Below are 113,680 nucleotides of genomic sequence, written 5' to 3'. Positions count from 1 at the left end.
AGGATGACCTCGCCGCCGACCGTACCTCCTGCACCAGCTTTCTCGCCAATTGCATGCGCTTGTTGCTGCACGCGGCGGCCTACATCCTGCATCAGCAACTGCGTACCGAAGGGCTGCGGCATACCGCGCTGTCGCAGGCGCAGCCATCAACGGTCATTTCCAAACTGTTCAAAATCGCCGTGCAGGTCAGGCAGTACAAGAACAAGATTGTCCTTCACCTTCCGAGCGCCTGTCCGGCCAAACATCTGCTCCAGACCTTGACCGAACGACTGTACCTGTCGACACCGGCCAGGTCCCTCAACTCGTCCTGAGTAAGCCACGTCCGGTCTGCCGAGAACTGACCACCAACCCGCCAACCTTCAACCGCATACCGCGCCATTCGATGTCCCGTTCAATCGGGTAGGGCATCCATTACCCGCGACCATCGAAAACACTGCCGACGAGGTTTCGTATCGTCCAGCCAGCAACGCACTGGCAGTTCATGAAACATTCAGGCTAGTGTCCTGAGTTGGGAATTCGTTGATGATTAAATATGGCGACATTGTGCCGAGACAAGGAACAAAGCGCAAACAGGCAAACGCCTGGCGAGTATTTGTGACGCGGTATCGGCGCGATGATCGCCGTATTTATTCAACGAATTTTTGACTCAGGACACTAGGTACGCGCGCAGACGTACAGGCCAGAATTTGGCGAACATGGCCGGATGAGATTGCCGTGCACCCTCCGCGAACGCAGTGCGAGCGCTGCGAGCGGGAGGGCAAGGCCGCAGCGCGCCGGCCGTGGAAGACAACAATGAGCCATATTCATGGGCGGGTGCTCAGAGCCTGTCTCGGTAGGCCGGCGTCGCACCCGGCAATGCCATTGATCCGGTTCATTCACCTGCCCATCTTAGGCCGGCATCGGCCCGCGTCAATCACCCACTGTTGAGGGCGCGCAAAGCGCCCGCAACCCCCATTCCCATCCTCCGGTATAACAATGCCTCCCGGCATGCATGGCAACTCTGTTAGTCACCGCACAGTGAGCAGACGGCAATCGTTATATTTTTTGTATTCGGCACCAATAACAGGTGTCACCACCGCGCTGGTAACAAACTTTTAGAGGAATGGATCATGGACAATCAAAAATCGAACGGCGGCAACGCAAGCAATCTGGGTAACGAAGGTTCGGGCAGCAGCATGGGCAAGGATCTTGGCGCCGGCCGTAGCGACAATAACAAGCCCAATGACAACAACAAGCCCAATGACAACATGGGTAGCGATCTGAGCAAAAGCGCGAGCGATATGCACAAAACCATCGACAAGGCCGCCGATGCCGCCCAGCCGATCGTCGATCGCATGGCTTCCAGCGCCCACGCCGGTGTCGATAAAGTCAGCGGCGCCCTGAGCGGCGTGACTGGTCGCGTCGACGAAAAGACCCGCCAGCTGACCGACGCCTACAAAAACTTCGCAGAAACCGGCCGCGACTATGTCCGCACCAGCCCGGCGACCTCGATCCTGGTAGCGCTGGGCGTCGGTTATACGCTGTCGAAACTGCTGGGCCGTCGTAACTGATCTGCGCTGTCATGCGCTGGCATGGTCCCGGCCGGCTCACACCGGCCGGGCCAGCCCCGTACGTTCCTACACCCCCGTTTTGATCGTTTCGCTACCTTGCCCTGGCAGGTGGTGTCGCATTTCCGCGCCGGTCTCTCGTCCCACACATTTTAGTTGAGGTATTCAATGGTCACACGTAAGAAAACTGGCTCCTCGGAAGATGGCGCCGGCTCCATCCTGAGCACCGTCTCCGGACCCTCCAACGCGCAGCCGCCCGCCAGCCTGGGCAGCAGCGATCCTATCGCGGAACAGTTGCTGGTCAAGACCGTCGCCGGCCAACAACTGGCGGCAGCGATGCCGTTCAATCCGAACAAGCCGGCCGAGTACGGCGACGCTTCGCGCACGCCGCCGCCGGGCGCCACGGCCGAACCATCGAACCCGCTGGCCACCGGCAGCACCCCGACCGAAACCATCGCCTCCGCCAAGCTCGGCAGCGGCGAACCACCAGCGGGCGTCAATCCGACCGTCGGGCCGCTCGACCGCGTGCGCGTCGATAGCGGCGGACAAGTCCTGACCACCAACCAGGGCGTTCCGATTGCCGATAACCAGCATTCGCTCAAGATCGGCCTGCGTGGCCCGACCGCGCTGGAAGACTTTATCCTGCGCGAGAAAATCACCCATTTCGACCACGAGCGCATCCCCGAGCGCGTGGTGCACGCCCGCGGCTCGGCTGCGCACGGCTATTTCGAGAGCTACCAGGACCTGAGCGCGGTGACCCGCGCCTCGCTGTTTGCCCAGCCCGGCAAGCGCACTCCCGTGTTCACTAGGTTTTCGACTGTCGCCGGCGAAAGAGGTTCCTCCGACACCGTACGCGATGTGCGCGGTTTCGCCGTCAAGTTCTATACGGACGAAGGCAACTGGGATCTGGTCGGCAACAACATGCCTGTTTTCTTTATCCAGGACGCCATGAAGTTCCCCGACCTGGTGCATTCGGTTAAGCCCGAGCCGCACCATGCGATGCCGCAAGCATCGAGCGCCCACGATACCTTCTGGGACTTTGTCTCGCTGATGCCGGAATCGACCCACATGCTGCTGTGGCAAATGTCGGACCGCGCCATTCCGCGCAGCTATCGCACCATGCAGGGTTTCGGCGTGCACACCTTCCGCCTGGTCAATGCGGCCGGCGCGTCGGTGTTCTGCAAATTCCACTGGACCCCGCTGCAGGGCACGCACTCGCTGGTGTGGGACGAGGCCGCCAAGCTGGTCGGCGCCGATCCCGACTACCATCGGCGCGACCTGTGGGAAGCCATCGACAGCGGCAATTTCCCCGAGTGGGAGCTGGCGCTGCAGATCTTCACCGAAGAGCAAGCCGAGTCGTTCGCCTTCGACGTGCTCGACCCGACCAAGATCGTGCCCGAAGAATTGGTGCCACTCACGCCGGTGGGCAAGATGGTGCTCAACCGTAATCCGGACAACTTCTTCGCCGAAACGGAACAGGTGGCCTTCTGTACCGCCCACGTCGTTCCCGGCATCGATTTCAGTAACGATCCGCTGCTGCAAGGCCGTATCCATTCCTACCTCGATACCCAGATCAGCCGCCTCGGTGGTCCGAACTTCCACGAGATCCCGGTCAACGCGCCGCTCGCGCCGGTGCACAATAACCAGCGCGAAGGCATGCACCGCCAGGCGATTCACCGTGGCCGCGTCAATTACGAGCCGAACTCGCTGGCCGGCGGTTGCCCGTTCCAGGCGGGCATGAAAAACGGCTTTACCAGCTTTCCGCAGACCATTTCGGAAGACAAGGTGCGCGGCAATCCGGAGCTGTTCGCCGATCACTATTCGCAGGCGCGCCTGTTCTTTAACAGCCAGAGCCCGGTCGAACAGGCCCACATTGCCGCCGCCTTCCGCTTCGAGCTGACGCGCGTGCAAACCCCGGCCGTGCGCGAGCGCGTGCTGGCCACCCTGGCCAATGTGAATCCGGTCCTGGCCGGTTCCGTTGCCAGCGGCCTGGGCATGGAGGTGCCGCCAGCGCTGCCGCTGGCGACCGACCGTCCGATGCATGAGTACGAACCGTCGCCGGCCCTGTCCTTGCTCAGCCGTCCGGGCGAAACCGGGATCCGCACGCGCAAGGTCGCGCTGCTGGTGGCCAACGGCGTCGACGGCGCCATGGTGCGCGCCATCTATAGTTCGCTGCTGGCAGATGGCGCCGTGCCGCGCGTGGTGGCCAGCCAGCTGGGCAAGGTCAAGACCAGCGACGGCGCCCCGCTCGACGTGGAAATCACGCTCGAAGCCGGTCCCTCGGTGCTGTACGACGCGGTGGTCGTGCCCGATGGCGATGCGGTCACCATTCTCAGCCGCGACGCCCATGCGCTCGACTTCGTGCGTGAGCAGTATCGTCACTGTAAGCCGATCCTGGTGGTCGGGGCCGGGGCCGCGCTGCTGAAACATGCCGGCGTGCCACCGGCCCTGCCGGACGGTTCGGCCGACCCGGCGCTGATCGGCACCGAAAGCGGGGCCCTGGCCCCGGCCTTGACAGCGTTCAAGAAGGCGCTGGCGGGTCACCGTTCTTTCGCGCGCGAAACTGATCCACCGAAAGTGTAAGCACGGGGTGTAACGCACAAACGAAAAAACGCCAGCATTGCTGGCGTTTTTTTCGTCTGAAGAACGGCGTGCGGATCAGCAGCGGAAGGTGTCGTGCTCGCCCTTGCGGCGACGCGACATGAAGCCGATCAGGCCCAGGCCGGCCAGCAGCATGGCATAGCTCTCCGGTTCCGGCACCGGCGTGGTCGGCACCTGGAAGGCGGTTTTGCCGAGGTCGCGTGCAAAGATGGTCAGGCTCGAGTAATCGGACAGCTTGCCGCCCGGGTTGAGCGCGTTCAGGGTCCAGCTGCCGCTGGTTTTGGAACCGGCGCCGAGGACTTCGTCATCGAACAACCAGGCCGAGCTGCCGCCGCCGGTGTGCATCGCAAACACCAGGTCGAGCTTGACGTTGTTTTTCAGGTCGTTGTTGGCCACAGTCCACGAACCATGGCGACCGTCGGTCTTGTCGAAGGTGAAGGTCAGGCTGGTGCCCAGTTTGCTGGTCGAGATGGCCACGCCGTTGTCGGCTTTGCTGCCGAAGGCGGCGATCGAGGTCCAGCCCTGCTTCGAGCCGTACAGCGCAAAGTCGCTGGCGAAACCGCTGCTGTTGCCGTTGCTGCCTTGCTGGGGATTGACGCTGCCGGCATAGTCGACCGCGTCGGCGCTCACGCCGTTGAGGCTGACATCGCTCTTGCTCGTCTTGCCGGCACTGCCATTGGCGGCGTGCGCGCCGGTGGCGAACAGGATGGTCGTGAAGAGTGCCGCGCCCAGGCTAATCGTTTTGGCAATGTTTTTCATATCGTTTCCAATGTTTAAGAAAGTGATCGAGAAAGCATTGCGGGGGTTAGGCAGCGCTTGATGCAAATGCGGAAGTACAGCACGCATAGTACCTGATGTATTGATGAGATTCAAGTGAGAAAGTTATATGTGCGCAATTTAACTGGCTCAAATGCAACTATTGCGTCTTACGATCTTTCTCGTATGAAATATCATCGGGTCGGGAAAACCATTCGACCGGGCTCAACGGCGGGCTGCGCGCGCCGCAACGGCTCAGTAATGGCAGGTCATCGACGCGCCCGGGATGCAAGGCGCAACGTTGCTGCAATCCAACAAAAACGCCAGCGCGAGGCTGGCGTCGATCGAGGTGCGCGAACGCGCGCTGATCAGCTGAACAGCGGCTGTGCGACCTTGCGCCGGCGCGTCATGAAGCCGACCAGGCCCAGTCCGGCGATCAGCATGACATAGGTTTCCGGTTCCGGCACCGGGGTGCTCGGTACCTCGAAGGCGGTCTTGCTGACGTCGCGCGCGAAAATGGTCAGGTTCTCGTAGCCGGCCTTGTTGCCGAACAGGGCCAGGCCGTTGAAGGTCCAGCTGCCGTTGCTGGTCGACGCGGCGCCGATGGTTTCATTGTCGAACAAGAAGGCCGAGCTGCCCATGCCGCCGTACATGGCGAATACCAGGTCCAGCTTGACGTTGTTCTTCGTATCGTTGTTGGCGACGGTCCACGCACCGTGGCGGCTGTCGGCCTTGTCGAAGGTGAAGGTCAGGTTCGTGCCCAGCTTGCGGCTCGTGATGGCCACGCCATTGTCGGCGCTGCTGCCGAAGGCGGCGATCGAGGTCCAGCCCTGCTTCGAGCCGTACAGCGCGAAGTCGCTGGCAAAGCCGCCGCTGCCGCCCTTGGTGACGAAAAAGCCCTGGGGATTGACCAGCACAGCGTAGTCGACCGCGTCTGCGGCGGCGCCCTTGAGCGTGACGTCGCTTTTAGCGGTCGTGCCATTCCAGGTCGCATGCGCGCTCGAGGCGAACAGCAGGGAGGTGCACAGTGCCGCACACACGGTAATATTTTTAGCAATGTTTTTCATGTCGTTTCCGGTGACGAGGAGGGAAGGAAGAAAGCATTGCGGGGATGAGGCAAGGCTTGCTGCAAATGCAGTAACGGCGCACATCATAGCGCGTATATTGCTGTTTTTCAAGCAATAAAGTTATATTGATGCAATTTAACTGATAAAAACACAACGCCAGCGTCCGCGCGTCCTTGCATAAAGAAAAACGCCAGCGCGAGGCTGGCGTCGAGGATGATGGCCTTGCCGTCCTATTTCGACAACTCGACCGCCGGCTTGTGGGCGGGCCCGCCCTTGTCCCGGCGCAGATACCGCATGCCGCGCTTGAGCAAGTGTTCCAGGTCATCGATGTAGGTGAACACGGCCGGCACTACCAGCAAACTGAGCAGGGTGGAAGTGATCAGGCCGCCGATCACGGCAATCGCCATCGGCGAACGGAAGCTCGGGTCGGCGCCCCAGCCCAGCGCCAGCGGCATCATGCCGGCGCCCATGGCGATGGTGGTCATGATGATCGGGCGGCTGCGCTTGTGGCAGGCGTCGACCAGCGCATCGAAGCGGCTCATGCCCGCCTGGCGCGCCAGGATCGCATAATCGACCAGCAGGATCGAGTTCTTGGTCACGATCCCCATCAGCATGATCAGGCCGATCATGGACGGCATCGAGAGCGCCTTCCCGGTCAGCAGCAGCGCCACGAAAGCGCCGCCGATCGACAGCGGCAGCGCCGCCAGGATGGTAATCGGCTGCATGAAGTCCTTGAACAGCAGCACCAGCACGCCGTAGATGCACAGCACCCCGATCAGCATCGCCACGCCGAAGCTGGCGAACAGCGCCTGCATCTCCTGGGCGTCGCCCAGTTCCGCGATCTTCACCGACGCCGGCAGGTTTTTCATCGAGGGCAGGGCGCGCGCTTCGTCATTGACCTCGCCCAGCGAGCGGCCCGACAGCTCCACTTCGAGCGTCACATTGCGGCTGCGATTGAGGCGGTCGATCTGCGCCGGTCCGCTTTCCATCGTGATCGACGCCACGTTGTCGAGCATGACCGGGCCGTTCTTGCCCGGCACCGTCAGCCGTCCCAGCGCCGACAGGTCGGCCCGCACCGCGTCCGGCAGCTTGACCCGGATCGGCACCTGGCGCTCGCTCAGGTTCATCTTGGTCAGCGCCGTGTCGTAGTCGCCGGCGGTGGCCACGCGCACCGTCTCGCCGATGGACGCGGCGGTCACGCCCATGTCGGCCGCCCTGGCAAAGTCGGGGCGCACGATGATCTCCGGGCGCACCAGCGAGGCGCTCGAACTGACGTTGCCGATGCCCTTGAGCGTACGCAGTTCGCGTTCCACCGCCTGCGCCGCGCCGGTCAGCGCAAGCGGATCTTCGCTGCGCAGCACCAGCTGCATTTTGACGCCCGTATCGGCCGGGCCCACGTTGAACCTGGCGCCGGGAATCTGATCGAGCCTGGCGCGGATCTGGCGTTCCAGCTGGTCCATCGATTCCTTGCGGTCGTTGCGGTGCAGCGTGGTCAGGGTCAGCACCGCGCGCCGCGCTTCGGCCGAGGCGCCAGGCGCGAACGCGTCGCCGCTCGAGCCGCCGCCGATCGAACTGAAGACGCCCTTGATGCCCGCCACTTCCATCGCCGCCAGGCGTGCCCGTTCGGCCACCGCGCGCGTTTCGACCAGGGTGGAACCGGGCGGCAGTTCGACGTTGATCATGGTCTGGGCGCGGTCGGCCGCCGGTACGAAGCCGGTCGGCAGCAGCGGCACCAACGCGATCGAACCGACAAAAAACAGGGCCGAGGCGATCGCGGTGACCAGGCGGTGGTTCAGGCACCATTTCATGGCCGCCATGTAGCGCTGCATGATCCAGCCGTCTTTTTCCTCCCCGTGCGGCAGATCCTTGAGGATGTAGGCCGCCATCATCGGGGTAAGCAGGCGCGCCACCACCAGCGAGGCCAGGATCGCCAGCACCGCGGTCCAGCCGAACTGCTTGAAGAACAGGCCCGGCACGCCGCCCATGAAGGCGGTCGGCAGGAACACCGCCACCAGCGCGAACGTGGTGGCGATGACCGCCATGCCGATTTCGTCGGCCGCTTCCATGGCCGCCTGCATCGGGGTCTTGCCCATGCGCAGATGGCGCGAAATGTTCTCGATCTCGACGATCGCATCGTCCACCAGCACCCCGACCACCAGCGCCAGCGACAGCAGGGTCACGGTGTTGAGCGTGTAGCCGAACAAATATTGGCCAAGGAAAGCGGGAATCACCGACAGCGGCAGCGCGGCGGCCGCCACCAGGGTGGCGCGCCAGTCGCGCAGGAACCACCACACCACCAGCACCGCCAGGATCGCGCCTTCGTACAGCAGTTCCATCGAGCCGTCGAAATTTTCTTCCACCGGCTGGGCGTTGTCGATCACTTCTTTCAATGCCACGTTGGCGTGCGCCGCCTGCAGTTCGGCCATGGCCGCACGGGTACCCTCGGCCACCTTGGTTTCGCTGGCGCCCTTGGTGCGGAAAATCTCGAAGGCGACCACGCGCTTGCCATCCTGCTCGGCCACCGCACGCGGCTCGGCCACCGTATCGCTCACGCTGGCGATCTGGTCGAGGCGTACGCGCCGTCCGTCCGGCAGGGGAATATCCATCGCCGCCAGCTGGTCCGCCGTCTGCACGGTGGCGATGGTGCGCACCGACTGCTCGGCGCCCGACACGTCACCGCGTCCGCCCGGCGCCTCGCGCTGCACGTTGCGCAACTGGCGCGACACGTCCACCGCCGCCACCTGCAGCGCCGCCATGCGGGCATCGTCGAGTTCCACGCGGATCTCGCGCGTGACGCCGCCCACGCGCTTGACCGAACCGACGCCCGGCACGTTCAAGAGGCGCTTGGCCACCGTGTTGTCGACGAACCAGCTCAGTTCCTGGTCGTCCAGCGGCACGCCGCCCTTGCCCGGCGCGGCCACCGCGGTGTAGGTCAGGATTACGCGCCCGGCCGTGGAAATCTTGGTCACGGTCGGATCGCGCATTTCGGCGGGCAGGTCGGGCTTGACCCGCGCCACCGCGTCGCGCACATCGTTCACGGCTTCCGAGATATTCTTCTCGAGGATAAATTCGACCGTGACCGTGGCCACGCCATCGAGCACTTTGGTGGCGATGTTCTTCACGCCTTGCAAGGTGGCGATCGAATCCTCGATCTTGCGCGCCACTTCCGTTTCCAGCTGCGCCGGCGCGGCGCCGTCGAGCGTGGCGGTGACGACAACGATCGGCAGTTCGATGTCCGGAAAGTCCTGCACCGCGTTGGCCTTGTAGGCCAGCAGTCCGGCCAGGGTCAGCAACGCGAAGAGCATGATCGCCGGTATCGGGTTCTTGATCGATAAAGATGAAAAATTCATGGCGTTTCCTTATTTGGCGGCGCTTGCGGACACCTTCGCCGGCGCGGCTGCGGGCGCGGCGACATTGCGTACCAGGTCGCCCTCGTTCAAAAAGCCCGCGCCGCTGACCACCACCAGCGAATCGGCAGTCAAGCCCTTGGTCACTTCGATGCGCTCGCCCAGGCGCCGACCGGCCTGCACCTTGAGCTGGCTGACGCGCCCGTCCTGGTTCAGGCGGAACACATAGCTGAAGCCGTCGCGCACCACCACCGACTGCTGCGGCACGGTCATGGCGTCCGAGGTGCCCAGTTCGAACTGGCCGCTGGCGAACATGCCGGCCTTGAAGGGCGCGTTGGCGCCTGCGCTCTGCGGCAGGTCGACATACACCAGCGCGGAGCGGGTCTGCGGATCGATGGTCGGCGCGATCATGCGCACCTTGCCGGTCAGTTCACTGCCGTTGGCCGCCTTGACCACGGCGCTGGTGCCGGGCTTGATGCGCGCCAGTTCGGCCGCCGTGACTTCGGCGCGCCACTCGAGGCGCCCCTGGCGGATCATGCGGAACAGTTCCGTGCCCACGCCCACCACCGAACCGACGGTGGCGGTGCGCGCCGAAATCACGCCATCGTCGGGCGCCACCACCTGCGTGTACTTCAGGCGCAGCTGCTGCGACGACAGCGCCGCCTTGGCCGAGGCGATGCGCGCCCTGGCGGTCTGCTCGGCCGTCTTGTACTGGCTGATCTGCTGGCCCGACAGCGCGCCCGAATTTTCCAGGGTGCGGGCGCGCGCCGCGTTGGCCACTGCTTCGGCGGCATTCGCCTCGGCTTCCAGCAAACCCGCGCGCGCCTGCGCCACATCGGCGTTGACGCTGTCGGCCGAGAACACGGCCAGCACCTGGCCTTTTTTAACAACGTCGCCGACGTTGACCTTCACGTCGGTCAGGCGCAGCCCGCCCGACTCGCTGCCGATCACCGCTTCCTGCCAGGCGGCCACGTTGCCGTTGGCGCCCAGCTTGATGGCCAGGCTGGCCGGCGACGGCCGGGTGGTGGTGACGGTGAGCGCGGGTTTGGGCGCGGCGTCTTTCTTGTCGTCGGCTGCCACCGAATCGGGCGAGACGGCCATCAGGCCGCCCGTGGCCAGCACCAGGGCGCCGATCACCAGCGCGGCGGCCGGTTTGAGCTTGAGGTTCTTCAAAGTGTAGTGTGTGGAGTTTGTCATGGTGTTCTATCCGTAGTCGTGTCGGGGCGGTCAGTTCGGGGTGGCGGTCCAGCCGCCGCCGGCGGCGCGGTACAAGGCCACCGATGCGGCGCTGCGCTCGCGCTGCAAGGTCACGACCGCATTTTCGGCGGCCAGCCGCGTGCGGCGCGCGTCTTCCAGTTCGAGCAGGCTGCCCAGTCCATTCTTGTAGCGGTCTTCGGCGGCGCGAAAAGCTGCGCGGTAGCCGTCCAGAGACACTTGCGCATCAAAGCTGCGCTCGGCCGTGCTGTTCAGGTTCACCAGCGCCTGTTCGACCTCGCTCACGGCGCGCCGCGCGCTGGCGCGGTACGACACCACGGCCGCGTCGTAGCGCGCCCTGGCCGCGTCCACATTGGCGCTGCGCCGCCCGCCATCGAAGATCGGCAGGGTCAACGCCAGCGGGCCGATGCTCCAGGTGTCGAACTGGTTGTTCTCGCCGCCGCTGCGAAAATTCGCACGTCCGATGGAGCCTTGCAGCGACAGGCGCGGGTAGCGCTGCGCCTGCGCGCTGCCGACCTCGAAGCTGGCCGCCGCCACTTCACGTTCGGCGGTAAACACGTCGGGCCGCTGGGCCAGCACCTGGGCCGGCAAGGCCGCAATCGCGGGCGCCGGCGGCGCCACCGGCGTTGTGGCCAGCAGGCGCGCGCGCAGGTCCGGTTCGTCGATTGCCGTCAACGCCACCAGCGTTTTGATATCGATGTCGCACAAGGCGCGCTGCAAGGTGGCGCGGCTCTTGCCCTCGGCTGCGCTGGCGCGCGCCAGGGCCGCCGTGGCGGGAGCCTGGAAGCCGGCGTCGGCCGACAGGCCGGTCAGGCGCGCCGTGTCTTCGCGCGAGGCGGCGTCCAGACGCGCCACCGCCAGCAACTGCTCGCACGAGCGCAGGCTGTAATACTGGTTCGCCACTTCGGCCGCCACCGCCACGCGTGCATCGTGCCAGCTGGCGCGCGCACCCGCCAGGCGTTCCTCGGTGGCGTTGCGGGTGGCGCGCAGGCCGCCGAACAGGTCGATTTCCCATGCGCTTTGCAGCCCCCCCTGGCCGGTGGTGCCGCCGGGCTGGGCACCTTGCTGGTTGACGCGGCTCACGCTCATGCTCGCGTCCAGCGTCGGCGCCAGCGCGGCGCCGGCGGCGACACGGTCGGCGCGCGACTGCACGATGCGCGAGCGCGCCGTGGCCACGTTCGGGCTGGCCGTCTGCGCCGCCTCCACCAGTTGCGCCAGCAGCGGGTCGCCCTGCTCGCGCCACCACAGCGACAGGTCGGTCAGGCTGCCGTTGTGCGGCAGGGGCGCCTGCCATTGGGGCGGCATGGGGGCCTCGGTCTTGCCTGGTGGCGCCAGCGCGCACCCTCCCAGCGCCAGCGGCAGCAGGGCCGCACTCAGTACATGGACGATCTTCATGCTTTCTTCTTTCGTGGCTTGGTAATAGGTTGTGCGGCGCCGGCCTTGCGGCGCGCCAGTTCGGCGTTGACCATTGCTTCGCCATAGTCGACCAGGCGCGCCATCCAGGCATCGATGGCGGCGTCGTTTTCCAGCAGGTGCGGGTTGATGCGGTCGATCACGTCGCGCGTGACCATCAGCTGCACCGCCAGGCCGACCACCGAGAAGCCCAGGCGCAGCAGGTCGTCGTCCGGCGTGGCCAGGCCCAGGTGGCGGCCCAGCACCATCACCAGCGCCGCGTGGGCCGGCTTGATGCCGTTGTCGATTTCCTCGGCCCATACGCCGGTCGGCTCGAGCATCTCGCGAAACCACAGCCGCATCGACAGGCGCGCCATGTCGCCGCGTTTCAGGTCGGCCATCATGATGCCGTAGAAGCCTTCGAGCGTCTCGCGCAGGGTGGCGTCGGACGCGGTGAACGCCTCCAGGTTGGCCTCGCAGCCGGGCGACGGTTCGGTGAAGGCGGCGCGGTACAGGCCGGCCTTGTCGCCGAAGTAGTAGCTGATCGACGCGATATTGGTGCCGGCGGCCAGCGCGATCTCGCGGGTGGAGGTTTTGGCGAAGCCCTGCTCGGCGAACAGGCGGGTCGCCGCCAGCAGCAGCCGCTCGCGCGACTGCGCTCCGTCCGAGCGCGTGCGGCGCGCATCGTCGGCCAGTAACGTTGGTGTTTTTTCCATTCCGCGATTTAATCACGAAAATCAAACGAGTGATATAACTAAAGCGTTTGTTTTAACTAAACCGGCAAATCTTTACATTCGGGTTACATTGTGGCCCACCTTGTGCGCAAATGAGCGGGAACTTTTTGCCGGTTCAGGCGCAATACCTGTAAGGCGGGGATATTCCCGCCACTTTTCGATCGGCTTGCCCATGAAACGCTATGTCTTCGCCCTGTTCGCCGCTGCCGCGCTGGCCGGCGCGCGCGCCGCGCCGCTGCCGCCCGGCCAGGAGGCAGCCCATGTACTGAACCGGATCGCCTTCGGCCCCGCGCCGGGCGACCTGGAACGCGTGAGCCGCAGCGGCGTGCGCGCCTATATCGACAGCCAGCTCGCGCCGGAATCGATCGCCTTGCCGGCCGCCCTGAGCGCGCGCCTGGCCGGCCTGGAAACGCCGAACCGCAGCGCCGGCAAGACCCTTGCCGAATTTGAAGAAGCGCGCCGCAACGCGCGCGACGAAACGCCGGCCGCCCAGGAGCTGCGCCGCGCGCGCGTTGCCCGCATCGCCCGCGAAACGGCCGAAGCGCGCCTGCTGCGCGCGGTCCAGAGTCCGCGCCAGCTCGAAGAAGTGATGGTCGACTTCTGGTTCAACCACTTCAACGTGGCCGCCTCCAAGGGCAATGTGCAGGCGCTGGTCGCCAGCTACGAGCGCGATGCGATCCGGCCCTACGTGTTCGGCTCCTTCCGCCAACTGCTGGGCGCCACCGCGAAGCACCCGGCCATGCTGTACTACCTCGACAACTACCTGTCCGCAGCTGCCGCGCCGGCCAAAGCCAAGGGGCGCGCGCGCGGCCTGAACGAAAACTACGCGCGCGAACTGATGGAACTGCACACGCTCGGCGTCGACGGCGGCTACAGCCAGCGCGACGTGACCGAACTGGCGCGCATGCTGACCGGCTGGACTTACGACCAGCGCGCCCTGATCGGCGAAGACCAGCTATTCCGCTTCGATCCGAAGCGCCACGACCAGGGCGCCAAGACCTGGCTGGGACGCGCGGTGCCGGCCGCCGGCCAGCAGGAAGGCGAGATGGCGCTCGACGTGCTGGCCATGCATCCGGCCACGGCGCGCCACCTGAGCTACAAGCTGGCCCAGTATTTCGTGCGCGACGATCCGCCGCCGGCGCTGGTCGAGCGGCTGGCGGGAACCTGGCAAGCCAATGGCGGCGACATTCGCGGCGTGCTACGGGTGCTGTTCGCCAGCGACGAATTCATGGCCCCAAGCGCAATCGGCACCAAGTTCAAGACCCCGTACCAGTATGTGGTGTCGGCGGCGCGCGCCAGCGCCACGCCGCCGGGCGACATCGGCCCGCTGCTCGGCGCCCTGAACCAGCTCGGCATGCCGCTGTACGGCTGCCAGACGCCGGATGGCTACAAGAATACCGAGGCGGCCTGGATGAATCCGCACGCGCTGACCCGGCGCATCGTGTTCGCCACGGCGCTCGGCGCGGGGCGGCTGGCGCTGGCCAAAGGCGCGCCAGTGGTGGCGCTGGAGGATGCCAGTTCGGTCACGCCGGCCCCGCTCGATCCTTTGCTGCTGGCGTCGACCCTGGGTGCTTCGGTGTCGCCGCGCACCCAGGAGCTGGTGGCGGCGTCGCCGGTCGCCCTGCGCGCGGCGATGCTGCTCGGCGGCCCCGATTTCATGCAGCGCTAACAGGAGAACCACATGCAACGCAGAGACTTTTTATCCTCGATGGCGGCCGGCGCCAGCCTGCTGGTGCCGGTCGGGCGCAGCGCCTGGGCCGCCAGCGGGGCCAGCGACACTGGCGACACCGGCGCCACGCGCCAGAAACTGATCGTCGTGATGCTGCGCGGCGCGGTCGATGGCCTGAACGTGGTCGCGCCCGTGGGCGACGCCAACTACCGGCGCCTGCGCCCGACCATCGGACTGGAATTGCCCGGCGCGGATGGGGGCGCTCTCGACCTGGACGGCTACTTCGGCCTGCATCCCGCGCTGGCGCCCTTGATGCCGCTGTGGCAGCAAAAGCAGCTCGCGTTCGTGCATGCCAGCGGCTCGCCCGACGAGAGCCGTTCGCACTTCGACGCGCAGATCTATATGGAGACGGCCACGCCGGGCCGCAAAAGCACGCCGGATGGCTGGATGAACCGGCTGGTGACGGCGCTGCCGGGCCACTCCGCGGCCAGCCGCGCCATCAGTATCGGCCCGCTGATGCCACGCATCCTGAGCGGACCGGCGGCGGCCATCAACCTGCCCAATGGCGCCGGGGCGACGCGCGCCGATGTACTCGACCGCCCGGCGGTGGGCGCCGCGTTCGACCAGTTGTATGCGGCGCACGCGCGCTTCGGGCGCGCCTACAGCGAGGGCAGGGTGGCGCACAAAGAGGTGATGCAGGCGGCGATGACCCAGGAAATGCAGGCCGCCGACAACGGGGCGCCGCTGCCGAATGGTTTTCCGGACGATGCGGCGCGGCTGGCGGGCCTGATGCGCAGCGATCCGCGCATGCAGGTGGCGTTTATCGCGCTGGGGGGCTGGGACACGCATGCGAACCAGGGCGCGGCGAGCGGACAGCTGGCCAACCGGCTGGCGCCCGTGGGACTGGGACTGGCGACCCTGGCCCAGCGCCTCGGTCCGATGTTCGAGCACACGACCATCATCGTGATGTCGGAATTTGGCCGCACCGCGCGCCAGAACGGCAACGCCGGCACCGATCATGGTCATGGCAACGCCATGTGGCTGCTGGGCGGGCGCGTGGCCGGCGGCAAGGTGTATGGCGACTGGCAGGGCGTGGGCGACGACGCGCTCAACGAAGGACGCGACCTGCCGGTGAGTACCGATTTTCGCTCGGTGCTGGCGCAGGTGGCCGAAAAACACCTGCGTTTGCCGGATGGGCAGCTGGCCAGATTGTTTCCGGACATGCCACGCAAAGCGCTTGGGTTTCAATTATTGCAAGTGTAGGGCGGAATATTTGTATCCGTAGCGCAACACCGTAGAACTACCGTATTGCAGCGCACCATGAATGAGAATATAGTGGACTTGTCTCCTCCAGTTTTCTCAGAAGATTGGATTGCCGCCCGCACCGTCAAGGTCGCGGGCGTTTTTTTTGGGTGACAGGACGGTCTTCAGGTCAACGCGACAATTGTCGCTATCGCGGCGTTCAGCGTTTTTCGCGCAAAGCGAGGATGAAGGTGCTGCCGCTGCCGTAGGCGCTGGTGAAATACAGGCTGCCGCCCAGCAGATTGGCCAAGTTCTGGCACAGATACAGTCCCAGTCCCGCCCCCTCGGCATGCCGGGTGGAGGTCGAATCGAGCTGCGAAAACGCCTGGAACAGCTTCGACTGGTCTTCCGGCTTGATGCCGGCCCCGCTGTCGGTCACGCTGAACTCGGTGAGCAACTGGCTGGCCTCGAGTCGCTGCGACAAGGCCACCCTCACCGATCCCTGGTCCGTAAACTTGATCGCGTTATTGACCAGATTGATAATAATCTGGGTCAGCGCGCGCCGGTCCGAATCGATCACGATCGCTTCAGGCGGCAGCTCCAGCGACAGCGACAAGCCCTTTTGCGCGGCCAGCGGGCGCAGGGTGTCGGCCGTATTGTTGATCAGGTCCTGGCACTGCACGCGCTCGAGCGCCAGCGTTACCTTGCCGGCCTCGATCTTGGCGACATCCAGGATGTCGTTGATGAGCGATAGCAAATGGCGCGCGCTCGAACGGATGGTGTTGAGCTGCTTGTCCTGGTCCGGCGTGAGCGGGCCGGGTAGCTTCATCAACAGCGCCCCGGTAAAGCCGATGATGGCGTTGAGCGGCGTGCGCAGCTCGTGCGACATGTTGGCGATAAAGGCCGACTTCATGCGGCTCGCCTCGGCCAGTTCCAGGTTTTTGTGCGCGATTTCGCGGTTGATGGTTTCCAGCTCGGCCGCGTGGTGCGCCAGGCGCATATTGAGTTCGATCACCTGGCGCTCGCGCGCCTGCAATTCGCTGTTGACCTGCACCGCCTGTTCGTAGGTCGAAATGAGCAAGTCCAGGATCTGCTGGCGCCCGGCGTTGATAAAGTGCTTTTGGTTGCCGAGATAAAGCGCGATGCCCGCTTCCACCTCCACCGGGGGACCTTCGCGCAGGCGCAGGTTGAGCAGCATGTGGCTGATCCTGCCGAGCAGGTACTCCTCGGCGTACGGCTTGCGCACGAAATTATCGGCGCCGCACTCGATGCCGCGGATGATGTCCTTGGGGTCGTTCAGCGCGGTCACCAGAATGACCGGAATGTCGCGCAGGGCCGGGTCGGACTTGATTGTCCGGCAAAGTTCGTAGCCGTCCATCTCGGGCATGATGATGTCCGACAGGACCAGGTCGGGTTTTTGCTCACGGATCAGGGCAAGGGCCAGCTGGCCGTTCAGCGCCACGCGCACCCGGTACGACTTGGACTGGATCAGCCGCCGCAGCCGCTCGGCCTGGGTCGGGCTGTCTTCGACGATCAGTATCTCGAATTCTTCTGGCTGGATTTGGTACGTCGAGTCCACGACATGGCTCCTTGGACGGCGGCTGCGTTGCACACGACTATATCGGATTTATCGCGCCACATGGTAAATTTACAGATACCATAATGTCACTGTTTTTCACTCCGTGTCGCCCTGGAAGCCTCCCGTGCGCCAGGTCAGCACCAGGGTATCGCGGTGGCCGTTATCGCCATCGGGCTGGATCGGGGTCGATTCGTGGATGACGGTGGCGTCGTCGAGCAGGATCAGGGTCCATGGCTCGAGCATGGTGAAGCGTTTGCCGTCCGGGCCGGCGGCTTCGAAAATGCGCGTCTCGCCGCCCTTGATATGGCTGCGCCCGACCAGCAGCACGGCGACAAAATCGACGCCGTCGCGGTGCGCGCCTTCCGGCGTGGGACGGCCGATGCCTTCGAGCGTATCGATGCGGAACTGGTGCGCTTCCACGTACCAGGGCTGCGCCGCCCGCACGCGCGAACAGGCGTCGCCCAGGGCGCGCAGCAGCTTGCCCCATGCCGGCAGCGCCACCGTGCTTGGCTCGACCGGTTCGAACAGGCGGTGCATGCCGCCGTGCAGGGCGTTGTATTCGATCGGCTGCCAGTGCGCGCGGTGCGCGGTCTGGGTCAGCGTGGCGCCGTCCTGGATGTAGCAGGAGTGGCGCCGGCGCCGGTAATTGCCGCCGTCCTTGAGGTAGTTATCGGGCGCCAGATGGTCCCAGCTGGCGACCAGGGTGTTCAGGTCATCGAGGCTGCAGCCCGCCAGCGAGGCCACGTCCGCAGGGCGCAGCAGGGCGTAGCCGCTGGTGCGCAGCGCATCGGTGAGTTGGGCGATATCGTTAAAGGGTGGCGCGTGTGTTGTCATCCCGATAGCGTAGCATTTTTCGCCGTCGGATGTGAGGAGTGGGCACTTACCACTTTTTCACAAGCGTCAGCCGCAGCGAGCGCGATTCGATCGGGTGGAAGTGCACGTCCTCGCGCGCGGTCGCCTCGCCGGCCAGGCGCGACTCATAATAATAGGCGATCGCCGAATCGCGCCGGTTGGTCAGGTTGAAGCCTTCGATCTCGAGCAGCAGGCCGTTGGCGAGGCGGTAGCCGATGCGGCCATTCATGCTGGTGCTGCCCGCTGCGCGCACGCTGTTGTCTTCGACGAGCGCACGCGCGCCCACGTAGCGCAGGCGCAACGCGCCCGACCAGGGGCCGTGATCGAGCGTCAGCGCGAACTGGCCCACGCCTTCGACCGCGCCGGCGATGCGGTCCGCGCCCGCAGCCACGCCCGCGCCGCGTGCGCGGGCTTTGGCAAAGGCCAGGTCCAGGTCGAGCGAGAGCCACTTGAACGGCTTGTAATAGTTCGACAGCTCGATCCCGGTGCGGCGGCTGGCGGGGCCGGCTTCGGTGTTGCCGGCGTCGCCGACGTAGACCAGTTCCGACGCCATGTCGAGCCGGTACAGCGACAGCGCGCTTTGCAGCTTGGGCACAAGTTCGCTGCGCACGCCCACTTCCAGCCCGCGCGTGCGCGCCAGGCCCGGAGCCGGCGTGGTGCGCTCGACCGTGCCGCGCGCATCGTTACTGTGAAAGCCATTGCCGGCGTTGAGATACCACTCGGTCTGCGCCCACGGCCCGAAGATCAGGTTCAGCGAAGGACTGAGCTGATTGTCGCGTGCGCGCGCAGCGCCGCCGCTGGCGCTATCGCGCACGTCGAAGCGGTAGCTGTCGGCGCGCAGGCCGGCCACGCTGCGCAGCTTCTCGCTCCAGCGCACCTGGTGTTCGGCGAACAGGCCAAGGCTGGTCTCGACGACATGGTCTTCGCGTGTGGTGGAGAGGCGTTCGCGCCGGCGCGTGTTGTACAAGCCGTTGAAGATATTGTCGTTCTGGAGCTGCAGGCCGACCGTCAGGTCGGCGGTGGCCCCGGTGCCGTGACCATGCCAGGTGTGGGTGGCGTCCACGCCGCTGGTCACGCGCCGGTCCGGCTGGCTGAACTGGTCGCCGTTGACCGGGTCGTTGAGAAAATAGGTGAAGTTCGAATACAGGTCGAGCTGGTTGCGGATCACGTAGGCGTTGACCTTCGACGCCTGCTCCGCGCCGGTGCGGCGCCACGCGCCCGAGACGCTGTAGCGGCGCGCCTGGCCGCCGTCGCTGTCGTCGATGGCGTCGAAGCGGCCCAGGGAACCGTCATCGACGGCGCGGCGGGGAATCTGGTCGGTCGCATTCCAGCTGGCGCGGTAGGCCATGGCGCTGATGGTAAAGCCGTTGTTGGCGTAGCCCTGGCTGAACCGCAGCACGGCGTTGACCTTGCGGTAGTCGTCGGGGCGGGTGAACGGACCGTCGTTGTGCAGCACTTCCAGCGCGTACAGCAGGTTGCCGGCACCCGCCTCGGGCGAACCGGCCAGCAGGGCGCGGGCAAAGCCGTTCTGCCCCACGCTGGCGCTGGTGGTCGTTTGCGCCAGCCGGTTGGCGTAGGTGACCGCCGCCGCGCCGGCCGAGGCAAAGTCGCCATCGCGCGCCGAGTACGGGCCTTTGCGGTAATCCATGCGCGCGGCCAGCTCGGGAATCAGAAAATTGAGGTCGGTCCAGCCCTGGCCGTGGGCGTGGCTGCGCTGGTTGACCGGCATGTCGTCGACCGTGGTGCGCAGGTCGGTGCCGTGATCGAGGTTAAAGCCGCGCAGGAAAAACTGGTTGGCCTTGCCCTCGCCGCTGTGCTGGGTGGCGATCAGGCCGGGCGCCGCTTCGAGCAGTTCGCCCGGGCGGTACACGGTGCGCATTTCCAGCTGCTTCTGATTGATGCTGCCGGCATTGGCCGAATCGGCGATGCCCAGTTGGCTGGCGCGCGAGCCGTCGATCAGCACGCGCTGCAAAACAAGATCGTCGGCGCGCGCGACGACATGACACAACAGGAAGGAAAGGGCGATCGGGGTAAGGCGTAAAGCGCTGTGCGTGGTCACGGTAAGTCGAGTTCTTTCTTGTGGCGGTCGAAGGTGAGGGTGGCGATGGCGCCGGCATGGTTGATGTTGACGGTATTGACCTGGTCCGGCAAAAAATCGGACAAGACCTCGTCGTGCGCGCGCACGGCGACCGCCAGCGCGGTCTTTTCCACCTCCTGGTAGATCACCACGCTCTCGACGCTGGTGCTCACGCCGACCCAGCGCAGGGGCAGGCGCGCCCGGTCGGCGCCGAGCAGGTAGAACTGCTTGTCGATGTACTTGCGCAGCACCGCTTCGTCCTGCGGGTCGGACAAGTCGAACTGGCGCTGGTACAGGTTGGCCAGCAGCGCCTCGATATCGTGCGCCATGTAGGTGTGCACGACTTCGATGCTGCCGGTGTTCCGGTTGAACGAGATATCGGTGATCCCCGCGTGGAAGCGGTGCGCCCACGCGCCTGCGCAGGCGCACGCCAGCAGCGCGCCGAGCGCGAGGCGACGCTTCATTGCGCGGCCTTGCTGTCTTTGGACTTCAACGGTGTATTGAAGTCCTTCATCAGGTCATCCTTGGTGCGGTCGGTCTTGAACAGCTCCAGGCGCGAAGGCGTGATTCTCCGCGGCCACGCGTTGTTGGACACGTCCGTATCGGCCGTTTCCCAATACGGGTCCTGGGTCAGGCCCACCATCGGTTCGTCGGTGACGATCAGCTTCGTGATCTTCTTCGACGAATAGCGCCATACTTCGGCCGGAATGCGCTCGATGGTCTTTTTGCCGGACTTGAGTTCAATCTCGAGCACCAGCGGCGTCACCAGTCCGCCGATGTTGGAAAAATCGACCAGGTACAGGTGCTTGCCCTTGGCCAGCAGCGCTTTTTCCCAGCCTTCCAGTCCTTCCACGGCCTCCTGGTACTTGTTGCGGTCCTTGTTGGTGACGGTGAAGTCATCATGCTCGTTGTAGAAGTCCTTCAGCTGCGCATGCGCATCGACACGGCGCGGCGTGCCCTTGTCGCGCTGGCTCGTCACCGACACCGGCTCGGCCTCCTTTTGCGACTTCTTCCAGGCTTTTTCGATCTCCGGGTTCTTGCTGCTCACGCCGTATTCGGTGATGCCGTCCACGCTGACGTCAACCGCATCGGTGGTGTAGAACCAGCCGCGCCAGAACCAGTCGAGGTCGGTGCCGGAAGCGTCTTCCATGGTGCGGAAAAAGTCGGCCGGGGTAGGGCGCTTGAACTTCCAGCGCTGCGCGTACTCGCGAAAGGCGAAGTCGAACAATTCGCGTCCCAGCACCGTCTCGCGCAGCACGATCAGCGAGGTGGCCGGCTTGGCGTAGGCGTTGTTGCCGCGCTGGAGAACCGACTCCGAATTGGTCATCACCGGCACCTGGTTCTTGCTGCGCATGTAGTCGACGATGGCGCGCGGGTCGCCGCGCGTGTCGGGGAAGTTGTCTTCCCAGGCGCGCTCGGACAGGTACTCCAGGAAGCTGTTCAGGCCTTCGTCCATCCAGGTCCACTGGCGCTCGTCGGAATTGACGATCATCGGGAAGTAGTTGTGGCCCACCTCGTGGATGATCACGCCGATCAGGCCATACTTGGTGCGGCGCGAGTAGGTCAGTTCACCGGTCTTCTTGTCCTTGGTCGGACGCGGACCGTTAAACGAAATCATCGGGTACTCCATGCCGCCCACCGGGCCGTTGACCGAAATGGCGATCGGATACGGATAGTCGAAGGCGTACTTGTTGTACTGCTCGATGGTGTGGACGATGGCCTGGGTCGAATAGCGCTCCCACAGCGGATTGCCTTCCTTCGGGTAGTAGGACATCGCCATCACGTCGGTGTCGCCCTTCTTGTAGCCCTGCGCGTCCCAGATGAATTTGCGGCTGCTGGCAAAGGCGAAATCGCGCACGTTTTTGGCCTTGTAGTGCCACGTCTTGCTGGCGCTTGAGCGCGATTTTTCGGCCGCTTCGGCCTCTTTCTGGGTGACGATCAGCACCGGCTTGGCGCTGCTGCGGGCCTGTTGCAAGCGTTCGCGCTGGGTGGCCGTCAGTACCGCGCCCGGATTTTGCAGTTCGCCCGTGCTGGCCACGATATGGTCGGCCGGGACGGTCAGTTCGATATCGTAGTCGCCGAATTCCAGCGTGAATTCGCCGTCGCCCAGGTACTGCTTGTTCTGCCAGCCGGCGGCGTCGTAGTAGGCCGCCATGCGTGGGTACCACTGCGCCACTTCGAACAGGTCGTTCTTGTCTTCCTCGAATTTTTCGTAGCCCGAGCGGCGACCGAGCACATTCATTTCGGGGATGTTGAAGTTCCACACCATCTGGAACGAAAAGCGTGAACCGGGCTTCATCGGCTGCGGCAAGTCGATCCGCATCATGGTCTTGTTGATGGTGTGCCTGAGCGGCTGGCCGCCGCCATCGCTCAAGCTCGTGATATTGAAGCCGCCGTCAAACGTGCGGCTATCGACGATGAAGCGCATCGCCTCGAAACGCATGCCGTCCGCCTCGGTCGCCTTGGCCCAGGCCTCGCGCGACGGTACGGTGGCAATGGCGCGGTTGTCCGAATCGGCGCGGAACATGTTCTGGTCCAGCTGCACCCACAGGTACGACAGCGTGTCCGGCGAATTGTTGTGGTACGTGACCGTGCCGCTGCCGTCGATGCGACGCCTGGCTTCATCGAGCGTGGCGCGCAGCTTGTAGTCGGCGCGCTGCTGCCAGTAGGCGTGGCCGGGCGCGCCGGACGCAGTGCGCGTGATGCCGGGCGTGGGCAGCAGTTCGTCGAGCTGGCGGAACTTGTCGTCGAAGGCCGGCGCCGCGCTGGCGGCGGCGCCAGCCAGGCAGGCCGCCAGGGCCAGGGAAAGGTGTTTGATGATCATTGGGGGCAGGGTAGTGTCATGAAAAAGCGGGCGCCTTATCGCGCCCGCCTTGCTACTTGGTCTTCAACGGCGTGTTGAAGTCCTTCATCAAGTCGTCCTTGGTGCGGTCGGTCTTGAACAGCTCCAGGCGCGATGGCGTGATCTTGCGCGGCCAGGCGTTGTTGCTGTTGTCGATATCGGCCGTTTCCCAGTATGGGTCCTGGGTCAGGCCCACCAGCGGTTCGTCGGTGACGATCAGCTTCGTGATCTTCTTGGACGAGTAGCGCCACACTTCGGCCGGAATGCGCTCGATATACTTTTTGCCGGACTTGAGTTCAATTTCGAGCACCAGCGGCGTCACCAGCCCTCCGATGTTGGAAAAGTCGACCAGGTACAGGTGCTTGCCCTTGGCCAGCAGCGCCTTTTCCCAGTCTTCCAGGCCTTCGACGGCTTCCTGGTAGGTGTTGCGGTCCTTGTTGGTGACGGTGAAGTCGTCGTGCTCGTTGTAGAAGTCCTTCAGCTCCGGATGCGCGTCGACGCGGCGCGGCGTACCCTTGTCGCGCTGGGTCGTCACCGACACCGGCTCGGCATCCTTCTGCGACTTCTTCCAGGCTTTTTCGATTTCCGGGTTCTTGGTGCTCACGCCGTATTCGCTGATGCCGTCCACGCTGACATCGACCGCGTCGGTGGTGTAGAACCAGCCGCGCCAGAACCAGTCGAGGTCCGTGCCGGAAGCGTCTTCCATGGTGCGGAAAAAGTCCGATGGCGTCGGGCGCTTGAACTTCCAGCGCTGCGCGTATTCGCGGAAAGCGAAGTCGAACAGCTCGCGCCCCAGCACCGTCTCGCGCAGCACGTTCAGGGCCGCCGCCGGCTTGGCGTAGGCGTTGTTCCCGAACTGCAGCAGCGACTCGGAATTCGTCATGATCGGCACCTGGTCGCGCGAACGCATGTAGTCGACGATGGTGCGCGCTTCGCCGCGCGACTGCGGGTAATTTTCTTCCCACGCGTTCTGCGCCAGGCCCTGGATGAAAGTGTTCAGGCCCTCGTCCATCCAGGTCCATTGGCGCTCGTCGGAATTGACGATCATCGGGAAGTAGTTATGGCCCACCTCGTGGATGATCACGCCGATCAGGCCATACTTGGTGCGCTTGGAATAGGTCAGTTCACCGGTCTTCTTGTCCTTGGTCGGACGCGGGCCGTTAAACGAAATCATCGGGTATTCCATGCCGCCGATCGGGCCATTGACCGAGATCGCCGCCGGGTACGGGTAGTCCAGCGAATACTTGTTGTACTGTTCGATGGTGTGGACGATAGCCTGGGTCGAATACTTTTCCCACAGCGGATTGCCTTCCTTGGGATAGTACGACATGGCCATCGTGTCGGTGCCGCCCTTCTTGTAGCCCTGCGCGTCCCAGATGAACTTGCGGCTGCTGGCGAAGGCGAAATCGCGCACGTTCTTCGCCTTGTAGTGCCAGGTACGGGTGCCGCTGGCGCGCGATTTTTCGGCCGCCTCGGCTTCCTGCTGGGTGACGATGATCACCGGTTTGCTGCTGGTGCGCGCCTTTTTCAGGCGCTCGCGCTGGGCCGCCGTCAACACCTCGCCCGGGTTTTGCAGCTCGCCCGTGCTGGCCACAATATGGTCGGCCGGGACGGTCAGCTGGACGTCGTAGTCGCCGAATTCGAGCGTAAATTCGCCGGCGCCGAGGAACTGCTTGTGCTGCCAGCCATACACGTCGTAGTAAGCGGCCATGCGCGGGAACCAGTGCGCGATTTCGAACAGGTCGTTCTTGTCGTCGAATTTTTCGTAACCGGTGCGCCCGCCCTGCACCTTGGCGTCACTAATGTTGAAGCTGAAGTCGATGTTGAACGACAGGCGCGCGCCCGGCTTCATTGGCTGCGGCAGGTCGATCCGCATCATGGTCTTGTTGATCGTGTAGCGCAGCGGCTTGCCGTCCGCACCCTTGACCGCGCCGATGGCAAAGCCGCCATCGAAGCCGGGGTTTTCCAGGATCGAGCGCATGCCTTCGAAGCGCATGCCGTCTTCGTCGCTGCGCGCCTTGGCCCAGGCCTCGCGCGAGGCCACCGTGGCCGACATGCGCGCATCCGAATCGCTCTTGAAGATGTTCTGGTCCAGTTGCACCCACAGGTAGGACAGGGTGTCCGGCGAGTTGTTGTGGTAGGTGACCGTTTCGGTCGCGCTGATGCTGCGCTTGTTTTCATCGAGGCGCGCGCGGATCGTGTAATCGGCGCGCTGCTGCCAGTAAGCGTGGCCGGGAGCGCCGGCGGCATTGCGGATCGTGTTCGGCGTCGGCAGCACTTCCTCGAGCTGGCGGAACTTGTCGTCGAACGGTTCGGCGGCCGGGGCGATGCCCGCAATGACGAACAACGCAGCTAAGACCGGCATACGGATCATGTTTTCCCTGGCTTTTCTCGTGAAAAAGAGGAGGTATTCTAAACGTACCGATTAGTCAATTGTTTCAGGGAATTGTAAAAAAGCTGAAACATACACGCGGGCGCACGCTATGATTGCCGGGGCCGATTGTTGCGGCTGTGCGGGCGCGGGAGGCGTGGCGGAATGGACATGAATTTCAAGGCAAGCATCCTGATTCTGGATGGTGTATCCGACAACCTTGTACAGATCGAAGAGCTGCTGCAGGAGCGTTACCACGTGCGCCTGGCGCGCAATGGCGAGGACGCATTGCGCATTGCGCAGCAGGCGCCGCGGCCGGACCTGATCGTGCTCGGCGGCGCGTTGGCCGATGCCGACAGCCTGCGCGTGTTTCACGGCTTGAAGTGCCAGGTATTGAGCAGCGAGACGCCCGTGATCATGCTCATTGCCGAAGGTGACGCGCAGCTTGAAGAGCGCGCGTGGCGCGACGGCGTGGCCGACGTGGTGCGGCTGCCGTTGTCGCCGGCGGCGCTGCTGGCGCGTGTGGCCACCCAGCTCAACCTGCGCGCGGCCGACGCCATGCTGCGCGACCAGCATCGCCATTTCGAGCACCTGGTGGCCGAGCGGGTGCGCGACGCCGGCTTGATGCAGGACGCCACGGTGCTGGCGATGGCGGTGTTGGCCGAATCGCGCGACCCCGGCGTGGGCCAGCATCTGCTGCGCACGCAGCGCTTCGTGACGGCGCTGGCGCGCGAGCTGCGCTTTGTGGCGGCCTACACGGCCGAACTGACCAACGAGGCGATCGCGCTGCTGCACAAGGCGGCGCTGCTGCACGATATCGGCAAGGTGGGCGTGCCCGACGCGGTCCTGCTCAAGCCGGGCAAATTAAGCGACAGCGAATTCGAGCTGATGAAACTGCACACCGTGTACGGGCGTGACGCGATTGCCGGCGTCGAACGCACGCTCGGGGGCAGCAACGGCTTTTTGCGTTACGCGCGCGAGATCGCCTACTCGCACCACGAAAAGTGGGACGGCTCGGGCTATCCGCAAGGGCTGGCGGGGGATGCGATTGCACTGTCGGCGCGCTTGATGGCGGTGGCCGACGTGTACGACGCCTTGACCACGGCGCGCGCGTACCGGCCGGCGTTCACGCACGAAACGGCGGTCGAGCTGATCCGCCAGGGGCGCGGCGAACATTTCGATCCGGACGTGGTGGACGCGATGCTGGCGATCGAAGAACGCTTCAAAGCCATCGCCGCCGACTTCCCGCCGCGCCAACCGGGCTCAGAGCTTTAACTTGCAACTTTTTTGTTGCCCCACTGATGCCGCACCGGGGTCTGACCTCTGATTCGAAATTTTTTTCATCGCGACATCGATTTGCAGTCCCCCAGCCCTTGTAAAACCCGATAACGCGCTCGGTCAGCGGTGCTCGTCCTGCGTTGAAACCGTTTTCGTGGCAAAAGCGGGTTCTGTACGTGGGTTGCACGGGCTGTTCTGGTGCAATGTTTCGAATCAGAGGTCAGACCCCGGTTGGCGGGTTTGTGTTTAGTGGGCAAGGTTTCAAGTCAAAGCTCTGAGCCCGGTAGTAGGAAGTTTTAGAGGAGAAACGGTAGGAAGTCGGGGGCGGTACGGAAGTGTTGTTGGGCCGCGCCATTTGTGCGATTTCCGCATACCAATATGCTATAGTCAATTCGCATACCCGGGTGCGCCCGGCCTTCGGTACAACGTGGAGCAAACCGATGCGGACTCAAGGATACCTGGCCTTTGTAGTCGGTATTTGTCTGACCATGTGGACCTGCATAGCCGTACTCGATGCGCAGCAGGCGCGCATTGCGGCCGCCTTCCAGCGCGACGCCGACAAGGTCGCCACCGACACCAACGTGCGCCTGCAAACCTATTTCGATATGCTGCTCAGTATTAAGGGCGCCTTCGCCGTCACCGACCAGGTCGACCGCGCGCAGTTCGCCCGCTTCGTGCGCGAACTCAATCTGACCACGCGCTACCCCGGCTTCCAGGCGATCCAGTTCGTGCGCCTCGTGCCGGCCGCCGACCTGGTCCGCTTCACCGACGCCGTGCGACGCGATACGCGCCTGGTCGCGCAAGGTTATCCGACCTTCGCCGTCCATCCGCCGGTGGTGCGCGCCGAGCACTTCATTATCGAATACACCGAGCCGCTCAAGGGGAACGAGAACGCCTTCGGCCTCGATCTGGCCGCGTTGCCGCCGCACTTGCAGGCGGTCGAATCGGGCCGCGACAGCGGCGAGATCGTCGCCACCGAACGCATCACGCTGGTGCAGGACGACACCGGCCAGCCCGGCTTCGTGGCGCGCGCGCCGGTCTATCGCCAGAATATGCCGCTGACCACCGTGGCCGAACGGCGCGCCGCGCTGATCGGCATGGTGGCGATCGTGTTCCGCGTGAAGAACCTGATGCACGAGGTGATCGAGCCGTCGCTGTTGAACCAGATGGCGTTTCGCATCCACGATGCCGGCAATGTGGCCGAGGGCGCGGCCGCGCCTTTCGCCGCGTCGAACGTGATGTTCGATACCACCCGCGCCGATGCGCTGGCGCTGCCCGGCGTGCGCAGCGAAGCGCGTCTTAACGTGGCGCAGCGCCAGTGGGTGATGCGCTTCCAGGCGCTGCCGGGAAGCCGCTACAGCCGCGATGTGCGGCCGGTGCTGGTCATCGCCGCCGGCGGCCTGGTGATCAGCACCCTGATCGCGGCGCTGATGATCGCCTCGCGCCGCAGCCGCACCCTGGCGCAGCAGGTGCGCGTGACGCTCGATGAGCAGCGCGCCTTCCAGGACAGCGCCAATGTCGGCATCGCGCTGTTCTCGCATGGCGTGATCATGCGCTGCAACCGGGGCATGGAGGAGATGATGGGTTATGCGCCGGGCGAGCTGGCGGGCTGCCAGACGCAGGTGCTCTCGCGCGCGGCGACGGCCGGTGCGGCCGATCCGTTCGCGGTCGATCCGCAAAGCCGGCGCTGGCAGGGCGAACTGAAACTGCTGCGCAAGGACGGCAGCACGATCTGGTGCCTGATCAACGGCAAGGCGCTCGACGCGTCGGACCTGTCGAAGGGCGGCGTGTGGGTGATCCAGAATATCAGCGACCGCAAACACACCGAGGCGGCGCTGGTCGACGCCAAGGATGGCCTGGAGCACAGCCTGGCCGAACTCGAACAGCAAAAGGCCAACGTCGAAAGCGCGCATCGCGACCTGTCGACGGTGCTGGCCACGCTCAAGCAAGCCCAGACCAATCTGATCACATCCGAAAAAATGGCGTCCCTCGGGTCGCTGGTGGCCGGCATCGCGCATGAACTCAATACCCCGATCGGCAACAGCCTGTTGACCGCCACCGCGCTGGCCGACATGGTGGCCGACTTCGAGCGCAAGTATGCCGGCGGCGGCATCAAGCGTTCGGCGCTGGAGGCGCACATGGCCGACACGCGCCTGGCGTGCGACATCATGGCCAGTTCGCTGCGCCGCGCGGGCGACCTGATTACCTCGTTCAAGCAGGTGGCGGTGGACCAGACCTGCGACCAGCGCCGCCGCTTCGATCTGTGCGACCTGGTGCGCGATACGCTGGCGACCTACGCGGCGCAGCTGCGGCGCGCCAATTGCGAGACGCGCGTGGATGGCCCGACCAGCATGGTGCTCGATTCCTATCCTGGCAGCGTGGGACAGGTGCTGTCGAACCTGCTCAACAACGCGCTGCTGCACGCGTTCGAGGGGCGCGCCAGCGCGCTCATTACGATCACCGCGCGCGAAATCGAGGATGACAAGCTGCTGCTCATTTTCAGCGACGATGGGGTGGGCATGCCGCCCAAGATCCTGCACCAGGTGTTCGATCCATTTTTTACGACCAAGATGGGACAGGGCGGCTCGGGGCTGGGGATGAATATCGTCTACAACATCGTCACCGGCATGCTGGGCGGAAGCATCGAGATCGAATCCTCGCCCGAGCATGGCACCAGCGTGACGATCCGCATTCCGCGCAAGGCGCCCAACCGCGAGAGCGAAGCGGCCGAGGTGAACATGCTGCTGATGTAAGGGAAGCCACGGCGGTGTCCACCGCCGGGGGCAGCTGGACGGAGTCAGGCGCCGTAGCGTTCCCTGAGCAGGCGCAACATCGCCACGTTCTGGTCCCATGCATTCGAGAGCGGCTCGCCGCTGAACGGCATGCTCTGGGTGTACGGCGGCGGGCCGAATTCGGGCGTGAGCGTCGTCAATGTGGCGCCGGCGGCGCGGCGCAGTGCCACGATGCGGTCCCACCACTGAAGATGGCGCGCCAGCTCGGCCGCGAAGCGCGGGTCGCGGAAGTCGCTCACCTGCGGTCCCTGCGCATGGCCAACGCGCGCGTGGATGTGGCGCACGTGCGGCAAGGTCGCCGCCAGCGCGGCCGGCTGGTCCTCCAGCAGCGATTCGCAGGCGCAGCACCAGTGCGACAGGTCGGCCGTCAGTTCCAGCTCGGGCAGCTCGCGCAGGTACGGCAGCAGCAGCATCGGATGGCCCGAGAAGCGGCTGCGGTGGATCTCGTGCACGATCGGCACGCCGTGCTCGCGCGCGATGGCCTGCGTCAGCGCGATCAGTTCCAGGTTCTGTTCGTGCGTGTAAAAGTCCTTGCCGGTGTGCGTGTTGACCAACAGCGGACGCGCGCCGCAGGCGTTGACGAGGTAAGTCGCCAGCGCCTCGCGGTGGGCGTCGAACCCGGCATGGAACGCGGTTTCCCACTGCTGCGCGATGAGCAGCAGGCCGGCGTCGGCGATGCGCGCGCTCCAGTCGTCGCGCGCGGCGGCGTCCAGCGGCAGCGACATTTCAATGCCGTCGAAGCCGGCCGCCTTCACGCGCTCGATGAACACGGCGGGCGCGAGCTCGTTGCTGCCCCAGTGCGGGGCGAATATGCGGATGTCCATCGCTTACTCGAAGCCGCGCACAGGAAAGCTGGCGTCGCGCTGGATCCAGTTGCGCGGCGAGTAGGTAGTCGCGCCGTCGGTCGCATGCAGCGTGTAGGCATGGCGCGACACCGGCGAGCGGTTCGGCGCGCTGTAGTGCGGCAGCAGACCGTGAAAACATACCAGGCTGCCGGCCTTCGCTTCGAGCGGCACGGCGCTGCTGTCGCTTGGCCACGGCATGGTGTCGAGCGTTTCCATCTTGATGTCGTCGCCGTTGCGCACGAAGCGCTCGCGCATCGGTCCCCGGTGCCCGCCCGGTTCGACCCACAGGCAGCCATTGTCGATGGTAGCGTCTTCCAGCGCGAACCAGAAGGTGGTCACGCTGACCGGCGTGGTTTCGAAAAAGGTGGCGTCCTGGTGCCAGCGCACTTCGCCGCCGATGCCGGGCTGCTTGAAGATGTACATCGATTGCCACACTTTGGGGTCGACCAGGCCCAGCTCGCGCGCCACCGCGGCCAGTTTCGGATCGCGCGAAAAGGCGGCGAACACCGGATCGAGATCGTGCATCGCGTGCCCGATCTTGTTGATCGAGAGGGCTTTTTCCTGGCGCAGCTGGCCGTCCGGGCCAAACGCTTCTTCCTCGAAAAAGCAGCGGATGGTGTTATCCGAGCGCAGGAAGTACTCGTCGGTCGCGGTGGTTTGGTCGCGCGTGGTGAAGATCGAGCGGCCCTGGCCTGGATCGAATTCGTTGACAATCTCGCCGGCGCGCTGGCGCAGTCTGGCGATCTCGTCCATCGACTTGAAATCGGGGACGACGAGGTAGCCGTCGCGCTGGAATTGGTCGCGTTGTTCGGTGCTGAGCATGGGTGTGGCTCCTGCCATGATGGAAGCTGCCATTGTAGGGTTGCTCCGGCAACCCGGCAATCGCCGGATCGGTTGACAGATTGTCGCCATCCGGTTGACAATTATCGACATGGATCAATTGCGCGCAATGGAGATATTTGTCGAGGTGGCGCGCCTGCGCAGCTTTTCGGCCGCCGCTCGCCGCCTGGGCGTCACGCGCGCGATGGTCAGCAAACAGATCATGCAGTTAGAAAGCAAGCTCGATGCGCGCCTGCTGCATCGCTCCACCCGCGAGGTGAGCCTGACCGACGCCGGCCAGGCCTACCTGGCCCCGTGCCAGGCGACGGTGGAGCAGGCGCGCGAGGCGGCGCGCGCCATCAGCCCGGCCGGCGCGGACCTGGCGGGGGCGCTGCGGATCCAGGCGCCGTCCGGTTTCGGCGGCGCGTGGCTGGCCGACGCGGTGGCCCGTTTCAGCCTGCGCCACCCGCTGCTCACGCCCTCCTTGTTCGTCGACGATGCGCTGCTCGACCCGATCCGGCATGGCTTCGACCTGACCATCCGCGTGGGCGGCATCCCCGACAGCAGCGGCCTGGCCATGCGCCGCCTGGCGCCGTGCCGCGGGGTGCTGTGCGCCAGTCCCGCTTACCTGGCCAAATGGGGCGTGCCGCAAACGCCCGAGGAACTGCTAGCTCACCAGTGCCTGCATTTTTCCCACCTGACGGACGGCACCAGCTGGCATTTCACACGCGCCGGCGAACGGCGCACGGTGCGGGTCAACGCCGGTTTTACCTCGAATAACGGGCTGGTGCTGCAGCAGGCGGCCGAGCGCGGGCTGGGCATCGTCTACAACACGACCTTCCTGGCGTGGCAAAAGCTGATCGACGGCGCGCTGGCGCCAGTGCTGCCGCAGTGGCAGCTGCCGCTCAACGACCTGTCGGCCCTGTACCCGGCCAGCCGCCAGCTCTCGCCCAAGGTGCGGGCGCTGGTCGATTTTTTGGTGGAGGAGTATCGCGTGGCGCCGTGGGACCTGGCGCTGGCGCAGGCCGGCATCCTCGTCTAGTTTACGCCTCGGCGCCGACCTGCCAGGCGCCATCCTTGTAGACCAGTTCATCGTCCAGGTACACGGCCTCGGTCACGGCGAAGATGTCGACGTGGTAGCGCGCATCCTTGCGCTTGAAGCCGGGCTTCTGGTAGACGCCGTGCTTGGCCCCCAGCGACAGGTGGATGCCGCACATGCGCTCATAGGTGCCGATGTCGTTGACGCGGCGCTCGCGGGTAAAGGCGCGGTTCATGCCGAAGCCCAGTTCGCGCAGCCAGACTTCGCCTTCCTCGAGCCGGATGATCTCCAGCACGCGTTCGAATTCCGGCGTGGCGCCCTCCGTGCCGACCACGCGGCCACGTTCGACGATCAGCGTGATCGGCGTCTCGGGGCGGTTGACCATGTACGCGGTGTCGCCGAAGACGTGGATGCGCACGCGCCCGTTGACCGCCTCAAGGTCCTGCGCTTCGGTGAACACTTCGCCGATCGGGAACTGGCCGCCGACGTTGTTCATGCCGCTGTAGTCGCCCACATTCAGTTTGGCCGATTCGAACGGCGAGCCAAACACCAGCGTTTCGCCGCCGCTGTGCACCACGCCCGAGGATGCCGCGTCGATGCGGCGCTTGAGCGCCTTGCCCACGCCGCGGTAATAGGCGCTGTCGTAGGCCAGCGATTCGATGTAATGCTCTCCCTGCGCGCCCGGCATGCGCGACAGGTGCACATGCTCGATCACTTTCAGTCCCAGTTTGAACAGCTCGACCCGGATGCGGAACGCTTCGAGGCGGAAGTTGGTCGACTGGATCAGCAGCACCAGGTCGTGCGCGGCCATGCCCTTGAAGGCGGCCAGCACGTCCTCGGGGGCGACGCTGTCGAAGTCGATGAAGACGGCGTCGGGCAGGTTGCGGCGGTAGCCTTCGGTGAGCGCGCGCGCCAGGTCGGAGCGGCAGTCGTATACCACCAGTGCGCGCTGCGCCGGGCCGTGTTCGACGACGGTGGCGAGCACCTCGCGCAGGTGGGCGGTGGCGGCGTCGACGGCGTGCGCGGGAATCTCGCCCCAGGGGGCGGCAGTCAGGTCAGGGGAGGTCATGGTGCGGTGCAAGGTCTTCGATGGCGTTCATTATACGTGCCCTGTTTTGCTCGGGAGCCACACTTCCTTGTCGAAGCAATAATGCTTTGTGTAATTAATTGCGATGACCCAATGGGCATGTGTTAGCGTCAGGTAAAACTACACGGCGCAAAGCCGGACCCAACCATCTGACCAAGCAAGGAGACAAAGATGAAGTCACTGTTCAAGCACCTGATGTTCGCGCTGTTTGCCATCACCCTCGCTGGTGCCGCCAGCGCGCAGGACGCGCCCAAGCGCGGGACGGCCGACGAAGCGGTGGCCATGGTCAAGAAGGCCAGCGCCTACCTCAACGAGAATGGCCGCGACAAGGCGATCGCCGCCTTCAACGATCCCAAGGGAGAGTTCATCAAGGGTGACTTGTACGTCTTCATGTTCACCTTCGACGGCACCGCCCTCGCGCACGGGCAGAATGCCAAGATGGTCGGCAAGAACCTGATCGACCTGAAGGCCGGCGAGGTGTTTCCGATCCGTGAATTCATCAAGATCGGCAAGAGCCCCGCGGGGACCGGCTGGTTCGGCTACAAGTGGCCCAATTCGATCACCAAGGCTATGGAAGAGAAAAATACCTACATCGAGCGCAATGGCGATGTGCTCATTGGCGTGGGTACCTATAAATAGCGTCCCCGTCCGTTTCGCCTTTGGCGAAGCGGACGATTCCCTCCGGGCATCCCGAGCCGCCCCTTGACATGCCGTGGAACGGTACCCGGTAAATAAACCGCGTGTGCAATCTGTTTGCGCTATGATTTGAAGAGCAACACTGGCCCGCATTGACGGGCCGCGACTCTTATACATATATGGCGGCAAGCGACATGGCACACCGATGGGAAACGCCCGGCAGCGTATGGCTGGAAGACGAACACACGGCGCAGTTTGAACTGGCGTCGAGCGAGGGACTGGGCCGCATCGAGCGCCAGGCGCAGTCGCGCGGGCGCCTCCCCGATATCGCGCACCTGCTCGGCGCTTCGCTGCCGCTGTCCTGCGACTGCTCGCCCATCTATCCCGAAGGTTTCGCCTTCTGCCCCACCTGCGGCGCGCCGCTCGACAAACTGGCCGGACGCGGCAAGACGCCGCCCGACTGGTGGGGGCCATGGTCCGACCATCTGCTGCCGCGCCATGTGCCGCATGGCTTGAACGTGACCGCGCTGGCGCTGGGCGAGAACCTGGAAGAACGCCCGGCCGCGCCGGCCCCCGGCCGCCCCGACCTCAACATGCCGGCCCCGCCCAACGCGCACTGCGTGTTCGCGGCCGGCGCCTTCGGTTTTCCCACCCAGCGCCTGATCGCGCTGGCCCACGCCCGCAACGTGCTGCAGTACTGGGACCCGCTCGGCCAGGCCTGGCACATCATGGCGCCGGAAGAGAACGCGTCCGACCTGACCTTTAGCGTCCCGGCCGCGTCCTACGCCTGGCTGCCGGCAAGCGATCCACGGCGCGGCGAAGTGGCGCTGGTGCCGACCGACCGTGGCCTGCGCCGCCTGTTCATCAATCCGGTCAGCGAGACGTATCGCACCGAAGTCGTGTTCGACGGCCTGCTCGCCAGCGCCCCGGGCGCCATGCGCCGCCACGTGGCCTGTCTGGTCCACGGCGAGGCCGGCACGGTCCTGTGGAGCGCGCACAGCGACATGAGTAATGAAGTCGTCTACGCCTGCGACGCACCGGCCGGCCAGTGGGCGCGGCCGGTCGGCTACGACGGCAAGCTGTTCTGGCTGCACGCCCAGGGCCAGCTGGTATGGCAGCCGGGCGCGCCGCCGCAATGGATCGCCTGGCCGGCCGGATGGTCGCCGCGCCTGCAGTTCGGCGGCCCCACCCAAAGCCGCGACGGCCGCCTGTGGCTGATCGGCCATGACGGCCAGGCCTATTCTTTCCTCGAACTGGGCAAGCTGGCCGGCCAGCGCGAAGCGTTGAGCGGCGCGCGCCTCGGTTTCGCCAGCCTGCTGTTCCGGCGCGGCCACGCGGTGGTGGACGAACCGTGGGGCCTGGAGCACGTGGAAGATCCGCACGACGACGACGCCATGGTGCTGCCGCTGCTGCGCGGCTTCAATAACAACCGCAGCCAGCCCAGTGGCCTGGTGCTGCGCTTTCACCAGTACACCGGCATGGCCGAAGACGCGCTGGCCGGACGCATCATCCCACGCACCACGTTCGAATGGATCGGCAAGCGCAACGTCATCCTCGACGATATCGCGCGCCTGGCGCATCCGCTCGAGTGCGTGCCCTTCGTGTACGACAACTGCTTGTGGCTGCACCATCCCGACTGGAACCAGGTGCGCGGCTGGCGCCTGGACGCACTGCCGTGACCGGCGCGCTGTCGCGCTACGCGTGCATTCCCGCCAGCGTTGCCCTGCTGTGCGCGAGCGTTCCCGCATTGGCCGCCTCGCACGTGTTCCTGATCCAGAATTCCGGCTGGATGGAGCCGTTCTATACCGACCCGGCCTCGCCCTTCAAGCCGCTGGTGGCCGAGATCATCATGGCCGCCACCGGTCCGGGCGACCCGATGGTGCTGGCCGCCTTCAACCAGAGCCTGCCCGGCGCGCCGTCGCCCAGGGCGCTGCTCTCGCTCAAGGTCGACCCGGTGCCGACGCGGCGCGAGGTGGTCAAGGCGCTGGCCGCGCTCGAGGTCGCGCACAAGCCGGGCGGTACGGCGCTGGCCGACACCGACCTCAATGAAGCCGTCGGTTCGGCCATCGGCACGGCGCTCGGCGGCAAGCCGGGCCTGGTGTGGCTGGTCACGAACAACCGCAACAGCCCGAACAACGACCAGGCCACGGCGCTGCGCAACCGCGATTTTTACCAGTTGATTCACCGTGGCGACGCGATCAGCAAGGCGCTCGCGTTCCCGCTGCAAATGCCGGTGCGCGGCGCGCAGTACCGCGCCAATGGGCTGATGGTGTACGTGTTCGCGGTGGGCGCGCAGGGCGCGCGCGAGCTCGATGCGCTGCTGCTGTCGGGCCGCCTGCAACGCGTCATCACCGAACCGGCCGCGCGCTTGAAACCGCTCGACCGCGACACGCTGCGCCTGGTGCCGCGCAAGGTCAACGATGCGCCGGGCGTGGCGTTTTCGATGGCGCCCGGCGGCGTGCTGCATGCCGACGTGGATGCCGGCACGCGCGCGCCGGCCGCAAAAATCGAGTGGAACCTGGAGAACACCATCTACCCCTACACCATCGTCAGCGCCACTCTCGGTGCGCGTTCGGTGCTGGGCGGCGAAAACCGCGCCATCGAACTGGCCAGCACCCAGGTCAGCAAGCTGGCACCGGGCAAGAGCGCGCCGCTGGCGTCGACCATGCAGCTGCCGGTGACGCAACTGCCGGGTACGTGGTCGCTGAAGGCCGTCACCTCGGCCGGCTCGGCCTACGTGCTGCCGGGGCGGATCGAACTGCAACTGAGCGAGCAGCGGCTGGAGCTGTCGCAGGATTTCCGCCAGCGCATGGCCACCTTGTTCCCGGGCGACCCGCTGCCGGATATCTTTACGCCGCCGGCCCAGATCAACGGATCGAGCGCCGCGCTGCCGATCGAAGTGCGGGTCCATTACGGCGTTGGCCCGCTGGTCGCCGCCATCGGCGCGGCGCTGGCGCTGCTGGGCGCCGCCGCTTGGGCCATGCTGGCCATGGCGCGCCCGCGCAAGGCCTACGTGACGGTGGAGGACGAATTGCGTACCATGCAGGCGCGCGCCGGCACCGTGCAGCCGATCTACGACAAGGCGGGCAACAAGGTGGCGCAACTGAAAACCACGCTGTTCGGCCATCAACTGATCGACCTGCGCGAAGGCGCGCAGGTACGCTTGGGCCGCTAAACTTTTACTCTATCAGGACGATCTTCATGCAAAATCCCCAGGCTCCCGCAAGCGCACCCGCCGATCCCGGCTTCAAGCTTCCCGGCGACAGCAGCGCGCCTGCCGGACAGGCCGGCAAGGACGCCGACGGCGCCTTGAGCACGCAGGCGCCGATCGAAGTGGCGCCGGTGCTTGGTGCGCCCGCAACCGATACGGCCTCGCGCGACCTGGCCATCGGCGGCGCTGTGTTCCTGGTGCTGCTGATCGTGTACTTTTTCGTGCGTAACGCGTATGTGCACCACCTGGTGGTCAAGCGCGTGGCGCCGTCGACTGCCGGCAGCGCCGGCTGGCTGCTGTTCGTCGGCCTGTCGTTCGTGAGCGCGGCGGCGGTGCTGGCGGTCATCAACGCGAGTAAATTCCTGACGCTGGCGATCAGCGCGCCGCTGGTGGGGATTGGCCTGGTCGCCCTCGGCGCGGCCCTGTTCGTGGGCCGGCGCTGATCCGCCCCCGCCGCCGCCGACGCAACGTGACGACCCAATGATTGAAAGACAATGACAATGGCAGAATTTCCTAACACCGGCAGTGCAGCGGCCAAGGCCGAACTGAAGGTCGACCTGCGGCCCACGCTGTTCATCGGCGCCGGCGGCACCGGCATGGAAGTGATGCTGCGGATTCGCCGCCGCATCCTGTCGGAGGTCTGGAACCGCCACAACCCGACCCGCGTCGAATCGATCGCGCAGTTCCCGGTCGCGCGCTTCCTGCACTTCGACCTCGATAACAACGCCATCATCGACGAGGGAAAATCGCAGCGCACCGACCCGTGGTACGAGCTGGTCAAGCTGGGCGACGACGAGCGCCTGGTCGAGTCGCTCGACCTGCCCCAGTATCACGAGTCCGACGACAGCCTGGCGCGCTTTCCGCTGATCGAAAACTGGATGCCGCTGCGGCCCAAAAAACTGCGCTCGCTCGGGATCGATCCGTCCAAGGGCGCGGGCCAGATCCGCGCGCTGGCGCGCCTGTACCTGTTCGACAAATATCCCAAGCTGCGCGGGCGCATCAAGGGCGCCCTCAATTTCTTGAGCAGCAACGCCGGCAACGAACGCAAGGAAACCTACCAGCGCCTGGGGCTCCAGGTCGATACGTCCAAGTTCCGCATCGTCGTCATCGCCTCGTGCGCGGGCGGCACGGGCGCCGGCAGCGCCATCGACCTGGGCTGGATTTCCAAGGCCATCGCGCGCCAGGAAGTGTCCGACAACCAGGTCGACCTGGTCCTGTTCATGCCGTCCGGTTTCGCCAAGGCCAACAAGGAGCGCACCGAGGCCAACGCCTACGCCACCCTGATGGAGCTGGAGACGACCATGCGCGACATGAACGCGCAGGTACGCTGGGCCGAGCCGGACAACCTGGTCGGCAAGGGCGCGCCCTTCGACGATGTGTATTTCGTCGATACCGCCAACCTGGCCAACAAGGCCACCGCCGACGTCATGGATGTCTACCAGATGGTGGCCGACACTCTGTTCGAAGACTTCGCCTCGGCCGATTTTGCCAACCGCAAGCGCTCGATCGCGGTCAACCAGCAACAGCACAAGCTCGGGCCGTTCAACCCGCGCGTGCCGGAACAGCGCTTCGGCGACATGCGCCTGTCGTACTCCAAGGTGTATTCGGCCTTCGGCCAGGCGGTGCTCGACACCCAGCAAAGCCTGCGCGACGATATCCGCGCCTACGAACTGGCCGCGCTGATGGTCAAGGCCTTCTTCGGGCTGGCCGGCAGCGATGGCGTGGCGGCGCGCCGCGCGGGCGACCAGGAACGCGACATCTTCATGCGCGAGCAGATGTCGATGAGCGAGCATCCGTTCGACGAATTCCCCGACTTCAAGAAGGGCACGGTCGACCTGACCCCGTTCCAGGAATACGCGCTGACCGACCAGCTGCTGATGGACAAGGACCAGCGCTCGCTGCTGGAACGGGTCGAGAGCAAGGTGCAGCTGGAGATGGACCGCATCATGGCCTCGTACGACCTGGGTGTGTGGCGCGAAAAGGTGGCCGAGCTGCTGCCGCACCTCGAGCGCGACGCCATCCGCGAAGCCGGCGCCACCGCCGAAACGAGCGAAGACCGCATCAAGCGCCATACGAATGAACTGACCACGCGTCTCAAGGGCCGCGCGCGCACCCAGTTGTACGCGCTGCTGGACGACCGCAAGCAGGGCGGCCTGGAATTCGTGCTCTCGCTGCTGGAACAGATCAAGGCGCGCCTGCTGCAGCGCGACCTGGGCAACGCCGAACGCAATGGCAAGTGCTATCGCGACATCCGCGACGCGCTGCGCACGCGCCAGGTCGAGGAGTCGCTCGGCAACCTGTCGCAGGCGGCCAGCCGCCTGTTCGGCAAGGATGCGCAGGCGCGCGAAGTGATGGCCCACCTCAAGCGCGACATCGCCGACTACCTGCGCTTCCACCTGCTGGCGGTGGCGGCGGGCCAGTCGATCGAGGTCATGCGCACCATGTCGTCCTGGCTGGGCGACCCGCAAAGCACCGATGAACAGGGCCAGCCAGTATGGAGCGGCATCGCCGGCGAATTCCAGGAAGGGCGCCGCTGCGTGCAAGCCATGCTTGGCGCGGTCGACCAGCGCATCGACCAGCTGCGCGCCGACGCGCGCCACGAACACGCGACCTACATCAAGCTGGCCAGCGACATCCTGCCCGACCCGGTGGCCCTGAGCGGCGACATCCACGCCTGGAGCGAGGAAGTGCTGCTCGAATTCGGCGGCTCCGCGCGCCTGTTCCCGCAACTGGGCGACGAAAAACTGCGCGCCAGCCTGCTGCTCAAGCTGTTCCGCCGCGCCCAGACCCAGCTCAGCGTGGAAGAACTGGACGACGCTGAACCGGTCGATCCCCTGCTCGAACGCCTCGGCGCCATGTCGCCGCAGGAGCGGGCGCGCATTTTCGGCGAGTGGCTCAAAAGCGCCATGCCGTGGATGAACGCGCGCTTTTCCGCCGAGTTCACGCCCAGGGCCGACCAGTTCAAGTGCTTCATCGGCGTGGGCGACGTCAACGCCTGGCGACTGATGGAGACCGAAATTCGCGCCGCCGTGCCGGCCGGCTCCTTCCATGGCGACCTGGTTTCGGTGGTCAACACCGGCATTTCCGGCAAGGCGGTGTGCTACATCGAGCTGTCGGGCTTTCCGATGACGGTGCTGCGCGGCCTGCCGACCTGGCGCACCTCGTACCAGATCGAGAACCCCAAGATTCCGACCCACCTGCATTTCGACGCGACGCGCTTTCGCCATCCGATTTCGCCGTCGATGGATGAACTGAACCGCCTGGCCGACGATTACGAGTGGTTCTTGCAGGCCAACGCGCTCGGCGTGATCCGCCGCAAGAGCGACCTGGCCGACCGCGAAGCGTCGTTCCAGCCACGCGGGCAGTACCTGTTCGAAGTCGAACCGGGTTCCGGCGAGTGGCTCCAGATCGGCAACGAGTTCGCGATCCGCTCCAACGGCCTGCCGCCGTACTACCGCGAGCAGGTCATCGCCGCCGTGCAGCAGCGCCTGGCCAGGCTGGGACCGAACCAGTTCACCATGCTGGCGACCCTGATGCGCCACTTCCAGCAGCGCGTGTATGAACCGAAGCTCGAAGTCGATGAAACCGGCGCCCAGCTGCCGTCGCCGTCGCTGCCGAACATCACCGCGCGCCGCCTGTACGAAGAGTGGTTCAAGCGCGCGCGCGCCATGAATCCGGCGCTGGCGCAGCGCGATATCGACGCTGCCGGCGCCTCGCTGGCCGAGTGGACCGAACCGGTGCCCGGTTCGGCCAGCGACGCCTACGCGTGGGAAGTGGAAAAATCGGTCGACAAGCGCGCCATTCGCGCGGCCTTCCTGGCCAGCGAGCCCGAGGCGGCGCAGGCGCTGGCCGCACGCGCGGTGGCGCCGCCGCCGCAGGCAGCGGGCGCGCGCTATAAACTGTTCGTCAACGGCGCGCAGCAGGGACCGTTTTCGATTGACGAGATCGCGCTGCGCATCGCTCGCGCGGAAGCCGGGCCGCAGACCAAGGTCTGGAACATGCAGTGGAATCCCAAGGCCGACAAGTGGAAGAGCGCGGGCGAACTGCCGGAGCTGGCCTCCTTGTTCGACGATGCCATCCCGGACCCCGACAACGACATACCCGATCCGGACTGACGCCATGAACCTGCAAGACCAAGTGATCTACCGCTGCATCCACGCCGCCTGCGCGCGCCCGATGCCGCGCCGGGTCGATTTTTGCCCGTACTGCGGCGCCGCCCAGCACGAGGGCGCGTTGCGGCCGGCGTCCGCCGCCGTGAGCGAGCCTGTGCCCGTGCCCGCGCCGCGGGTGGCGGCCTACGTCGCGCCAGCGGTCGAAGCGCCGGCGTTCGTGCAGGAAGTGCCGATTGCGCCGGCCAGGCCCGGCCCCGCCACCGCCGCCGCTCCGCCTCCTCCGATCCCCGGTCCGGCCGCCGCCGCCGTCCCTCCGGCGCCGCCCAAAGCCGTGCCGCGCGCCGCGCCCTCCGGGCCGGCGCTGCGCAAACCGATCCGCCTGCGTTACTGGCTGATGGCGCTCGCTGTCCTGGCTGGCATCTGGTTCATGGCCAGGCCGGAGCCGAAGAAGTTCGAGGCGCGCATCGAGCAGGCGATTTTGCAGGCCGAGGATTGCAATATCAAGGAGGCCAGGGCCGAACTGGACGCGCTCAGGCGCGACAAGGCCAGCGAGGCCCAGCTTGACCGCCTGCAGTCGTCGATCGGCGCGGCCGCCAGTGCCTGCGAGCGCAAACGCACGCGCGGCGCCAAGGCCAAGAGCGCGCCCAAACGCGACACGCCGGCCGTGCCGCTCAAACCCGAGGCGCCGGTGGTGGAACGGCCTGTGATCGAACGCCCGGCCGGCCAGTCGGCGCGCAACCTGATCGCCGAAGCGGAGCGTGAACTGGCGCAGGGCAATTACAAGGCCGCCTCCGACAAGCTGGAAACCTGCATCGCCATGGTCGACGGCAGCCGCGAATGCGCCGCCTTCAAAAAGCACGCCGACCGCCTGCTCACGGACATGCGGCATTGCGTGGGGGCGGGACGCGAGTGGATCAACGACCGCTGCATGTAAGTACAATTCAGGCGCGCAGCGCGCGGTAACTCGTCAGACATGTATCTTTTTTGTAAAGATTTCCAAAGTTCTTGCAGAAATGTTGCTTCTTGGTCTACGATCACGTTTTCCACTTCACCGGAGACGTCGATGGCTCTCAGCAGAATTTTCCCATCGCTGGCGCTGGCCTGCGGCGCAGCATCGGTGCAAGCTGCCAGCTTCGATTGCGTCACGCCCGAGTTTCCCGACAAATCGGTATCGATCCAGGCCGCGCGCCGCATCGACGACCAGGTGCGGGCGTGGGAAAAATGCTATGCCCAGTTCCGCGCGAGCCAGTGGAGCATCGATGCCGCGCGCCAGAACGATGAAGTGGCGGCCGGCGTGGAACGCTGGGTGACGCTCGCGCGCACGCCAGGCGCGGCGGGCGGTGCCAACGCCGCCAGCGCGCGGGCGCGCGGCGCCGATGCGCCGGCCAGGGTCGCACGCGGCAAACGCGATAACCAGGTCATGCGCTTCGTCGAACAGGTCCCGGTCGAATACGCGGTCGAACTGCGCTGAGCGCAAGCGGCTTCACAGCAGCGGGCGCATCTCGATCGCAATTCCCGACAAGACCGCGTTGCCCGACAAGGGGTCGCGCAGGTTCTCGTCCAACAGCGCGTTCAGGTTCACCCCCGGCCGTTCGGCCGCCACCCGCATGTGCGTGCCTTCCAGGTCATGGCCCCAGCCATGCGGCAGGCTGACCACGCCCGGCATCATCTGCGCCGATATCTCCACCTGCGCCTCGATCATCCGTTCGCCATTGCGGATCTGCGCCATGGCGCCATCGAGCAGGCCAAGGCGGGTCGCGTCAAGCGGATGGACCAGCGCCGTGCAGCGGTAGGCGCCCTTGGCCAGCACCGGCAGGTTGTGCATCCAGCTGTTGTTCGAGCGTAGCTGGCGGCGCCCGACGATGACCAGGTCCGGCGCCGGCGCGCGCAGGTCGGCCCTGGCGCGCGCCAGGTCGTCGAGCAGCAGCTGCGGCGCCAGTTCGATCTTGCCCGAGGGCGTGCGCAGCGCTTCCGGAATGCGGCTGGTCATCGGCCCCAGGTCGATGCCGGACGGCGCCGCCTTCAGGCGCGCCAGGGTCAGCCCGTCCGGATTTTTGCCGAACTGGTCGCCGTACGGGCCGCTGCGCAGCGCCAGGTCGAGCATGCGTTCGGCGCCGCGCGCGCTACCCAAGGCCGCCATCAGCGCGGGCGCCGCCGCACCGGCCACGCGCGCCAGGTCTTCCTGCATGTGCTCGTCGTCGAGCGCGTCGATGTCGGCCGCCGCGCCCAGTCCGTTGACGATGGCGGCGATGCGCATCATGCTTTGCCATTCGTGCGGCTGATCCGGCGCGCGCGCCAGCACCGGCGCGCTGAAGCGGGCGTGATTGCGGTGCGAGAACTGGGTGAAGCTGACGTCGTAATGCGCGTCCTCCAGCGGCGGGACGCCCGGCAGGATTACGTCGGCGTGGCGCGAGGTTTCATTCAGATAGATATCGAGGCTGACCATGAAGTCGAGCCCGTCGAGCGCACGGGCCAGGCGCGCCCCGTTTGGCGCCGACAGCACCGGATTGGCGGCGATGGCGATGAGCGCGCGTACCTGGCCGGGACCGGGCGTGTCGATTTCTTCGGCCAGGCAGGTCACCGGCAGTTCGCCCGATACTTCGGCCGCGCCCGAGACGCGCGAGCGATAGCGCCCCGTAACCACGCCGCGCCCGATGCCCGGCGCGCCGCGCGTGTTGGCCGAAAACGCGGCCGCTTTCGGGAACATGGCGCCGCCTTCCTGGTCCAGGTGCCCGGTCAGCACGTTGATCGCATCGATCAGCCACGAACACAAGGTGCCGAATTGCTGGGTGCAGGTGCCGATGCGGCCGTAGATGGCCGCGCGCGGGGTGTTGGCCAGGCTGCGCGCCAGCTGGCGCATGCTGGCCGCCTCGATGCCGCAGCGCGCCGCCACCAGTTCGGGCGCGTACTCGCGCACCGCCTCCTCCAACTGTTCCAGGCCCACGGTGTGTTCAGCCAGCCGGCCAAGGCGCACCAGTTGTTCGTCGAACAGCGCGTGCGCGATCCCCAGCAAAAAGAAGACATCGGCGCCGGGGCGGATGAAGTGGTGGGCATCGGCCACGTCGGCCGTTTCGGTGCGGCGCGGATCGACCACGACCAGCTGGCCGCCGCGCGCGCGCAGGGCCTTGGCCTTGCCGCGAAAGTCCGGCACGGTCCACAGGCTGCCGTTCGAGACCATCGGGTTGGCGCCCAATATGAGCAGAAAATCGCAGCGCTCGATGTCCGGCACCGGCACCGACAGCCAGCTGCCGAACATCAATCCGCTTGAGAGCATCTTCGGCACCTGGTCCACGCTCGACGCCGAGAACAGATTGCGCGTGCCGAGCGCGCGCGCCAGGCGCGGGAAGTACAGCAGCAGGCTCATTTTGTGCGACACCGGGTTGCCCAGCACCGTGGCCACGGCGTTGGCGCCGCCGGCGGCAATGACTGGCGGCAGACGGCGTTCGATTTCGGCGTAGGCTTGGTCCCAGGTGGCTGGTTCGAATACGCCATTGCGCTTGATCAGCGGGGTGCGCAGGCGGTCGGGATCGTCGTGCAGGTCTTTCAGGCCGATCGCCTTGGGACACAAAAAGCCATGCGAGAACACGTCGTTGGCGTCGCCGCGGATGCGCACCACCTTGTTCTCTTCGAGGTCGAGTTCAAGCCCGCAGCAAGCTTCGCAAAACGGGCAAATGCGGTGCGCGCTGGTGGAGGGCACGGCGGTGGGCACGGCGGTAGGCACGGCGGTAGGCACGGCGGTAGGCAGGGGGGCGGACAAGGTCATGGCGAGCACTTTCCAAAAAATCGAACGGTCGTGCGATTGTGTGCATTCGGCGCCTGACTGTCAACCGAAATGTCGGGCGCCGGTGTATGCTACTGAGCAACAACAACCGTAGGGGAAATCATGAAAATCACATCGCTCATCGGCTGCGCCATGATGCTCGCCGCGCTGGCCGGCTGCCACAAGGACGAGCAGGGCATGGGACCGGCGCAGAAGGCCGGCGCCAATATCGATAAAGCCGGCGACACCGTCGGCGCCAACCTGAAGGCCAACGTCGACAAGGCCGAGGAAGCGGGCAAGAAGATCACCGATGCGGCCAAGGCCACCGGCGACAAGATCGACGAAGCGACCCTGGACGCCAGCAAGGGACTGGACCGGGCCACCGAGAACGTCGGCAAGAAGGTGGAACAGGCGGGCGAGAAGATCCAGGAATCGGCGCGCAAATAGGCACGCCGCGGCAAGCCCGCTGTCAGGCCGCCCCGCGCCGGCCGGCGTTGCCGGCGCGCCAGTCGTCGACGGCGTCCACGCTCACGACCAGCGCCACCATGTTCGGAAAGCGTTCGAGCATCTGGTCCAGCCACGGCAGGTCCCGCATCAGCTGTTCGGGGGCGGGTGGCGCCGGCTTGCGCAGGCGCTCGAGCACGCGCCGGCGCCGTCCCAGTTCCGGGTCGCCGGCGGCATTGAACAGCGCCAGTTCGCCCACGGCGCGCTCGACCAGCGACCCGGCCGCGCCGAAGCGCAGCAGGCGGCGCCTGTCGCCAGCCCAGTCGAACAGGCTGGCCGCCACCGGCAGCAGCGTTTCGTGGCCCGGCTTCCAGCCGGCCGCCAGCAGGTGCGCCATGACTTCCTCGAACAGGGCGCGCGCGCACAGGTTGATCATGGCGTCGCCGTCGAGGATGCGTTGCATCTCGCGCCGCCACGACGCTTCGTCGCCGGCCGTCTGCGCCTGCGTCAGGCGCGCCAGCGCGGCCCGATACTGCGCAATGGCCAGGTCGCACAGATGCTGCGGGTCGGCGCGCCCGGTGTCGGGCAACAGCGGCTGGGGCTGCGCGCCGTACTCCAGCACCCGTTCGGCCGCCTGCGCGGCCCACGCCAGCGCCAGTTCGTAGGCCTCGCGCAGGTACTGGAAACCGGCGGCGTCGCGTTCCTGGTCGATTCTCTTGAGTTCACGCGCATAGGCGCGCCGCACCGTGCGCGTGTCGGCGTCCTGGCCCAATCCGAGCCTGGCGAACGAGGCGTGCATGGACGGCATGTCAGACGATGGTCAGCTTCGGCGGCGTGGCCGCGTTTTTCGATTCCGGCCAGGTGCCGAGCACAATCGACATGTCGACGTAGCCGGCGCCCCAGGCGCGCTCGAGATCCTGCTCGATGTTTTCCATCGTGGTCTTTTCGAAGTTGGCGAAGCCGCGCACGCCGTAGGCGCGGTTGCGCCCGTGCGCCTTGGCCAGGTAGAGCGCCATGTCGACCAGGTTGACGGCGCGTTCCCATGGCAGCGCATCGTTGCCCGGCACCAGCGGAAAGGGCGCAAAGCCGATCGACACGTTCACCGACAGGCGCTTGTCCTGGTAGCCGATGCCCTGCTGCGAAATCCCGGTCAACAGGCGCCGTGCGATTTCCTCGACGCCGCTGCGCGGGATGGCCGGCAAAAAGGCGAGGAATTCTTCGCCGCCCCAGCGCACGATCATGTCGGTCTCGCGCAGTATGTCGCGCAGGCTGTCGGCGATCATTTTCAGCACAGCGTCGCCGGCCGCGTGGCCATGGCTGTCGTTGACGTGCTTGAAGTGGTCGACGTCGAGCAGGAACAGGGCGCCGACGATTTCCTCGCCCGAGGTGCCGGCGCCACGTTTTTCCACCTGCAGGTGGCCGCGCATGAACTCCTGGAAGTGGCGCCGGTTGTACAAACCGGTGAGCGGATCGCGCGAACTTTGCTGCTTCAGTTCCAGGTTCTTGACCTTGAGCTGGGCATTCGCGTGGCGCACCTTGCGGTACAGGATGCCGACCACCAGCGCGGCCAGCGCAAACACCACCGCCAGCAGCCACCATACGCGCTGCTGCAGGCGGCGGTTGTCGATTTCGGTCGTCTTGAGCTGGTTTTCGCGGCTCAGCAGTTCGATCTGGCGCTGCTTCTTTTCGGTCTCGTACTTTTCCTGCAGTTCGAGCGTGGCTTTCTGGCGCCGTTTTTCGAACAGCTCGTTCGACAGCGCGCGCTCGCGGTGATAGGCCTTGACCGCGCCCGCCATGTCGCCGGCGCGTTCGAGCGCGGCGCCGTATTCCATCAGCACTTCCTGCAATTCCGGCTTGTCGCCGACCTTTTCGTACCAGGCCAGGCCCATGTCGAAATGGCGCTTGCCCTCGACCAGGCTGCCCAGGCCCAGGTGCGCCTGGCCCAGGTTCAGGTGCGCGGTGGCCACGGTGCTGTCGTCGTTCAGGCTGCGCCCCGCCTTCAAGGCCTGGTTTGCGTACGACAGGGTGCGCGCATAATCGTGCTGCTTCAGGTAGCTGTCGGACAGGTTCACCAGCGACCCGGCGATCATCGCCTCGGCGCCGATCTGGCGCTCGTACTCGAGCCCCGCCAGCAGGGCGCGCAGGCCGCGCTGCGGCTGGTTGGTCTCGACCGCCAGGCCGTATTCGGTATCCTTCAGGGTCGCCAGGCGCCCCGGCGAATTGGTTTGCTCGGCCAGCGCGGTGGCTTCTTCCAGCGCCTCGAAACCCTTGTCATGCTCGTTCAACTGGCCGTACAGGATGGCCAGCGAATTGAGCGCCTGGACCTTGGGGATCGGCTGGCCGTACTGGCGCGCCAGGGTCAGCGCGGTCTGCATCTTGCCCATCGCGGCCGGAAAATTGCCGTCTTCCGCGTAGGCCTGGCCGGAAGTGATCGCGGCCTGCACGCGCAGTGCCATGTCGTCGGTGGTGTTGGCGATCTTCTCGCCCTCCCACGCCAGTTGGTGCGACAGCGCCAGCTGGTCCATGCGCGAAACCACGTAAGCCTTGGTCAGCAGCCCCTTGGCCTTGACCACATTGTCCTTCGTGTCGCGCCCGAAGGCGATCAGCTCCTCGGCCGCGGCCAGCGCTTCGGGCACCTGGTTCATGCCGCGCAGGGCCAGGCACAGCTGGACCAGGAAATCGGCCTTGGTGTGCACCGGCGCGGCGCGCGCCTCGGTTTCGATCCGGCGCAGCGCGCCCAGCGCCTTGGGCGGAACGTAGCGGTTGATTTCGCGGATCTCCACCAGGCGCGCATCGAGCGCCGGATGCTGGGCCTGGGCGAGACCCGATACCAGGCATAGCGATGCCAGCAGCACGCGGACCTGGCGGCCCGGCGGGGTGTCTGATAAACCTGCCAACATCACGTTCCCTCATGTGAAAACCGGTGCTTTCCGAACGGGAAAACTGCGGTCAATTATATTCTTGTTGCAGGCGGGAAAGTTCCACCGGCACTCAGATTGTGCCTCTAAATGCACATTTAAATGGCAGGCACGTGTGTTTCGATGACGCTTTGGCATGGAAGTGTTGGTCCGATACGACGCCATCGACGGCGCTTGATGACCGCGATTTTGCCGTCTGTCGCATTTGCCGCCCGGCGCCGCGCGTTTGGCTTACATTCCGTACAAGCCCATCTATCAACATGTCAGGAAACACCATGCTTGAACTGCGCAATGTGGTCAAAACATTTGCTAACAAGGTGCGCGCGGTCGATGCCGTGAGCCTGTCGCTGGAACACGGCGTGGTCGGCCTGATCGGCCACAATGGTGCCGGCAAGACCACCCTGATGCAGATGATCGCCACGCTCACGCGCCCAAGCAGCGGCCAGATCCTGTTCGACGGCGTCGATATCGTGGCGCGCCCGCAGCACATCCGGCGCCGGCTCGGCTACCTGCCGCAGGACTTCGGCGTGTACCCGAATCTGTCGGCCCTCGAATTCATGCAGTATTTCGCCGCCCTCAAGGGCGTGCGCGACCCGGGCCGCGTCAAGCACCTGCTCGAACTGGTCAACCTGCACGAACAGGCCAGGCGCCCGGCGGCCTCGTTCTCGGGCGGCATGCGGCGCCGCCTCGGCATCGCCCAGGCGCTGCTGAACGACCCCGACATCCTGATCGTTGACGAGCCCACCGCCGGCCTCGATCCCGAGGAGCGCCTGCGCTTTCGCAACCTGCTGGGCGAACTCGGATCGACCAAGCTGGTGATCATGTCGACCCACATCGTGTCCGATGTCGAAACCATCGCCAGCCGGCTGGCCACCATGGACGCGGGCAAACTGATCGCCTGCGAAACGCCGCGCACCCTGCTCGAGCAGGCGCGCGGGCGCATCTGGTCGGCCAATGTCGGCGCGGCCGACTACGAACTGCTGCGCGCCAGGGTGACTGTGCTGCACGCGCAGCGCGAGGGCGAGCAGGTGGCGCTGCGCATCGTGCACGGCGTCTCGCCGTGCGCCGGCGCACGCGTGGCCGAACCGACCCTGGAAGAAGCGCTCGTCGCCCAGCGCCACGCATTGAAGGAGGCGGCGTAATGCTCTTCATCCTGCGCGCGCTGGCGCTCAACGAGGTACGCCTGCGCATGCGGCGCACCTCGACCATGGTGGCGCTGCTGGCGGTGGTGGCGGTGAGCTGGGCGATGATCGCCGACCCCGCCAGCGGCAATGCGCTGCTGGTGTTTAACAAGGCGCGCGTGCTGTACACCAGTTCCGCGCTGGCATTGGGCAGCGCCACCCTGGGCGCCTTGCTGTTCGGCCTTGGCGGTTTTTACCTGGTGCGCGGGCGCATGAGCGAAGACCTGCGCAGCGGCATCGGCGGCGTGATCGGCGCCACGCCGGTCGGCAGCGCGCTGTTCCTGGCCGGGCGCTGGCTGGGCGCCTGCGCCTATCTTGGCGCCCTGGTGGCCGCCTTCATGCTCACCATGCTGGTGCTGCACGCGCTGCGCGGCGATGGTCCGCTCGAACCGCTGGTCTACCTGCAAACCTACGTGCTGCTGATGGCGCCGATGGTGCTGTTCGCGGCCAGTTGCGCGATCCTGTTCGACAGCTGGGCGCCGCTGATGGGCAAGGGCGGGGACGTGCTGTTCTTCGTGCTGTGGGTGGCGCAGCTGGTGTTAATGACGCAAAGCGGCAGCGGCGAGGTCCAGGCGCTGATGGTGTTCGATTTTTCGGGGCTGGCGGTGGCGGTGGCGGCGGTGCACGGGTTTGTGACCGGCGCCGATTTCTCGATCGGCTCAAGCCCTTTCGACGCCGCGCTGGCGCCGGTGTCGCTGCCGCCGCTGCTGTGGAGCGCGCGCATGATGGGGCTGCGCGCGGCGTGCGCCGTGCTGGCGCTCGCGCCGCTGCTGCCGGCCTGGTGGCTGTTCCACCGCTATTCGCCGGACCGGGTCAAGCCCGGGCGCGCGCGCCTGCGCCGCACGCCGCTGGCACTGCTCAACGCGGCCCTGCGCCCGCTGGCCGTGCTGGCCAATCCCTTGCTGGCGCTGGCCGCGCGCGTGCCGGGGCTGGCCGGCCAGGTGCTGGCCGACCTCGCGCTGACCTTCGTCATCGCCCCCTCCGCGCTGCTGGCGTTTGTCCTGTGTGCGGGCGCCGCCGTATTCGCACCGGTGAACGCCCTGCCGGCGGTGCTGATGGCGGCGGTGGCGTTCTGGGGCATCCTGGTGGGCGACATCAGTACCCGCGACTACGCGGCCGCCACCGAAGACCTGAGCGGCACGGTGAGCGGCGGGGTGGCCTTGCGCTACCTGCGCCAGTATGCCGCCAGCGTGCTGCTTGGCTTGATGTTCATGGGGCCGGTGGCGCTGCGCTGGACCTTCACGCAGCCGCTGCGGGTACTGGCGCTGGTGGTGGGCGTGGCCAGCCTGTCGGCGTTGGCCAGCCTGTTCGGCCGCTGCGGCAGGACGGCGCGCCTGTTCCTGTCGCTGTTCCTGTTCGGGTTCTACGTAGCGCTCAACGCGACCGGCGCGCCGAGGATCGACGCGGTGGGCTTCAATGGTGCGGCCAACTTGCACTCGGTGGCGCTGTACGCGCTGGTGGGCGCGCTGGCGCTGGCCGGCGGCTACCTGTACAACGCCAGCCGCCTGGCGCGCTAAGGTCGGTCTGACTAAACAACGCGAACATATTCTATTTCGATAGCTTCGACACGTCGTTCCCGCGCAAGGCGGGAATCCAAGTTCGTAGAGTCGCCAGAGGCTTTTGCGCGAACTTGGGTTCCCGCCTGCGCGGGAACGACGAAACAATCGCAGCTCTCGCTACGACTCAGACAGACAGACCCTACGCCGCCAGTTGCTGCAACAGGTACAGGCGCTGGTACAGGCCGCCGTCGACCTGCATCAACTCGTCGTGCGAGCCGGCTTCCGAGATGCGGCCGTGATTGAGCACCACGATGCGGTCGGCCTCGCGGATGGTCGAGAGGCGGTGCGCGATGGCGATGATGGTCACCCGTCCGCGCAGTTCGTTCAAGGCCTCCTGCACCACTTGCTCGGTGGCGCTGTCGATATGCGAGGTCGCTTCGTCGAGCAGCAAAATGCGCGGCTGGCCGGCCAGCGCGCGCGCAATCGCGATCAGCTGTTTCTGGCCGGTCGACAGGCGCGAGCCGCTTTCGCCGAGCGGCGTATCGTAGCCGTCTTCCAGCGCGGCGATGAAGTCGTGCGCATGGGCCGCGCGCGCCGCCGTTTCGATGGCTTGCTGCGACAGGCCGCGTCCCATGTCGATGTTCTCGCGCGCCGACGCCGCCAGCAGGAAGGGATCCTGCGGCACCAGTCCCACCTCGGAGCGGAAACGCTCGTTGTCGATGGCCGCCAGCGGCTGGCCGTTCACTTCAATGGCGCCGGGGCGCGACGGGTAGTAGCGCAGCAGCAGCGACAGCAGGGTCGACTTGCCGCTGCCGGTGTGGCCGACGATGCCGAAGAAGGCGCCCTGCCGCACGTCCAGGTTCAGGCCGTGCAGCACGTCCTGGCCGGGCGCGTAGCCGAAGGTGAGATCGCGGATGCGCACCGCCGGCGCGTCCGGCGCCCCCGCCTCGGGAGGCGGCGCACGGCCGCTGTCGTGTTCCGGCGCGCCGGCTTCGCCCAGCAAGGCCGACACGCGCGCGGTCGCCACCACGGCTTGCTGCAGGCCGCTGAACTGCATCGTAATCTGGATCATCGGCTCGACCACGCGCGCGATGTAGCTGATGAAGGCGTACAGCACCCCGACTTCGACCGCGTTCATCTCGCGCCGCCCGAAGCTGTAGATCACCACCGCCAGCAGGATCACATTGAGCAGGTCGAGCGCGGGGCGCAGCAAAAAGGCGTTGGCGCGCAGTTCGGCCAGGCGCGCCTTGTAGTGCGCCTCGTTGGTGGCGCCGAAGCGCGCGCCGAAGCGTTCTTGCGCGTTATTCGCCTGCAGCACGCTCATGCCGCCGATCGATTCGGCGATCTGGCCGTTGATGTCGCTGCGCAGGGCGCGCGCGCGGGTCACCGCCGGCGCCGACAGGCGCTGGTAGACGAACACGATGACCACCACCGCCGGCACCAGGGCCAGCACGATGAGCATCAGGCGCCAGTCCAGCCAGGCCATGGCGATCATGGTCCCGACCAGCACGATGCTGCTGTCGAGGATCACGAACAGCACCTGGATGTACAGCGTCTTGACGGCCTCGGTGTCGTTGGTCACGCGGCTGATCAACTGGCCGGTGATGGCGCGATCGAAAAACGCCATCGGCAGGCGCAGCACGTGGCCGAACACCCATTCGCGCAGGCGTTGCACCGAACGCATGGCCAGGCCGGACAGGCGCACCAGTTGCAGGTAGCGCAGCCAGCTGGCGATCCAGCCGCTCACCAGCATGGCGCCGAGCAGCATGGCCATGCGCGGAAAATCGAGGTGGCGCGGCAGCAGGTGTTCGTCGATCAGGGCCTTGCCGAGGATCGGGCCGATCACTTCCAGGCCGGCCGCGAGAATCAGCCACAGGGTCGCCCACAGCAAATGCCGGCGGTCGGGTTGGGCGGCGCGGCGCAACAGGCCGATCGCTTGCGCGGCCTGCGCCGGCATGGCTTTGGCGGTGGTATCAGATTGCATCGAGGCTGGCCTCCAGTTGTTGATAGCGCCACTGGCTGGCGTACCAGCCGTCGCGTTCGAGCAGGGCCTCGTGGGTGCCCGATTCGGTAATGCGGCCGTCGCGCAGCACCACGATGAAGTCGGCATTGACCACCGCCGACAGGCGGTGGCTGGCGATGATCACGCTGCGCTCGGGGCGCGCGCGCCGTAGTTCCTCCAGGTGCTCGAGGATGCGCGTTTCGGTGCCGGTATCGACCGCCGAGAGGGCGTCGTCGAGCAGCAGCAGGGTGCTGTCGGCCAGCAGAGAACGGGCGATCGCCACGCGCTGGCGCTGGCCGCCCGACAGGGTGATGCCGCGCTCGCCCACCGGCGTGTCGTACCCTTGCGGGAAGCGCAGGATATCTTCGTCGATGGCTGCCATGTGGGCCGCGTGTTCGATCTGCGCGCGCGAGGCGTCGGGCCGGGCCAGCGCGATGTTTTCGGCGATGGTGGCCGAGAACAGGAACGACTCCTGCGGCACCCAGCTGATCGCCGCGCGCAAGGTGGCCAGGGTGTAGCCGGCCAGCGGCTGGCCGCCCCAGGTGGCGCTGCCGGCCTGCGGCGTGGCCTGGCGCAGCAGCACGCGCAGCAGGGTCGACTTGCCGGAGCCGGTCGGCCCCACCAGGCCCAGGGTCTGGCCGGGCGCGAGGCTGCACGAAATATCGGCCAGCGCGGCGATGGCCTGGCCGCTGTAGGTGTAGCCGACATGCTCGAGCACCAGCGGGCCGGGCGCCAGGGTGGCGAGCTCGCCATGGTCGTCCACCGAGAGGGGCGTCTCGAGCAGGGGCTGCACGCGCGCCAGCGCCGCGCGACCGCGTTCGATCAGCGAGAGCACCCAGCCGGCTGCGAACATCGGCCAGATCAACTGGCCCAGGTACATGGAAAAGCTGGTCAGCGCGCCGATGGTGAGCTGGTTTTGCCACACCAGGTAGCCGCCCAGGCCGAGCGTGAGCGCGCTGGCGGCGGTGAGGGTAAGGCCGACGGCCGGCTCATAAGCGGCTTCCCATTTTTGCGCGCGCAGGCTGGCGTCGGCGGCGCGCGCGGCCAGTTCGCCAAATTGGGTCGCGCTGCGCTGTTCCAGGCCCAGCGCGCGCAGGGTGCGCACGCCCGACAGGGCTTCCTGCACATGGTCGTTCAGGCTCGAAAAACGCTGCAGCGACTCGGTGGCCGCCACGTGGATATGGCTGGAGATGCGCCAGAATGCGAACGCCATGAACGGAAAGGGCAACAGGGCTACGCAGGCCAGGCGCCAGTCGACGCCGAGCGTCATGATCCCCAGCACCATGATCAGGGTCAGGGTGCCGTCGAAGCCGGCCAGCATGGCTTCGCCGGCCGCCATTTCGATGGCGTCGATGTCGTTGGTGGCCAGCGCCATCAGGTCGCCGGTGCGCTGCTTCTGGTAGAAGGCCGGCCCCTGGGCCGACAGGCGCGCGTAAAAACGCGTGCGCAGTTCGACCCCGAGCCGGTAGGCCGCGGCGAACAGGCGCAGGCGCCAGCCAACCCGCAGCAGGTAGATGGCCACGCCCATGCCGAGCAGTTGCAATAGTCCCAGCAGCAGGCCGTCGCGCGTGAGGCTGTGGGCGGCCAGGCCGTCGATCAGGGCGCCGATCTTGCGCGGAATCCAGACAGTGAGGGCCGCCACGCCGGCCAGCATGAAGGCCGACGAGATATACGAGCGCCAATGGCGGCGCACGAAGCTGCCTACGAGGCGCGATAAAGTCATTGAATACGTTCCTTGGATGTTGCGCCCGGACGAAAAAAACGGGCCGAAGCCCGTCAATTTACTACTTTTGGCAACTTGGCGCAGAGGCCGCCCGTGCCACGGCCGTACCATCACTTCCTGCGCGCGCCTTTCGAGGTGGACGATTCGCCCAGTTTGCCGTTGCCCGGCTTGCCCGGATAGGTGCCCGTCGGCGGCGTGGCGTCGACCGGCTTGATGCCGGAGACGTCGATCTGGATGGCGTCGTCGGCCGCCAGGGGCGCGGCGGCAGGCGTGTCGTGCACCGGGCCGGCGGCCACGCTGGCGGCGGCGCGCGCGATCGGCGTGGCCTCGGCCAGCGGCAAGGGATCGGCCTCGGGTTCGTCGGCCGCGCGCAGGCTGACGATGATCGGCTCGTCGCGCGCGTCGTGCACGTTGTGCGAATCCGGCGCGACGCCGCGCGCGGATGCGGATTCGGATTGGCTGTCGTCGTCGGCTTGTTCGTCGTAATCTTCGCTGTAGTCCTCGTCGTCGGCGCCATGGGCTTCGTCGTTGGCCGATTCGCGCACTGCGGCTGGCGCGGCCAGGGCCGACAAGATGGACGAGCCGGGCGCATTCACGCGCACGCTGCCGGCGATGCCGAACAGGGCGCGGCTGTAGGCGAGCAGGGTGTCGAAACCGTCGCGGCTGTGCGCGGTGAGCGCAAACAGGTCGCGCGGGTCCTTGGCGGTCAGCAACTGCTGGATGGCGGCCGTCGATTTCTCGACGCTGGCGCGCGTCGTTTTCAGGTTCAGGGCAATCAGCTTCTCGGTATTTTCTACCGCTTTGCCGGAAAAATGGCGGAAAGCGTCGAGTTGGGCTTCGAGCTGGGCTTTGCGTGCTGCGGAAAACTGTTCTGGAAGGTTGCTCATTGGGGTTCCTTGGAAGTGTTTTATGACGCGCTGCAATATTGCTAAGTCTATCCATGATTGCCAGCCTTGAAAAGCAATTTTTCAACTGTGTTCACGAAAATATCTTGCAATGCAGCATTTATCTTATTGGCATGACGACAGCATGACAAACACGCGCCCGCGCGCCCCAAGTCGGGCCCGATTCGCTACAATCAGCAGGCCCGTTAACGCCGTTCCCAAGGAGTCCCCGATGGATCTCGTACTTCGCAACGCCAGCCTGCCCGACGGGCGCCATCAGATCGATATCGCGGTCGAGAACGGGCGCATCGCCGCCGTCGGTCCCGGACTGGCGGTGCGCGGCGCGCGCGAGATCGACGCCGGCGGCGACCTGGTGACGCCGCCTTTCGTCGACGCCCACTTCCACATGGACGCCACCTTGAGTTACGGCCTGCCGCGCGTGAACCGCTCGGGCACCCTGCTCGAAGGGATCGCGCTGTGGGGCGAACTGAAACCCGGCCTGACCCAGGACGCGCTGGTCGAACGCGCCATGCAGTACTGCGACTGGGCGGTGGCGCGCGGCCTGCTGGCGATTCGCTCGCACGTGGACATTTGCGACGATCGCCTGCTGGCGGTGGAAGCGCTGCTGGAAGTGCGGCGCCGGGTGGCGCCTTATCTCGACCTGCAACTGGTCGCGTTTCCGCAAGACGGGATTTTGCGCAGCGCTACCGCCTTCGACAACCTCAAGCGCGCCATCGGGATGGGGGTGGACGTGGTGGGCGGGATTCCCCATTTCGAGCGCACCATGAGCGAGGGGGCGGCCTCGGTTCGCCTGCTGTGCGAGTATGCGGCCGGGCAGGGGCTGCGGGTGGACATGCACTGCGACGAATCGGACGACCCCATGTCGCGCCATATCGAAACGCTGGCGTTCGAAACGCAGCGCCTCGGCATGCAGGGCAGGGTGGCCGGCTCGCACCTGACCTCGATGCACTCGATGGACAACTATTATGTGAGCAAGCTGCTGCCATTGATCTGCGAGGCGGGCGTAGCGGCGATCGCCAACCCGCTGATCAACATCACCCTGCAGGGACGGCACGACAGCTACCCCAAGCGGCGCGGCATGACGCGCGTACCGGAGCTGATCGCCGCCGGCGTGCAGGTCGCCTTTGGCCACGACTGCGTGATGGACCCGTGGTACAGCCTGGGCTCGGGCGACATGCTGGAAGTGGCGCACATGGGCCTGCACGTGGCGCAGATGACGGGGCAGGAGGCGATGCACCAGTGCTTCCTGGCGGTGACCGAGGTCCCGGCCCGCATTCTCGGGCTGGAAGGTTACGGGATTGCGCCCGGCTGCCACGCCGACCTGGTGCTGCTCGACGCCGCCAGCACGGTCGAAGCGATCCGCCTGCGGGCGGCGCGGCGCATGGTGATCCGGCGCGGCGTGGTGGTGAGCGAGGCGCCGCGCGCGCAAGCGATCCTGCACCTGCCGGGACGCCCGGCCGGCACGAATTTTCGCCTCGGACGCTGAGCCTCGGAGCGCCCTGATGAAGATCCTCGACACCGCGCGCCTGGTGTTGCGCACCGTGGAAGCGGCCGATGCGCCGTTCTACCTGGAGCTGGTCAACGATCCCGATTTCCTGCTCCACATCGGCGACCGCGGCATCCGCACGCTGGACGCGGCGCGCGCGCACATCGACAATGGGCCGGTGCGCATGCAGGCCGTGCTGGGCCACGCCATCTGGCTGGTGGCGCACAAGGAGAGCGGCGCGCCGATCGGCATGTGCGGCCTGATCAAGCGCGACACCTTGCCCGAGGTCGACCTCGGCTACGCCTTCCTGCCGGCCTGGCGCGGCCAGGGCTATGCTGTCGAGGCGGCCCGCGCCGTGGTCGGGTACGCGCGCGAGCGCCTGGGACTGGCGCGCCTGCTGGCGATCACCTCGCCGCACAACACGGCGTCCGGCGCCCTGCTCGAAAAACTCGGCCTGCGTTTCGACAAGATTGTCCACCTTACACCGGAAGACCCCGGCACCCGGCTGTATGCGATGCAACTGTGTGCAACTGCCTGAAATACTTGTTGTCAGTTAACTGAAACGCATTTCTTTTTATCTTTCACAAGTGCATCATTGGTTGGCAAAGCAAGCGTCTTTACAGGCGCTGCGCCAAGTCCCCCAACCAGCCGAGAGAGCCCATGAAACTCGCCAACCTCCGAATTGCCGTGCGCCTCGGTGCGCTCGGCGTTTTCTTTTTTGCCGCATTATTGTTGGTGGGCATAGGCGCCTGGACGGCGCTGTCCGGCGCCAATGCCAAGAGTGCGCTGGCGATGCAGCGCGCCACCAAGCTCACCGAAGCGGTCGACACGGCGCGCGGCGCCCAGGTCGAATTCAAGATCCAGGTGCAGGAATGGAAAAATATCCTGCTGCGCGGTTCGGACGCGGCCCAGCTCGAAAAATACAGCGCCTCGTTCCGCAAGAGCGGCGAGACCACCCGGGTCAATCTGGCCAAGGTCAATTCCCTGCTCGGCGAGCTGGGGCTGAAAACGCCCCTGGTTGACGACGCCATCCGCGCCACCGACGAACTGGGAAAAAACTATCTGGGCGCGCTGCAAAAGTTCGATGGCGCCAATCCGGACAGCTACAAAAACATCGACAACCTGGTCAAGGGCATGGACCGCGAGCCGACCCAGAAGATCGACGCCATCGTCACCTATATCGGCACCGAGGCGCGGGCGCTGACGGCGGCCATGAACAAGGAGCAGGTCGCCGCCGAACGCTTGGCCAGCATCGAACTGCTGGTGATCGTGCTGGTGACGATGGTGGTGGGCGCGGTGATCATGGTGTGGCTGGTGCGCAGCATTACCGGGCCGTTGAATGAGGCGGTCAATATCGCCCGCATCGTCGCCAGCGGCGACTTGTCGACCTCGATCGAAGCGCGCGGCAACGACGAAATCGGCATGCTGCTCAAGTCGCTCAAGGACATGCACGACAGCCTGGCCGCGATCGTCGGCAAGGTGCGCGCCGGCACCGATGCGATTGCCAGCGCATCGAACGAGATCGCCGACGGCAACCAGGATTTGTCGGCCCGCACCGAAGAGCAGGCCAGTTCGCTTGAAGAGACGGCCTCGGCCATGGAAGAACTGACCTCGACCGTGAAACAGAATGGCGAGAACGCCAGCCAGGCCAGCAAGCTTGCCAGCGACGCCTCGACGGTGGCGGTGCGCGGCGGCGACGCGGTGGCGCAGATGATCCACACCATGGGCTCGATCAACGAATCGTCGCGCAAGATCGTGGACATCATCGGCGTGATCGACGGGATTGCCTTCCAGACCAATATTCTGGCACTGAACGCCGCGGTGGAAGCGGCGCGGGCGGGCGAGCAGGGGCGCGGCTTTGCGGTGGTGGCGTCGGAAGTGCGCAACCTGGCCCAGCGTTCGGCGGCGGCGGCCAAGGAAATCAAGGCCCTGATCGGCGACTCGGTCGACAAGGTCGAAACCGGTAGCAAGCTGGTGGGGCAGGCGGGCAACACGATGAACGAAGTCGTTGCCAGCGTACAGCGGGTGACGGCGATCATTGGCGAGATTGCCGTCGCCAGTGGCGAGCAGAACGTGGGGATCGACCAGATCAACGATGCGATCAGCCAGATGGACACGGTTACGCAGCAGAACGCGGCACTGGTTGAACAGGCGGCAGCGGCGGCCGAAGCGATGAAGCAGCAGGCGGCCAGCCTGGCCGAAGCGGTCAGCGTGTTCAAGATCAGCAACAAGCACGTGGCGGCGGCCCCGGCGGCGCGTGGCGCGCAGCAACGGGCGGCCCCGGCGGCCCGCGCGGCGGCGGTGCGGCTGGCGCCCGGCAAAGCCAAAGCCGCCCCGGCGCGCCCGGTCGCCGCCGGCGACAAGGAATGGGAAGAATTCTGAGCCCCCAACCGTGAGCCCCCAACCGGGGTCAGAGCTTTAACTTGAAACATTTCGCGAAATAGTTCCAAAAAACCGGGAAGATTCCCGGTTTTTTTACGTCAGCTATCCGTGAGGGTGTCGCTTTTATACAAAAAATGGCCGGATGTCGCGCTTTTTGACGATCTTGGGTTCAGACGCTGGCCAGGACGAGGAAATGTTTCAAAATAAAGCTCTGACCCCGGTTGTAGGCGTTTGCCGCGCTTCGGGGAATCAGGCTTCCTACCCCTGCTGGTGGAGAGTATTGTGTTTACGGTTGGTTTACTAATTGTGCACGGGACGTTGTCGACTATCTATATAATATCAGGGGTATCGCCGTGACCGGGACCGGTCCGCATATGCCTTCCCAATCTCAGCCGAACTATCCCTAAGGATCCAATGAGCAACGACAAAAGCACCCAGTTAGCCCTGATTATTACCCAGTTCGAACATGAGCTGCTGGAAGTGTGGTTGTCGGGATTGATGACGCGCATGATTCGCCGCGACAAGAACGCCGAGGCCGAACTGCGCCAGCAAGCCACCCGTTTCCTGCCCCTGCTGGTGCGCGCCCTCGAACGCGGCGCCACCACCGATATCGAAGGCGCCGCCTGGGACGATACCCGCCACATGCTCACCGAGATCTCGCAGGCGCGCGTGCGCCAGGGCTTCTCGTCGATCGAGACGGCCAGCTTCATCTTCGCCCTCAAAGAGCCGCTGTTCGCCTACCTGCGCACCGCGCTGGCCGACAATCCGATCCAGCTGGTCGAGGAAACCGCCACCACCAGCGCGCTGTTCGACCGCCTCGGCCTGTTCACCATCGAGGTGTACCAGAAGGCGCGCGAGCAGGTCATCCTGCGCCAGCAGCAGGAACTGCTGGAGCTGTCCACCCCCGTCGTGCAGTTGTGGGACGGCGTGCTGGCCCTGCCGCTGATCGGCACCCTCGACAGCGCCCGCACCCAGGTGGTGATGGAAAACCTGCTGCAGAAAATCGTCGATACCGGCGCTTCGATCGCGATCATCGACATCACCGGCGTGCCGACCGTGGACACCCTGGTGGCCCAGCATCTGCTGAAAACCATCGCCGCCGCGCGCCTGATGGGCGCCGACTGCATCATCAGCGGCATCCGCCCGCAGATCGCACAGACCATCGTGCACCTGGGCGTGAACCTGGAAGACGTGGTCACCAAGGCCACCCTGGCGGACGCTTTCGTGGTCGCGCTCAAGCGCACCGGTTCGACCATCACCCATCCGCAAAACGCGCGCTAAGCCATGGAACGCATACCGATCCTGAAAATGGGCCGTCTGCTGCTGGTGACGATCCAGGTCGACATGCACGACCGCCTGGCCATGACCCTGCAGGACGACCTGACCGCGCGCATCGTCAAGGACCGCGCGACCGGCGTGCTGATCGATATTTCGGCGCTCGACATCGTCGACTCCTTCATCGGCCGCATGATCAGCCATACGGCGGCCATGGCCCGCATTCTCGACGCCCGCACGGTGCTGGTGGGGATGCAGCCGGCCGTGGCGATCACGCTGGTGGAACTGGGCCTGACGCTCGAAGGCGTGAGCACCGCACTGAATGTGGAACGCGGACTGGCCCTGCTGCAGCAGGAACGGGAATGACCGCCGTGGTACAGCGGCGGGGCGTGCCGTGAGCGCCGCTGCCGAAGGCCTGGTCCACGCAGCGCTGATCACCGATGAAGACGTGGTCCGCCTGCGCAAGCTGGTGCGCGACGAAATGGTCGCGCTCAAGTTTTCGCTGATCGAACAAACCAAGATGGTCACCGCCGCCAGCGAACTGGCGCGCAATACGCTGCGCTACGGCGGCGGCGGGCGCGCCGAACTCGAACTGGTCGAGCGCGGCGGCAAGCGCGGCATCCAGGTCAGCTTCATCGATGAAGGTCCCGGCATCGCCGATATCGACCTGGCCCTTACCGACGGCTATACCAGCGGCGGCGGGATGGGCCTGGGCCTGTCCGGGGCGCGCCGCCTGGCCGACGACTTTATTCTCGACAGCGCGCCAGGCAAAGGCACCACCGTCACCATCGCGAAATGGAAGTTGTTTTGAACAGATTAGGCAGGCAGGCGACCTTTCATGTCGGTGAATCGAGCGAGATTGCAGCGGCGCGCCGCGCCGGCAACACGCTGGCGCGCCAGCTCGGTTTCGACGAGACGCGCGCCGGCCAGTTGGCCATCGTGATCACCGAGGCGGCCACCAACATCGTCAAGCACGCCGGCGAAGGCGAGATTTTGCTGCGCGCGCTGCATGCGGGCGAGCGCGCCGGCGTCGAAGTGATCGCGCTCGATCGCGGTCCCGGCATGGCCAACGTGGCGCTGCGCATGGAAGACGGCAATTCCACCGTCGGCACCTATGGCGTGGGCCTGGGCGCCATTGGCCGCCTGGCGCCGGAATTCGATATCTATTCGGTCGAAGGCCAGGGCACGGTGCTGTTCATGACGGTATGGAGCGGCGCGGCCGGCGCGCCGGTGTCGGACTGGGAAGTGGGCGCGGTCTGCCTGCCGATCCCCAGCGAGGAAGTCTGCGGCGACGCCTGGGACGTGGGCCTCGCCAGCTGGGGCCTGACGGTCGGCATGGCCGATGGCCTGGGCCACGGTCCGGAGGCGGCCGCCGCTTCGGAAGCGGCGGTCGCGCTGGTGGCCGACCGTCCCGCCGTGGGCGTGTCGGAACTGATGCAGCTGGCGCACGGCGCGCTGCGCGGCACCCGTGGCGCGGCGGTGGCGATTGCGGCCATCGATTGCGATGCCGGCGAGCTGACGTTTGCGGGCATCGGCAATATCGCCGGCTGCATTTTCGACGGCGCGGCGCGCCGCCACCTGATGTCGCACAACGGCATCGTCGGCAGCAACCTGCGCAAGGTACAGAAGTTCAGCCATCCCTGGGCGCCCGGGGCCATGCTGATCATGCATTCGGACGGCCTGGGAACGCGCTGGGACCTCGATGCCTATCCCGGCCTGGTATTCCGCCATCCGGGCCTGATCGCGGCGGTGCTGTACCGCGATTTTGCGCGCCAGCGCGATGACGCCAGCGTGCTGGTAGTGCGTGAGCGGGAGCTGGCGTAATGTCGCTGCGGATTCTCAAGATCGCCATCGGCACCGAGCTCGATGTGGTCGGGGCGCGCCAGCGCGCGCGCGAGATCGCGGTGCTGTGCGGCTTCGCCATGCAGGATCAGGTGCGCATTGCGACGTCGGTGTCGGAACTGGCCCGTAACGTCTTCAATTATGCGCACGGCGGCAGGGTCGAGTTTTCGATCGAAGATACCGACGGCGCCCAGGCGCTGCAGATCCGCATCGACGACCAGGGTCCCGGTATCGCCGACCTGGATTTGGTGCTGTCCGGGGGCTACCAGTCGGCCACCGGCATGGGCCTGGGCATTCTGGGCGCGCGCCGCCTGATGGACCTGTGCGAGATCCGCTCCGCGCCCGGCAGCGGCACCCGGATCGTGCTGCAGAAGCGCTTTGCCGCCGATGCGCCGTGCATGACGGCGCGCATGGTGGGCGACATGTGCGCTCACCTCAACGCGCTGGCGCCCGATTCGATGCTGGGAGAAGTGCAGCAGCAGAACCAGGAACTGCTCGGCACGCTCGATGAGCTCAAGGCGCGCCAGGAAGAACTGCTGGCCCTCACGCGCGAGCTCGAAGAGAACAACCGCGCCGTCAAGGTGCTGTACGCGGAGCTCGACGAGAAGGCCGAGCACCTGCGCCGCGCCGACCAGGCCAAGTCGCGCTTCCTGTCGAACATGAGCCACGAATTCCGCACGCCGCTCAGTTCGATCCGGGCGCTGTCCAAGCTGCTGCTGGCGCGCGCCGACGGCGAGCTGTCGGAAGAGCAGGAAAAGCAGGTCCGCTACATCCTGCAAGGCACGATCGCCCTTAACGAGATGGTCGACGACCTGCTCGACCTGGCCAAGATCGAGGCTGGCAAGGTCGATGTGCGGCCCGAGCGCTTCTCGGTGGCCGACATGTTCAGCACCTTGCGCGGCCTGCTGCGGCCCTTGTTGGGCGGTTCGACCGTCGCGCTGACCTTTCATGAACCCCCGGCCGGGATGGCGCTGTGCAGCGACCAGGGCAAGCTGGCGCAAATACTGCGCAACTTCATTTCGAATGCGATCAAGTACACCGAGCAGGGCGACATCGCGGTCCGTGCGGCCTTGCTGCCGGAGCAGGGTATGATGCACTTCAGCGTGGCCGATACCGGTCTGGGAATCGCCGCCTGCGACCAGGCGTTCATCTTCGAGGAATTCAGCCAGATCGAAAACCGCTTGCAGACGCGTGTCAAGGGCACCGGGCTCGGCTTGCCGCTGTGCCGCAAGCTGGCCGACCTGCTGGGCGGGGCGGTTGGCGTCGACAGCGTAGCGGGCGCCGGTTCGGTATTCTGGGTGTCGGTCCCGCTCACGCCCATGGCGGACCGGGACGACGCCCCGGTAACGTCATATTTACATAATCCGGATTGAGGTCCACCATGCAGTCCATTCCATTTGCCGGTTCATTGATCCTCAACGTCGACGACAGCGAGGGCGCACGCTACGCCAAGTCGCGCATTCTCACGCGTGCCGGTTTCCGGGTGATCGAGGCCACCGACGGCACCTCGGCCCTGCTGCGCGCGCGCGAAGACAAGCCGGACCTGGTCCTGCTCGACGTCAAGCTGCCCGACATTAACGGCTTCGAAGTGTGCCGCCTGCTCAAGGACGATCCCGACACCCGCCCCGTGCTGGTGCTGCAAACGTCGGCGTCGTACATCGGCGTGGCCGACAAGATCCGCGCGCTCGAAGGCGGCGCCGACAACTACCTGTTCGAGCCGATCGAACCGGAAGAACTGGTCGCCAACGTCAAGGCGCTGCTGCGCCTGGGCCAGGTCGAGCGCGAGTTGCGCGACGTGGACCGTCGCAAGGACGAATTTCTGGCCACGCTGGCGCATGAACTGCGCAATCCCCTGGGACCGATCCGCAACGCGGTCGAGCTTTTGTGCCGTCTCGACCCGAACGTGCCGGAACGCCAGGACAAGGCGCGCCAGACCATCCTGCGCCACACCGGCCACCTGGTGCGGCTGGTCGAAGACCTGCTCGACGTGGCCCGTATTTCAAAAGGCAAGATCACGCTGCACGAAGAGCGGGTGGAGCTGAAAACGTTCATCGGCAGCGCGCGCGAGTCGGTGGCGCACATCGCCGAGAGCCGCAACCAGCGCCTGGAAGTGGCGCTGCCGGCGCATGAAGTGTGGCTCAGCGGCGACCACGTGCGGCTGGCGCAAATCGTCGGCAACCTGCTGCATAACGCGTTCAAGTTCACGCCGCCGGGCGGGGTCGTCAAGCTCACGGCTGAAGTGACGGGGCAAGAAATCCTGATTCGCGTGGCGGACAACGGCATCGGCATCGCCGCCGGCAAGCTCGATTACATTTTCGACCTGTTCGCGCAAGATGGCTTTACGCCGGACCGGGTGCAGGACGGCCTGGGCATCGGCCTGTCGTTGGTGCGCACGCTGGTGACCCTGCATCACGGGACAGTGAGCGCGTCGAGCCCCGGCGTGGACCAGGGCAGCGTATTCGAGGTGCGCCTGCCGATCGACGCCATCGGCAGCGGCGCCGCTGACGCAAACGTGGCGGGCGCCGACGCCGCCGCCACGCGCATCCTGGTGGTGGACGATAACGTCGATGCGGCCGACATGCTGGCCGAGCTGCTCGGCATCGGCGGCCACGATGTGAAGGTCGCTTACAACGGACAGCAGGCGCTCGATCGCGCGGCGGAGTTCAAGCCGACGTACGTGTTCCTCGATATCGGCCTGCCCGACATGAGCGGCTATGAAGTGGCGGCCAAAATGCGCGCGCTGCCCACCATGGACGATGCGGTGCTCGTTGCGCTGACCGGCTACGGCCAGGCGCGCGACCGCGAGCAGGCCATGGAGGCCGGCTTCGACGACCATATCGTCAAGCCGATCGATTTTGCCAAGGTCACGTCGCTCGACCTGCAGCGCCGCAAGCGCTAACTCGGTTACTGCCAGGGGAAGAACCACGCCAGCGGTTTGTCGACGCGCGCGGCCCACGACTTTTCGTTGTGGGTGGCGCCTTCGGCGACGAGGTAAAACAGGTCGGCATCTTGCCGGTAGCCTTGCTTTTGCAGGGCGTCGCGCATCTTGATGGTCTCTTCCAGGCCATCCTTCACCGTTCCGGCGTCGAGATAAAACTTCACCGGCAGGCGTGGCGGCAGCGTTGTCACCAGCGCCTCTTTGTTCCACCAGAACGAGCCCGATAGCGACGCCGCTTTCGAGAACACCGCCGCATTTTTCTGCGCAATCGAGACCGAGGCGATGCCGCCAAGGGACGAGCCCATGATGGCGGTCGATTCCTTGCCGGGCAGGGTGCGCAGCGTGCTGTCGATGTACGGCTTGACCGTGTCGAGCACGAAACGCTGGTAGGTGTCGAGCTGGCCGCCGCCGTACTGCGGGTCGCAGCAGGGCGTGTATTCGTCCACGCGCGCGGGCGTGTTGTCGATGCCGACCACGATGATCTCTTCCATCACGCCGGTGGCCACCAGCCGGTTGACCGTTTCGTCGATGCCCCATTCGACGCCGAAGGCGGCCGTCCTGGCGTCGAACAGGTTCTGGCCGTCGTGCATGTACAGCACCGGATAACGCTTGGCGCGGTTCTCGTCGTAGCTCGGCGGCAGGTAGATGCGCAGCTTGCGGCTGTTCTTGAGCTGCGGCGAGGCGAAGTCGGGGATGATCTTCACTTTGCCGAAGGGCGCGCCGAAGAAGGGATAGATGTCGCGCGTGCTGCCGGCGGCGAGCCTGTAGGCGCCTCCGATGGCCACCTTGTCGTCGCCGAGGGCCGGTTTCATGAGCACCTCGCCCAGTTCGTCCGGCCAGGTGTAGGTCCAGACCTTGCCGTCGCCGCTGTTTGCGGCGGCGCCTTTGGACCATGACATCGGCCCCTTCTCGCCACGGATGGCGACACCGCCTTTGGGACTGTCGTAATGGACGCGCACCGTGGTGGCGTTGGCGGCCAGCGGCAGCATGCTTGCCGCGGCCAGCGTGAGTCGTGCCAGTGTCATTGCATCTTCCCTTTTACTTCAGGCGCAGCAGGCGCGCGCCATGCACATCGAACTTGTTGGACGGACCTTCGGCGCCGCCGGCCGCGCTGAAGGTGCTGTTACTTTGCAGGTAGCTCATATTATAGAAGTCGCTCATCTCCAGCGCGTAACGGCCGGGCTTGAGGCGGGCGATCAACGGCGTCGACATCACCAGCGGCGCGCCGGCCTGGTCGATGCGCGCGTGCGGCAGCTGCACCACGCCTTGCGCCGCGATGCGGCCGGATGCGTCTTTCAGGGCCAGCCATTTTACGCCGCCGCTGATACCGAGGTTAATCTGGTTGGCGCGGTTATGGTAGCGCACCTGCACGCCGTACTCGCCGCCCTGCACAACGTTCACGGCGCCGAAGCGCAGGCGCTCGCCCGGTTTGCCCCAGTCCTTGATGTGCGGCTGCGCCACGCCGTCGAGCGTCGGCGCGATGTCGATCGCCGTGCCGGTGCAGCGCGGCACGCTGTGGTGGCTGCGGTTGCCCGATGCGGAAAACTGCGCTTCGATGGCGTAGCACGCGGCCGTGGGCGCGGCGCGGTCGGTCCAGGCGCCGGCTGCGACCCTGGCGGCAATCAGCTTGCCATCGCGGTAGACGTGGTACACGACGCCGGCGCCATTGCCCCCGGCGTCGATCCGCAGCGTCGCCGGTTTCGTGATGCCGGCAATGGACGGTTCACGCGGACCGAATACGTCCGGCCCCTCGGCATATTGGGCGGCATCGACGCGGCGGATTTGCTGCTCGCCTTTTTGCAGTGCGCCGAGCGTGATATCGATGCTTGCGTTGTCCGGCAACTGGCGCCAGGCGATCGACTGCGCCATGTGCTGGCCGCTGACGGCGATCGATTCGACCGGGAACCAGCCGCTGTCGTTGGTCGCATCGGGCAGCGCGATGCGCACGTTGATGCGCTTTCCGCGCACAGCCAGGTTGTCGAGGGTGATGGTCCTGGCCGCGCCGAACACCTCGCGCCGCAGTTTGCTGGTGATGAACGGACGCACGTCGATGCCGCTGTCTGTCACCTCGATGCCGAACACGTTCCCGATCACCATGCCGAGGTAGCCGCCGACGGACCATAGCTGGCGCCTGGAGTTGATGACGGGGCCGATCAGGGCCGGCTGTTGTTCGTCGAGCAGGAGCGGCAGGCCGGTAATCCATTCCAGGTTCTCCATGTTCGACAGGTTCAGCGCGGCGCCGCGCATCAAGGTGTCGTACGCGGCGTCGGCCACGCTGACGTTGGCGTGCATGGCGGCCGCCCTGAGGCCGTACGCGGTCACGAAGGGCCAGATCGCGCGGTTGTGATACACCGGCATGCCCTGCTGCTGCGGGTAGATGGCCGGCGCGCCCATCGGGCCGTGCGGATAGCTGGCCAGGATGCGGCGCGCGCGTTCGCCGTCGGCCACGCCGGCGACTATCGCCAGCGCTTGCCCCAGCCAGTCGAATTTATGCAGCGGCGCCCCGTCGAAGTGGGGCGCGGTCAAGCTGCTGTACATGCCCGCGTCTTCCAGCCAGAAACGCTGGTTGATGCTGCGTTTGAGGGCGGCGGCCCAGCCGGCGTACCTGGCCGCGCGCATGGCGTCGCCGCTGTCATGCGCGAGCGACGCGGCCAGGTTCAAGGCCTTGTAGTGCAGGACGTTGGTGGACAGTGCCTTGGAACTGGCCAGCGATGCCAGGTCGCCCACGATCCAGGCGGCGTAGCTCTGGTCGCGCCAGTCGAGAAAGGATTGCTCGCCCATATACAGGCCGGAAGCGGCATCGAAGGCGGCCAGCCGGTCGTTTTCGAGCGTGTTGACCAGCGCCCGCAAGGCGCGTGCGGCGAACGGCGCGCGCTCGGCCGGCGCCAGGTTGTTCAGGGCCGCTTGCGCGCCCAGCACCCAGGCCACGCGGTCGGTGCTGACCGGCCAGCTGCCGCCGCTGCCGGTATCCTGGATGATCTGCAGGCCGTCGGCGCTGCCCGCTACCTGCGGGGCGCGCTCGATGCCGGCGCGGTAGCCGGACAATTTGAAGTCGAGCGAATTGCGCACCCGCTCCGGGTCGAGCATCGCCAGCGCCAGGTCGGCGGCGTACGACAGGTCGCGCGTCCAGACGTAATGCCACTTCTCGCCGGTTTCGAAACAGTCGCAGTCGATGGCGGCCGCGCCGTTGTAGTTGCCGTCCTTGATCTGCGCTACGGCGTTCTGTTTCATTTCGCCCGCCGCCAGCGCAAACAGCGCGTCGAACGCCAGGCTGCCGCTGCGCACCGTCGGCGTGCCAGCGGCTTCCTGGTACGTTGTCGATTGCGGGCCGGGATCGCGCAGCGGCATCGTGCTCGATTGGGTGTAGCTGCGCAGCTTTGCCCCGGCATCAGGCGTCGACCAGCGCACCCTGTGGCTGCCGTACTCCCGGCTGACGCTGACCGCGTGGCCCTGGTGCGGGTCTTGCCTGCTGGCGGACGGGATGCTCGTTTGCGCCACCCGCAGCAACGGCGCCGCGGGGTCGGAGGCGTCGACAGAAAAGCGCCAGGTGGAGGTCTGTTTGACGAACAGGTAGTCTTCGGGGCCGGAACGGGGCCGCATCCGGTAGCTGGCGCCGGCGGTCACGGTGACGCTGGCGGCCGGGTCGATTACCCATTCGGCCGACCAGTCGCGGCTGCCGACTTTGAAGCCGTGGTAGCCGGGGCTGACCAGGATGTCGGCTTCGTACACGCCTTTGCCCTTGTAGGCCAGCGGGTGGTCGATGCCCCAGCCATTGAAGCCGCCGCGCAGGTACATCGGCGCGGCCAGCGGGCCGCTGTCGGCGATGCCGGCGGCGCCGGCCGGGAACAGGGCGGCTGCGGCCAGCAGGTGGGAGGCGGCGAACATTAGCGGTACTCCTTGCGTTCGACGATGCCTTTCAAGGCGTCCTTCGATTGGAGCATGGGGAAGTCTCCGGCGCGGTACTGCCTGGGCGTCTGGAAAACCAGTTCGCCGATGTCGCCGGCGTAGCTGGCCTGGTGCGCACGCAGCGCAAGCGGCTTGCCATGGATGCTGGCCTTGCCGCCGCCCGTTACCAGCGTTGCGGGTTTGCCGGGAGCGAGTTCGAACGCAAGCTGCGAACGGCTCTTGTCGGCGCTTAGCATGCTGAAGACGACCTTGCGCCTGGTGGCGCCGGCCAGGCGCAGCTGCCACTGCTGCTGTTTGCCCGCGCGGCGGAAATCGACCTCGATGCTCTCGCCCGCGCCGAACGGCAGGACCGCGTAAAACGCGCTCCATGCGGCGGGAATGGCGGGCGTGAAGGCCAGCGTGTTGTCGAGCAGGCGTGGCCGGAAGCCCACGTAGTCCTGGTAGCCGTTGCGCGCGTATTCGGCCACGCTCCACGACTGCGCGTAGGTGCCCGATGGGGTGAGTTTGCCGTCGTCGCCGGGCAGGGCGTCGAGCAGTTCGCTCATGTTTCCCAGCGTTCCCAGGCCGAGGATTTGCCGGCCCAGGTTCTGGCTCAACGTCCATGCCAGGTCTTGGTAGCCGAACTTGTTCAGGGCCGTGACGGTGAAGCCGGCGTTCCAGCCCCAGATGGTGCCCTGGTGGTAAGCGGCGTCCTTGTGGTGGAAGTCGGGGTTTTGGTGGCGCGGATGGAAGTAAGGATCGTTCTGGCTCAGCGAGGCGATGCCGTAGGGGTAGAGCAGTTCGGACACCGCATTGCGCGTCACGCGCGCCTGCACCTTGGGCGCAATGAAGTCGTCGAACGGAATCGACACCAGCATCAGTTGGTTGGGGCGGACCTTGGTGTCGCGGCTGGCGTCGTCGCGCAAGCGGTCGGCCATGACGCTGCCGTCCCAGTACAGCGCGAGAAAACTGCGCCGCGCCTTGTCGGCCAGCGCGTTCCACTGGCGCGCCCGGGCGGCGTCGCCGGCCTGGCTTGCGAGGTAAGCGCCGGTTTTAAGCGCCGTGTGCCACAGGGCCTGGATTTCGACGGCGCGCGGGCCACGGGCGGACCATGGGTCCTGGTTGTCGATACGCGCGTCCATCCAGGTGTCGGCCGAATCGTGCGCCAGCAGGCCATCCTGGTCGGCGTAGTTGGCGATGGCGCCGTCGAAGTAGGGCAGGGCCAGCTGGTACATCTGGCGCGCAAAGGCTTTGTCGCCGGTGTACTGGATATATTCGAAGGCTTCGCGCAGCATCCACGGCGTGCCGTCGACGGTGTTGTAAATGGTCTTGTCGCTGGCCGACACGCGGTTGGGAATGCGGCCGTATTCCTTGTCGCGCGGTTCGCGCAGGTTCTGGTAGCGCGCAAAATTCGACAGCACGGCTTTGGCGTCGTCGAACTGGCCCGATACCAGCAGGGTGCCGGGCAGGGCGATGAAAGTGTCGCGGCCCCAGTTGTCGCGGAACCAGGGCAGGCCGGCCCAGATGCCGGCGCCGAATTCCTCCACCACGAACATGCGGCTGGCGGCCTTGGCCCAGTTCAGCGCCTTGTTGTACTCAAGGTCGCTGGTGGCGAGATAGCTTTTGGTCAGCGCATCGTACAGCGCCTTGCGTTCGGCGCCGATGGAGTCCGCCTTGGCCAGCGCCTGCGCGCGCGCGCTGGCCTGGGCGGCGCTGTCGCCAAAGGCGGCCACCACGGTCATGCTGCGCACGGCGTGCGCGCTGCGCAGCGTGAGCGCGTCGCCCAGCACGAAGGGCTGGTCGGCGGCGATGGCGGTAAACAGCTTGGCGCCGCCGGCTGGCGCGATCAGCACCACGTCGCCGTCGCGGCGCACGGCGCCCGGGTCCTTGAACAGGGTTTGTACAGCCAATATGGCGTCGGACGGATTGGTCACGCGGATCGCGAGCGCGTGCTTTTTCGACAGCAGCGCCATTTCTTCAAGGGCGCCGCCGGCGTGGCGCACCCGGTGGCCGTAGGGCAGGACCTGTTCGTTCGAGCGCGTGCGTTCGTTGGCCGCGCCATCCACGAACGTGGCGTAGCCTTCGTACACCGAAGCGTTTTTGACGGTGTAGCCGGCGCCCCTGTCATGGCTCTGCGTGTAGCCCTCGAAGTAGCCGGCCAGGTTGTCGCCGACGACGAACTGCGATTGCTGGCCAGGCGGCACGCTGATCGCCATCGCGTCGAAAAAGGCGTCCACGCCAGGTTTGCCGGCCATGGCGGCGAGCGGCATTGTCATGGCCGCCGCCAGGGTAATCAGGTACTTCATTCAATCTCCAGGATCAGTGCCGAACGGGCCGGCAAAGTCAGTGTCGTTGCGAGTGCATGCGTGGCGCCGCTGAGAGCGTCCACGCCGCTTTTGGCGCCCTTGAGCATTTCGTGAAAGCGATCGAGAGGCAGTACGGCGTCGTTGTGGCCCTTGTTCAGCGCCACCATGACCTTGTGCTTGCCGTCATAGCGGAAGTAGACATAGGCGTCGTTTTCGGCGCCGTAGTGCATGGTCTTCCCGTGGTGGATGACGCTGTGCGACTTGCGCCAGTTGACCAGCTTTTTGACATAGGCCTGGGCCTCGCGTTGCTGGGTTGTCAAACCCTGGCCGGTAAAGGCGCTGGCCGCATCGCCGCGCCAGCCGCCGGGAAAGTCGCGCCGGTAGCTGGCGTCGTCGCGCGTCTTGGTTGCGCTGGTCATGAGCACCTCGGTGCCGTAGTAGAACTGCGGTATGCGCGGCAGTGTGAAGAGCATGGCGAGGCTGATCTTGTAAAGATTGATGTCTTCACCGACCACGCTGAAGGTGCGCGCGATGTCGTGGTTCCCTTCGAACAGCACCAGGTTGCCGGCATCCGGATACAAATAATCCTGCGAGAGCATTTCGTAGACGTCGGTGAAGCCGGATGCGCCTTCCTTGGCGTCGGTCGCGGCAAGCGTGGAGCGAATCGTCTCGGACATTGGAAAGTCCATCAGGCTGGGAAGGTGGCTGACGTACCCATCGAAGTTGACTTTACCGCGCTGCCAGTGCGAGACCACCGCGGGCGACTTGTGCCACTCCTCGCCCACCAGATTGAGTTTCGGGTATTCCGCCATCAGGCGCCGCGTGTACTCGGTAAGGAAGGCGCTGTCGGAGTAGCCGTAAGTGTCGATGCGCAGTCCCGACAAGCCGGCGTACTCGATCCACCAGATATTGTTTTGAATGAGGTAGTTGGCAACCAGAGGGTTGGCCTGGTTCAGGTCCGGCATGCTGCTGGCGAACCAGCCTTTGGTGAAGTTGATGCGGTCCTGCTGCGATCCGTACGGGTCCTGCACCGACACGCGGTGGTGCCGCGTGGGCGTGAATGCGCCGCCGTTGGTGGTCCAGTCGGAGCCGGGCAAGTCCTTCATCCACCAGTGATGGCTGCCGATATGCGAGAGCACCACGTCCTGGATGATGCCGATGCCTTTGGCGCGTGCCTGTGCCGACAAGGCGCGGTATTCCTCGTTGCTGCCGTAGCGCCGGTCGATGCGGTAATGGTCGGTGGCCGCGTAGCCGTGGTACGAATAGGCCGGCATGTCGTTTTCGACCAGCGGCGTGGGCCAGATCTGGGTAAAACCCATGGCGGCGATGTAATCGAGGTGGTCGGCCACGCCGCGCAGGTCGCCGCCGTGGCGCCCATTGCCGTCGGCGCGCTCGGCCTTGTCGGCCATGCCGGCGATGTTGTCATTGGCCGGGTCGCCGTTGGCGAAGCGGTCGGGCATGATCTGGTAGATCGCGTCGTCGCTGGCGAAGCCCGGGCGCTGCGCCGATCCGGCCTCGCGTGCCTTCAGTTCGTAGGCGTGCCGGATCGTGCGTGCGCCTTGGTTGAAGACGATGTCGAATTTGCCCGCTTTGGCGTCGGGCGCGATCAGCAGGTCGATGAAAAGGTAGTTGCGGTTCGGGACATGGGTGACCGACGCGATGCGCACGCCGGCATGGTCGATGGCGGGCGTGCTGTCGGCGATGCGCTCGCCGTGGACCATCAGCTGGAGTGTGTCGTGGCGCATGCCCACCCACCATGAGGGCGGTTCCAGATGCGTGATGCGGCCCGGCGCGGCGCCGGCAAGCGCGGCGGCACTTCCCAGGGCAAGGACGGCGATCGGTCTGAACACGGGCGTGCGGCGGCCTGCTGGGGTCATGCGGTCTCCGATGTAAAGGACGGCTGCGGGTGCGCAGTCTCGTAGTATAGCTACATGGTCTTGTTGTCGATAAAGGATACTACAGATGGGGATGGCGATCAAACAGGTCGCGAATCCACTCTCGCGTTTGTGTTATGACCGCTAGTTTTGCTACATGCCTCGTCAATACGCGCTTTATCGGCCGCGTTGCAGTCGCTGTGGCTTCGCATGTGCCGGTTGTTTCCGCGCCAGGTAATGGCGGGGTTGTTCACGTCTGTTGGTTTTACTACGATATTCCTACAAAAATGTAGTAAGGATAAATTTCTGAAAAGTAAATTCGTGCCGGTTTGGTGCGAAACTTGTGCTGGAGAGTGAAATTCCCTGTTTTTGTAGTCGTACTACAGTTACTCATGCGATGTTCTGTAGCCGAAATACAACGAGCCAAGCTCTCACTCTGGGTGCTGAATGTAAAAAACGCACTTTTCCGTAGTCATACGCAACTCCCGTTGACAGTGCATCTAGTTTTAGTACAGAATCGGGCTCAGACGTCCTTAGAACGTTGCCTTTGGAACCCGTGCAGTCGCCGCCATACTGAACATACGGGAATTGTGTAGTAATGATGAGATGAGGGGACAGAATGAAATTTTTCGCCAATACCCGTACCAGGAGTGCCGCATTTCCACTGAGCCCGGTCGCCGCCGGTTGCGCCTTGTTCGTTTCCGCCATGTCGGGCAATGTGTATGCGCAAGCAAGCGCCGCCCCGCAAGCGAGCGAGCAAGCGATTACCACGGTCAAGGTGTCGGGCATTCGGCGCGGTATCGAGGACGCGATTTCGGTGAAAAAGGATTCGTCTTCCATCGTCGAGGCCATCTCCGCGGAAGATATCGGCAAGTTGCCGGACGTTAGTATCGCGGAATCGATCGCCCGCCTTCCCGGCCTGGCGGCGCAGCGCGTCGGCGGCCGTGCCCAGGTCATCAGCGTGCGCGGCCTGTCGCCGGACTTCTCCACCACCTTGCTCAACGGCCGCGAACAGGTCAGCACGGGCGACAACCGCAGCGTCGAATTCGACCAGTATCCGTCCGAGCTGCTCAGCGGCGTTACCATTTACAAGACCCCGGACGCCGGCCTGGTCGGGCAGGGCTTGTCCGGCACGATCGACATGCAGACCGTGCGTCCGCTGTCGTTCGGCAAGCGCACGATCGCCATGAACGTACGCGGCGAGAAAAACTCGCTCGGCGGCATCGCCAATGCGAAAGACACGGGCAAGCGCTTCAGCGTCAGCTACATCGACCAGTTCGCCGACCGCACGATCGGTATCGCCATCGGCTACGCCCATTTGGCCTCGCCGGTGTTGTCGAACGAGACCGGCCTGTACGAGCCGTGGAAAACCGATGCGCGTCCTGGCGTGCCGGGCGGCACCTATTTGATGGATGGCTTGAAATCGGTGGCGCGCAGCGGCACCAACAAGCGCGACGGCGTCATGGGCGTGCTGCAATATCGACCCAACAAGAGCTGGACCAGCATGATCGATGTGTACGCTTCGAAGTTCAAGCGTGAAGAAACCGCCAACCAGTTCGAAGTGGCCCTGAACGATTACAACGGCGGCTACAAGCCGGGCTTGCTGTATTCGCCGGCGACCACGGCCAATGGCGTGCTGACCGGTGGCTCGGCCAGCGGCGTGTATCCACTGGTGCGCGGCATGTACAACGACCGCAAGGATGAGATCAAGGCGATTGGCTGGAGCAATACCCTGCGCTTCGATGGCGGCTGGTCGGTGTTTGCCGATGCCAGTTTCTCGAAGGCGACGCGCGATGAAGTCAGCCTGGAAAACAACCTGCAACTGAGTAATGCCGCCGCCGATCCTTTCCTCGACACCGTCGACCTGAAGTTCGCTACCGGCACCTTTTCGCACATCGCCGGCCGCCTGAACTACACCGACGCGAAGAATTTGTATCTGCGCAACACGATTTACGGTTCGGGCTATGGCAAGACGCCGCAAATCGAAGACGAACTCAAGGGTTTCAAGCTGGTCGTCTCGATGCCGATCCCGACCGTGCTGGAAAGCTATTTCTCGGGCGTGGACGTGGGTGTGAATTACGCCGACCGCAGCAAGAACAAGGTGCAGCCGGAAGGCGCGATTACCCTGCGCGGCGCGCCGGGTCCGGTTCCGAACGAGTTTTTGTATGGCCAGGTCGATCTCGGCTTTGCCGGCACCGGCATGATTCCTTCGTGGAATGTGCCAGGGGTGGTGAGCCAGCACATGAACTTCAAGCCGAGCTCGACCGAGTCGTTCCTGATTTCAAAGGCCTGGGAAGTGAACGAGAAGATCACGACCAGCTTCATCAAGGCCAATATCGACAGCGACATCGGTTCGGTCACGGTCAAGGGCAATGTGGGCGTGCAGGTGCAGCGCACCGAGCAGTCGTCGCGAGCGAACTATTTTGACGGCACCGCGCCGGTCGGCAGCCAGGTCAAGCCGGTCCATGATGGCATGACGTATACCGATTACCTGCCGAGCCTGAATCTCTCGTTTGGCCTGAGCAATCAGCAGACCGTCCGTTTTGCGGCCGCCAAGCAACTGGCCCGTCCGCGTATCGACCAGCTGCGCTCGGCGCTCGACTTCAACGTCGGCACCACCGACTTCAAGCCAAGCGCCAACGGCGGCAACGCGCGCCTCGATCCATGGCGCGCCAAGGCACTCGACTTGTCCTACGAGAAATATTTCGGCAACAAGGCGTATTTTGCGGTCGCAGCTTTCCACAAGAAGCTCGATACCTATATCTTTACGCAAACCCTGGACTACGATTTCTCGAAGTACATTCCAGGCACCAACGCGATTACCGCGATCGGTAACTACAAAGCGCCGTACAACGGCAATGGCGGCAAGCTGAAGGGCCTGGAACTGTCGGCATCGCTGCCGCTGTCCCTGATCACGCCGGTGCTCGATGGTTTTGGCGTGTCGGCCAGCGCCACGCACAGCAAGAGCTCGATCGCGATCGAAGATCCGGATAGCAGCATCGGCAAGAATATTCCGCTGCCGGGCTTGTCGAAGCGCGTGACCAACCTGACTTTGTACTATGAAAAGAATGGTTTCGAGACGCGCGTCAGCCAGCGCAAGCGTTCGGATTTCGTTGGTGAAATCGGCAACTTTGCCAATGATCGCACCTTGCGCTACGTGGTGGGCGAAGACGTGGTCGACTTCCAGATCGGTTACAACTTTACCGAAGGCAGCTTGAAAGGCTTGGGAGTGGTGTTGCAGGTTAATAACGTTGGCGACACTGCGTACGAAACCTACGGCGGCGACCGCAACAAGCCGCTGGAATACCAGAAGTATGGCCGCACTTTCCTGATGGGCGCCAACTACAAGTTTTAAGGCGTTCGCCGCCGGGGTGATTCCGGCACTGAGCACAACCCCGGCGCATGCAAGTGTGGCGGGGTTGTTTCATTTTCGTAATGGCGAGTGTGCGTTAACGACAATCAGATTGCCCGAATAGCCTCAATTACACCCCACTTGCACGCAACTCCGTTACAAAAAATCGCATTCTTGACTACAAAAGAGTAAACTGCAGGATGCTTTCCCGTCGGGCTAGCTAGTCAAATTGTGAGTGTCCTATGTCTGAAACCCCTGTACTACTGTTTTCCGAACTCAACCTGAGCGCCCAAGTGCTGAAGGTCATGAAAGAGGTCGGTTACGAAACGCCGTCGCCGATCCAGGCTGCCACCATCCCGCTGCTCCTGGCCAATCGCGACGTGCTGGGGCAGGCCCAGACCGGAACCGGCAAGACCGCGGCCTTCGCGCTGCCGATTTTGTCGCGCATCGACATCAAGCAGCAGACGCCGCAGGCGCTGGTGCTCGCTCCTACCCGCGAACTGGCGATCCAGGTCGCCGAAGCGTTCCAGAAGTATGCAACGCACATTAAAGATTTCCACGTCCTGCCGATCTACGGCGGCCAGAGCTACGGTCCGCAGCTGCAGGCCTTGCGCCGCGGCGTGCACGTGATCGTCGGCACTCCGGGCCGCGTCATCGACCACCTCGAAAAAGGCTCGCTCGACCTGTCCAAGCTCAAGACGCTGGTGCTCGACGAAGCCGACGAGATGCTGCGCATGGGCTTTATCGACGACGTCGAACAGATCCTGCAAAAAACCCCTGAATCGCGCCAGACCGCGCTGTTCTCGGCCACCATGCCGTCCGCAATCAAACGCATCGCCAAGACCTACCTGCGCGATCCGGCTGAAGTGACGGTCGCCGCCAAAACCGGCACCGCCGACAATATCCGCCAGCGTTACTGGATGGTGAGCGGCATGCAAAAGCTCGAAGCGCTGACCCGCATCCTCGAAGCCGAACCGTTCGACGGCATGATCATTTTTGCCCGCACCAAGCTCGGTACCGAAGAACTGGCGACCAAATTGCTGGCGCGCGGCTTCGCGGCCACCGCGATCAACGGCGACATGCAGCAAACGCAGCGCGAGCGCACCATCGAACAACTCAAGAACGGCAAGATCGACATCCTGGTTGCCACCGACGTGGCCGCGCGCGGCCTGGACGTGGAACGCATCAGCCACGTGATCAACTACGACGTGCCGTCGGACCCGGAAAGCTACACCCACCGCATCGGCCGTACCGGCCGCGCGGGCCGCAGCGGCGAAGCGATTCTGTTCATCACCCCGCGCGAGCAGGGTTTGCTCAAAGCGATCGAACGCGCCACGCGCCAGCCGGTGGCGCCATTGACCTTGCCGACCGTGAAAGCCGTCAACGACGTGCGGATCGCCAAATTCAAGGACCAGATCACCGAAGTGCTGGCCGCCGGCGGACTCGATGTATTCCGTTCGCTGATCGAAGAGTATGAGCGCGAGCAGAACGTGCCCGCCGTCGAAATCGCAGCGGCGCTGGCCAAGCTGGCGCGCGGCGACATTCCGCTGCTGCTGGAAAAACCGAACCGCGACGCCAAGAGCGCGCCATCGTGGCAAGAGAATTCGCCTGCCGCACGCGCACCGCGTTCGGACGCGCCAATGCGCAGCGATCGCGGCGATCGCGGCGACCGTGGCGATCGTGGTGACGCTCCGGCCTTCAAGCGCGAACGCGTCTCGCGTCCGTCGGAAGAGGGCATGGGCACGTTCCGTATCGAAGTCGGTCATGCGCACGGCGTCAAGCCGGGCAACATCGTCGGCGCGATTGCCAACGAAGCGAACATCGAGTCCAAGTTCATCGGCCGCATCGAGATCTACGACGACTACAGCACGCTCGACCTGCCGGTCGACATGCCGGCCGACCTGATCGATCACCTCAAGGGTGTATGGGTCGCTGGCCAGCAGTTGAACATCACGCGTGATGGCGAAGCGCCGGCGGTCAAGAAGGCGGCTGCTCCGAAAAAAGCGGGCGACCGTCGTTTTGAAGAGAAAAAGCTCGGACCTAAAAAGCCGTACGACGCGGCCACCAAGGCCAAGAAAGAAGCACGCAAGCTGGCCAAGCCGGAGTAAAGCGGCAGGCGGGTAAAAAATGGGCAGCTTCGGCTGCCCATTTTGCTTGGGTGTCACTGCGCAGCGGTCCGGGTGACTGGCGCGCAAGCGCACTGTCAGCGACGGCTTGCTGGGCATCCGCCATCGAATGGGGCTCCTATTTGCGCCATGTGATTGTGCTGATGACTGCTTCCAGATCCCGGCGTGCCTGTTGCGCGGAACCCGTGTCCAGTTGCGCCGCATAGATGAACGCGGCAGGCCCGCATAGCAGGCGAATGGATGCGTAAACTGTTCCATCAGATGAGGTCATCTCGTCCGATGCCTCATACTCGAGGTAAGGACCCGGGCGCTCGACCGGTGTTAACGCGAGCTCCAGATCGGACAGGATTCCCGACCGTTTGATCTCTGCAAAGTCGCACGCCGATGGGCAGGAATCTCCACTTCCCACTTTGCATGTCTCAAGGATCAGCATCGGGAGCTGCGCCAGCTTTGTCTTCATTGAAAAGAGGCGCCGTTCTTTATCCGACTCGTTATGCCACCCAGGCAGTGGCGCTATTGAAAAGCTACCCATCTCCACCCTGTCCGTCGCATGCGCTCCGGAGACGCAAGCGAGGGTGATCGTGATAAAGACCGCACAGGCTTTCAAATTCCTTGAGGCTGAATTCATGACTGGTTTCTTCCATGATGGTGCGCTGCCGGCAATTTGCCGAATCGCCGCTGCTGGTTGTGGATTCAATAGGTGGTCGCCCGCTCTGTCACTGCGAAGCGGAGCCACCGCCGATCCGTTCACCAGTGCGCGTTGCAAGGATAAACGGCTTCCATCCGCCTGGCGGATCCCACTCCCCGCTGCCTTCGATATACGTCGGGGTGGCGCCGTGCACCAGCACGCCATCAATGCCGAGATTGTCGTTTTTCCATCGTAGCGCGCCGTCCGGCCCGAAGGCGAACAGCTCGGACGCGGAGCTTGCCAAGATGCGGAAATCCTCGCCGGACGTTTGCAATTGCGCAGCATCGTAGAAGTCGCAAAAATACCCGTCCATCTGGTGTATCACCACGTCTTCTGTCACGCAATCGACAATGAAGATGCGCCCTCCGTAGCCGATATACGCTTTGGTACCGTCCATCCGGACTGCCTGGAAGCAGATGCATTCGACAGCCGAAGCCACATCGATTCGCAGGCGAGCGCCGCAATCCCAGTCCACGGCAACGCTCGTGGCGATCGCAGCCACAGGGCGATCAGCCCCTACCAGAAGGGATCTGGTAAACAAGGATACATCGTGTTCTTCTAAAAACGATATCGTCATGGTTTCTTCGCATTAATTCTTGCAACTACCTTGCCGGCAAGCGGTGGGCTGAGGTCAGTGCGCGGAAACGGGCATCGCGGCCTGGGTGGCTGGCGCCTCGTCCTTCACCAGGCACCACAAGGCCGCCGACATCGCCAGCGAGGCGCCGCAAATGATGTACAAGGTGCTCTGGTCCGGCACCCGTTTCAGAACGAAGCCGACGCCGGTCGACATCAACTGCGGCAGCACCACCGACAGGTTGAACACGCCCATGAAAAAGCCCATGCGGCTCTTGTCCACCTTGTCGCTCATGATCGCAAACGGCAGGCTGACAATGGCGCTCCAGCCGATGCCGACCACCGCCATCAGCGCGTACAGCATCATCGGCGTGCGCGCCGTGGCCGCAATCAAGAAGTACCCGACCGCCATGATGGCGACGCAGCCGGCCTGCGTGTGCACGCGCCCGATCTTGCGCGCCAGGGGCGCGAGCACCAGCGCCGGCAGCAGGAAGCCGACCGTATTCATGATCGCGAAGGCAAAGCCGATAATCTGCCCGCTCATGTCGTTGGCCGCCTTGGTTGCCAGGCCCGCCGGCACCAGATGCTGCTCAATGAAGCCATAGGTGTAGACGAACATCGACTGCACGCCAAGCCACGCGAAGCCATGCGCAATATAGATGCGCCACAGCTGGCCCCAGTCGGCCTTGGTGGCGGCTGCGGTCTCGGTCTTCTTGACCATCTCGCGTTCTTCCTTGATGAAGAACATCGGCACCACCGAGAACACGAACACGATGCCCGCGCCGACCGAAATGAGCATGTCGTTGCCCACGGTCGCGCCGATCAGGTAGGCCATCACGCCAAAGAAGCCCGAGATGGTTTGCATCCAGGTGTAGCCGAGCGTGCGCGCTTCGCCTTCCGGCGTCAGGTCGGCGATGATCGAGCGGGTCGGGTTGAAGCTGATATTGATCGACAGGTCCAGCGTCAGCGCGACGATCACCGCCACGATGAGAATATTCTTGATGCCCAAGAAGTCGCCAACCACGTCGATGCGCGGCAGCAGGAACACCATCAGTGCGGCCAGGGTGCCGCCGATCAGGATGAAGGGCCGGCGCCGTCCGCCCCAGAACCAGGCATCGTCGCTGATCAAGCCGATGATCACCTGGCCGAAAATCCCGGCCATTGGTCCCGCCGCCCAGACAATGCCGATTTCATGGATCTGGAGGTTGAAGCGCGTGCTCAAAATCCAGCTCAGGGCCGAAATCTGGATGCAGAGCGCGAATCCCATGGCCGTCGACGGCAGGCTCAGGGTCGCATAAAAAAGGTTATTCAGGCGCTTCTGCATGTCCAGCATCATGTCCCCATCTTGTTCTGTTATTTGACTACAAAACCGTGAATTTGTTGTGTGATTTACCCGGCTTCCTGCGGCGATTCTACTATGGAACTGTTTAGATTGACACTTAGAAATCGCCATGTTATTTTCCTACAAATATAATGCGTAGCCAAACGCCTGGAGACTCCCGATGCAGATGCAATTCCCGCCGATCAAACCGCGCCTGAGCTTCTGGCAGTTGTGGAACATGAGCTTCGGCTTCTTTGGCATCCAGTTCGGGTTTGCCCTGCAAAACGCCAACACCAGCCGCATTTTTTCGACCCTGGGCGCGAACGCCGACGACCTGCCGCTGTTCTGGCTCGCCGCGCCGGTCACCGGGCTGCTGGTGCAACCGGTGATCGGCTACCTGAGCGACAATACCTGGCACCCGTTCTGGGGCCGGCGCCGTCCCTTCTTCTTCCTCGGCGCCTTCCTCGCCACCGTCGCCATGTTCCTGATGCCTAATTCCTCGTCGCTGTGGATGGCGGTGTTCGTGCTGTGGATGATGGACGCTTCGATCAATGTGTCGATGGAGCCGTTCCGCGCCTTTGTGGGCGATAAGCTGCACCCGGTCCAGCAGACCTCGGGCTTTGCGATGCAAACCTTCTTCATCGGCTGCGGCTCGGTGATCGCCTCGCTGCTGCCGACCATCTTCACCGAGTGGTTCAACGTCAGTAATATCCCGGTCGCTGGCGGCATCCCGGACACGGTGCGCTACTCGTTCTATGCCGGCGGCCTGGCCTTTATCGGTGCGGTGTCGTGGACCGTCATCACCACCCGCGAGGCGCCGCCGGAAGACATGCAGGCGTTCCGCGCCGAGGTCGAAAAGCGCAAGGGCACCTTGACCGCGCTGCGCGAGATCCTTGGCGGCTTCACCACCATGCCGCGCACGATGGTGCAACTGGCGAGCGTGAGCTTCTTTTCGTGGCTGGCGCTGTTTACGATGTGGGTCAACACCACCCCGGCCGTGGCCGAAAACGTCTTCGGCACGGTCGACGCGCAGTCGGCCGCCTTCCAGAGCGCCGGCAACTGGGTCGGCGTGATGTTCGCGGTGTATAACGGCGTGTCGGCCATTGCCGCCTTTATCCTGCCGGTGATCGCGCGCCGCACCAACCGCAAGATGACGCACCTGGCCTGCCTGGTCATCGGCGGCATCAGCCTGGCCAGCATTTTCTTCATCACGCAAAAAGAGATGCTGCTCATTCCGATGGTCGGCGTCGGCATCGCGTGGGCCAGCATTCTCACCGTGCCGTATGCAATCCTGGCCGGCGCGTTGCCGGCGCAGCGCATGGGCTTTTACATGGGCGTCTTCAATTTCTTCGTCGTGATCCCGCAGATTATCGGCGGGGTGATTCTTGGGCCGATCAGCAAGGCCTTGCTGGGCGGGCGTCCGGTGGCGACCTTGCTGCTGGCCGGGGCGTGCATGGCCATCGGCGGCTTGCTGACCGTGTTCGTGACCGATAAAGGCGAGCAGAAAACCTAAGGTGGCGTCGAAATTTTCTTACCTGTCGTATCGTATTGTTAACAGACAGGAGTAAAAATGACCATCCATACAGTAAACACCACAGCGTTTGCCGGACAACGCCCCGGTACGTCCGGCTTGCGCAAGAAGGTCAGCGAGTTCCAGCAACCCGCTTACCTTGAAAACTTCGTGCAGTCGATCTTCAACACGCTTGGCGACTGCGCCGGCCAGACGCTGGTTGTCGGCGGCGACGGGCGCTATTTCAACCGCCACGCGATCCAGGTCATCCTGCGCATGGCGGCGGCACATCGCTTTGCCAAAGTACTGGTGGGGCAGGGCGGCATTCTGTCGACGCCGGCCCTGAGCTGCGTCGTGCGCAAGCGCGGCGCGTCCGGCGGCATTGTGCTCTCGGCCAGCCACAATCCCGGCGGACCCGATGGCGACTTCGGCATCAAGTACAACATCGCCAACGGCGGCCCCGCACCCGAAAAAATCACCGACGCCATTTACGAGCAGACCAGGGTGATCACCGAATACCGCACCAGCGACGCCGGCGAGCTCGATCTCGATGTCATCGGCGGCGCGCGCATCGAACAGATGGACGTCGAAGTGATCGACCCGGTTGCCGACTACGCAGCCCTGATGGGCGAGCTGTTCGATTTTGCGGCCATCAAGGCCCTCTTCGCGGGCGGCTTCACGATGCGCTTCGACGGCATGCACGCCGTCTCCGGTCCGTATGCGCACGCGATTCTCGAAGGCTTGCTCGACGCACCCACCGGCACCGTCATCAACGGCACGCCCCTGGAAGACTTCGGCGGCCACCATCCCGACCCCAATCCCGTCAATGCGGCCGAACTGGTGGCGCTGATGTCGGCGCAAGACGCGCCGGACTTCGGGGCGGCGTCGGACGGCGACGCCGACCGCAACATGATCGTCGGGCGCGGCATCGCCGTCACGCCCTCCGACAGCCTGGCCATCATCGCCGCCAATGCAGGCGCCGCACCCGGCTACCGCGGCGGCATCAAGGGCATCGCCCGCTCCATGCCCACCTCCACCGCGCCTGACCGGGTGGCGCAAGCGCTCAAGGTGCCGTGCTACGAAACGCCGACCGGCTGGAAGTACTTCGGCAACCTGATGGACGCCGGCATGGTGACCCTGTGCGGCGAAGAGAGCTACGGCACGGGTTCAAGCCATATCCGCGAAAAGGATGGCTTGTGGGCGGTGCTGTTCTGGCTTAACCTGCTGGCCGCGAGCGGCAAGCCTGTGGCGACGCTGGTGCGCGAGCACTGGGCGCGCTTCGGCCGTAATTACTACTCGCGCCACGACTACGAGGCGGTCGAGTCCGGGGCGGCTGAAGAACTGATGACGCACCTGCGCGAGCAGTTGCCCACACTGGCCGGCCAGGTCATCGACGGCTACACTATCGATCTTGCCGACGATTTTGTTTACAAGGACCCGGTCGACGGCAGCATCGCCAGCAAGCAGGGCGTGCGCATCGTGATGACCGATGGCTCGCGCATCGTGTTCCGCCTGTCCGGCACAGGGACCGAAGGCGCCACCATTCGTCTTTACCTCGAACGCTACGAGGGCAACGTGGCCATGCACGACATGCCGGCGCAGGAAGCGCTGGCCGGTTTGGCGGCGATCGCCGACCGGCTGGCCGGCCTGCATCAGCGTACGGGGCGCGACCGGCCGACGGTCACCACCTGATTCACCACAACCAACAGGGAATACATGAAATTTTCCGCACTTGCAGTCTCACTGGCGCTCACTTTCGGCGCTGCCCACGTCAGCGCCGCTCCGCCGGTGGCGCGCACCCCGTTTGTGTGGGAAAACGCGACTGTGTATTTCCTGTTGACGGACCGCTTCAACAACGGCAACAAGGCCAACGACCTGGCCTACGGCCGCAAGGCCGACGCCGCACCGCTGCGCGGCTACATGGGCGGCGACCTTGCTGGCGTGACCGCCAAGATCAAGGAAGGCTATTTCAAGGAGTTGGGCGTCGATGCGATCTGGATCACGCCGCCGGTCGAGCAGATTCATGCCGGCACCGATGAAGGCACTGGTAAATCCTACGGCTTTCACGGCTACTGGGCGCGCGACTTCACCAGCATCGACGCCAACCTCGGCACCGAAGCGGACCTGCAGGAACTGGTCGACACCGCGCACGCCAACGGCATCCGCGTGCTGCTCGATGTGGTGATGAACCATACCGGGCCGGTCACGGCATCGGACCCGGTATGGCCGAAGGACTGGGTGCGCACCGCACCGGTGTGCGCCTTCAAGGATGCGCGCACCACCATCGACTGCACCTTGGTGAAGAACCTGCCGGATTTTCGCACCGACGCCGACCGCCCGGTCGCACTGCCGCCGGCGCTGGTGGCCAAGTGGAAGGACGAAGGGCGCTACGAGCGCGAAGTGTCGAGCCTGGATGCCTTCTTCAAGGAGACCGGCTACCCGCGCGCGCCGCGCTACTACCTGATGAAATGGCACGCGGACTGGGTGCGCAAGTACGGCTTCGACGGCTTCCGCGCCGACACGGCCAAGCACGTCGAACCGCGCGCGTGGAAGGAGCTGAAAAAGGTCGCCAGCAAGGCCTTTGATGACTGGAAGCGGGACAACCCGTCCAAGCGCCTCGGCGACGGCAAGTTCTACATGACAGCCGAAGTCTATAACTACTCGCTGCGCCATGCGCACCAGTTCGACATGGGCGGCGAAACCTTTGTCGACTTCTACGACAACGGCTTCGACAGCGTGATCAATTTCAGCATGACGTCGGACGCCAGGGGCGGCTACGACGCCATGTTCGGCCGCTATGCGGCGCTGCTGGCCGGGCCGCTGCGGGGTTATTCGGTGATGAATTATCTGAGCTCGCACGATGACGCGGCGCCGTTCGATCCGGCGCGCACGCGTCCTTACGACTCGGCGGTCAAGCTGCTGCTCTCGCCGGGCGCGGCGCAGATCTATTACGGCGACGAGACCGCGCGCCTGCTCACCTACCCGGGTGCGAAGGGCGATGCGGTGCTGCGCTCATTCATGAACTGGGATGAACTGGCCAGCAACGCGCAACGCGACGGGTATCGTATCGCGGAGGTGCGCAAGCATTGGGGGATCATCGGCCGCTTCCGCCAGATGCATCCGGCGGTGGGCGCGGGCGAGCACCGCAAGCTGCAGGCGACGCCGTATGTGTTTGCGCGCACCTACGAGAAGGATCGGGTCGTGGTGGGGCTCGATCTGTCGACCGACAAGTCGACGCCGATTGTGGTGGCGCCGATTTTTCGGGATGGCGAGTCGGTAACCGATTACTACTCGGGCAAGAAGGCCGTGGTGGCGGGTGGGAAGGTTGATTTCCACACCAGGAACGGCATTGTGCTGATCGCGAACTGATGCGCGTGCCCCTGCCTGGGCAGGGGCATTTCATACATTTCATACTATTCATGCAATAGGGTATGCTACGCGCGACTTCCCGAACTGTCCGAAGTGACCGCGATGACCAAAGAAAACGATTCAGAACAAAAGTACAGCCGTACCGCCTATGCCGACGGCCCCCGGCTGCTGGCCGACATTGGCGCGACCCATGCGCGCTTTGCCCTCGAAACCGCGCCCGGCGTCCTGCGCTCGGTGCGTGTGCTCAAGTGCGACGACTTCCCCGGCATCGTCTCGCTGCTGCATACCTACCTGGCCGACCACGCCGGCATCCGCATCAATCACGCCGCCTTCGCCCTGGCCAATCCGATCAGCGGCGACATGATCCGCATGACTAACCGCGACTGGCAATTCTCCACCGATGAAGTGCGCCGCGAACTGGGCCTGAACACCCTGCTGATCGTGAACGACTTCACCGCCCTGGCGATGTCGCTGCCCGGCCTGTCCGGCGCCGACTTGATGCAGGTTGGCGGCGGCACGCCGGCGGCCAACGCCGTCATCGGCGTGGTGGGACCGGGCACCGGCCTTGGCGTGTCCGGCATGATCCCGACCGTCGACGGTTTCGTCACCCTCGGCAGCGAAGGGGGACACGTCAATTTCGCCCCGGCCGATGAACGCGAATTCGCGATCCTCCAATACGCATGGAAGGAATGGACGCACGTGTCGAACGAGCGCCTGATCTCCGGCCCCGGCATGGAACTGATCTACCGCGCGCTGGCCCAGCGCAACAACGTGCAGGCCGCGTCACGCACCTCGCCCGAGATCATCACCGGCGCGCTGGACGAGAACGACGCGCTCTGCCTCGAGGTGCTCGAGTGCTTTTGCGGCATGCTCGGTGGCGCCGCCGCCAACCTGGCGGTCACGCTTGGTGCTTTTGGCGGTATCTTCATCGGCGGCGGCATCGTGCCGCGCATGGGCGAGTGGTTCCTCACATCGCCGTTCCGCGCACGCTTCGAAGCCAAAGGCCGCTTTTCGTCCTACCTGGGCCAGATCCCGACCTACGTGATCATGATTCCCAACCCGGCCTTCATCGGCGTGGCGACGATCTTGTCGGAACATCTGCGCGGTCGCAGCGGCGCAAATACGCTGATGGAGCGCGTGCAGCATCTTCAGCATGAACTGTCGCCCGCCGAACAGCGCGTGGCCACGCTGGTGCTGGAACACCCGCGCAAGGTGCTGGGCGAGCCGATCGCGGAAATCGCGCGCCTGGCCGACGTCAGCCAGCCGACCGTGATCCGCTTCTGCCGCTCGCTGGGATTTTTGGGCCTGGCCGACTTCAAGCTCAAGTTCGCGAGCAGCCTGACCGGCACCATCCCCGTGCGCCACAGCCAGGTGCGCGTGTCCGACAGCACGCACGACCTGTCGGCCAAGGTGATCGACAATACCGTTTCGGCGATCCTGAAATTCCGCGACCAGCTCGATGTGGTCTCGATCGACCGCGCCATTGCGCTGCTGCGCAAGGCCAATCGGGTCGAGTTCTACGCCATGGGTAACTCGCGCGTGGTGGCGCTCGATGGCCAGCACAAGTTCTTCCGCTTCCGCATTCCCACCTCGTCGTATGGCGACTCGCACCTGTTCACCCTGGCCGCCGAACTGCTCAAGCCGGGCGACGTGGTGATCGCCATTTCCACCTCGGGCCAGCTGCCGGAATTGCTGGCCGCCGTGGATGCGGCGCGCGCCACCGGCGCCGATGTCATTGCGATCACCAGCAGTAAATCGGCGCTGGCGAAGCGGGCGACTATTTGCCTGGCGGTCGATCACAGCGAAGACAGCACCAGCTTCCTGTCCATGATCTCGCGCGTGCTCCAGCTGCTGCTGATCGATATTCTTTCGGTCGGGATTTCGCTTGGCGCGCAGGGAATTGACTCGGCCGATCACGATAAAAAACGCTCGCTGATCTCGCACCTGGATATCTAGCAGCCTGTCGGACTTGGGGAGTCGAAGCGAAAAAATAGCTGGGCGAGGCCAGATTTTGACGATTTCGCAGTGCCAATAGCGAGCTATTGGCCGAGAAAGCGGCGAAATATGGACCGTCCCAGGTATTTTTGCAGCCGACGATCCCAAGTCCGACAGGCTGCCAGGCCTACTCCACGAACACCACGGCGGTGCGGGCGGGGATGGTAAAACGTCCCGTCGCGCTGTCGTAGGTGCTGGTCGCGGCGCGTTGGTCTGCCGCTGTGGGCGCCGCATGCACCGGATGCAGGCGCAGGCGCTTGCCGCGTAGTTCCGCCACATCCAGGGTGTTCGCCACCTTGTCCACATTGATGAAGTACGCCACGCCGGCGAAACCGGCGCCGGCGTAACCCTTGCCGTCGATATAGGCCGCGATCACGGTGGGCACCTGCATCGATCCGGTATTGTAAAAACGCAGGCGCTGCCCGACGTCCTGCGCGCTGCGCATGCGGAACAGCGTGGAACTGGCGCGGATTGACAACAGGTCCCGAAAGGCATCGCGCGTGAAAGCGATATCGGCCGGCGCGGGCTTGAGTGCGGCGTTCGCCAGCAAGGGTTTGATCAGCGCATAGTCTTTGCCGTTGTCGTCGGCTGGCGGCGCGCCGGCGCCGAAGTAGTTATCCTGGTAGGTCCAGTCGATGCGGTTGAACCAGTCACCGGAATTGAAGCTGTTGCGGTCCAGCGACTTCGAACGCAAGGTGTCGATCCCCGCGTGGAAGTAGGCTACCCCCTGGCTGAACGCGTTGATCGCCGCCCCCAGCACCTGCACCCGCGCGCGTTCGGTGCCGGTGGTTGCCAGCGGGAGCTTGAACACGTTCATGTCGTACAGGGTCTGGTTGTCGTGGTTCTCGACGTAGTTGACCGCCTCGCCCGGTTCGCTGGCGTACCCCGCCGGCTGGCCGTTGTAGTCGATGGCGGCCAGTTGCAGCGTGCTGTCCTTCCAGGTCTGCATGACGTAGCTGCGCACCGAACCGGCCAGCCCCACGCGCACCATGTCGGCCGCCTGCATCAGGTCCGCCGGCGCTCGCTCGCCAGCGACCGCATTCGGGTCGTACGCAAGTCCGTTGATGTAGCCCTGGCGCCGGATCATGTCTTCTCCCGTATCGGCCGCCGAGCCTCCGCGCACATGGTCGCGTGCGCGGTCGCTGAAGGTGCCGATGCCGCTGCCGTTCAGCGACAGTTGCGACGCCTGCACGAAGCGCGCGCCGTCGGCCACTTCGCCGAAGTTCCAGCCTTCGCCGATCAACTGAACGTGACGTCCGGCGTCGCCGTTCACGCGCGCCTGCAACTGCTCCATCACCGCGCGCGGCTGGTGGCCCATCAGGTCGAAGCGGAACGAATCGATCTTGTACTCGCGCGCCCACAAGGCGGCCGAGTCGATCATCAGTTTGCCCATCATGCGGTTTTCGGTGGCGGTGTTGTCGCAGCAGGTCGATTGCTCGACGCCGCCGGCCGCATTCAAGCGGTGATAGTAGCCGGGCACGATGCGGTCGAGGACCGATTTTTCCTTCTGGCCGGAGGCGAAGGTGTGGTTGTAGACCACATCCATGCCGACCCGCAGGCCGGCCCGGTGCAGGTTCATCACCATCTGGCGCAGCTCGATGATGCGGCGCGCGCCGTCAGCTGCATTGCTCGCGTAGCTGCCCTCCGGCGCGTTGTAATGATACGGATCGTAGCCCCAGTTGAAGCAGTCGGTCGCCGCCGTCCGCCTGACCAGCGCCTGCTGCGTTTCGCCATCGGCCGCGCCTGTGGGAGCAGGCTGCGCGCAGCCGCGCTCCGGAATGCTGGCGATGTCGTACACCGGCAGCAGGTGGATGTCGGTCATGCCGGCGCGGGCCAGGGCGGCAAGGTGCTTCATGCCGTTCGAACCGGCTTGGGAAAAGGCGGTGTACTTGCCGCGACTGGCCGCCGGCACGGTAGCGTCGTTGATCGAAAAATCGCGCACGTGCAACTCGTAGACCACCATGTCGGTCTGCGCCTTCACCGTCGCGGGCGGCGTCGACTTGTCCCAGCCGGCCGGCTTGAGTCGCGCCGACGCAAGGTTGGCGATATAGCTGCGTTTCGAATCGGTTGTCAGGCTGACCGAGTACGGGTCGGTCACCATGTTGCGTACCAGGCCCGCGCCATCGGCCACCACGTCGACGGCATAGGTATAGTATTTCCCGGACATGTCGCCTTTTCGCGTGGCGCTCCAGATGCCGGTGGCGCGGTCGAATCGCATCGTATCAAGCGCCTTTGCGCGCCCGCCCCCGCTGTCGTAGGTACAGACGGATACGCGTTGCGCGGTCGGCGCCCACAACTTGAAGGAGGTGCTGCGGCGCGATGGCGTGGCGCCGAGATCGTCCGCCGATTCCGCAGCCGCATACAGATCGTCGAGCGCGCCGGCCGCCTGCAGCCTGGTCGCCGCGCGTACTTTTCCGTTGGCGTCTTCCTGCACCAGCACCATCTGCTGGCGGTGCAGGTCGGGCAGGCGCACAAGGTCGGACGCCGCCACGGCGAGCACCACACCTTTGCCGAGGTACTTGAAACGCTGCGCCAAGTCCGGCGTTGGCGCGCCGCTGAAAGCGGCGAGGGAGAGTGCGCCGGCAGCGCCGCTGACGATGCCGCCGGTCGGCGCGACGATGCTTCCGTCGGGCGAGTGATACAGCCTGAATCGCCCCGTGTTCTCCACTCCCGGCCACTGGGCAAGTCGTCGGTCCAGCCAGACGGCGCGCGCCTCGATGCCGCCGCGCGCCGGCCGCACGATCGTTTGAAAATGATCGCTGTCGCAGACCGCTGTCGTCTGCGCGGCCGATGCCGATGCGCTCGCGCTGGCGAAAACTGCGGCACTCAAAAGTGAAAAGGTCATCTGGCGTCCGGTATCGTCGTTATAGAAGCGCCGGGACAGCGAGTATCTTTGCTACACCTCGATTTCGCCCAAGCCCCGATTTTTGCATATTATCGACGACTTTGTAGTGAAATTACATTTTTCTTCCCGGGGCGAGCTGATATTTTTTGAGCTTGTCGTACAGGGTTTTGCGCGGCACGCCGAGTTGGTCGGCGGCGGTGGAGACGTTGCCATCGACCGCGTCAAGCTTTCGTGAGATCAGTTCACGCTCGTACGCGTCGAGTTGCTGCGGCAGGCTCAGGGCGGCGCCGGCGAGGGGAGCGGCGACCGGTGCCGGCGCTGGCGTGGCGACAATGCCGAGCACCAGCCGCTCGGCGAAGTTGCGCAGTTCGCGCACATTGCCAGGCCACTCCGCCGCCTGCCACTGACTCATTTGCTCACTGCTCCACTGCGGCGCCGCACGTCCGTAGCGCTGCGCCGCATCCTGCGTAAAGTGCGCCATCAGCAGGGCGATGTCGTCGCGCCGTTCGTTCAGGCGCGGCAAATCGATGGTGGCCACGCCGATGCGGTAGTACAGGTCTTCGCGAAAGCGCCCCTCGATACTCAGTTCCAGCAAGTCGGCCTTGCTGGCCGCGATGATGCGAAAGTTCACGGCGATCGCTTCGTTCCCGCCCAGGCGCTCAAGCTGGCGCTCTTGCAGCACGCGCAGCAGCTTGACCTGCAGCGCCATCGGCATGCTCTCGATCTCGTCGAGGAACAAGGTGCCGCCGTTGGCGTATTCCAGCTTGCCGATGCGGCGCTTGTGCGCGCCCGTGAACGCTCCCGCCTCGTGCCCGAACATCTCGCTTTCGAACACCGACTCGGGCAGGGCGCCGCAATTGATCGCGACAAAATTGCCCTTGCGCGCGCTGGCCGCGTGGATCAGGCGGGCCACGACTTCCTTGCCGGTGCCGGTCTGGCCGTGGATCAAAATGTCGACGCCGGCCGGGGCTATATTACGCACCAACACCTTGAGCCGTTCAATGGCGTCGGACCGCCCCACCAGTTGCGGCGTATCGGGATGCAGCGCCCACGCGGTCTTCAGGCGGCGGTTTTCCAGCACCAGCGAACGGCGCTCCTGGGCGCGCCGGACGGCATCCATCAGGCGTTCGGCGCCGAACGGTTTTTCGATGAAGTCGTAGGCGCCGGCGCGCATTGCGCCGACCGCCATCGCCACGTCGCCATGGCCGGTCACCATGATCATGGGCAGTTCCACGTCCAGCGCCACCACTTGCGCCAGCAGGTCCAGGCCGGAGCGCCCGGGCAGGCGTACGTCGCTGACGATGACGCCGTCAAAAGCCGCATCCAGCGCGCCTTGCGCTTGTTCGGCGCTGGCGTAGGCATGCACGGTAAAGCCCCCCAGTTCCAGGGTCTGGGTCGTGGCCAGGCGCAGCGGCGCTTCGTCTTCCACCAGGATAGCCTGCATGGTCTTCATTCGTTCCTTTTTTCCGGCAGCGGCAGGCGGACTTCGAACACGGCGCCACCGCCAGGGCGATTGCTGCCTTCGAGCTGTCCGTTCATGGCTTGCACGATCGATGATGATATCGCGAGCCCGAGCCCGAGGCCCTTGCCCGATGGCTTGGTGGTAAAAAACGGTTCGAACAGATGCGCGGCGACGCTGTCGGACATGCCCAGGCCGCTGTCGCTGATGCGCACCACGGCGTAACCGTCAATCGACGCCAGCGTGACCGACACTGCGCGTACCTGGGCCTCGTCGACGGCGTCGAGCGCATTGCGCAGCAGGTTGATGAACACCTGTTCGATGCGCACGGCGTCGCCGGTGATCAGCAGCTGCATGGGCGACGACAGCGGCGGCAGCGCCAGCGCGACCCCGAGGCGCTTGAATTCGCCCTGCAGCAAAAACGCCGAGGCGGCGAGGGACTGGGCGATGTCGACCGTCGCCACGGCGTCGCTGCGCCGCGCAAAGCCTTTCAACTGCCCGATGATGGCGCCCATGCGCGCGCTGGCGTCGCTGATGTGGGTCAGGTTGGCGCTGGCCTGCTCCTGCTGGCCGCGTTCCAGGAAGGTGCGGGCGTTGTCGGCAAACGCGCGGATCGCGGCCAGCGGCTGGTTCAGTTCATGCGTGACGCCGGCCGCCATCTGGCCCAGCATCGCCAGCTTGCCCGCCTGGACCAGCTGGTCCTGGGTCGTGCGCAGTACCTGCTCGGTTTGTTTCAGGGTGGCGTAGCGCGCTTCCAGGTCGTCGTTGGCCTGGCGCAGCAGCGCGGTGCGTTCGGCCAGCCGCAGATCGAGTTCGCCGGCGGCGCGCTGCAATGCGGCGTTGGCGGCCTGGCGCTCTTCCAGCCGGCGGCGGCGCTGGTACAGGGCCCAGGCCGCGACGATGGCGCTGGCAGCCACCAGCGCGGCGGCCAGCGCCCATAAGGCGGCCACACGGCGCACCCGGTCCTGCGCCGGGAACAGCATCAGTTGCCAGCCCAGGGGGCCGGTCCGGCGCGCCGCATGCGGCGGCAACTGCCCGTCGATGGGCGTGATCGGACGGCGCGCGTATTGATCGGTGCTCGCCAGCTTGCGTTGGGTGATGGCGGAGAGCGCTTGCAGGCTGCGGTACTTCCATTCGGGACGGTTGGACAGGAACACCACGTCGGCGCTGTCGGCCAGCACGATCGCGTCGTCAAGGCCTGCCCAATTGCGGGCGAATTCGTCGAGGCTGATCTTGACTGCGACCACGCCCAGCACGCGCGCGCCTTGCATTACCGGCTGGGCGATGAAGTAACCGGGTTCGCTGGTGGTGCTGCCGATGCCGTAGAAGCGGCCGGCGCGCCCGGCCAGCGCTTCGTGAAAATATGGACGGTAGCCGAAGTTGCGGCCCACGAAGGTGAGCGGCAGGTCCCAGTTGCTGGCGGCGAGCGTGTTGCCGTCGCGGTCCATCAGGTAGATCGCGCCGACTCTCGACTGGCGCGCAATCGCCTGCAAGCTGCGGTTGACCTGGTCGATGCGCGCGTGCTGGCGCGGTTGCATCAGCAGCGCGGCCACGTTCTCCTGCAGGCCGACGACGTAGGGCAGGGTTTCGAACTTGTCGAGCGCCGACTCCAGTTCGGGCGCCATCAGCTGCAACTGGCGCGCGCCGCGTTCGAGTTCGTCGGCCCCGCCCTGGCGCAGCGCCCCCTGGTAGGCGGCCGCAATCAGGGCGGCGCTGGCGAGCGGTGCGAGGAGCCAGGCGAGTTGTTGTTTTACGTGCATGAGCGGTCCACGGTGAGTGGCGTCGATTCTACTGCACGTACCCGTCCCCTGCCTAATCGACAGCCGCCATCCGGATTTCGTCGTTGTGGTGGCGCTGCTGCTCTTCCATGACCAGCGCCCCCAGCTCGCGCTTGAGCTCATTGAAGGCGGCCGACGACGGATCGCGCATGCGCGGCAGTTCGACGATGATGTCGCGCTTGACGGTGCCGGGCCGGTACGTCATCACGATGATGCGGTCGGCCAGGTAGATCGCCTCTTCGATGCTGTGGGTGACGAACACGATGGTCTTTTTCAGCTCGGCCCAGATGCGCAGCAGCTCGTCCTGCAGGTTGCGCCGGGTGAGCGCGTCGAGCGCGCCGAACGGTTCGTCCATCAGCATGATGGGCGAGTCGAGCGCCAGCACGCGCGCAATCGCCACGCGCTGGCGCATGCCGCCCGACAGATCCTTCGGAAAGCGGTGGCGGAAGTCCGACAGCGACAGCATCTCGAGCAGGGCGCCGACGCGCTTGTCGATTTCCGCCGGGGCCATGCCCTTGATTCCGAGGCCGAAGCCGATGTTCTTCTCGACCGTCATCCAGGGGAACAGCGCGTACTCCTGGAACACCATGCCGCGATCCGGTCCGGGCGCGCTCACCAGCTTGCCGTTGGCGTGGATGTCGCCGGTGGACGGCAGCGAGAAGCCGGCAATCGCATTGAGCAGGGTCGACTTGCCGCAGCCGGAAGGCCCCAGCAGGCAGACGAACTGGCCGTCCGGGATGTGCAGGTTGATGTCGCGCAGGGCGGTCACTTCGCGTTCGCCGGCGTTGAAGATCTTGCTGACGTTCGTAACGTCGATGTGGGAGGAAGTCATGTCAGGTCTCCAGGCCGCGGTGCCAGCGCAGCAGATGGTTGTTCAGTTTGTTCATGGCGATGTCGATGCCCAGGCCCAGCATGCCGATGCTGATCATGCCGGCGACGATTTTGTCGGACCAGAAGTATTCGCGCGCTTCCAGAATGCGGAAACCCAGCCCGTTGTTCACGGCGATCATCTCGGAGACGATGACGACGATGAAGGCGGTGCCGATCCCGATCCGTACGCCGGACAGAATGTAGGGCACGGCGGCCGGCAGCATCACGCGCAGGAACATGGTGCTTTGGCTGGCGCCCAGGTTGCGCGCGGCGCGGATGTAGATGCTGTCGACCTGGCGCACGCCGGCGATGGTGTTCATCAGCACCGGGAAGAACGCGCCGATGGCGATCAGGAACACGGCCGGCGCATTGCCAAGGCCGAACCACAGGATCGCCAGCGGAATGTAGGCGATCGGCGGAATCGGGCGCAGCACCTGCATCAGGGGATTGAGCCAGTTGTACATGGTGCGGCTCGATCCCATGGCCAGGCCAAGCGGCAGCGCCAGGCCGGCGCCGATGACAAAACCGACCACCACGCGGTACATGCTGCCGGCGGTGTCGATCAGCAGTTCGCCGGAGAACATCCAGGCCAGGCGCGAACCGGCGGCCGGGTCGAACGCGGTCAGCGGCAGGGCGTATTCGATCCACTTCTTGAGCACCGCCCAAGGCGAAGGCAGTACCTGCGGATTGATCAAGCCGAGCATCGCGCCAGCCTGCCACAAGGCGACAATGACGACCGGAACGACGAATCCAACGGCGCTTTCGCGCCACTTAGTCTGAGTCATGGGAGCCCCGGCTTATTGGACGGAGAGCGACTTCTTGGCCTGCTCCAGCAGGTCGGTCTTGACCCAGTCCTTGGCTACCGGCGGCACGCGCATCTTGCCGGTGCCGGTCTTGGCCATCACGTCGGTGGTGGTCTGGATATGCTCGATGCTGATGTCGTAGGTGTAGGGCGAGTTGGCGATCGCATCCTCGAAATCGTCCTTGGTGATCTGGTTCTTGAACATCGTCTCGCGCACGTATTTTTCGCCGGCGGCCTTGTTATCGATGAACAGCTTGGTGGCCTGGACGAAGCAGCTCATGAACTTGGCGGCGGTGGCGCGGTTCTCCTTGTAGAATTTTTCGCTCATGACGAGCGTGCGTACCGGCTCACCGATCGGGGTGTCGTAGGGCTTCATCACTTCCATGCCGAAGCCCTTGTTGATCGCCTGCGACGATTGCGGCTCGCTTTGCATGATCGCGTCCAGGTTCTTGCCGAGCAGCGCCTGGTTCAGGTCCGCAAAGGCGAGGTAGATGACATGCACGTCCTTGCCGGCGGAGTCGGACCAGGACAGGCCATGCTTGGCCAGTTGCGCGTACAGCAGTACTTCATGGATGCCGCCGCGTGTCACGCCGACCTTCTTGCCCTTGAGGTCCTTGACTGTCTTGATGCCGCCGTCGGGGCGCGCGACCAGGCGCGCGCCACCTTTAGCGAAACCGGCCACGATGTAGATCGGCGCACCGTTGGCGCGGCCCGAGATGGCCGCTTCCGACGCAGTGGCGCCCACATCGAGGTCACCCGACAGGATCGCCTGCATCACGTCCGGGCCTTTGGCGAACATGTTTTCTTCGACCTTGATGCCGCACTTGGGCGCGATCTCCTTGATGTAAGAGACGGCGCCGTAATGGGCGAATTTGAGGTTGCCGAGCCTGACGACATTATCGGCCGCCTGGGCGGACGCGGACAGGGCGGCAGCCGCCAGGACGAGGTGATGGATGGTTTTCATGCTTGAGTCTCCGTTATGGTTTATGTGCATCAACGCTTGTTGCATTTTTCGTGCCAAGCTTGCGCACGATGCGCACACGGGCGCGCAGGCGCGGGGCGGCGTGAAAACTGGCGGAAATCCGCAATGGAAGCGCTGCGGCGTGCGGAAAACCGCGCGAGGGAGAAGGGCGCCACGGCTGCGGCGCCCGCACGGCTCTTACTTGTAGATGCCGCAGTTGATGATCAGGTCTTCGTACTTTTCGAAGTACATCGACTTCGGTTCGATCTGCTTGGTGACCGGGTTGACGAACTTGTAATCCTGCCACCCTTTGCCCTTGGTCTTGACCAGGTCGAGGCGCTCGCGCATGAACGGTTTGCCGTCGGCGTCCTTCAGGTCGATCAGGTCCTTGCCCTGCATCTTGGCGTTGACGCCATGGGCCAGGTTCTTCATGCTCATGTCGTTGATGGTCACGTACAGGTCGCGGTCGCGAAAGCGGGTGCTTTGCATGTCGTTGATCTCGGCGATGGTCTTCTCGCGCCCGTTCGCTTTCATGTAGGCGATTACTTTCTGCACCAGTGCCTTGGCTTCCTCCGCGCTGCCATGGTCGCTGGCGGCGGCGAAAGCGCTGGTGCAAAACACGGCGGCGCAGCACATTAACGCTATCTGGAACAATTTACGCATGACGATCCCCTTTTCGTTGTGGGGGCGGGCAAGCTGGCAGCCTGCCCGCCTTTGCTACGGCCTGTTTTACGCCTTGGCCGGTGCGGCGTCGGAACGGTAGTTATCCATCATTTTGTAGCGCGTGGCGTACCAGCCGAAGACCGCGGCGGCCACGAACGCAAAGCCGGCGAAGAAGTACATCTGGAAGGCGATGACGCTAAAGCCGCTGGCGCCGATATTCGAGAGCACCGCATCGTTCTTGATGCTGGCGTTGACGATCAGGACCCACAGGCTGCCCACGGTGATGGAGAGGAACCAGAAGGCCATGATCACGCCTTTCATCGACGGTGGCGACTGGCTGTAGGCAAATTCCAGCCCGGTGGCCGATACCAGTACTTCGCCGAAGGTCAGCAGCGCGTAGGGCAGGACCTGCCACAGCATCGAGGTCGGAGTGCCGCCGTCCATCTGCACTTGCAGGGAGCCGATCACGATCCACGACAGCGCCGAAAACACGATCCCGGTCGTCATGCGGCGCAGCGGCGTCGGCTCCACGCCCATCTTGCGCAGGGCCGGGTACAGCACCAGGTTGTTAAACGGGATCAGGATCATCACCAGCAGCGGGTTGAGCGCCTGCATCTGCGCCGCCACGAAGGAAAATTCGCTGCCGAACAGATTGATGGTCGGCGGGATCATCGAATTGGCCTGCACGATCCAGGTCGACGCTTTCTGGTCGAACAGCGAGTGGAACGGCGTGACCAGCGCAAACACGATCAGGATGCGCAGCACGGCGCGCACGCCGTCCACCGCCACATCCGGATGCAGGCCGCGCGCGCGTTCGAGCTGCATCGAGGTGCCGATGCCCCCAAAAGCGAGCAGCAGGACCAGCGCGGTGCAGGCGGCGATAACAAAACCCCATTGTGGCGCCATGGCCAGCGAGGCGACCGCGCCGGCCACGCCGAACAGGGCGACCGCGAGGCCGGTGCGGGCCTGGCCGGGTTTGTGCGCCAGCAGGGCGGTGCGCGCCACGCGGGTAAACGAGTCCGGGTCCGGCGGGGCGGGTGGCACATGGATGTACTTTTTGCGCCCAAGCCAGAACACGATGGTGGCCACGAACATCAGGATTCCCGGAATGCCGAAGGCGATCGCGGGTCCGTGCCTGGACAGGAAGTAGGGCATCAGCAGCGAGGCGAAGAAGGAACCGAAGTTGATCATCCAGTAGAACACGTCGTAGACGACTTTGGCCTTGTTCTTGTTGGTCTGGTCGAACTGGTCGCCCACGAACGAGGAGATCAAGGGCTTGATGCCGCCCGAGCCGAACGCGATCAGGAACAGGCCGAAGTAAAAGCCCTTGAGGCTATCTTCGAAGATCGCCAGGCAGGCGTGCCCCGCGCAGTACACAAGACTGAGCCAGAAGATGGTGTCGTATTTACCGAAGAAGCGGTCGGCCAGCCAGCCACCTAGTAAAGGGAAAAAGTACACACCGATGACGAAGGTGTGGAACACGTGCTTCGCTTCGCCGGCGCGCTCGGCGAGCGGCATGAACAGCAGCAGGGTGCTGATCAAAAAAGGGGTGAGGATGTTGCGCATCCCGTAAAAACTGAATCGCTCGCATCCCTCGGTGCCCACGATGTACGGAATCTGTCGGGGCATCGGCCCGTTTCCGCTTTCTTTATCCAACTGCGACATGGGTACTCCTGCTATATAAACAGATGGGATGCTAAGCCCACGGCCGGGGGGCTGGCAATAGGAATATTCAGGATCGACGCCGCCAAGGGCGCCGGCACGCTGCCCGGGTGTGCGCGGCTGTATGGACATGCAGGTGCGTCTGCAATTTCGTATGTAGTTTGACTACCGTTGAGGTTCGCTGAATATCCATGATTGGTATGTAAGTTATTGAAAAGTATAAGATTTTCAGCTATTTTCAGCACCGTCCGGCAAATTGTAAAATGGATTAGATTGATGTATATTATGTACAAAATCTAACCTGGGCGCCCATCATGAACAACGATATTTCGCTGCACTCCGAACAAAATACGCCATGGTGGCGCGAGGCCATCATTTATCAGGTTTATCCACGCAGTTTCCGTGATACGAACGGCGACGGAATTGGCGACCTGCCGGGCATTACCGAAAAACTCGACTACATCGCGCAGCTCGGGGCCGACATTGTCTGGATCTCGCCTTTCTTCACGTCGCCGATGAAAGACTTCGGCTACGACGTGGCCGATTACTGCGACGTCGATCCCATGTTCGGCACCCTGGACGACTTCGACGCGCTGGTCGCCAAAGCGCACGGCCTGGGATTGAAGATCATGATCGACCAGGTGCTTTCGCACACGGCCGACATCCACCCGTGGTTCGTCCTGAGCCGCAAGAGCCGCGACAATCCCAAGGCCGACTGGTACGTGTGGGCCGACCCGCTGGCCGACGGCAATCCGCCGAATAACTGGCTGTCGGTCTTCGGCGGCTCGTCGTGGCAGTGGGACAGCCGGCGCAAGCAGTACTACCTGCATAACTTCCTGGCCAGCCAGCCGGACATGAACTTCCACCATCCGCAGGTGCAGCAGGCGCACCTGGACAACCTGCGCTTCTGGCTGGCGCGCGGCGTCGACGGCGTGCGCATGGACGCCTGCAATTTCCACTTCCACGATCCTGAACTGCGCAGTAATCCAGCCGCCACCAACCGCGACACCTCCACCGTCACCGACGTGAACCCGTACGGCATGCAGGCGCACGTGTACGACAAGACGCGGCCCGAGAACATCGCCTTCCTGCAGAAGATCCGCGTGCTGCTCGACGAATTCGGCGCGGTCGCCATCGGCGAAGTGGGCGCGGATGACGCGCTCGGCGTCATGGCCGACTACACCGCCGACGGCGACAAGCTGCACATGGCGTACAGCTTCAACCTGCTCACGCCCGAGTTTTCGGCGGGCCACGTGCGCCGCCAGGTCGAAGAGTTCGAAGCGCGCGTCAAGGGTGGCTGGGCTTCCTGGTCGGTCGGTAATCACGACAGCATCCGCGTCATGACGCGCTGGGGCGGCGCCGCGCCGACCCATGCGCTGGCCAAGCTGGTGCTGGCGATGCAGCTCTCGCTCAAGGGCACGCCGTGCCTGTACCAGGGCGACGAACTGGCGCTGACCGAAGCGAACGTGCCGTTCGAACTGCTGCAGGACCCGTACGGCATCACCTTCTGGCCCGAGTTCAAGGGCCGCGACGGCTGCCGCACGCCGATTCCCTGGACCGCCGAACTGCCCAACGCCGGTTTTACCACCGGTACCCCATGGCTGCCGGTGGCCGAAGAACACATCGCCTCGGCCGCCAGCGCGCAAGAAACCGACACCGACTCGCCGCTCAATTTCGCGCGCCGCATCGTCGCTTGGCGCCGCCAGCAACCGCAGCTCACGCGCGGCGACATCGTCTTTTTCGATGCGCCCGAACCGCTGCTGGCGCTGCGCCGCGACCTGGCCGGCCACCCCAGCGTGCTGGCCGTGTTCAATCTCGGCCCCGAGCCGGTCACCTACCAGTTTGCCGACGCGGTTGAAGCGGTACCGATGATCGGCCATGGCTTGCATGGCAATGCCGAAGAAGGCAGCGTGACCCTGCCTGCCTACGGCGCCTGGTTCGGCACCAAGAACGGATGAACGACCAGCCCGACGCTGAAAAACCGGGCCGCACGGCGTTTGCCGACGGCCCGCGCCTGCTGGCCGATATCGGCGCCACGCATGCGCGCTTCGCGCTGCAAACCGCGCCGGGCGTATTCCGTTCGGTGCGGGTGCTCAAGTGCGACGACTTCGAAGGCATCGTTCCGCTGCTGCGTTTCTACCTGGCCGACCATGCCGGCATGACCCTCAACCACGCCGCGCTGGCGGTCGCCAACCCGGTCAACGGCGACCAGGTGCGCATGACCAACCGCGACTGGGAATTTTCCACCGATGCGGTGCGGCGCGAACTGGGGCTGCACACGCTCCTGATCGTCAACGACTTTACCGCGCTGGCGATGGCGCTGCCGGGCCTCATGCCCGAGGACCTGATGCAGGTCGGCCCCGGCAAGGCCGCCGCCAACGCGGTGATCGGGGTGCTCGGTCCCGGCACCGGCCTGGGTGTGTCGGGCGTGATTCCCACGCTTGATGGCTTTGTCACGCTCGGCAGCGAAGGAGGGCACGTCAATTTCGCGCCGGCCGACGAGCGCGAATTTGCGATCCTGCAGTTCGCCTGGAAGGAGTGGTCGCACGTATCGAACGAACGCCTGATCTCCGGCCCCGGCATGGAAATCATCTACCGCGCGCTGGCGCTGCGTAACGGCGTCGCCGGCGCGCCGCGCACCTCGCCCGAGATCATCGCCGGCGCGCTGGACGACAAGGACCCGCTGTGCCTGGAGGTGATCGAGTGCTTCTGCGCCATGCTGGGCGGGGCCGCGGCCAACCTGGCGGTGACCCTGGGCGCGTTCGGCGGCATCTTCATCGGTGGCGGCATCGTGCCGCGCATCGGCGCGTTGTTTGCCGGTTCGCCCTTTCGCAGCCGCTTCGAAGCCAAGGGGCGCTTTTCCACCTACCTGGCCGACATTCCCACCTACGTCATCACGACACCGAATCCGGCCTTCCACGGCGTGGCGACGATCTTGTCGGAGCACCTGCGCGGACGCAGCGGCGCCAACACGCTGATGGAGCGGGTCCAGCACCTGCAGCACGAACTGACGCCCGCCGAGCAGCGCGTGGCCAGCCTGGTGCTGGAGCAGCCGCGCCTGGTGCTGGGCGAGCCGATTGCCGACATTGCGCGCCTGGCCGAAGTGAGCCAGCCGACCGTGATCCGCTTCTGCCGCTCGCTCGGGTTTCTGGGACTGGCCGACTTCAAGCTGCGCTTTGCCAGCAGCCTGACCGGCGCCATCCCCGTGCGTCACAGCCAGGTGCGCGGCGGCGACAGCACGCACGATGTGTCGGCCAAGGTGATCGACAATACCGTCTCGGCGATCCTGAAATTCCGCGACCAGCTCGATGTGCGTGCGCTCGACCGTGCCATCGCGTTGCTGACCCACGCGCACCGGGTCGAGTTTTACGCGATGGGCAATTCGCGGGTGGTGGCCCTGGATGGCCAGCACAAGTTTTTCCGCTTCCGCATTCCGACCGCCTCGTACGGCGACTCGCACCTGTTTACCCTGGCGGCCGAACTGCTCAAGCCGGGCGACGTGGTCATTGCGATTTCGAACTCGGGGCGCTTGCCCGAGTTGCTGGCGGCCGTGGACGCAGCGCGCGCGGCCGGGGCGGACGTGATTGCGATGACCGGCAGCGGCACGCCGCTGGCCAAGAAGGCCACGGTGTGCCTGGCGGTGGACCATGCCGAGGACAGCACCAGCTTCCTGTCGATGATCTCGCGCATCATGCAACTGCTGCTGATCGATATTCTGTCGGTCGGGATTTCGCTGGGCGCCGATGGCCAGAGCGACGGCGCCAGCGCGCACACGCAGATTTCGCACCTGGGCGGGTAGGGCGCTTAAGCACTTACTTAGGCACCCGGCCCGCCTTCTTACGCTGGCTTACGGTGGCGGGGCGGCCCCGCCTGGAGCGCTGTCGGCTTGTTTGACGATGCGCTCGAGCGGGCGCTTTTCGGCGCGCCATTGGGTCAAGGTCAGCTGGCGGTCGTCGTTGGTGTCGTCGACCAGGATATCGTCGCCGCTGGTGGCGACCAGGAAGGTCTCCCAGCGGTGCGCCGCCTCGTCGCCGTTTTCGATGAACGAGAGGCTCCAGTAGCTTTTACCGCCGATGAGCTTCGTGCCTTCCTCCTCATCGTCGAGTACCGCGCCGTGGGCTTTGCCGCCCGAGGCCTTCTCGATGTGGGCCGACCAGGCTTTGAGTTCCGGCAGCGCCATCAGGGCGTCGATCGCCTGTGCCTTGGTGCGCGCCGTTGTGGGCTTGGGCGTGACCGTGGCCCCGGACGCTGCCGGCGCCAGGTTCTCTTCGTGATGATTGTGGTACAGCGCTGCCCCGGCGGCGACAAAGGCAATCATGGCAAACAACAGTACTGTTTTTTTCGACAATCCGGGCATAGTTGTGGGCGGCAAAACACGTTGATGGAGCGGCCATACTACGCCAAATCTATACGTGCGGCAACATGGTCAACGGCCCAGTCGATGGCATCCTCGAGCCGGTCATTGCCCCAGAACATATCGTCGCCGGCGAAGAACATCGGCGCGCCAAAAATGCCGCGCCGCACGGCTTCCTCGCCCTGGGCGCGCAGCGCCAGCTTGTTCTGTTCCGTGCTGGCGGCGGCCAGCAGGGCGCTTGCGTCGAGGCCGAGCGCGGCGAGGACCTCGCCCACCAGGGCCGGATCGTCGATCTCGCGGTCGCGGGCGAAATTGGCATGCATGATGTGCCGGCAAAAGGCGCCGATCCATGGCTCGCCGGCGCCGAGCAGGGCCACGCGCAGGGGCAGCAGCGCGCGCCGGGGAAAGACACCCGGCTGGGTCCACGGCAAGCCGTATTTGTCGCATTGGCGCTGCATGTCGCGCCACACGTAGGCGCCTTTTTCCTTTTGCAGCACGAAGGGCGACGTGCTCCAGCCCGAGGCCTTGAAGATCGGTCCCAGCAAAAACGGTTTCCACAGCACGCGCACGCCGCGGGCGGCAGCGAGCGCCTCGATGCGCATGGTGGCGAGGTAGCTGTAATTGCTGCCGAAATCAAACCAGAATGCGATCTGCGGATCATGGGTCGTCATGGGGTCTCCTCTGTTCCCCGCCGATGCCAGGCGCCGGGGTGCTTGTTGATCATGCAATATTGGGCTACAGTCGCCTTACCAGCATATATCGGAAGGTTCCCGCCATGCGACACATTCTCACCGCGCTCTCGGTTTGCCTGGCGTGCGCGCTGCCGGCCGTGGTGCGCGCCGACCCGGCCAGGATCCAATTCGCGACCGAAGTGTTTTTCGACAACGGCAGCGCGCGCTTGTCGAGCGACGCGGTGTCGATCCTGGACCAGGTCGCCGGCAAGAGCCGCGAGCTCAGTCCCGAGCTGATCATGGCCATCGGCCATACCGATGCGCTGCCCGGCGAGGCCCTGGCCCAGAGGCTGTCGGTGCGGCGCGCGGAAGCGGTCAAGACCTATTTGGCCGACAAGGGCGTCGAACGCATCCGCATCTATACCGAAGGCAAGGGCAAGCGCATGCCCGTTGCCGATAGCGATACGCGGGAAGGGCGCGCCCGCAACAACCGGGTCGAGGTCCAGCTGGTGGCGCCAACAACGGCCCCGAGCGAACCGTAAACAGGATCGCCAGGCGTAAAAAAGCCTGCAAGGCGCAAACCTTGCAGGCTTTTTATGTGTCGCAGCGGCGCCGCAAGCGAGTCGCTTGCGGCGCGCGGCGGCATTACATCATGCCGTCCATGCCACCCATGCCGCCCATGCCACCCATGCCGCCCATGCCGCCAGCTGGCTTGTCTTCCGCCAGTTCGCATACCATGGCGTCGGTGGTCAGCATCAGGCCGGCGATCGAGGCTGCGTTTTGCAGTGCCGAACGGGTCACTTTTGCTGGATCCAGAACACCCATTTCGACCATGTCGCCGTAGGTGCCGTTCGCTGCGTTGTAGCCGTAGTTGCCGGTGCCGGCCAACACTGCTGCAACGACGACCGACGATTCTTCGCCAGCGTTTTGAACGATCATGCGCAGTGGCTCTTCCATGGCGCGCAGGACAATCTTGATACCGGCGTCCTGGTCAGGATTGTCGCCTTTGACCGTGATGTTGGCACGTGCGCGCAGCAGGGCTACGCCGCCGCCAGGAACGATGCCTTCTTCCACGGCAGCGCGGGTTGCGTGCAGTGCATCTTCAACGCGGGCTTTCTTTTCTTTCATTTCGACTTCGGTGGCTGCGCCAACCTTGATCACTGCAACGCCGCCTGCCAGTTTGGCAACGCGCTCTTGCAGCTTTTCACGGTCGTAGTCCGAGGTCGCTTCTTCGATCTGCACGCGCACTTGCTTGACGCGCGCTTCGATCGCTTCAGCCTGGCCGGCGCCGTCGATGATGATGGTGTTTTCTTTACCCACTTCAACGCGCTTGGCTTGGCCGAGTTCCGCCAGGGTGACTTTTTCGAGCGTCAGGCCGACTTCTTCAGCGATGACCTGGCCGCCGGTCAGGACAGCGATGTCTTCCAGCATGGCCTTGCGACGGTCGCCGAAGCCAGGGGCTTTGACTGCGCAGGTTTTCAGGATGCCGCGGATGTTGTTCACAACCAGGGTAGCCAGTGCTTCGCCTTCGATGTCTTCCGCGATGATCAGCAGTGGACGGCCGGCTTTGGCGACTTGTTCCAGGATCGGCAGCAGATCGCGGATGTTCGAGATCTTTTTGTCGCACAGCAGGACGAACGGGCTGTCCTGGATGGAAACTTGCTTGTCCGGGTTGTTGATGAAGTACGGCGACAGGTAGCCGCGGTCGAACTGCATGCCTTCGACGATGTCGAGTTCGTCGTTCAGCGATTTGCCGTCTTCCACGGTGATCACGCCTTCTTTGCCGACTTTTTCCATCGCTTCAGCGATACGCTCGCCGATCGAGTAGTCCGAGTTGGCCGAGATCGCGCCAACCTGGGCGATTTCTTTGGTGGTGGTGCATGGCTTGGCGATCTTGGCCAGCTCTTCGACGGTGGCGGCAACCGCCTTGTCGATGCCGCGTTTCAGGTCCATTGGGTTCATGCCGGCGGCAACGAACTTCATGCCTTCGCGCACGATGGCTTGTGCCAGCACGGTCGCGGTGGTGGTGCCGTCGCCGGCGTTGTCGCTGGTGCGGGAAGCAACTTCCTTGACCATTTGCGCGCCCATGTTCATGAGCTTGTCTTTGAGTTCGATTTCTTTAGCGACCGAAACACCGTCCTTGGTGACGGTCGGCGCGCCGAACGAGCGCTCGAGCACCACGTTGCGGCCTTTCGGGCCCAGGGTGACTTTAACGGCGTTGGCCAGGATGTTGACGCCTTCAACCATTTTGGCGCGCGCTGCGTCGCCGAATACTACTTCTTTAGCTGCCATGTTTTTTTCTCCGTTGTGCGTAGATGTCTATCGCGTGGAATGCTTAATGAAAGGTCGTGCGCCGGCCGGGAAACCATGTTCCCGACCGAGTCGATCACTTGACCAGAACGGCCATGATGTCTTCTTCGCGCATCACCAGCAGCTCGTCGCCGTCGACTTTGACGGTTTGGCCGGAGTATTTGCCGAACAGGACACGGTCGCCGACTTTGACTTCCAGCGCGCGTACTTTGCCGTCATCCTGGACTTTGCCGTTGCCGACAGCCAAGATTTCGCCTTGATCCGGTTTTTCAGCAGCTGCGTCAGGAATGATGAGGCCGGATGCGGTTTTGGTTTCCTGGTCGAGACGCTTGACGATGACGCGATCGTGCAATGGGCGAAGGTTCATGCAAAACTCCTTAATATTCAGTGGTTTAGTAGCTATTGGTCAGGACCGCCCTAGGCGTTCCCGGTGTTTCAACATGTCTCACGGTGTTGCCGCCGAGACTAGAAAGAGTTGTTAGCACTCTCTACTAACGAGTGCTAATTATAGGGACGGTCCAAGGGTTTTTCAAGGCGTCCTGTTGACTATTTAACAGATGAGCTTGATCTGGCGCAAAGTGCGGAGCCGCCGGCGAGGCCGAAACTGGCGCTATCTCAAGAGGCGCCGGGCCAGCGTTGCGCCGCCCTCGACTTTTGGTGCGTACACGGGCGCGACCGGCGGTTGTGCAGGAGCGGCGCCCGGCGCTTTCGCGGCAGCCTTCTTACATCCCCTTACATCAATCGTCTACCCCTGTTGCTGATTCGGTTGACGGACTTTCGTTCGCACCCCTATAGTTACGGGATGATTTCTGAATTCATCGAACTATCCGAAAAAATCGACCGGCTTGCCGAGTTGACCCTCTCACTGCGCGCCGAGAATACTCAGTTGCGGCAATGGAATACACAGGTGCGCCAGTCGAATGCGCAGCTGTTCGCCGAAAAGGAGGCTTGCCTGGTGCGCCTGAACGAAGTGCAGCGCCGCGTCGAAGCGTTGCTGGCCCAGATGCCCGATCCGAACGGGGTGACCGTGGCCACCGTGGCGACCGCGCCGGCCCCACAGGCCGAGGGCGTGCAATGATCCAGCTCAATGTCACGATCATGGGCAGTTCCTATCGCCTGGTGTGCAAGGAGGGCGAAGAGCGCACCTTGCAGGAAGCGGTCAGTTATCTCGACGGCAAAATGTGCACCTTGCGCGATTCGGGCAAGGTCAAGGGAAATGACCGCATCGCCGTCATGGCCGCGCTCAATATGGCGGCCGAATTCCTGTCGGTGAAAACGCCGCAAGGGCCGCTTGCCGAAATGACGATGTTGGAAGTCAAGCAGAAACTCGGCGAGATGCACACGGTGCTCGACAACGCCCTGACTCCCCAGGAAAATCTGTTCTGAGTTTAATTTTGTTTGACATGACGGCACATCGGAGTAAACTCCGTCTCACCCTGCGGTGTTCGCGATTGCCATATATTCCTTGAACCATTTATGTGCACAGGTTGCGGAATCTTGTTTGATGGGAGTGAGCGTCGCTCGTTCGACGAACCCGAAATTGAACTAACTGCGACCGCCTTGAACCATTAGGTTCAGGATGCCGGTAAAGACGGCACATGCGGGGCACTGATTTTACAAAGCGGTTGCAAGCATTCGGTGCGCAACCGTTTTTTTATGGGCGCGCGCTTTGCTGTGCGACGCCCAAAGCGGAGCAATTGCATGGCTTATTGGCTGATGAAGTCCGAACCGGACGAAGTAAGTATCGACGATGTGCTGGCCGCGCCGCAACAAGCGGTGGCCTGGTTCGGCGTGCGCAATTACCAGGCGCGCAATTTCATGCGCGACGGCATGCGGGTCGGCGACCTGGCCCTGTTTTATCATTCCAGCTGCGCCGAGCCGGGCGTCGCCGGGATTGTCGAAGTGTGCAGCGCCGCCTACCCTGACGCCAGCCAGTTCGACCAGGCCAGCCATTATTACGATCCGAAGGCCACGCTTGAACAGCCGCGCTGGATCAGCGTCGACGTGCGCGCCGTGCGCAAGACACCTCTGTTGAGCCTGAAGCAATTGCGCACCATCCCCGTGCTGGCCGACATGCGCCTGCTGGCCAAGGGCAGCCGCCTGTCGGTCATGCCGGTCGAAGCGCACGAATGGCGGACCATCGAGGCCTTGCTGGAAAAGTAGCGGCCGTCGCATTCGCACGTCCATGCCGCTGAGGCCGCCCCCGGGGCGGCCTCAGCGGGCTCATCCTTAGCGTTGTAGAATACTTGCCAAGGCGAGTCCGCAGGAGGCTTGCCACCAACGCAAGCCTCACCCACCGCACCCATGACGACTGCAACTGCAACGACGGCCACTCCAAGGGGGCGCCGATGGACTGGAGCCTGATCCTGATCCTGCTGGCCATGGGCGCCGCCGGCGGCTTCGCGGCCGGTTTGCTGGGCATCGGCGGCGGCATGGTGCTGGTGCCCTTCATTACGATGATCTACACCGCCGAGCATTTTCCGCCCGACGCGGTGGTGCACATGGCAATCGCCACCTCGCTCGCCACCATCATGTTTACGTCCCTGTCGTCGGTGCGCGCGCATCATGCGCACGGCGCCGTGCTGTGGCCGATCGTGCGCATGCTCACGCCCGGCATCGTGCTCGGTTCCTGGCTCGGGCCGTGGCTGGGCAAGCAGCTCAACACCACCGCGCTGGCGCTGGTGTTCGCCGCCTTCGTGGCGTTTTCGGCCACCCAGATGTTGAGCGGGAAAAAACCCGCCGGCGCGCGCGAGCTGCCCGGCGCGCCCGGCATGTTCGCCGCCGGCGGCGTGTTCGGCGTGGTCTCGGGCGTGGTGGGGGCGGGCGGTGGCTTCATGTCGATTCCGTTCATGACCTGGTGTAACGTCAAGATCCACAACGCGGTCGCCACCAGCGCCGCGCTGGGCTTTCCGATTGCGCTCTCGGGCACCTTGTCGAACATCTGGTTCGGCTGGGACCAGCCCGGCCTGCCGCCGTATTCGCTCGGCTACATCTACCTGCCGGCGCTGGCCGTGATTGCCACGGCCAGCGTGCTGGCGGCGCCGCTGGGCGCGCGCGCCGCGCACCGCATGCCGGTGCAACAGTTAAAACGCATCTTTGCGTTCATTTTGTATGCGCTGGCCGGTTATATGCTGTGGAAGGCGTTTCACTGACAGCGCCTTTCCTGTAGGCCCACACCAGCATGGCGATGCCGCCCGCGATCATCGGCAGCGACAGCATCTGGCCCGACGTGACCGGCAAGCCGGCCACGCTGACCTGCCAGTCCGGCACGCGGAAGTATTCGGTGAAAAAGCGCGCGCAGCCGTACAGCAGGGTGAACATCGCCCCCACCGCCAGGCGCGGGCGCTCCTTGCGCGCATAGATCCACAGCAGCACGAACACCACCAGGCCGTCGACGATCAACTGGTACAGCGGCGACGGATGGCGCGGTCCCTGCACGCCCGGCCACAGCATGGCCCACGGCAGGCTGGGGTCGGCCACGCGGCCCGGCAGTTCGGCGTTGATGAAGTTGCCCATGCGTCCGGCAGCATAGCCGAGCGGGACCAGCGGGGCGATGAAATCGTAGACGTCGAGCAGATTGCGTTTGGCCTTGCGCGCCCACAATCCCATGGCCAGCAGCACCCCGAGAAAGCCGCCGTGGAACGACATGCCGCCCTGCCACACCTTGAAGATGGCCACCGGATCGGCCATGAAGCGGGCCGGTTGATAGAAGAAGACTTCGCCCAGGCGCCCGCCGATGATCACCCCGAGCATGCCGTAGAACAGCATGTCGTCCAGGTCTTCCTTTTTCCAGCCGCGCGCGGCGATGTGCGGCTGCCTGATGCGTACGCGCCCGAGGGCGAGGAACATGGCGAACGCCAGCACGTACATCAGGCCGTACCAGTGCACGTGCAGCGGGCCGAGCGAAAAGGCGACGGGGTCAGGTATCGGGTGGGTCAGCATCGGTATTCTTTCGTAGTAAATCCAAAAAGCCCTGCAGGACCGGCGAGACGGCGTCGCGCCGCCAGGCCAGCCCGGTTTCCACCTGCGGCGTCGGATCGCGCAGGGCCCGGTATTCTACGCCGGGCCGCATCAGGTTGGACACCGATTGTGGCACAAGTGCCATCCCCATGCCGGCCGAGACGAGGCTGACGATGGTCTGCATCTGGATCGCTTCCTGCCCGATCTCTGGGGTGATGCCGGCCGCGCGAAAGCAGGCCAGGATGGCGTCGTGCAGGGCCGGCGCGATCGGGCGCGGAAAGATGATCAGCGGCAGCGGCGGCAGCGCGGCCAGGGCCACCGCCTGGCCGGGCGCGCCGCTGACGACGCCGGCCGGCAGGGCCACGATCAGCGGCTCGGTCAGCACCTTCAGGTAATCGAGCTCCAGGCGCGCCTTGTCCGGCAGCGGCGCGATCAAGAGGCCGGTATCGATGCGCCCGTGCAGCAGGTCGTCGATCTGGACGTCGGAAGTCGCTTCCTGCAGCGCGATACTTACTTGCGGAAAAGCGGCGCGGTAGCGGCGCAGGAAGGGCGGCAGCACGCTGTAATCGGCCGAGGACACGAACGCCAGCGACAGGCGCCCGGCCGCGCCGCCGGCCGCGCGTTGCACCAGTGCGGGAAGAAGGGCGCTGGCGGCCAGGATGCGGCGCGCTTCCGGCAGCAGGGCGGCGCCGGCCGGGGTGAGCTCGACGGCGCGGCGGCTGCGCGCGAACAGCGGCGCGCCCAGCAACTCTTCGAGTCCCTGGATGGTTTGCGACAGCGGCGGCTGGGTCATGTGCAGGCGCAGCGCGGCTTTGCCGAAGTGAAGTTCTTCGGCGACGGCGACAAAATAGCGCAACTGGCGCAGTTCGAGGTTCATCGATATGGCTTTCCATCTCAATTGGGGGCTGTGATATGAGCGGCGACTCACAGGAATGCAAATGATATATTTGACGCGCGCTTGCCTGCAAGGCATTCTTGTCGCTATCAAATCATCCGGAGCAAGCCATGTCAGACCAGCCACGCTACAACCGTCGTTCCCGCAACATCACCGAAGGCGTCTCGCGCAGCCCGAACCGCTCGATGTACTACGCCATGGGCTATGAAACGGAGGACTTCGACAAGCCGATGATCGGCATCGCCAACGGCCACTCCACCATTACCCCGTGCAACTCGGGCCTGCAAAAGCTGGCCGACATTGCCATTACCACGATCAAGGGGGCCGGCGCCAATCCGCAGGTGTTCGGCACGCCGACCATTTCGGACGGCATGTCGATGGGCACCGAAGGCATGAAATATTCGCTCATCTCGCGCGAAGTGATCGCCGACTGCATTGAAACAGCCGTTAACGGCCAGTGGATGGATGGCGTGGTCGTGATCGGCGGCTGCGACAAGAACATGCCGGGCGGGATGATCGCCCTGGCGCGCACCAATGTGCCGGGCATTTATGTGTACGGCGGCACCATCAAGCCGGGCAACTGGAAAGGCAAGGACTTGACCATCGTCTCGGCCTTCGAGGCGGTGGGGGAATTTACGGCCGGGCGCATGTCGAAGGAAGACTTCGACGGCATCGAGCGCAACGCCTGCCCCTCGGCCGGTTCCTGCGGCGGCATGTACACGGCCAACACCATGTCGTCCTCGTTCGAGGCGCTGGGAATGGGTTTGCTGTATTCGTCGACCATGGCCAATCCGGACGATGAAAAGGTCGGCTCGGCCGCCGAATCGGCGCGCGTGCTGGTCGAGGCCGTTAAAAAGGACCTCAAGCCGCGCGACATCATCACCCGCAAATCGATCGAGAACGCCGTTTCCCTGATCATGGCCACGGGCGGCTCGACCAACGCCGTGCTGCATTACCTGGCGATTGCCCACGCGGCCGAAGTTGAGTGGACCATCGACGACTTCGAGCGCGTGCGCCAGAAAGTGCCGGTCATCTGCAACCTCAAGCCGTCCGGGCAGTACGTCGCGACCGACCTGCACAAGGCCGGCGGCGTGCCGCAAGTGCTCAAGCTCTTGCTCGACGCCGGCCTCTTGCACGGCGACTGCATCACCATCACCGGCCGCACGATCGCCGAGGAACTGGCCGAGATCCCGTCGGTACCGGACCCGAAGCAGGATGTTATCCGCACCATCGACAAGGCGCTGTACCGCCAGGGGCACCTAGCTATCCTCAAGGGAAATCTGTCGCCGGAAGGCTGCGTGGCCAAGATCACCGGGCTGAAAAATCCCGTGATCACCGGTCCGGCGCGCGTGTTCAACGACGAGTATTCGGCCATGGATGCGATCCTGGCCGACGGCATCAAGGCGGGCGACGTGCTGGTGATGCGTTACCTGGGGCCGAAGGGCGGTCCCGGCATGCCGGAAATGCTGGCGCCGACGGCGGCGCTGATCGGCAAGGGACTGGGCGAATCGGTGGGCTTGATTACGGATGGGCGTTTTTCGGGCGGGACCTGGGGCATGGTGGTCGGCCACGTGGCGCCGGAAGCCTTCGATGGCGGTACGATTGCCTTGGTGGAAGAGGGCGATTCGGTGACCATCGATGCGCATCAGCAACTGATCCAGCTGAATGTGAGCGATGAGGAAATTGCCCGCCGCCGCGCCAAGTGGGTCAAGCCGGCGCCGCGCTATACGCGCGGGGTGCTGGCCAAGTTCGCGGCGCTGGCCTCGTCGGCCAGCAAGGGGGCGGTGACGGGCTGACCCGCGTCGCCCCGCGCCGAGGTGCCCTCGGCGGGGGCGATAAGCCTGAGGTGACAGGCTTTCCCTAGCAGCCTGTCGGACTTGGGATCGTCGGCTGCAAAAATACCTGGGACGGCCCATATTTCGCCGCTTTCTCGGCCAATAGCTCGCTATTGGCACTGCGAAATCGTCAAAATCTGGCCTCGCCCAG

General features: G+C 64.8%; 83 protein-coding genes and 1 other RNA gene. 42 read left to right on the top strand and 42 right to left on the bottom strand.

What is annotated here, in order from left to right:
* The 3 genes from F2P46_RS21465 to F2P46_RS21455 form a co-directional block, all read left to right on the top strand.
* Positions 1–311, top strand: a 311-nt coding sequence (locus tag F2P46_RS21465; RefSeq protein WP_208296717.1) for a transposase, incomplete at its 5' end; no start/stop codon positions are given.
* Between the two features lie 798 nt (positions 312–1,109).
* Entirely contained in the window at positions 1,110–1,550 is a 441-nt protein-coding gene (locus tag F2P46_RS21460; RefSeq protein ID WP_229509384.1) for a hypothetical protein, read from the top strand.
* Positions 1,551–1,715: 165 nt separating this feature from the next.
* On the top strand, positions 1,716–4,130 hold the full coding sequence (locus F2P46_RS21455) for a catalase (RefSeq protein ID WP_166893938.1): 2,415 nt from the start codon (positions 1,716–1,718) through the stop codon (positions 4,128–4,130).
* 75 nt (positions 4,131–4,205) lie between these two features.
* Here F2P46_RS21455 and F2P46_RS37805 read toward each other — a convergent pair whose 3' ends face one another.
* The 6 genes from F2P46_RS37805 to F2P46_RS21425 all read right to left on the bottom strand — a co-directional run bounded on the left by F2P46_RS37805 (position 4,206) and on the right by F2P46_RS21425 (position 12,641).
* Entirely contained in the window at positions 4,206–4,907 is a 702-nt protein-coding gene (locus tag F2P46_RS37805; RefSeq protein ID WP_229509383.1) for a PEP-CTERM sorting domain-containing protein, read from the bottom strand.
* Positions 4,908–5,272: 365 nt separating this feature from the next.
* Entirely contained in the window at positions 5,273–5,971 is a 699-nt protein-coding gene (locus F2P46_RS37800; protein WP_229509382.1) for a PEP-CTERM sorting domain-containing protein, read from the bottom strand.
* Between the two features lie 230 nt (positions 5,972–6,201).
* Entirely contained in the window at positions 6,202–9,321 is a 3,120-nt protein-coding gene (locus F2P46_RS21440) for an efflux RND transporter permease subunit (RefSeq protein WP_166893936.1), read from the bottom strand.
* Between the two features lie 9 nt (positions 9,322–9,330).
* Positions 9,331–10,491, bottom strand: coding sequence for an efflux RND transporter periplasmic adaptor subunit (locus tag F2P46_RS21435; RefSeq protein WP_229476677.1), 1,161 nt, complete (start codon positions 10,489–10,491; stop codon positions 9,331–9,333).
* Positions 10,492–10,545: 54 nt separating this feature from the next.
* On the bottom strand, positions 10,546–11,928 hold the full coding sequence (locus tag F2P46_RS21430) for an efflux transporter outer membrane subunit (protein ID WP_166893932.1): 1,383 nt from the start codon (positions 11,926–11,928) through the stop codon (positions 10,546–10,548).
* Positions 11,925–12,641 carry a CerR family C-terminal domain-containing protein gene (locus tag F2P46_RS21425; RefSeq protein WP_166893930.1) on the bottom strand — a complete coding sequence of 239 codons (717 nt, stop codon included), beginning with the start codon at positions 12,639–12,641 and terminating at the stop codon, positions 11,925–11,927. Before F2P46_RS21425 ends, F2P46_RS21430 begins: the two co-directional genes overlap by 4 nt.
* A 190-nt stretch (positions 12,642–12,831) precedes the next feature.
* Here F2P46_RS21425 and F2P46_RS21420 point away from each other — a divergent pair, with 190 nt between their 5' ends.
* The gene (locus F2P46_RS21420) at positions 12,832–14,328 is read left to right on the top strand and encodes a DUF1800 domain-containing protein (RefSeq protein WP_166893928.1); all 1,497 of its coding nucleotides are present in this window, start codon (positions 12,832–12,834) and stop codon (positions 14,326–14,328) included.
* 12 nt (positions 14,329–14,340) lie between these two features.
* Positions 14,341–15,591: a DUF1501 domain-containing protein gene (locus tag F2P46_RS21415; protein ID WP_166893926.1), complete on the top strand. Its 1,251-nt coding sequence runs from the start codon at positions 14,341–14,343 to the stop codon at positions 15,589–15,591.
* 199 nt (positions 15,592–15,790) lie between these two features.
* Here the strand turns inward: F2P46_RS21415 and F2P46_RS21410 are convergent, their stop codons facing one another.
* From F2P46_RS21410 to F2P46_RS21385, 6 genes are all read right to left on the bottom strand, one after another.
* Positions 15,791–17,149: a response regulator gene (locus F2P46_RS21410; protein WP_166893924.1), complete on the bottom strand. Its 1,359-nt coding sequence runs from the start codon at positions 17,147–17,149 to the stop codon at positions 15,791–15,793.
* 96 nt (positions 17,150–17,245) lie between these two features.
* Positions 17,246–17,983 carry a 2OG-Fe dioxygenase family protein gene (locus F2P46_RS21405; protein WP_166893922.1) on the bottom strand — a complete coding sequence of 246 codons (738 nt, stop codon included), beginning with the start codon at positions 17,981–17,983 and terminating at the stop codon, positions 17,246–17,248.
* A gap of 46 nt (positions 17,984–18,029) precedes the next feature.
* Positions 18,030–20,060, bottom strand: coding sequence for a TonB-dependent receptor (locus F2P46_RS21400; RefSeq protein WP_368737940.1), 2,031 nt, complete (start codon positions 20,058–20,060; stop codon positions 18,030–18,032).
* Positions 20,057–20,542 (bottom strand): DUF6702 family protein, encoded by a 486-nt coding sequence (locus tag F2P46_RS21395; RefSeq protein ID WP_166893920.1) that lies wholly within the window; start codon positions 20,540–20,542, stop codon positions 20,057–20,059. The genes F2P46_RS21400 and F2P46_RS21395 overlap by 4 nt, the downstream gene beginning before the upstream one ends.
* Positions 20,539–22,902, bottom strand: coding sequence for a M1 family metallopeptidase (locus F2P46_RS21390; protein ID WP_166893918.1), 2,364 nt, complete (start codon positions 22,900–22,902; stop codon positions 20,539–20,541). The genes F2P46_RS21395 and F2P46_RS21390 overlap by 4 nt, the downstream gene beginning before the upstream one ends.
* Before the next feature lie 52 nt (positions 22,903–22,954).
* Entirely contained in the window at positions 22,955–25,285 is a 2,331-nt protein-coding gene (locus tag F2P46_RS21385; protein ID WP_166893916.1) for a M1 family metallopeptidase, read from the bottom strand.
* A 177-nt stretch (positions 25,286–25,462) separates the two neighbouring features.
* Between F2P46_RS21385 and F2P46_RS21380 the strand changes: the two genes are divergently transcribed.
* Together F2P46_RS21380 and F2P46_RS21375 are read left to right on the top strand one after the other, a co-directional pair.
* A complete protein-coding gene (locus F2P46_RS21380; protein ID WP_166893914.1) occupies positions 25,463–26,566 on the top strand; it encodes an HD domain-containing phosphohydrolase in 1,104 nt (367 codons plus the stop codon).
* A 443-nt stretch (positions 26,567–27,009) separates the two neighbouring features.
* Positions 27,010–29,322: a CHASE domain-containing protein gene (locus F2P46_RS21375; RefSeq protein ID WP_166893912.1), complete on the top strand. Its 2,313-nt coding sequence runs from the start codon at positions 27,010–27,012 to the stop codon at positions 29,320–29,322.
* Between the two features lie 44 nt (positions 29,323–29,366).
* Here the strand turns inward: F2P46_RS21375 and F2P46_RS21370 are convergent, their stop codons facing one another.
* A complete protein-coding gene (locus F2P46_RS21370; RefSeq protein ID WP_166893910.1) occupies positions 29,367–30,185 on the bottom strand; it encodes a TIM barrel protein in 819 nt (272 codons plus the stop codon).
* A gap of 3 nt (positions 30,186–30,188) precedes the next feature.
* Positions 30,189–31,028, bottom strand: coding sequence for a phytanoyl-CoA dioxygenase family protein (locus F2P46_RS21365; RefSeq protein WP_166893908.1), 840 nt, complete (start codon positions 31,026–31,028; stop codon positions 30,189–30,191).
* Positions 31,029–31,137: 109 nt separating this feature from the next.
* Between F2P46_RS21365 and F2P46_RS21360 the strand changes: the two genes are divergently transcribed.
* Positions 31,138–32,067 (top strand): LysR family transcriptional regulator, encoded by a 930-nt coding sequence (locus tag F2P46_RS21360; RefSeq protein WP_229509381.1) that lies wholly within the window; start codon positions 31,138–31,140, stop codon positions 32,065–32,067.
* 1 nt (position 32,068) lies between these two features.
* Here the strand turns inward: F2P46_RS21360 and F2P46_RS21355 are convergent, their stop codons facing one another.
* The gene (locus F2P46_RS21355) at positions 32,069–33,133 is read right to left on the bottom strand and encodes a hypothetical protein (protein WP_166893906.1); all 1,065 of its coding nucleotides are present in this window, start codon (positions 33,131–33,133) and stop codon (positions 32,069–32,071) included.
* A gap of 189 nt (positions 33,134–33,322) precedes the next feature.
* On the opposite strand from F2P46_RS21355, the gene F2P46_RS21350 reads away from it, so the two are divergent.
* The 7 genes from F2P46_RS21350 to F2P46_RS21320 all read left to right on the top strand — a co-directional run bounded on the left by F2P46_RS21350 (position 33,323) and on the right by F2P46_RS21320 (position 42,581).
* On the top strand, positions 33,323–33,790 hold the full coding sequence (locus F2P46_RS21350) for a cache domain-containing protein (protein ID WP_166893904.1): 468 nt from the start codon (positions 33,323–33,325) through the stop codon (positions 33,788–33,790).
* A 191-nt stretch (positions 33,791–33,981) separates the two neighbouring features.
* Positions 33,982–35,466 (top strand): hypothetical protein, encoded by a 1,485-nt coding sequence (locus F2P46_RS21345; protein WP_166893902.1) that lies wholly within the window; start codon positions 33,982–33,984, stop codon positions 35,464–35,466.
* Entirely contained in the window at positions 35,463–36,962 is a 1,500-nt protein-coding gene (locus tag F2P46_RS21340) for a hypothetical protein (RefSeq protein ID WP_368737939.1), read from the top strand. The genes F2P46_RS21345 and F2P46_RS21340 overlap by 4 nt, the downstream gene beginning before the upstream one ends.
* A gap of 26 nt (positions 36,963–36,988) precedes the next feature.
* Positions 36,989–37,441: a hypothetical protein gene (locus tag F2P46_RS21335; protein WP_166893900.1), complete on the top strand. Its 453-nt coding sequence runs from the start codon at positions 36,989–36,991 to the stop codon at positions 37,439–37,441.
* 57 nt (positions 37,442–37,498) lie between these two features.
* Positions 37,499–41,113 carry a tubulin-like doman-containing protein gene (locus tag F2P46_RS21330; protein WP_166893898.1) on the top strand — a complete coding sequence of 1,205 codons (3,615 nt, stop codon included), beginning with the start codon at positions 37,499–37,501 and terminating at the stop codon, positions 41,111–41,113.
* Positions 41,114–41,117: 4 nt separating this feature from the next.
* A complete protein-coding gene (locus F2P46_RS21325; protein ID WP_166893897.1) occupies positions 41,118–42,044 on the top strand; it encodes a hypothetical protein in 927 nt (308 codons plus the stop codon).
* A gap of 129 nt (positions 42,045–42,173) precedes the next feature.
* Complete coding sequence (locus F2P46_RS21320) at positions 42,174–42,581, top strand: hypothetical protein (RefSeq protein WP_166893895.1); 408 nt, start codon at positions 42,174–42,176, stop codon at positions 42,579–42,581.
* A gap of 12 nt (positions 42,582–42,593) precedes the next feature.
* Here the strand turns inward: F2P46_RS21320 and F2P46_RS21315 are convergent, their stop codons facing one another.
* Positions 42,594–44,873, bottom strand: a complete 2,280-nt coding sequence (locus F2P46_RS21315) for a molybdopterin-dependent oxidoreductase (protein ID WP_166893893.1) — start codon at positions 44,871–44,873, stop codon at positions 42,594–42,596.
* Positions 44,874–44,993: 120 nt separating this feature from the next.
* Between F2P46_RS21315 and F2P46_RS21310 the strand changes: the two genes are divergently transcribed.
* Positions 44,994–45,317: a hypothetical protein gene (locus F2P46_RS21310; RefSeq protein WP_166893891.1), complete on the top strand. Its 324-nt coding sequence runs from the start codon at positions 44,994–44,996 to the stop codon at positions 45,315–45,317.
* Positions 45,318–45,339: 22 nt separating this feature from the next.
* Here the strand turns inward: F2P46_RS21310 and F2P46_RS21305 are convergent, their stop codons facing one another.
* Both F2P46_RS21305 and F2P46_RS21300 read right to left on the bottom strand, forming a co-directional pair.
* Complete coding sequence (locus tag F2P46_RS21305; protein WP_166893889.1) at positions 45,340–46,122, bottom strand: hypothetical protein; 783 nt, start codon at positions 46,120–46,122, stop codon at positions 45,340–45,342.
* 1 nt (position 46,123) lies between these two features.
* Positions 46,124–48,214, bottom strand: a complete 2,091-nt coding sequence (locus F2P46_RS21300; protein ID WP_166893887.1) for a GGDEF domain-containing protein — start codon at positions 48,212–48,214, stop codon at positions 46,124–46,126.
* Between the two features lie 293 nt (positions 48,215–48,507).
* On the opposite strand from F2P46_RS21300, the gene F2P46_RS21295 reads away from it, so the two are divergent.
* Entirely contained in the window at positions 48,508–49,374 is an 867-nt protein-coding gene (locus F2P46_RS21295; RefSeq protein WP_166893885.1) for an ABC transporter ATP-binding protein, read from the top strand.
* Positions 49,374–50,930, top strand: a complete 1,557-nt coding sequence (locus tag F2P46_RS21290; RefSeq protein ID WP_166893883.1) for a hypothetical protein — start codon at positions 49,374–49,376, stop codon at positions 50,928–50,930. Before F2P46_RS21295 ends, F2P46_RS21290 begins: the two co-directional genes overlap by 1 nt.
* Positions 50,931–51,111: 181 nt before the next feature.
* On the opposite strand, the gene F2P46_RS21285 is transcribed toward F2P46_RS21290, so the two are convergent.
* The 3 genes from F2P46_RS21285 to F2P46_RS21275 all read right to left on the bottom strand — a co-directional run bounded on the left by F2P46_RS21285 (position 51,112) and on the right by F2P46_RS21275 (position 55,524).
* Positions 51,112–52,896: an ABC transporter transmembrane domain-containing protein gene (locus tag F2P46_RS21285; RefSeq protein WP_166893881.1), complete on the bottom strand. Its 1,785-nt coding sequence runs from the start codon at positions 52,894–52,896 to the stop codon at positions 51,112–51,114.
* A complete protein-coding gene (locus F2P46_RS21280) occupies positions 52,886–54,637 on the bottom strand; it encodes an ABC transporter transmembrane domain-containing protein (RefSeq protein WP_166893879.1) in 1,752 nt (583 codons plus the stop codon). Before F2P46_RS21280 ends, F2P46_RS21285 begins: the two co-directional genes overlap by 11 nt.
* Before the next feature lie 110 nt (positions 54,638–54,747).
* Positions 54,748–55,524 (bottom strand): phasin family protein, encoded by a 777-nt coding sequence (locus F2P46_RS21275; protein ID WP_166893877.1) that lies wholly within the window; start codon positions 55,522–55,524, stop codon positions 54,748–54,750.
* A gap of 229 nt (positions 55,525–55,753) precedes the next feature.
* Here F2P46_RS21275 and F2P46_RS21270 point away from each other — a divergent pair, with 229 nt between their 5' ends.
* From F2P46_RS21270 to F2P46_RS21230, 9 genes are all read left to right on the top strand, one after another.
* On the top strand, positions 55,754–57,028 hold the full coding sequence (locus F2P46_RS21270; RefSeq protein ID WP_166893875.1) for an amidohydrolase family protein: 1,275 nt from the start codon (positions 55,754–55,756) through the stop codon (positions 57,026–57,028).
* 16 nt (positions 57,029–57,044) lie between these two features.
* Positions 57,045–57,566: a GNAT family N-acetyltransferase gene (locus tag F2P46_RS21265; RefSeq protein WP_166893873.1), complete on the top strand. Its 522-nt coding sequence runs from the start codon at positions 57,045–57,047 to the stop codon at positions 57,564–57,566.
* Between the two features lie 122 nt (positions 57,567–57,688).
* Positions 57,689–59,410: a methyl-accepting chemotaxis protein gene (locus tag F2P46_RS21260; RefSeq protein WP_166893871.1), complete on the top strand. Its 1,722-nt coding sequence runs from the start codon at positions 57,689–57,691 to the stop codon at positions 59,408–59,410.
* Between the two features lie 414 nt (positions 59,411–59,824).
* Positions 59,825–60,691 carry an STAS domain-containing protein gene (locus F2P46_RS21255; RefSeq protein ID WP_166893869.1) on the top strand — a complete coding sequence of 289 codons (867 nt, stop codon included), beginning with the start codon at positions 59,825–59,827 and terminating at the stop codon, positions 60,689–60,691.
* 3 nt (positions 60,692–60,694) lie between these two features.
* Complete coding sequence (locus F2P46_RS21250) at positions 60,695–61,051, top strand: STAS domain-containing protein (protein WP_166893867.1); 357 nt, start codon at positions 60,695–60,697, stop codon at positions 61,049–61,051.
* A gap of 28 nt (positions 61,052–61,079) precedes the next feature.
* On the top strand, positions 61,080–61,496 hold the full coding sequence (locus F2P46_RS21245) for an anti-sigma regulatory factor (RefSeq protein WP_368737938.1): 417 nt from the start codon (positions 61,080–61,082) through the stop codon (positions 61,494–61,496).
* Complete coding sequence (locus F2P46_RS21240; protein ID WP_306667702.1) at positions 61,493–62,509, top strand: ATP-binding SpoIIE family protein phosphatase; 1,017 nt, start codon at positions 61,493–61,495, stop codon at positions 62,507–62,509. The genes F2P46_RS21245 and F2P46_RS21240 overlap by 4 nt, the downstream gene beginning before the upstream one ends.
* Positions 62,509–63,900, top strand: coding sequence for an ATP-binding protein (locus tag F2P46_RS21235; RefSeq protein ID WP_166893858.1), 1,392 nt, complete (start codon positions 62,509–62,511; stop codon positions 63,898–63,900). The genes F2P46_RS21240 and F2P46_RS21235 overlap by 1 nt, the downstream gene beginning before the upstream one ends.
* An 8-nt stretch (positions 63,901–63,908) precedes the next feature.
* Positions 63,909–65,426 carry a response regulator gene (locus F2P46_RS21230; protein ID WP_166893856.1) on the top strand — a complete coding sequence of 506 codons (1,518 nt, stop codon included), beginning with the start codon at positions 63,909–63,911 and terminating at the stop codon, positions 65,424–65,426.
* A gap of 5 nt (positions 65,427–65,431) precedes the next feature.
* Here the strand turns inward: F2P46_RS21230 and F2P46_RS21225 are convergent, their stop codons facing one another.
* From F2P46_RS21225 to F2P46_RS21210, 4 genes are read right to left on the bottom strand one after another with little or no spacing between them, the layout of a single operon-like run.
* On the bottom strand, positions 65,432–66,490 hold the full coding sequence (locus tag F2P46_RS21225) for an alpha/beta hydrolase (protein WP_166893854.1): 1,059 nt from the start codon (positions 66,488–66,490) through the stop codon (positions 65,432–65,434).
* Positions 66,491–66,503: 13 nt separating this feature from the next.
* Entirely contained in the window at positions 66,504–69,350 is a 2,847-nt protein-coding gene (locus tag F2P46_RS21220; protein ID WP_166893852.1) for an esterase, read from the bottom strand.
* A complete protein-coding gene (locus tag F2P46_RS21215; RefSeq protein WP_166893850.1) occupies positions 69,350–71,656 on the bottom strand; it encodes an amylo-alpha-1,6-glucosidase in 2,307 nt (768 codons plus the stop codon). The genes F2P46_RS21220 and F2P46_RS21215 overlap by 1 nt, the downstream gene beginning before the upstream one ends.
* On the bottom strand, positions 71,653–73,533 hold the full coding sequence (locus tag F2P46_RS21210) for a glycoside hydrolase family 13 protein (RefSeq protein ID WP_166893848.1): 1,881 nt from the start codon (positions 73,531–73,533) through the stop codon (positions 71,653–71,655). Before F2P46_RS21210 ends, F2P46_RS21215 begins: the two co-directional genes overlap by 4 nt.
* A gap of 616 nt (positions 73,534–74,149) precedes the next feature.
* Here F2P46_RS21210 and F2P46_RS21205 point away from each other — a divergent pair.
* Both F2P46_RS21205 and F2P46_RS21200 read left to right on the top strand, forming a co-directional pair.
* The gene (locus F2P46_RS21205; protein WP_166893846.1) at positions 74,150–76,885 is read left to right on the top strand and encodes a TonB-dependent receptor; all 2,736 of its coding nucleotides are present in this window, start codon (positions 74,150–74,152) and stop codon (positions 76,883–76,885) included.
* Positions 76,886–77,124: 239 nt separating this feature from the next.
* Positions 77,125–78,990, top strand: a complete 1,866-nt coding sequence (locus F2P46_RS21200) for a DEAD/DEAH box helicase (protein ID WP_166893844.1) — start codon at positions 77,125–77,127, stop codon at positions 78,988–78,990.
* 136 nt (positions 78,991–79,126) lie between these two features.
* Here F2P46_RS21200 and F2P46_RS21195 read toward each other — a convergent pair whose 3' ends face one another.
* From F2P46_RS21195 to F2P46_RS21185, 3 genes are all read right to left on the bottom strand, one after another.
* Positions 79,127–79,636: a hypothetical protein gene (locus F2P46_RS21195; RefSeq protein WP_166893842.1), complete on the bottom strand. Its 510-nt coding sequence runs from the start codon at positions 79,634–79,636 to the stop codon at positions 79,127–79,129.
* 88 nt (positions 79,637–79,724) lie between these two features.
* Entirely contained in the window at positions 79,725–80,273 is a 549-nt protein-coding gene (locus tag F2P46_RS21190) for a hypothetical protein (RefSeq protein ID WP_166893840.1), read from the bottom strand.
* A 54-nt stretch (positions 80,274–80,327) separates the two neighbouring features.
* Positions 80,328–81,605 (bottom strand): MFS transporter, encoded by a 1,278-nt coding sequence (locus F2P46_RS21185; protein WP_229509380.1) that lies wholly within the window; start codon positions 81,603–81,605, stop codon positions 80,328–80,330.
* Positions 81,606–81,771: 166 nt separating this feature from the next.
* On the opposite strand from F2P46_RS21185, the gene F2P46_RS21180 reads away from it, so the two are divergent.
* From F2P46_RS21180 to F2P46_RS21165, 4 genes are all read left to right on the top strand, one after another.
* Entirely contained in the window at positions 81,772–83,103 is a 1,332-nt protein-coding gene (locus F2P46_RS21180; RefSeq protein WP_208296716.1) for an MFS transporter, read from the top strand.
* Between the two features lie 57 nt (positions 83,104–83,160).
* A complete protein-coding gene (locus F2P46_RS21175; protein WP_166893838.1) occupies positions 83,161–84,792 on the top strand; it encodes an alpha-D-glucose phosphate-specific phosphoglucomutase in 1,632 nt (543 codons plus the stop codon).
* A 24-nt stretch (positions 84,793–84,816) separates the two neighbouring features.
* Positions 84,817–86,469, top strand: coding sequence for an alpha-amylase family glycosyl hydrolase (locus F2P46_RS21170; protein ID WP_166893836.1), 1,653 nt, complete (start codon positions 84,817–84,819; stop codon positions 86,467–86,469).
* A 102-nt stretch (positions 86,470–86,571) separates the two neighbouring features.
* Positions 86,572–88,425 carry a glucokinase gene (locus F2P46_RS21165; protein ID WP_166893834.1) on the top strand — a complete coding sequence of 618 codons (1,854 nt, stop codon included), beginning with the start codon at positions 86,572–86,574 and terminating at the stop codon, positions 88,423–88,425.
* Between the two features lie 166 nt (positions 88,426–88,591).
* Here F2P46_RS21165 and F2P46_RS21160 read toward each other — a convergent pair whose 3' ends face one another.
* The 8 genes from F2P46_RS21160 to F2P46_RS21125 form a co-directional block, all read right to left on the bottom strand.
* Complete coding sequence (locus F2P46_RS21160) at positions 88,592–91,309, bottom strand: alpha-1,6-glucosidase domain-containing protein (RefSeq protein WP_166893832.1); 2,718 nt, start codon at positions 91,307–91,309, stop codon at positions 88,592–88,594.
* A gap of 112 nt (positions 91,310–91,421) precedes the next feature.
* A complete protein-coding gene (locus tag F2P46_RS21155; RefSeq protein WP_166893941.1) occupies positions 91,422–92,753 on the bottom strand; it encodes a sigma-54 dependent transcriptional regulator in 1,332 nt (443 codons plus the stop codon).
* A 5-nt stretch (positions 92,754–92,758) separates the two neighbouring features.
* On the bottom strand, positions 92,759–94,528 hold the full coding sequence (locus F2P46_RS21150; RefSeq protein WP_166893830.1) for an ATP-binding protein: 1,770 nt from the start codon (positions 94,526–94,528) through the stop codon (positions 92,759–92,761).
* 52 nt (positions 94,529–94,580) lie between these two features.
* Entirely contained in the window at positions 94,581–95,378 is a 798-nt protein-coding gene (locus F2P46_RS21145; protein ID WP_166893828.1) for an ABC transporter ATP-binding protein, read from the bottom strand.
* 1 nt (position 95,379) lies between these two features.
* Positions 95,380–96,201 carry an ABC transporter permease gene (locus tag F2P46_RS21140; RefSeq protein ID WP_166893826.1) on the bottom strand — a complete coding sequence of 274 codons (822 nt, stop codon included), beginning with the start codon at positions 96,199–96,201 and terminating at the stop codon, positions 95,380–95,382.
* Positions 96,202–96,213: 12 nt separating this feature from the next.
* Positions 96,214–97,182 (bottom strand): ABC transporter substrate-binding protein, encoded by a 969-nt coding sequence (locus F2P46_RS21135; protein WP_166893824.1) that lies wholly within the window; start codon positions 97,180–97,182, stop codon positions 96,214–96,216.
* Between the two features lie 195 nt (positions 97,183–97,377).
* The gene (locus F2P46_RS21130; RefSeq protein ID WP_166893822.1) at positions 97,378–97,842 is read right to left on the bottom strand and encodes a cache domain-containing protein; all 465 of its coding nucleotides are present in this window, start codon (positions 97,840–97,842) and stop codon (positions 97,378–97,380) included.
* Between the two features lie 66 nt (positions 97,843–97,908).
* Complete coding sequence (locus F2P46_RS21125) at positions 97,909–99,471, bottom strand: oligopeptide:H+ symporter (RefSeq protein ID WP_166893820.1); 1,563 nt, start codon at positions 99,469–99,471, stop codon at positions 97,909–97,911.
* 347 nt (positions 99,472–99,818) lie between these two features.
* Between F2P46_RS21125 and F2P46_RS21120 the strand changes: the two genes are divergently transcribed.
* Positions 99,819–101,462, top strand: coding sequence for an alpha-amylase family glycosyl hydrolase (locus tag F2P46_RS21120; protein ID WP_166893818.1), 1,644 nt, complete (start codon positions 99,819–99,821; stop codon positions 101,460–101,462).
* Entirely contained in the window at positions 101,459–103,303 is a 1,845-nt protein-coding gene (locus tag F2P46_RS21115) for a glucokinase (protein WP_166893816.1), read from the top strand. Before F2P46_RS21120 ends, F2P46_RS21115 begins: the two co-directional genes overlap by 4 nt.
* Before the next feature lie 48 nt (positions 103,304–103,351).
* Here the strand turns inward: F2P46_RS21115 and F2P46_RS21110 are convergent, their stop codons facing one another.
* Both F2P46_RS21110 and F2P46_RS21105 read right to left on the bottom strand, forming a co-directional pair.
* On the bottom strand, positions 103,352–103,822 hold the full coding sequence (locus F2P46_RS21110) for a hypothetical protein (RefSeq protein WP_229509385.1): 471 nt from the start codon (positions 103,820–103,822) through the stop codon (positions 103,352–103,354).
* A 77-nt stretch (positions 103,823–103,899) separates the two neighbouring features.
* Complete coding sequence (locus tag F2P46_RS21105) at positions 103,900–104,529, bottom strand: 2-hydroxychromene-2-carboxylate isomerase (RefSeq protein WP_166893814.1); 630 nt, start codon at positions 104,527–104,529, stop codon at positions 103,900–103,902.
* A gap of 104 nt (positions 104,530–104,633) precedes the next feature.
* On the opposite strand from F2P46_RS21105, the gene F2P46_RS21100 reads away from it, so the two are divergent.
* Positions 104,634–105,071, top strand: a complete 438-nt coding sequence (locus F2P46_RS21100) for an OmpA family protein (RefSeq protein ID WP_166893812.1) — start codon at positions 104,634–104,636, stop codon at positions 105,069–105,071.
* Between the two features lie 103 nt (positions 105,072–105,174).
* Here F2P46_RS21100 and groL read toward each other — a convergent pair whose 3' ends face one another.
* Complete coding sequence (groL, locus tag F2P46_RS21095; RefSeq protein WP_166893810.1) at positions 105,175–106,821, bottom strand: chaperonin GroEL; 1,647 nt, start codon at positions 106,819–106,821, stop codon at positions 105,175–105,177.
* 94 nt (positions 106,822–106,915) lie between these two features.
* A complete protein-coding gene (gene groES, locus F2P46_RS21090; RefSeq protein WP_099916332.1) occupies positions 106,916–107,206 on the bottom strand; it encodes a co-chaperone GroES in 291 nt (96 codons plus the stop codon).
* A gap of 435 nt (positions 107,207–107,641) precedes the next feature.
* Here groES and F2P46_RS21085 point away from each other — a divergent pair, with 435 nt between their 5' ends.
* The 5 genes from F2P46_RS21085 to F2P46_RS21065 all read left to right on the top strand — a co-directional run bounded on the left by F2P46_RS21085 (position 107,642) and on the right by F2P46_RS21065 (position 109,991).
* Complete coding sequence (locus F2P46_RS21085) at positions 107,642–107,917, top strand: hypothetical protein (protein ID WP_166893807.1); 276 nt, start codon at positions 107,642–107,644, stop codon at positions 107,915–107,917.
* Positions 107,914–108,225: a cell division protein ZapA gene (locus F2P46_RS21080; RefSeq protein ID WP_166882511.1), complete on the top strand. Its 312-nt coding sequence runs from the start codon at positions 107,914–107,916 to the stop codon at positions 108,223–108,225. The genes F2P46_RS21085 and F2P46_RS21080 overlap by 4 nt, the downstream gene beginning before the upstream one ends.
* A 44-nt stretch (positions 108,226–108,269) precedes the next feature.
* A non-coding RNA gene (gene ssrS, locus F2P46_RS21075) (6S RNA) lies at positions 108,270–108,450 on the top strand.
* Positions 108,451–108,540: 90 nt separating this feature from the next.
* Complete coding sequence (locus F2P46_RS21070; protein ID WP_166893806.1) at positions 108,541–109,002, top strand: EVE domain-containing protein; 462 nt, start codon at positions 108,541–108,543, stop codon at positions 109,000–109,002.
* 185 nt (positions 109,003–109,187) lie between these two features.
* A complete protein-coding gene (locus F2P46_RS21065; protein ID WP_166893804.1) occupies positions 109,188–109,991 on the top strand; it encodes a sulfite exporter TauE/SafE family protein in 804 nt (267 codons plus the stop codon).
* Here the strand turns inward: F2P46_RS21065 and lgt are convergent.
* Together lgt and F2P46_RS21055 are read right to left on the bottom strand one after the other, a co-directional pair.
* Positions 109,942–110,781, bottom strand: a complete 840-nt coding sequence (lgt, locus tag F2P46_RS21060) for a prolipoprotein diacylglyceryl transferase (protein WP_166893802.1) — start codon at positions 110,779–110,781, stop codon at positions 109,942–109,944. The two genes, F2P46_RS21065 and lgt, sit on opposite strands and share 50 nt — an antisense overlap.
* Complete coding sequence (locus F2P46_RS21055; RefSeq protein ID WP_166893800.1) at positions 110,759–111,676, bottom strand: LysR family transcriptional regulator; 918 nt, start codon at positions 111,674–111,676, stop codon at positions 110,759–110,761. Before F2P46_RS21055 ends, lgt begins: the two co-directional genes overlap by 23 nt.
* Positions 111,677–111,804: 128 nt before the next feature.
* Between F2P46_RS21055 and ilvD the strand changes: the two genes are divergently transcribed.
* Positions 111,805–113,490, top strand: a complete 1,686-nt coding sequence (gene ilvD / locus F2P46_RS21050; protein WP_166893798.1) for a dihydroxy-acid dehydratase — start codon at positions 111,805–111,807, stop codon at positions 113,488–113,490.
* The last annotated feature ends 190 nt before the right edge of the window (positions 113,491–113,680 follow it).

This window comes from Massilia sp. CCM 8734, from assembly GCF_011682155.1.
GTDB classification, from domain to species: Bacteria; Pseudomonadota; Gammaproteobacteria; order Burkholderiales; family Burkholderiaceae_D; genus Telluria_A; species Telluria_A rubra.
The sequence above is the reverse complement of the archived record's forward strand: the minus strand, read 5'-3'. Positions and strand labels throughout refer to the sequence as shown.

Bases quoted from the DNA above. Each gene is read 5' to 3' on its own strand.
- F2P46_RS21140 (WP_166893826.1), bottom strand. From the start codon at position 96,201: ATGACTCAGACTAAGTGGCGCGAAAGCGCCGTTGGATTCGTCGTTCCG.
- groL (WP_166893810.1), bottom strand. From the start codon at position 106,821: ATGGCAGCTAAAGAAGTAGTATTCGGCGACGCAGCGCGCGCCAAAATG.
- F2P46_RS21315 (WP_166893893.1), bottom strand. From the start codon at position 44,873: ATGACCTTGTCCGCCCCCCTGCCTACCGCCGTGCCTACCGCCGTGCCT.
- F2P46_RS21215 (WP_166893850.1), bottom strand. From the start codon at position 71,656: ATGAAGTACCTGATTACCCTGGCGGCGGCCATGACAATGCCGCTCGCC.
- F2P46_RS21430 (WP_166893932.1), bottom strand. From the start codon at position 11,928: ATGAAGATCGTCCATGTACTGAGTGCGGCCCTGCTGCCGCTGGCGCTG.
- F2P46_RS21385 (WP_166893916.1), bottom strand. From the start codon at position 25,285: ATGCCGGTCTTAGCTGCGTTGTTCGTCATTGCGGGCATCGCCCCGGCC.
- F2P46_RS21110 (WP_229509385.1), bottom strand. From the start codon at position 103,822: ATGATTGCCTTTGTCGCCGCCGGGGCAGCGCTGTACCACAATCATCAC.
- F2P46_RS21150 (WP_166893830.1), bottom strand. From the start codon at position 94,528: ATGCACGTAAAACAACAACTCGCCTGGCTCCTCGCACCGCTCGCCAGC.
- F2P46_RS21255 (WP_166893869.1), top strand. From the start codon at position 59,825: ATGAGCAACGACAAAAGCACCCAGTTAGCCCTGATTATTACCCAGTTC.
- F2P46_RS21305 (WP_166893889.1), bottom strand. From the start codon at position 46,122: ATGCCGTCCATGCACGCCTCGTTCGCCAGGCTCGGATTGGGCCAGGAC.
- F2P46_RS37800 (WP_229509382.1), bottom strand. From the start codon at position 5,971: ATGAAAAACATTGCTAAAAATATTACCGTGTGTGCGGCACTGTGCACC.
- F2P46_RS21265 (WP_166893873.1), top strand. From the start codon at position 57,045: ATGAAGATCCTCGACACCGCGCGCCTGGTGTTGCGCACCGTGGAAGCG.
- F2P46_RS21320 (WP_166893895.1), top strand. From the start codon at position 42,174: ATGGCTCTCAGCAGAATTTTCCCATCGCTGGCGCTGGCCTGCGGCGCA.
- F2P46_RS21070 (WP_166893806.1), top strand. From the start codon at position 108,541: ATGGCTTATTGGCTGATGAAGTCCGAACCGGACGAAGTAAGTATCGAC.
- F2P46_RS21080 (WP_166882511.1), top strand. From the start codon at position 107,914: ATGATCCAGCTCAATGTCACGATCATGGGCAGTTCCTATCGCCTGGTG.
- F2P46_RS21330 (WP_166893898.1), top strand. From the start codon at position 37,499: ATGGCAGAATTTCCTAACACCGGCAGTGCAGCGGCCAAGGCCGAACTG.
- lgt (WP_166893802.1), bottom strand. From the start codon at position 110,781: ATGCTGACCCACCCGATACCTGACCCCGTCGCCTTTTCGCTCGGCCCG.
- F2P46_RS21285 (WP_166893881.1), bottom strand. From the start codon at position 52,896: ATGCAATCTGATACCACCGCCAAAGCCATGCCGGCGCAGGCCGCGCAA.
- F2P46_RS21370 (WP_166893910.1), bottom strand. From the start codon at position 30,185: ATGGACATCCGCATATTCGCCCCGCACTGGGGCAGCAACGAGCTCGCG.
- F2P46_RS37805 (WP_229509383.1), bottom strand. From the start codon at position 4,907: ATGAAAAACATTGCCAAAACGATTAGCCTGGGCGCGGCACTCTTCACG.
- F2P46_RS21190 (WP_166893840.1), bottom strand. From the start codon at position 80,273: ATGACGATATCGTTTTTAGAAGAACACGATGTATCCTTGTTTACCAGA.
- F2P46_RS21455 (WP_166893938.1), top strand. From the start codon at position 1,716: ATGGTCACACGTAAGAAAACTGGCTCCTCGGAAGATGGCGCCGGCTCC.
- F2P46_RS21105 (WP_166893814.1), bottom strand. From the start codon at position 104,529: ATGACGACCCATGATCCGCAGATCGCATTCTGGTTTGATTTCGGCAGC.
- F2P46_RS21115 (WP_166893816.1), top strand. From the start codon at position 101,459: ATGAACGACCAGCCCGACGCTGAAAAACCGGGCCGCACGGCGTTTGCC.
- ilvD (WP_166893798.1), top strand. From the start codon at position 111,805: ATGTCAGACCAGCCACGCTACAACCGTCGTTCCCGCAACATCACCGAA.
- F2P46_RS21195 (WP_166893842.1), bottom strand. From the start codon at position 79,636: ATGAATTCAGCCTCAAGGAATTTGAAAGCCTGTGCGGTCTTTATCACG.
- F2P46_RS21355 (WP_166893906.1), bottom strand. From the start codon at position 33,133: ATGACCTCCCCTGACCTGACTGCCGCCCCCTGGGGCGAGATTCCCGCG.
- F2P46_RS21310 (WP_166893891.1), top strand. From the start codon at position 44,994: ATGAAAATCACATCGCTCATCGGCTGCGCCATGATGCTCGCCGCGCTG.
- F2P46_RS21270 (WP_166893875.1), top strand. From the start codon at position 55,754: ATGGATCTCGTACTTCGCAACGCCAGCCTGCCCGACGGGCGCCATCAG.
- F2P46_RS21250 (WP_166893867.1), top strand. From the start codon at position 60,695: ATGGAACGCATACCGATCCTGAAAATGGGCCGTCTGCTGCTGGTGACG.
- F2P46_RS21275 (WP_166893877.1), bottom strand. From the start codon at position 55,524: ATGAGCAACCTTCCAGAACAGTTTTCCGCAGCACGCAAAGCCCAGCTC.
- F2P46_RS21325 (WP_166893897.1), top strand. From the start codon at position 41,118: ATGAACCTGCAAGACCAAGTGATCTACCGCTGCATCCACGCCGCCTGC.
- F2P46_RS21170 (WP_166893836.1), top strand. From the start codon at position 84,817: ATGAAATTTTCCGCACTTGCAGTCTCACTGGCGCTCACTTTCGGCGCT.
- F2P46_RS21300 (WP_166893887.1), bottom strand. From the start codon at position 48,214: ATGTTGGCAGGTTTATCAGACACCCCGCCGGGCCGCCAGGTCCGCGTG.
- F2P46_RS21360 (WP_229509381.1), top strand. From the start codon at position 31,138: ATGGATCAATTGCGCGCAATGGAGATATTTGTCGAGGTGGCGCGCCTG.
- groES (WP_099916332.1), bottom strand. From the start codon at position 107,206: ATGAACCTTCGCCCATTGCACGATCGCGTCATCGTCAAGCGTCTCGAC.
- F2P46_RS21165 (WP_166893834.1), top strand. From the start codon at position 86,572: ATGACCAAAGAAAACGATTCAGAACAAAAGTACAGCCGTACCGCCTAT.
- F2P46_RS21280 (WP_166893879.1), bottom strand. From the start codon at position 54,637: ATGACTTTATCGCGCCTCGTAGGCAGCTTCGTGCGCCGCCATTGGCGC.
- F2P46_RS21225 (WP_166893854.1), bottom strand. From the start codon at position 66,490: ATGACACTGGCACGACTCACGCTGGCCGCGGCAAGCATGCTGCCGCTG.
- F2P46_RS21180 (WP_208296716.1), top strand. From the start codon at position 81,772: ATGCAGATGCAATTCCCGCCGATCAAACCGCGCCTGAGCTTCTGGCAG.
- F2P46_RS21135 (WP_166893824.1), bottom strand. From the start codon at position 97,182: ATGAAAACCATCCATCACCTCGTCCTGGCGGCTGCCGCCCTGTCCGCG.
- F2P46_RS21395 (WP_166893920.1), bottom strand. From the start codon at position 20,542: ATGAAGCGTCGCCTCGCGCTCGGCGCGCTGCTGGCGTGCGCCTGCGCA.
- F2P46_RS21210 (WP_166893848.1), bottom strand. From the start codon at position 73,533: ATGACCCCAGCAGGCCGCCGCACGCCCGTGTTCAGACCGATCGCCGTC.
- F2P46_RS21390 (WP_166893918.1), bottom strand. From the start codon at position 22,902: ATGATCATCAAACACCTTTCCCTGGCCCTGGCGGCCTGCCTGGCTGGC.
- F2P46_RS21290 (WP_166893883.1), top strand. From the start codon at position 49,374: ATGCTCTTCATCCTGCGCGCGCTGGCGCTCAACGAGGTACGCCTGCGC.
- F2P46_RS21405 (WP_166893922.1), bottom strand. From the start codon at position 17,983: ATGACAACACACGCGCCACCCTTTAACGATATCGCCCAACTCACCGAT.
- F2P46_RS21125 (WP_166893820.1), bottom strand. From the start codon at position 99,471: ATGCCCCGACAGATTCCGTACATCGTGGGCACCGAGGGATGCGAGCGA.
- F2P46_RS21295 (WP_166893885.1), top strand. From the start codon at position 48,508: ATGCTTGAACTGCGCAATGTGGTCAAAACATTTGCTAACAAGGTGCGC.
- F2P46_RS21380 (WP_166893914.1), top strand. From the start codon at position 25,463: ATGAATTTCAAGGCAAGCATCCTGATTCTGGATGGTGTATCCGACAAC.
- F2P46_RS21085 (WP_166893807.1), top strand. From the start codon at position 107,642: ATGATTTCTGAATTCATCGAACTATCCGAAAAAATCGACCGGCTTGCC.
- F2P46_RS21460 (WP_229509384.1), top strand. From the start codon at position 1,110: ATGGACAATCAAAAATCGAACGGCGGCAACGCAAGCAATCTGGGTAAC.
- F2P46_RS21185 (WP_229509380.1), bottom strand. From the start codon at position 81,605: ATGATGCTGGACATGCAGAAGCGCCTGAATAACCTTTTTTATGCGACC.
- F2P46_RS21200 (WP_166893844.1), top strand. From the start codon at position 77,125: ATGTCTGAAACCCCTGTACTACTGTTTTCCGAACTCAACCTGAGCGCC.
- F2P46_RS21175 (WP_166893838.1), top strand. From the start codon at position 83,161: ATGACCATCCATACAGTAAACACCACAGCGTTTGCCGGACAACGCCCC.
- F2P46_RS21440 (WP_166893936.1), bottom strand. From the start codon at position 9,321: ATGAATTTTTCATCTTTATCGATCAAGAACCCGATACCGGCGATCATG.
- F2P46_RS21230 (WP_166893856.1), top strand. From the start codon at position 63,909: ATGCAGTCCATTCCATTTGCCGGTTCATTGATCCTCAACGTCGACGAC.
- F2P46_RS21065 (WP_166893804.1), top strand. From the start codon at position 109,188: ATGGACTGGAGCCTGATCCTGATCCTGCTGGCCATGGGCGCCGCCGGC.
- F2P46_RS21220 (WP_166893852.1), bottom strand. From the start codon at position 69,350: ATGTTCGCCGCCTCCCACCTGCTGGCCGCAGCCGCCCTGTTCCCGGCC.
- F2P46_RS21335 (WP_166893900.1), top strand. From the start codon at position 36,989: ATGCAAAATCCCCAGGCTCCCGCAAGCGCACCCGCCGATCCCGGCTTC.
- F2P46_RS21425 (WP_166893930.1), bottom strand. From the start codon at position 12,641: ATGGAAAAAACACCAACGTTACTGGCCGACGATGCGCGCCGCACGCGC.
- F2P46_RS21205 (WP_166893846.1), top strand. From the start codon at position 74,150: ATGAAATTTTTCGCCAATACCCGTACCAGGAGTGCCGCATTTCCACTG.
- F2P46_RS21055 (WP_166893800.1), bottom strand. From the start codon at position 111,676: ATGAACCTCGAACTGCGCCAGTTGCGCTATTTTGTCGCCGTCGCCGAA.
- F2P46_RS21415 (WP_166893926.1), top strand. From the start codon at position 14,341: ATGCAACGCAGAGACTTTTTATCCTCGATGGCGGCCGGCGCCAGCCTG.
- F2P46_RS21145 (WP_166893828.1), bottom strand. From the start codon at position 95,378: ATGACTTCCTCCCACATCGACGTTACGAACGTCAGCAAGATCTTCAAC.
- F2P46_RS21345 (WP_166893902.1), top strand. From the start codon at position 33,982: ATGGCACACCGATGGGAAACGCCCGGCAGCGTATGGCTGGAAGACGAA.
- F2P46_RS21160 (WP_166893832.1), bottom strand. From the start codon at position 91,309: ATGACCTTTTCACTTTTGAGTGCCGCAGTTTTCGCCAGCGCGAGCGCA.
- F2P46_RS21120 (WP_166893818.1), top strand. From the start codon at position 99,819: ATGAACAACGATATTTCGCTGCACTCCGAACAAAATACGCCATGGTGG.
- F2P46_RS21350 (WP_166893904.1), top strand. From the start codon at position 33,323: ATGAAGTCACTGTTCAAGCACCTGATGTTCGCGCTGTTTGCCATCACC.
- F2P46_RS21155 (WP_166893941.1), bottom strand. From the start codon at position 92,753: ATGCAGGCTATCCTGGTGGAAGACGAAGCGCCGCTGCGCCTGGCCACG.
- F2P46_RS21365 (WP_166893908.1), bottom strand. From the start codon at position 31,028: ATGCTCAGCACCGAACAACGCGACCAATTCCAGCGCGACGGCTACCTC.
- F2P46_RS21420 (WP_166893928.1), top strand. From the start codon at position 12,832: ATGAAACGCTATGTCTTCGCCCTGTTCGCCGCTGCCGCGCTGGCCGGC.
- F2P46_RS21130 (WP_166893822.1), bottom strand. From the start codon at position 97,842: ATGCGTAAATTGTTCCAGATAGCGTTAATGTGCTGCGCCGCCGTGTTT.
- F2P46_RS21100 (WP_166893812.1), top strand. From the start codon at position 104,634: ATGCGACACATTCTCACCGCGCTCTCGGTTTGCCTGGCGTGCGCGCTG.
- F2P46_RS21260 (WP_166893871.1), top strand. From the start codon at position 57,689: ATGAAACTCGCCAACCTCCGAATTGCCGTGCGCCTCGGTGCGCTCGGC.
- F2P46_RS21375 (WP_166893912.1), top strand. From the start codon at position 27,010: ATGCGGACTCAAGGATACCTGGCCTTTGTAGTCGGTATTTGTCTGACC.
- F2P46_RS21235 (WP_166893858.1), top strand. From the start codon at position 62,509: ATGTCGCTGCGGATTCTCAAGATCGCCATCGGCACCGAGCTCGATGTG.